The 115343-nt window shown below is 41.3% G+C and carries 109 protein-coding genes and 1 riboswitch (2 of these 110 running past the window's edge); of the genes, 42 read left to right on the top strand and 67 right to left on the bottom strand.

Annotated elements, in window-relative coordinates; genetic code table 11:
- Positions 1-779: the beginning of an alkyl sulfatase dimerization domain-containing protein gene (locus L3V77_RS23355; RefSeq protein ID WP_275137210.1), read on the bottom strand. Its footprint begins 1192 nt before the window's first position; the window shows 779 of its 1971 coding nt (coding positions 1-779); its start codon is at positions 777-779; its stop codon lies off the left edge, out of view.
- Positions 780-1038: 259 nt separating this feature from the next.
- Here L3V77_RS23355 and L3V77_RS23350 point away from each other — a divergent pair, with 259 nt between their 5' ends.
- From L3V77_RS23350 to epd, 3 genes are all read left to right on the top strand, one after another.
- Complete coding sequence (locus L3V77_RS23350) at positions 1039-1968, top strand: LysR family transcriptional regulator (protein ID WP_275137209.1); 930 nt, start codon at positions 1039-1041, stop codon at positions 1966-1968.
- A gap of 488 nt (positions 1969-2456) precedes the next feature.
- Entirely contained in the window at positions 2457-3188 is a 732-nt protein-coding gene (pdxJ, locus tag L3V77_RS23345; RefSeq protein WP_275137208.1) for a pyridoxine 5'-phosphate synthase, read from the top strand.
- Between the two features lie 93 nt (positions 3189-3281).
- Positions 3282-4301, top strand: a complete 1020-nt coding sequence (gene epd / locus L3V77_RS23340) for an erythrose-4-phosphate dehydrogenase (protein WP_275137207.1) — start codon at positions 3282-3284, stop codon at positions 4299-4301.
- Between the two features lie 86 nt (positions 4302-4387).
- On the opposite strand, the gene L3V77_RS23335 is transcribed toward epd, so the two are convergent.
- The 5 genes from L3V77_RS23335 to ptsP all read right to left on the bottom strand — a co-directional run bounded on the left by L3V77_RS23335 (position 4388) and on the right by ptsP (position 11516).
- Entirely contained in the window at positions 4388-4768 is a 381-nt protein-coding gene (locus L3V77_RS23335) for a RidA family protein (RefSeq protein WP_275137206.1), read from the bottom strand.
- A gap of 83 nt (positions 4769-4851) precedes the next feature.
- Positions 4852-6105, bottom strand: coding sequence for an aromatic amino acid transporter (locus tag L3V77_RS23330; RefSeq protein WP_275137205.1), 1254 nt, complete (start codon positions 6103-6105; stop codon positions 4852-4854).
- A 110-nt stretch (positions 6106-6215) separates the two neighbouring features.
- Positions 6216-7682 (bottom strand): tryptophanase, encoded by a 1467-nt coding sequence (gene tnaA, locus L3V77_RS23325; RefSeq protein ID WP_275137204.1) that lies wholly within the window; start codon positions 7680-7682, stop codon positions 6216-6218.
- Positions 7683-8533: 851 nt separating this feature from the next.
- Positions 8534-8998 (bottom strand): heme-degrading domain-containing protein, encoded by a 465-nt coding sequence (locus L3V77_RS23320; protein ID WP_275137203.1) that lies wholly within the window; start codon positions 8996-8998, stop codon positions 8534-8536.
- A gap of 13 nt (positions 8999-9011) precedes the next feature.
- A complete protein-coding gene (ptsP, locus tag L3V77_RS23315) occupies positions 9012-11516 on the bottom strand; it encodes a phosphoenolpyruvate--protein phosphotransferase (RefSeq protein ID WP_275137202.1) in 2505 nt (834 codons plus the stop codon).
- A gap of 536 nt (positions 11517-12052) precedes the next feature.
- On the opposite strand from ptsP, the gene L3V77_RS23310 reads away from it, so the two are divergent.
- The 7 genes from L3V77_RS23310 to L3V77_RS23280 all read left to right on the top strand — a co-directional run bounded on the left by L3V77_RS23310 (position 12053) and on the right by L3V77_RS23280 (position 18858).
- Positions 12053-13126 (top strand): PTS fructose transporter subunit EIIC, encoded by a 1074-nt coding sequence (locus tag L3V77_RS23310; RefSeq protein WP_275137201.1) that lies wholly within the window; start codon positions 12053-12055, stop codon positions 13124-13126.
- 132 nt (positions 13127-13258) lie between these two features.
- Positions 13259-13576, top strand: coding sequence for a PTS fructose-like transporter subunit IIB (locus L3V77_RS23305; RefSeq protein WP_275137200.1), 318 nt, complete (start codon positions 13259-13261; stop codon positions 13574-13576).
- Positions 13577-13693: 117 nt separating this feature from the next.
- Positions 13694-15994, top strand: a complete 2301-nt coding sequence (locus tag L3V77_RS23300; protein WP_275137199.1) for a formate C-acetyltransferase — start codon at positions 13694-13696, stop codon at positions 15992-15994.
- Positions 15984-16856, top strand: a complete 873-nt coding sequence (locus L3V77_RS23295; protein ID WP_275137198.1) for a [formate-C-acetyltransferase]-activating enzyme — start codon at positions 15984-15986, stop codon at positions 16854-16856. Before L3V77_RS23300 ends, L3V77_RS23295 begins: the two co-directional genes overlap by 11 nt.
- Positions 16857-16858: 2 nt before the next feature.
- On the top strand, positions 16859-17719 hold the full coding sequence (locus tag L3V77_RS23290; RefSeq protein ID WP_275137197.1) for an NAD(P)-dependent oxidoreductase: 861 nt from the start codon (positions 16859-16861) through the stop codon (positions 17717-17719).
- Positions 17720-17749: 30 nt separating this feature from the next.
- On the top strand, positions 17750-18427 hold the full coding sequence (locus L3V77_RS23285; protein ID WP_275137196.1) for a fructose-6-phosphate aldolase: 678 nt from the start codon (positions 17750-17752) through the stop codon (positions 18425-18427).
- A 95-nt stretch (positions 18428-18522) separates the two neighbouring features.
- A complete protein-coding gene (locus tag L3V77_RS23280; protein WP_275137195.1) occupies positions 18523-18858 on the top strand; it encodes a fructose PTS transporter subunit IIB in 336 nt (111 codons plus the stop codon).
- Positions 18859-18890: 32 nt separating this feature from the next.
- On the opposite strand, the gene L3V77_RS23275 is transcribed toward L3V77_RS23280, so the two are convergent.
- Positions 18891-19760, bottom strand: coding sequence for an AraC family transcriptional regulator (locus L3V77_RS23275; RefSeq protein ID WP_275137194.1), 870 nt, complete (start codon positions 19758-19760; stop codon positions 18891-18893).
- Positions 19761-19945: 185 nt separating this feature from the next.
- The gene (locus L3V77_RS23270) at positions 19946-20710 is read right to left on the bottom strand and encodes a phytanoyl-CoA dioxygenase family protein (RefSeq protein WP_275137193.1); all 765 of its coding nucleotides are present in this window, start codon (positions 20708-20710) and stop codon (positions 19946-19948) included.
- 320 nt (positions 20711-21030) lie between these two features.
- Between L3V77_RS23270 and L3V77_RS23265 the strand changes: the two genes are divergently transcribed.
- Positions 21031-22260 carry an extracellular solute-binding protein gene (locus tag L3V77_RS23265; RefSeq protein ID WP_275137192.1) on the top strand — a complete coding sequence of 410 codons (1230 nt, stop codon included), beginning with the start codon at positions 21031-21033 and terminating at the stop codon, positions 22258-22260.
- Positions 22261-22426: 166 nt separating this feature from the next.
- Here L3V77_RS23265 and melR read toward each other — a convergent pair whose 3' ends face one another.
- From melR to L3V77_RS23245, 4 genes are all read right to left on the bottom strand, one after another.
- Positions 22427-23398 (bottom strand): transcriptional regulator MelR, encoded by a 972-nt coding sequence (melR, locus tag L3V77_RS23260; RefSeq protein WP_275137191.1) that lies wholly within the window; start codon positions 23396-23398, stop codon positions 22427-22429.
- A 6-nt stretch (positions 23399-23404) separates the two neighbouring features.
- Positions 23405-25603 carry an alpha-galactosidase gene (locus L3V77_RS23255; protein ID WP_275137190.1) on the bottom strand — a complete coding sequence of 733 codons (2199 nt, stop codon included), beginning with the start codon at positions 25601-25603 and terminating at the stop codon, positions 23405-23407.
- Between the two features lie 127 nt (positions 25604-25730).
- Entirely contained in the window at positions 25731-26900 is a 1170-nt protein-coding gene (locus L3V77_RS23250; protein WP_275137189.1) for an alpha/beta fold hydrolase, read from the bottom strand.
- A gap of 47 nt (positions 26901-26947) precedes the next feature.
- Complete coding sequence (locus L3V77_RS23245; protein WP_275137188.1) at positions 26948-27148, bottom strand: hypothetical protein; 201 nt, start codon at positions 27146-27148, stop codon at positions 26948-26950.
- Between the two features lie 182 nt (positions 27149-27330).
- Here L3V77_RS23245 and L3V77_RS23240 point away from each other — a divergent pair, with 182 nt between their 5' ends.
- Complete coding sequence (locus L3V77_RS23240) at positions 27331-28869, top strand: methyl-accepting chemotaxis protein (protein ID WP_275137187.1); 1539 nt, start codon at positions 27331-27333, stop codon at positions 28867-28869.
- Between the two features lie 235 nt (positions 28870-29104).
- Here L3V77_RS23240 and L3V77_RS23235 read toward each other — a convergent pair whose 3' ends face one another.
- From L3V77_RS23235 to L3V77_RS23205, 7 genes are all read right to left on the bottom strand, one after another.
- Positions 29105-29749, bottom strand: coding sequence for an L-fuculose-phosphate aldolase (locus tag L3V77_RS23235; RefSeq protein WP_275137186.1), 645 nt, complete (start codon positions 29747-29749; stop codon positions 29105-29107).
- A gap of 39 nt (positions 29750-29788) precedes the next feature.
- A complete protein-coding gene (gene mtnA, locus L3V77_RS23230) occupies positions 29789-30895 on the bottom strand; it encodes an S-methyl-5-thioribose-1-phosphate isomerase (protein ID WP_275137185.1) in 1107 nt (368 codons plus the stop codon).
- A gap of 9 nt (positions 30896-30904) precedes the next feature.
- Positions 30905-32170, bottom strand: coding sequence for an S-methyl-5-thioribose kinase (gene mtnK / locus L3V77_RS23225; protein WP_275137184.1), 1266 nt, complete (start codon positions 32168-32170; stop codon positions 30905-30907).
- Between the two features lie 91 nt (positions 32171-32261).
- Positions 32262-33293: a substrate-binding domain-containing protein gene (locus tag L3V77_RS23220; RefSeq protein WP_275137183.1), complete on the bottom strand. Its 1032-nt coding sequence runs from the start codon at positions 33291-33293 to the stop codon at positions 32262-32264.
- Between the two features lie 16 nt (positions 33294-33309).
- Positions 33310-34293: an ABC transporter permease gene (locus L3V77_RS23215; RefSeq protein ID WP_275137182.1), complete on the bottom strand. Its 984-nt coding sequence runs from the start codon at positions 34291-34293 to the stop codon at positions 33310-33312.
- Positions 34277-35830, bottom strand: coding sequence for a sugar ABC transporter ATP-binding protein (locus L3V77_RS23210; protein ID WP_275137181.1), 1554 nt, complete (start codon positions 35828-35830; stop codon positions 34277-34279). Before L3V77_RS23210 ends, L3V77_RS23215 begins: the two co-directional genes overlap by 17 nt.
- 134 nt (positions 35831-35964) lie before the next feature.
- Positions 35965-36396 (bottom strand): RbsD/FucU domain-containing protein, encoded by a 432-nt coding sequence (locus tag L3V77_RS23205; RefSeq protein ID WP_275137180.1) that lies wholly within the window; start codon positions 36394-36396, stop codon positions 35965-35967.
- Between the two features lie 147 nt (positions 36397-36543).
- On the opposite strand from L3V77_RS23205, the gene L3V77_RS23200 reads away from it, so the two are divergent.
- Positions 36544-37536 (top strand): sugar-binding transcriptional regulator, encoded by a 993-nt coding sequence (locus tag L3V77_RS23200; RefSeq protein WP_275137179.1) that lies wholly within the window; start codon positions 36544-36546, stop codon positions 37534-37536.
- 226 nt (positions 37537-37762) lie between these two features.
- Here L3V77_RS23200 and L3V77_RS23195 read toward each other — a convergent pair whose 3' ends face one another.
- The 4 genes from L3V77_RS23195 to L3V77_RS23180 all read right to left on the bottom strand — a co-directional run bounded on the left by L3V77_RS23195 (position 37763) and on the right by L3V77_RS23180 (position 42873).
- Positions 37763-39421, bottom strand: a complete 1659-nt coding sequence (locus L3V77_RS23195) for an ABC transporter ATP-binding protein (RefSeq protein ID WP_275137178.1) — start codon at positions 39419-39421, stop codon at positions 37763-37765.
- Between the two features lie 9 nt (positions 39422-39430).
- The gene (locus L3V77_RS23190) at positions 39431-40291 is read right to left on the bottom strand and encodes an ABC transporter permease (protein WP_275137177.1); all 861 of its coding nucleotides are present in this window, start codon (positions 40289-40291) and stop codon (positions 39431-39433) included.
- A 1-nt stretch (position 40292) separates the two neighbouring features.
- A complete protein-coding gene (locus L3V77_RS23185; RefSeq protein WP_275137176.1) occupies positions 40293-41246 on the bottom strand; it encodes an ABC transporter permease in 954 nt (317 codons plus the stop codon).
- A gap of 142 nt (positions 41247-41388) precedes the next feature.
- Positions 41389-42873: an ABC transporter substrate-binding protein gene (locus L3V77_RS23180; RefSeq protein WP_275137175.1), complete on the bottom strand. Its 1485-nt coding sequence runs from the start codon at positions 42871-42873 to the stop codon at positions 41389-41391.
- Positions 42874-43863: 990 nt separating this feature from the next.
- Here L3V77_RS23180 and L3V77_RS23175 point away from each other — a divergent pair.
- The gene (locus tag L3V77_RS23175; protein WP_275137174.1) at positions 43864-44787 is read left to right on the top strand and encodes a sensor domain-containing diguanylate cyclase; all 924 of its coding nucleotides are present in this window, start codon (positions 43864-43866) and stop codon (positions 44785-44787) included.
- 64 nt (positions 44788-44851) lie between these two features.
- On the opposite strand, the gene L3V77_RS23170 is transcribed toward L3V77_RS23175, so the two are convergent.
- Both L3V77_RS23170 and maoP read right to left on the bottom strand, forming a co-directional pair.
- Positions 44852-45412 carry a mechanosensitive ion channel family protein gene (locus L3V77_RS23170; protein ID WP_275137173.1) on the bottom strand — a complete coding sequence of 187 codons (561 nt, stop codon included), beginning with the start codon at positions 45410-45412 and terminating at the stop codon, positions 44852-44854.
- 83 nt (positions 45413-45495) lie between these two features.
- On the bottom strand, positions 45496-45756 hold the full coding sequence (maoP, locus tag L3V77_RS23165) for a DUF413 domain-containing protein (protein ID WP_275137172.1): 261 nt from the start codon (positions 45754-45756) through the stop codon (positions 45496-45498).
- Between the two features lie 293 nt (positions 45757-46049).
- Between maoP and L3V77_RS23160 the strand changes: the two genes are divergently transcribed.
- From L3V77_RS23160 to L3V77_RS23130, 7 genes are all read left to right on the top strand, one after another.
- Positions 46050-46763, top strand: a complete 714-nt coding sequence (locus tag L3V77_RS23160; RefSeq protein ID WP_275137171.1) for an IclR family transcriptional regulator C-terminal domain-containing protein — start codon at positions 46050-46052, stop codon at positions 46761-46763.
- Positions 46763-47587: a hypothetical protein gene (locus L3V77_RS23155; RefSeq protein WP_275137170.1), complete on the top strand. Its 825-nt coding sequence runs from the start codon at positions 46763-46765 to the stop codon at positions 47585-47587. Before L3V77_RS23160 ends, L3V77_RS23155 begins: the two co-directional genes overlap by 1 nt.
- Positions 47588-47738: 151 nt before the next feature.
- Entirely contained in the window at positions 47739-48644 is a 906-nt protein-coding gene (gene rimK, locus L3V77_RS23150) for a 30S ribosomal protein S6--L-glutamate ligase (RefSeq protein WP_275137169.1), read from the top strand.
- Positions 48644-49648, top strand: coding sequence for a succinylglutamate desuccinylase/aspartoacylase family protein (locus L3V77_RS23145; protein ID WP_275137168.1), 1005 nt, complete (start codon positions 48644-48646; stop codon positions 49646-49648). Before rimK ends, L3V77_RS23145 begins: the two co-directional genes overlap by 1 nt.
- A 28-nt stretch (positions 49649-49676) precedes the next feature.
- Complete coding sequence (locus tag L3V77_RS23140; RefSeq protein WP_275137167.1) at positions 49677-50126, top strand: RimK/LysX family protein; 450 nt, start codon at positions 49677-49679, stop codon at positions 50124-50126.
- A 7-nt stretch (positions 50127-50133) separates the two neighbouring features.
- Positions 50134-51477 carry a magnesium transporter gene (locus tag L3V77_RS23135; RefSeq protein WP_275137166.1) on the top strand — a complete coding sequence of 448 codons (1344 nt, stop codon included), beginning with the start codon at positions 50134-50136 and terminating at the stop codon, positions 51475-51477.
- A 69-nt stretch (positions 51478-51546) separates the two neighbouring features.
- Positions 51547-52452: a LysR family transcriptional regulator gene (locus tag L3V77_RS23130; RefSeq protein WP_275137165.1), complete on the top strand. Its 906-nt coding sequence runs from the start codon at positions 51547-51549 to the stop codon at positions 52450-52452.
- 22 nt (positions 52453-52474) lie between these two features.
- Here L3V77_RS23130 and L3V77_RS23125 read toward each other — a convergent pair whose 3' ends face one another.
- Positions 52475-53299: a mechanosensitive ion channel domain-containing protein gene (locus L3V77_RS23125; protein ID WP_275137164.1), complete on the bottom strand. Its 825-nt coding sequence runs from the start codon at positions 53297-53299 to the stop codon at positions 52475-52477.
- Between the two features lie 272 nt (positions 53300-53571).
- On the opposite strand from L3V77_RS23125, the gene L3V77_RS23120 reads away from it, so the two are divergent.
- Positions 53572-53928 carry a DUF413 domain-containing protein gene (locus L3V77_RS23120; RefSeq protein WP_275137163.1) on the top strand — a complete coding sequence of 119 codons (357 nt, stop codon included), beginning with the start codon at positions 53572-53574 and terminating at the stop codon, positions 53926-53928.
- A 128-nt stretch (positions 53929-54056) separates the two neighbouring features.
- Here L3V77_RS23120 and L3V77_RS23115 read toward each other — a convergent pair whose 3' ends face one another.
- From L3V77_RS23115 to L3V77_RS23105, 3 genes are all read right to left on the bottom strand, one after another.
- Entirely contained in the window at positions 54057-54566 is a 510-nt protein-coding gene (locus tag L3V77_RS23115) for a hypothetical protein (RefSeq protein ID WP_275137162.1), read from the bottom strand.
- Positions 54567-54671: 105 nt separating this feature from the next.
- Positions 54672-55262, bottom strand: coding sequence for a YadA C-terminal domain-containing protein (locus L3V77_RS23110; protein ID WP_275137161.1), 591 nt, complete (start codon positions 55260-55262; stop codon positions 54672-54674).
- 157 nt (positions 55263-55419) lie between these two features.
- A complete protein-coding gene (locus L3V77_RS23105) occupies positions 55420-56358 on the bottom strand; it encodes a LysR family transcriptional regulator (protein ID WP_275137160.1) in 939 nt (312 codons plus the stop codon).
- 471 nt (positions 56359-56829) lie between these two features.
- Here L3V77_RS23105 and L3V77_RS23100 point away from each other — a divergent pair, with 471 nt between their 5' ends.
- Both L3V77_RS23100 and L3V77_RS23095 read left to right on the top strand, forming a co-directional pair.
- Positions 56830-57720: a PA4780 family RIO1-like protein kinase gene (locus L3V77_RS23100; protein ID WP_195705467.1), complete on the top strand. Its 891-nt coding sequence runs from the start codon at positions 56830-56832 to the stop codon at positions 57718-57720.
- Between the two features lie 21 nt (positions 57721-57741).
- On the top strand, positions 57742-58191 hold the full coding sequence (locus tag L3V77_RS23095) for a DUF1499 domain-containing protein (RefSeq protein WP_275137159.1): 450 nt from the start codon (positions 57742-57744) through the stop codon (positions 58189-58191).
- Here the strand turns inward: L3V77_RS23095 and L3V77_RS23090 are convergent.
- The gene (locus tag L3V77_RS23090; RefSeq protein WP_275137158.1) at positions 58186-59175 is read right to left on the bottom strand and encodes a 2-hydroxyacid dehydrogenase; all 990 of its coding nucleotides are present in this window, start codon (positions 59173-59175) and stop codon (positions 58186-58188) included. The two genes, L3V77_RS23095 and L3V77_RS23090, sit on opposite strands and share 6 nt — an antisense overlap.
- Before the next feature lie 357 nt (positions 59176-59532).
- Here L3V77_RS23090 and L3V77_RS23085 point away from each other — a divergent pair, with 357 nt between their 5' ends.
- From L3V77_RS23085 to pepE, 4 genes are all read left to right on the top strand, one after another.
- On the top strand, positions 59533-60387 hold the full coding sequence (locus tag L3V77_RS23085; protein WP_342752091.1) for a MurR/RpiR family transcriptional regulator: 855 nt from the start codon (positions 59533-59535) through the stop codon (positions 60385-60387).
- A gap of 112 nt (positions 60388-60499) precedes the next feature.
- Positions 60500-61861: a C4-dicarboxylate transporter DcuC gene (dcuC, locus tag L3V77_RS23080; RefSeq protein WP_275137157.1), complete on the top strand. Its 1362-nt coding sequence runs from the start codon at positions 60500-60502 to the stop codon at positions 61859-61861.
- A gap of 64 nt (positions 61862-61925) precedes the next feature.
- The gene (gene pepT, locus L3V77_RS23075; protein WP_275137156.1) at positions 61926-63194 is read left to right on the top strand and encodes a peptidase T; all 1269 of its coding nucleotides are present in this window, start codon (positions 61926-61928) and stop codon (positions 63192-63194) included.
- Between the two features lie 10 nt (positions 63195-63204).
- On the top strand, positions 63205-63936 hold the full coding sequence (gene pepE / locus L3V77_RS23070; RefSeq protein ID WP_275137155.1) for a dipeptidase PepE: 732 nt from the start codon (positions 63205-63207) through the stop codon (positions 63934-63936).
- Between the two features lie 146 nt (positions 63937-64082).
- Here pepE and L3V77_RS23065 read toward each other — a convergent pair whose 3' ends face one another.
- From L3V77_RS23065 to L3V77_RS23055, 3 genes are read right to left on the bottom strand one after another with little or no spacing between them, the layout of a single operon-like run.
- Positions 64083-64931, bottom strand: coding sequence for a class III extradiol dioxygenase family protein (locus L3V77_RS23065; protein ID WP_275137154.1), 849 nt, complete (start codon positions 64929-64931; stop codon positions 64083-64085).
- A 1-nt stretch (position 64932) separates the two neighbouring features.
- Positions 64933-65301, bottom strand: coding sequence for a protocatechuate 4,5-dioxygenase subunit alpha (locus tag L3V77_RS23060; RefSeq protein WP_275137153.1), 369 nt, complete (start codon positions 65299-65301; stop codon positions 64933-64935).
- Complete coding sequence (locus tag L3V77_RS23055) at positions 65301-66173, bottom strand: amidohydrolase family protein (RefSeq protein ID WP_275137152.1); 873 nt, start codon at positions 66171-66173, stop codon at positions 65301-65303. The genes L3V77_RS23060 and L3V77_RS23055 overlap by 1 nt, the downstream gene beginning before the upstream one ends.
- A gap of 371 nt (positions 66174-66544) precedes the next feature.
- On the opposite strand from L3V77_RS23055, the gene L3V77_RS23050 reads away from it, so the two are divergent.
- Positions 66545-67489, top strand: coding sequence for a Gfo/Idh/MocA family oxidoreductase (locus L3V77_RS23050; RefSeq protein ID WP_275137151.1), 945 nt, complete (start codon positions 66545-66547; stop codon positions 67487-67489).
- A gap of 35 nt (positions 67490-67524) precedes the next feature.
- Positions 67525-68541, top strand: a complete 1017-nt coding sequence (locus L3V77_RS23045; RefSeq protein WP_275138236.1) for an aldo/keto reductase — start codon at positions 67525-67527, stop codon at positions 68539-68541.
- 51 nt (positions 68542-68592) lie between these two features.
- Here L3V77_RS23045 and L3V77_RS23040 read toward each other — a convergent pair whose 3' ends face one another.
- Genes L3V77_RS23040 through L3V77_RS23030 form a run of 3 tightly spaced genes read right to left on the bottom strand, consistent with a single transcriptional unit; the run spans position 68593 to position 71382 of the window.
- On the bottom strand, positions 68593-69645 hold the full coding sequence (locus L3V77_RS23040) for a 4-oxalomesaconate tautomerase (protein ID WP_275137150.1): 1053 nt from the start codon (positions 69643-69645) through the stop codon (positions 68593-68595).
- A complete protein-coding gene (locus L3V77_RS23035; protein ID WP_275137149.1) occupies positions 69638-70315 on the bottom strand; it encodes a 4-carboxy-4-hydroxy-2-oxoadipate aldolase/oxaloacetate decarboxylase in 678 nt (225 codons plus the stop codon). The genes L3V77_RS23040 and L3V77_RS23035 overlap by 8 nt, the downstream gene beginning before the upstream one ends.
- Before the next feature lie 56 nt (positions 70316-70371).
- Positions 70372-71382 (bottom strand): amidohydrolase family protein, encoded by a 1011-nt coding sequence (locus L3V77_RS23030; protein WP_342752116.1) that lies wholly within the window; start codon positions 71380-71382, stop codon positions 70372-70374.
- A gap of 155 nt (positions 71383-71537) precedes the next feature.
- On the opposite strand from L3V77_RS23030, the gene L3V77_RS23025 reads away from it, so the two are divergent.
- A complete protein-coding gene (locus L3V77_RS23025) occupies positions 71538-72767 on the top strand; it encodes a LysR family transcriptional regulator (protein WP_275137147.1) in 1230 nt (409 codons plus the stop codon).
- 58 nt (positions 72768-72825) lie between these two features.
- On the opposite strand, the gene L3V77_RS23020 is transcribed toward L3V77_RS23025, so the two are convergent.
- From L3V77_RS23020 to pobA, 5 genes are all read right to left on the bottom strand, one after another.
- Positions 72826-73230, bottom strand: coding sequence for a bacteriohemerythrin (locus L3V77_RS23020; protein WP_275137146.1), 405 nt, complete (start codon positions 73228-73230; stop codon positions 72826-72828).
- A gap of 12 nt (positions 73231-73242) precedes the next feature.
- A complete protein-coding gene (locus L3V77_RS23015) occupies positions 73243-74529 on the bottom strand; it encodes a TRAP transporter large permease (RefSeq protein WP_275137145.1) in 1287 nt (428 codons plus the stop codon).
- The gene (locus L3V77_RS23010; RefSeq protein WP_275137144.1) at positions 74526-75041 is read right to left on the bottom strand and encodes a TRAP transporter small permease subunit; all 516 of its coding nucleotides are present in this window, start codon (positions 75039-75041) and stop codon (positions 74526-74528) included. Before L3V77_RS23010 ends, L3V77_RS23015 begins: the two co-directional genes overlap by 4 nt.
- 70 nt (positions 75042-75111) lie before the next feature.
- Complete coding sequence (locus L3V77_RS23005) at positions 75112-76137, bottom strand: TRAP transporter substrate-binding protein (protein ID WP_275137143.1); 1026 nt, start codon at positions 76135-76137, stop codon at positions 75112-75114.
- 408 nt (positions 76138-76545) lie between these two features.
- The gene (gene pobA, locus L3V77_RS23000; protein ID WP_275137142.1) at positions 76546-77757 is read right to left on the bottom strand and encodes a 4-hydroxybenzoate 3-monooxygenase; all 1212 of its coding nucleotides are present in this window, start codon (positions 77755-77757) and stop codon (positions 76546-76548) included.
- A gap of 120 nt (positions 77758-77877) precedes the next feature.
- Here pobA and L3V77_RS22995 point away from each other — a divergent pair, with 120 nt between their 5' ends.
- Positions 77878-78774, top strand: a complete 897-nt coding sequence (locus L3V77_RS22995; RefSeq protein WP_275137141.1) for a helix-turn-helix domain-containing protein — start codon at positions 77878-77880, stop codon at positions 78772-78774.
- Between the two features lie 6 nt (positions 78775-78780).
- Here the strand turns inward: L3V77_RS22995 and L3V77_RS22990 are convergent, their stop codons facing one another.
- A complete protein-coding gene (locus L3V77_RS22990) occupies positions 78781-79980 on the bottom strand; it encodes a putative manganese transporter (RefSeq protein ID WP_275137140.1) in 1200 nt (399 codons plus the stop codon).
- A 174-nt stretch (positions 79981-80154) separates the two neighbouring features.
- On the opposite strand from L3V77_RS22990, the gene L3V77_RS22985 reads away from it, so the two are divergent.
- The 3 genes from L3V77_RS22985 (at position 80155) to L3V77_RS22975 (ending at position 82350) form a co-directional block, all read left to right on the top strand.
- A complete protein-coding gene (locus tag L3V77_RS22985) occupies positions 80155-80583 on the top strand; it encodes a hypothetical protein (protein ID WP_275137139.1) in 429 nt (142 codons plus the stop codon).
- Positions 80584-80666: 83 nt separating this feature from the next.
- Positions 80667-81107: an Rrf2 family transcriptional regulator gene (locus L3V77_RS22980; protein WP_275137138.1), complete on the top strand. Its 441-nt coding sequence runs from the start codon at positions 80667-80669 to the stop codon at positions 81105-81107.
- A gap of 46 nt (positions 81108-81153) precedes the next feature.
- A complete protein-coding gene (locus tag L3V77_RS22975; protein WP_275137137.1) occupies positions 81154-82350 on the top strand; it encodes an NnrS family protein in 1197 nt (398 codons plus the stop codon).
- A gap of 306 nt (positions 82351-82656) precedes the next feature.
- On the opposite strand, the gene citX (L3V77_RS22970) is transcribed toward L3V77_RS22975, so the two are convergent.
- The 4 genes from citX (L3V77_RS22970) to citD are packed head-to-tail and all read right to left on the bottom strand — an operon-like array spanning position 82657 to position 85898.
- Positions 82657-83181 carry a citrate lyase holo-[acyl-carrier protein] synthase gene (gene citX, locus L3V77_RS22970; protein ID WP_275137136.1) on the bottom strand — a complete coding sequence of 175 codons (525 nt, stop codon included), beginning with the start codon at positions 83179-83181 and terminating at the stop codon, positions 82657-82659.
- A gap of 6 nt (positions 83182-83187) precedes the next feature.
- The gene (citF, locus tag L3V77_RS22965) at positions 83188-84717 is read right to left on the bottom strand and encodes a citrate lyase subunit alpha (protein ID WP_342752089.1); all 1530 of its coding nucleotides are present in this window, start codon (positions 84715-84717) and stop codon (positions 83188-83190) included.
- A gap of 9 nt (positions 84718-84726) precedes the next feature.
- A complete protein-coding gene (citE, locus tag L3V77_RS22960; protein ID WP_275137135.1) occupies positions 84727-85605 on the bottom strand; it encodes a citrate (pro-3S)-lyase subunit beta in 879 nt (292 codons plus the stop codon).
- The gene (gene citD, locus L3V77_RS22955) at positions 85605-85898 is read right to left on the bottom strand and encodes a citrate lyase acyl carrier protein (protein ID WP_275137134.1); all 294 of its coding nucleotides are present in this window, start codon (positions 85896-85898) and stop codon (positions 85605-85607) included. Before citD ends, citE begins: the two co-directional genes overlap by 1 nt.
- Positions 85899-85946: 48 nt before the next feature.
- Here citD and L3V77_RS22950 point away from each other — a divergent pair, with 48 nt between their 5' ends.
- Positions 85947-86240, top strand: a complete 294-nt coding sequence (locus L3V77_RS22950; RefSeq protein ID WP_275137133.1) for a hypothetical protein — start codon at positions 85947-85949, stop codon at positions 86238-86240.
- 11 nt (positions 86241-86251) lie between these two features.
- Here the strand turns inward: L3V77_RS22950 and L3V77_RS22945 are convergent, their stop codons facing one another.
- From L3V77_RS22945 to L3V77_RS22915, 7 genes are all read right to left on the bottom strand, one after another.
- Positions 86252-87175, bottom strand: coding sequence for a LysR substrate-binding domain-containing protein (locus tag L3V77_RS22945; protein ID WP_275137132.1), 924 nt, complete (start codon positions 87173-87175; stop codon positions 86252-86254).
- A 308-nt stretch (positions 87176-87483) separates the two neighbouring features.
- On the bottom strand, positions 87484-88674 hold the full coding sequence (metC, locus tag L3V77_RS22940; RefSeq protein WP_275137131.1) for a cystathionine beta-lyase: 1191 nt from the start codon (positions 88672-88674) through the stop codon (positions 87484-87486).
- A gap of 12 nt (positions 88675-88686) precedes the next feature.
- On the bottom strand, positions 88687-89922 hold the full coding sequence (locus L3V77_RS22935) for a dicarboxylate/amino acid:cation symporter (protein WP_275137130.1): 1236 nt from the start codon (positions 89920-89922) through the stop codon (positions 88687-88689).
- 69 nt (positions 89923-89991) lie between these two features.
- Positions 89992-90372: a Rid family detoxifying hydrolase gene (locus tag L3V77_RS22930; RefSeq protein WP_275137129.1), complete on the bottom strand. Its 381-nt coding sequence runs from the start codon at positions 90370-90372 to the stop codon at positions 89992-89994.
- A gap of 10 nt (positions 90373-90382) precedes the next feature.
- A complete protein-coding gene (locus L3V77_RS22925; RefSeq protein WP_275137128.1) occupies positions 90383-91003 on the bottom strand; it encodes a PAS domain-containing protein in 621 nt (206 codons plus the stop codon).
- A 651-nt stretch (positions 91004-91654) separates the two neighbouring features.
- Complete coding sequence (locus tag L3V77_RS22920; RefSeq protein ID WP_275138234.1) at positions 91655-92347, bottom strand: response regulator; 693 nt, start codon at positions 92345-92347, stop codon at positions 91655-91657.
- The gene (locus tag L3V77_RS22915) at positions 92344-93978 is read right to left on the bottom strand and encodes a sensor histidine kinase (RefSeq protein WP_275137127.1); all 1635 of its coding nucleotides are present in this window, start codon (positions 93976-93978) and stop codon (positions 92344-92346) included. Before L3V77_RS22915 ends, L3V77_RS22920 begins: the two co-directional genes overlap by 4 nt.
- A 357-nt stretch (positions 93979-94335) precedes the next feature.
- Here L3V77_RS22915 and citX (L3V77_RS22910) point away from each other — a divergent pair, with 357 nt between their 5' ends.
- A complete protein-coding gene (citX, locus tag L3V77_RS22910; RefSeq protein ID WP_275137126.1) occupies positions 94336-94860 on the top strand; it encodes a citrate lyase holo-[acyl-carrier protein] synthase in 525 nt (174 codons plus the stop codon).
- An 85-nt stretch (positions 94861-94945) separates the two neighbouring features.
- Here citX (L3V77_RS22910) and citC read toward each other — a convergent pair whose 3' ends face one another.
- The 4 genes from citC to L3V77_RS22890 all read right to left on the bottom strand — a co-directional run bounded on the left by citC (position 94946) and on the right by L3V77_RS22890 (position 99333).
- Positions 94946-96040: a [citrate (pro-3S)-lyase] ligase gene (gene citC, locus L3V77_RS22905; RefSeq protein WP_275137125.1), complete on the bottom strand. Its 1095-nt coding sequence runs from the start codon at positions 96038-96040 to the stop codon at positions 94946-94948.
- A gap of 198 nt (positions 96041-96238) precedes the next feature.
- The gene (locus tag L3V77_RS22900) at positions 96239-97741 is read right to left on the bottom strand and encodes a tripartite tricarboxylate transporter permease (protein ID WP_195705484.1); all 1503 of its coding nucleotides are present in this window, start codon (positions 97739-97741) and stop codon (positions 96239-96241) included.
- A 10-nt stretch (positions 97742-97751) separates the two neighbouring features.
- Positions 97752-98246, bottom strand: a complete 495-nt coding sequence (locus tag L3V77_RS22895; RefSeq protein WP_195705485.1) for a tripartite tricarboxylate transporter TctB family protein — start codon at positions 98244-98246, stop codon at positions 97752-97754.
- A 97-nt stretch (positions 98247-98343) separates the two neighbouring features.
- Complete coding sequence (locus tag L3V77_RS22890) at positions 98344-99333, bottom strand: tripartite tricarboxylate transporter substrate-binding protein (RefSeq protein WP_275137124.1); 990 nt, start codon at positions 99331-99333, stop codon at positions 98344-98346.
- Positions 99334-99840: 507 nt separating this feature from the next.
- Between L3V77_RS22890 and L3V77_RS22885 the strand changes: the two genes are divergently transcribed.
- The gene (locus tag L3V77_RS22885; RefSeq protein WP_195705487.1) at positions 99841-100116 is read left to right on the top strand and encodes a hypothetical protein; all 276 of its coding nucleotides are present in this window, start codon (positions 99841-99843) and stop codon (positions 100114-100116) included.
- A 60-nt stretch (positions 100117-100176) separates the two neighbouring features.
- On the opposite strand, the gene L3V77_RS22880 is transcribed toward L3V77_RS22885, so the two are convergent.
- From L3V77_RS22880 to L3V77_RS22855, 6 genes are all read right to left on the bottom strand, one after another.
- Positions 100177-100959 carry a DUF5718 family protein gene (locus L3V77_RS22880; RefSeq protein WP_275137123.1) on the bottom strand — a complete coding sequence of 261 codons (783 nt, stop codon included), beginning with the start codon at positions 100957-100959 and terminating at the stop codon, positions 100177-100179.
- Positions 100960-101102: 143 nt separating this feature from the next.
- A complete protein-coding gene (gene citG / locus L3V77_RS22875) occupies positions 101103-102044 on the bottom strand; it encodes a triphosphoribosyl-dephospho-CoA synthase CitG (protein ID WP_275137122.1) in 942 nt (313 codons plus the stop codon).
- Between the two features lie 237 nt (positions 102045-102281).
- Positions 102282-103586: a sodium ion-translocating decarboxylase subunit beta gene (locus L3V77_RS22870; RefSeq protein ID WP_275137121.1), complete on the bottom strand. Its 1305-nt coding sequence runs from the start codon at positions 103584-103586 to the stop codon at positions 102282-102284.
- A 9-nt stretch (positions 103587-103595) separates the two neighbouring features.
- Positions 103596-105392 (bottom strand): sodium-extruding oxaloacetate decarboxylase subunit alpha, encoded by a 1797-nt coding sequence (oadA, locus tag L3V77_RS22865; protein ID WP_275137120.1) that lies wholly within the window; start codon positions 105390-105392, stop codon positions 103596-103598.
- Between the two features lie 24 nt (positions 105393-105416).
- The gene (locus L3V77_RS22860; protein ID WP_275137119.1) at positions 105417-105665 is read right to left on the bottom strand and encodes an OadG family protein; all 249 of its coding nucleotides are present in this window, start codon (positions 105663-105665) and stop codon (positions 105417-105419) included.
- A gap of 353 nt (positions 105666-106018) precedes the next feature.
- On the bottom strand, positions 106019-107014 hold the full coding sequence (locus L3V77_RS22855; protein ID WP_275137118.1) for an AraC family transcriptional regulator: 996 nt from the start codon (positions 107012-107014) through the stop codon (positions 106019-106021).
- 111 nt (positions 107015-107125) lie between these two features.
- On the opposite strand from L3V77_RS22855, the gene L3V77_RS22850 reads away from it, so the two are divergent.
- Genes L3V77_RS22850 through L3V77_RS22840 form a run of 3 tightly spaced genes read left to right on the top strand, consistent with a single transcriptional unit; the run spans position 107126 to position 109357 of the window.
- Positions 107126-107950 (top strand): NAD(P)H-binding protein, encoded by an 825-nt coding sequence (locus tag L3V77_RS22850; RefSeq protein WP_275137117.1) that lies wholly within the window; start codon positions 107126-107128, stop codon positions 107948-107950.
- Between the two features lie 15 nt (positions 107951-107965).
- The gene (locus L3V77_RS22845) at positions 107966-108454 is read left to right on the top strand and encodes an anthrone oxygenase family protein (protein WP_275137116.1); all 489 of its coding nucleotides are present in this window, start codon (positions 107966-107968) and stop codon (positions 108452-108454) included.
- A 51-nt stretch (positions 108455-108505) separates the two neighbouring features.
- Positions 108506-109357, top strand: coding sequence for a PhzF family phenazine biosynthesis protein (locus L3V77_RS22840; protein ID WP_275137115.1), 852 nt, complete (start codon positions 108506-108508; stop codon positions 109355-109357).
- Positions 109358-109432: 75 nt separating this feature from the next.
- On the opposite strand, the gene L3V77_RS22835 is transcribed toward L3V77_RS22840, so the two are convergent.
- The 3 genes from L3V77_RS22835 to L3V77_RS22825 are packed head-to-tail and all read right to left on the bottom strand — an operon-like array spanning position 109433 to position 111544.
- Positions 109433-109768: a hypothetical protein gene (locus L3V77_RS22835; RefSeq protein WP_275137114.1), complete on the bottom strand. Its 336-nt coding sequence runs from the start codon at positions 109766-109768 to the stop codon at positions 109433-109435.
- Positions 109769-109828: 60 nt separating this feature from the next.
- Positions 109829-110827, bottom strand: coding sequence for a GGGtGRT protein (locus L3V77_RS22830; protein WP_275137113.1), 999 nt, complete (start codon positions 110825-110827; stop codon positions 109829-109831).
- A gap of 24 nt (positions 110828-110851) precedes the next feature.
- On the bottom strand, positions 110852-111544 hold the full coding sequence (locus tag L3V77_RS22825) for a hypothetical protein (RefSeq protein ID WP_275137112.1): 693 nt from the start codon (positions 111542-111544) through the stop codon (positions 110852-110854).
- Between the two features lie 108 nt (positions 111545-111652).
- A riboswitch (Fluoride riboswitch) is annotated at positions 111653-111742 on the bottom strand.
- A gap of 833 nt (positions 111743-112575) precedes the next feature.
- On the opposite strand from L3V77_RS22825, the gene L3V77_RS22820 reads away from it, so the two are divergent.
- Entirely contained in the window at positions 112576-113745 is a 1170-nt protein-coding gene (locus tag L3V77_RS22820; RefSeq protein ID WP_275137111.1) for a threonine/serine exporter family protein, read from the top strand.
- A 348-nt stretch (positions 113746-114093) separates the two neighbouring features.
- Here L3V77_RS22820 and L3V77_RS22815 read toward each other — a convergent pair whose 3' ends face one another.
- On the bottom strand, positions 114094-115343 hold the 3' portion of the coding sequence (locus tag L3V77_RS22815) for a methyl-accepting chemotaxis protein (protein ID WP_275137110.1). 634 nt of this gene lie beyond the right edge of the window; only the last 1250 of its 1884 coding nucleotides appear in the window; its start codon lies off the right edge, out of view; its stop codon occupies positions 114094-114096.

The raw sequence follows: 115343 nt of genomic DNA, 5'->3' as shown, positions 1-115343 counted from the left end.
AAAGCCATGTTAGGTTTTATAAATGAGATATCACCCTGCATGAAACGAGGACCTAACCCATCATTAACGGTGCCAAACTCTCCTTCTTCAACATGCTTAGCACCTGTGTAAGAAGTACGGTGACCGAATAATGTACCAAGATTGGAAGACCAGTTGGCCACCGCAGCCGTTAACCCTTCTTGCGCAATGATCTTTACTTCACCAGAATCCACTTCTGCGTCCGTTACCCACGCCCGCACGCCAGAGATATGGTCAATATGATTGTGAGAGTAGATGATCGCTTTTACTGGTTTATCGGTAATCTTACGGAACTGCTCTTTTACCGACTCAGCCATTTGAACTGACTCGCCGGGATCGACGATAATAATACCGTCATCACCTTCTATCATGACTGGGGTATCTAGTCCGAAACCGTAACCAAGGTAGACATTGTCATCAATTTGAATGATAGCCTGATCCATCTTACGACCATGCTTGGTTAGCGTTGGATGCACGTTCTCTGATTCTGCTGTGTACGCTAAAGTCTTACCTGTTTTAGACAATACTTGGATACGCTTGCCTTTACCCCAAAATAGATTAGATTTGTTTTCGAATAAAACATCACTTTTATAGCGTGCGTCAATATCGATATTTTGGTACTGAGCAGCAGAGCTAGTTTGAAATTCTTGACCTATTTTTGACGTTGCTTCTACAACGGGAGTAGCAGTGGCATAACTCGATGTAAGTAGAGCACTCACAATCGCAACGGGTAGAGCCATTTTCTTAAACGAATTAGTCATGGTAATGACCTCATATTATTTTAAACAGTTGAGTAATTTCTTGCTGTCATTATTAGGTAACTCACCGCTATGAATCCACAGGCTAATCCGAATTCAATTCATCGTAATTACGATGAATTATGTAAATTCAACGAAATAAAACAACAATTTCGCCGATAATAGTCGTCACATAGCCTATTTTTATGTGCGATATCGACCTATACATCGCTTTCACGATTGATTAGTATTGGGGTGTGTAACGGAAGAAGAACAGCAACCTATGAGCAACGATATTCCAAATTTTAACTTGTTGGCCGTATTTGCTGCCGTAATGGAACACGGTAGTTTAAGTAAGGCCGCAGAGCATTTGAGTACTAACCAGTCCACGATCAGTACCTCGTTAGCAAGACTAAAAAATGAGATAGGGCAAGATCTGTTTATCCGGAGTGGACGAGGTGTAGCACCAACAGCTTATGCAACAAACTTATACGAGCAGATTCAAGGACCCGTTCAACAACTTAATCGAGTATTTGAGGCCCTCGGAGAATTTGACCCTGAGGCTTCAAATCGGCAATTTTTCATGACGGCACCCGAGCACCTTCAATGGTTTTTCCTCAATAGGTTTGCTAACAAAAAAAATAAAGGTATCAGCTTAGAAGTCTTCGACCAACCCGATGATGATGACAAGATGTACAACGATTTACTTACACAAAAATTCGACGTTATGGTCGATATATTCCCGCCAAATCATCCAAGCATAGAGTCGACATTATTGTTTGAAAGTGACTTCGTCATTGTCTGCCGAAAAGATCATCCCCGGATTAAAGGCGAACTGACAGAATCTCAATATATGAACGAAACCCATGTTGTGTTAGAAAGAACTAGAAACAAAATACGCAGCCTTGGACACTATACCAACATAGATATTAGCAAGCGGAAGGTCGCGTATCATGGCCGATCAATATTCAATAACTTGCTATTTTGTAGCCAATCAGATTACGTTACTGTCGTCCCATTATCGATAGCGTTGCAATTTGAAGAGCATTTGAAATTGCAGATCTTTAGCCCTCCTTTTGACTACAAAAAGATGTCAAATTATCTTATCTGGTTAAAGAAGTTCAACCACGACCCGAGTCATCAATGGTTTAGAGAAAAGTTAATCGAAACGTCGAAATATATTGTAATGGAAATGCGCAGAAACCGTTTCTAAAGAATCCCGATTGTGAAAACGTATACGTGTTCACGTTTTCATGGGAATTATTTGTATGTTATTCCTTGCCCGATACAATAGAGAACACAAATAGGCATTGTTAGGATTATACAAATGATGACACGTCAAAAAACAGTGTTGGAGCCAATGCAATTGGCTTGGTTTAATATCGACTATAATATTTCTGCGCGCATTTCTGCTATTTAATCTTTTCTTCGGTGATTCCTCACCAACAAAAAACAACCTACATCCATTAATAATTACAACAAATTATAGTTATTTTATATTTTCAATTTGTTTTTCAATGTTTGTAAGTGGTCATTTTAATACCGTTGTTAATTCTATTTTGCCTTACCTTTGCTAACTGTCTATTTATAGCCGCACCAAATCACGATGAACAAGGTATATATAATCGATAATAAATCGCATTTATCATCCTATTTTAACACAACACCTATCAATTCCAGTATCAAAAATGGAGTAACAGAATGAGCTCAGTTTTATTAGGGGTCAATATTGACCATATTGCCACACTACGAAATGCACGTGGTACTAAATATCCAGACCCCGTACATGCTGCTGAAATAGCAGAAAGAGCAGGTGCAGATGGTATAACCGTCCATCTACGAGAAGATCGACGCCATATAAAAGACAGGGATGTTCGTATTCTTCGTGACACCCTTCAAACTCGTATGAATCTTGAGATGGCCGTTACCGACGAAATGGTGACAATTGCGCTAGAAGTAAAACCAGAGTTTGTCTGCCTCGTTCCTGAAAAACGAGAAGAGCTAACGACTGAAGGCGGATTAAACGTCAAAGGCCAGTTAGATAAAGTCAAAGCTGCCACACAAACCCTTTGTCAGGCAGGTATCCACGTTTCCCTATTTATAGACGCGGATAATGAACAGATATTTGCTGCCAAAGAGTGTGGAGCACCATTTATTGAGCTGCATACCGGCCATTACGCCAACGCCAAAACAGAGCACGACCAACAGATTGAACTCGAAAAAATCTCGACTGCAGCAACCTATGCCGTCAGTCTCGGTATTATTGTGAATGCAGGTCATGGCCTCACTTATCACAATGTCGCTGCGATTGCTGCCCTTCCGAATATCTATGAGTTGAACATTGGTCACTCTATTATTGGTCGTGCAGCCTTTGATGGACTAAGCAAAGCGGTTTCTAACATGAAAGAAATCATTGCTATAGCGCGCCGGTAATATATACGTCCTTATCATCATTTTTGAGAAGATACTGATGAGAGCGAATTATTAATACCTGCGTAACACGTTAAGTTGAAGGAAGATGTAAAGATGATTAGAGTTGCCATCAATGGTTTCGGCCGTATAGGAAGAAACGTTCTCAGGGCTTTGTATGAAAGCGATAAACATAAGACCATTGAAATAGTCGCGGTAAACGAACTTGCAGAACCAAACGCAATGGCTCATTTGTTACAATATGATTCCACTCACGGACGTTTTAAGAATCTCGTCACTTATGACGAGCGTCATCTGTTTATTCACCGCGAAAATAATAGCGTTGATTCTGTCCGCATTTTTCATTTTGCCGATATAGAACCGCTTCCTTGGCAGGATCTCAAGGTTGACATCGTTTTGGATTGTACTGGTGTGTATGGCAACAAAGCTCATGGCGAAAAACACATCGTTGCGGGTGCAAAAAAGGTTCTATTTTCACACCCCGGCTCGACCGATTTGGATAACACGATCATCTACGGCGTTAACCACCAGACGCTGAAACCGGAACATAACATTGTTTCAAACGGCTCGTGCACAACCAACTGCATTGTGCCTATCATTAAAATATTGGATGAAAGCTTCGGCATCGAGTCCGGCACCATCACTACGATTCATTCATCTATGAATGATCAACCCGTCATTGACGCTTACCATTCAGACCTTCGCAGAACCCGCGCAGCGAGTCATTCGATTATTCCCGTCGATACAAAACTTCACAAAGGCATTGGAAGGATATTTCCCAAATTTTCTGACAAATTTGAAGCTATTTCTGTCAGAGTTCCCACCGTCAATGTCACTGCCATGGACCTAAGCGTCACAATCCACGCTAGTGCAAATATTGATGAAATCAATCAAACCATATTAGAGGCTTCTAGGTATTCATTGCGAGGTATTGTTGATTATACTGAAGTACCGTTAGTTTCCAGTGACTTTAATCATGACCCTCACAGTGCAATCGTCGACGGAACCTTGACTCGGGTAAGCAATGGGCATTTAGTTAAAATGCTGGTTTGGTGTGATAACGAATGGGGTTTTGCTAATCGAATGCTCGATACTGCTCTCGCGATGTTTCATTAGACTCGACCAACAAAACAAAAAAAGAGTGCAACCGAATTGGGTTGCACTCTTTATTAGAACGACTTATTTCACTAAGACGTAAGAACCTACCGAACAGCGATAACTTCAATTTCGATTTGCGCGTCTAGAGGTAATCTAGCCACTTCAACACAAGAACGTGCAGGGAATGGCGCGTCATGCTTATTGAAGAACACCTCGTAAACCTCATTTATGCGTGCGAAATCATTGAGGTCTTTTACAAATACCGTTGTCTTGACAATATTCTTCGCCGTTAAGCCAGCTTCAGTTATTATCGCCAATGCATTTTCTAACGATTGAGTGGCTTGATCTGCAACATCATCTGGCATTACTTTTGTTTCTGGATTGATAGGTAATTGACCTGATGTAATGATCATACTGCCCAAATCCACGCCTTGTACGTACGGACCAATTGCTGCAGGCGCACCGGATGTTTTAATCGCAACCATTTTACTTTCCTATTTATTTGAGAGGTTGATTATCTATATTGTTAGATAACCAGCTAGTTATTGATACGTTTACCTAATTCTGACTATCCCACGTACGAAGGAAGAAAACCTAACATCGACATGATATGGAACACGGCAGTTAGCACGCCGAAACCCATAACAAGATAGATCATAACTTGACCACCAGGTGCTCTAAACCCTTTTTCTCCAGTCTCTAACATACGTGCTTTTCTGACGAGAAGAGCAGGAATGATACACGTCCAAACTGTTGCCGCAGCACCAGCATAGCCAATGACGATGACAAAACCGAATGGGAACAGCAGCGATAAAACAAGCGGTGGTAAGAAGGTTACCAACCAAGTCTTTGCTCTGCCTTGCTTAGTATCTTCAAACTTGAATAAGTCTGCTAAATAGTCAAACACGCCAAGTCCAACACCAATGAAAGAAGACAAGATTGCCGCCATTGAGAAGGTATTAATCGCATTGGCTACTTTTTCAGATTCAATAACTGAACCTAATGCCGTCAGCAACGCATCTACATTACCGCCTTGCTCGATGATAGGACCGAACTGGCTTCTTGGTAGATTTCCATAGATGCTAAACAACCACAAAAAGTACAAACTCAGCGCGATTACTGTGCCGATCAATATGGCGTACTTCGCTCTTGTTTCATCTCCGTAATAAGCTCGCATAGAAGCAACCGAATGATGATAACCAAACGAGGTTAACGCCACTGGTAGCATTGCTAAAGCGTAAGGCGCGTAGTTCGCTTCCGCGTTGATAGTGTCGAACAGTATCGACATATCGACTTTAATTGCTAATCCTGATACACCAAACACAAAACTTAAGACCATGAATAAGATCAAAACAACTGAAATTCTGTCTACTGCTCTGGTGGAGTGCCATACAAAGGCGGAAAAAACTAACACAAATAAGATAGAAGCTATTTTACTATCTAGATTCAAAGTATCTTGAAGGATAAGGCCTGAAGATGTGATATAAGCATAAAGTAATATCCCTCCTACAAAATAAACCGCGAGGTTATTGAACATGTTGATTTTGTCACCAAGCATATCTTTAGTTACCGTATTAAACGATACCTTTAAGTCATAATGCTTGAATGATTCCAACAACATCCAACCCGATACTGTCATCACAATCATTGTTAATGTAATGGCAAGAATTGACCATACTGTCCATGCACCCGCTCCTGCGCTTGGTAGGCCTAACATACCAGCGCCAACACAAACACTGGCGATAATGCATGCACCACCAATCAGTGAAGGGCTTTTTTCCGCAGCTTTATCATTTGATGTAAACGTAGAACTCTGTTCCATATTTCATTCACTCTTGTTATTTCACGTTATTGGACTACATACCTAAAACGTATTATTTTATTATCTGTTTAGGTAAAGAGGCACCCATATGGGTACCTCTTTTATAGCAATTAAGCTTTTTCGAGAACTTTTTCTTCTGATTTATCCGCTTTCTGTACCGCGTCAACTTCTTGTAAACGCGCAGTAAAGTGACGAAGAACAGCTGGCTCGTAAGTGAAATCTAAACCTTTCACATTTGCTGCATTTTCTTTTACTTTTTGGAATGCTTCGATTACGAAATCCATATGCGTTTGAGTGTATGTTGCACGTGGAATAGTCAAACGTAGTAGTTCAGCAGGACAAGGGTGTTGCTTACCAGTAGCCGGATCACGACCTAGCAATAGAGAACCAATCTCAACCGCGCGAATACCCGCAACTTTATATAACTCACAAGCAAGAGCATGTGCAGGGAATTGACCCGCAGGGATATGTGGAAGTAGCTTGCCCGCGTCAACGAATGCAGCGTGGCCGCCGGCTTGTTGACAAACAATGCCCAAACCTTCTAATCCATCTACAAGGTATTGAACTTGGCCAATACGATATGCTAGCCATTCCTGACGCATTCCGTCATAAAGACCAACAGCAAGGCGTTCCATCGCGCCGCCTTCTAGGCCACCGTAAGTTGGGAAACCTTCTTGCACTACACACAAAGTACGACACTCAGTATATACGTCCATTAGAGAATCATCTTTGAAACAAAGTAAGCCACCCATTTGTACCATGGCATCTTTTTTCGCTGACATCGCTAGTGCATCAGCGTACTTGTAAGATTCAAAAGTAATCTCTTCAATCGTCCACGTTTTGTATGCTTCTTCGCGCTGTTGAATGAAGTAAGCATTCTCAGCATAACGAGCGGAATCCATGATGACTGGAATGTCATATTTTTGTCCAATTTCGTACACAGCTTTTAAGTTTGCGATAGAAACAGGTTGGCCACCAGCAGAGTTACAAGTAATGGTGCTCACAATGTATGGTACGTTGGCTGCACCCGCTTCAAGAATCGCTTCTTCTAACTTAACTAGGTCAAAGTTACCTTTGAAATCTGCATTTACAGCAGTATCAAATGCTTCTTCTGTATATACGTTTTTCGCAACACAGCAGTTCATTTGAGTATGACCTTGCGTTGTATCGAAGAAGTAGTTAGATAGAGCGACCATCTTAGTACGGTCAAGACCCTTCTCCATTTCACGTTTCTTGATTAAAACAGGGATGTAAATTTGCTCAGCGCCACGACCTTGGTGAGTCGGGATTGTAAACTCATATCCGAAGATATCTTTTACTGCGTTTGCCAATGCATAATAGCTGCGACTGCCGCTATATGCTTCATCACCAAGAAGCATTGCTGCTTGCATTTTTTGCGTGATTGCACCTGTACCACTGTCAGTAAGAAGGTCAATAAATACATCTTCACTGTCAAGCAAAAATGGGTTCATACCTGCTTTAATAATTGCTTGGTCACGATACTCACGTGTAGTACGTTTAACAGGTTCAATTACACGAATGCGGAATGGTTCTGGTAGATGCTTAAAGTTTTCCATAATAATGCCTTTATATAGTTACATGGTGTTATTTCACCATGATTAAATTAGTTACGAACAATTTCGTTATTATTATCTATCTTTTAAATAAGTCGTATAAAAATTCAACCGAATTAATCGCGACATACTAATAACGAGATATTAAATACAAGAGTTGCTTTCGATATATATAGGCATAAATAATCTCGCAATCTAAACTATAGAGATTGAAAGAGGTATTGTCTGTCTATATTTTCCCATTGCATTGCAACGGCTATTCTAGATAACTTTTGGCTTTTTCTTTATTAAAACAAATGATTTAGACCAATGCGCCATATTTTATATATATAAGCCCGTTGATTTAAAAAAATCAATAAAATAAATTAGTTGTCAAATGTTACCGAAATTTTTAAGGCGACGTAGGAACGTCTCTAGAAGTTATTCTGAAGATAAATGAAAGGAGAGAATGTGATCAATATTATACCAAGCGAGCAATGCTGGCTCTGAACTATATTGAGATTTAAGGTACATGTTCATTATATGTTCCCACTTAAGAAAAGCGATGCTTTAAATTCACAATTATTATGCTGTAGGTAATTTGATAAATATATGCCCAGCATTGATAAATGTGATCAAAACAGGAAAAGTATTCACCTCTATTTAGAGTAACAAGTGCTCCGTCACAAACCGCTTATTTATACGTATTGCCCTTACCCTTTGGATAGGGATATCTAGAGTGGTCGGCGGAATGACATTCGTGTTGATTACACACTTACTTAGCTTGCAAAAGTGAATCATTTGGAAGGATTTTTGACGTTGAAAAAAGAGAGGTGCCAGACATAGGCACCTTTTCAGATAGTGATATGGACGGATTATAGCTTAGATAAAAAAGTCGTTAAGGTATCTACGATTAATTGGTGATCGTCTTCCTGAGGAAGACCCGACACCGTAATCGTCCCTACTACGCCTACATTACGTATGGCCAGAGGGAAGCAGCCACCAAAAGGAGCATACTCTTTACCATCGACGAGCGAGCTCTCTTCTATCGAAACACCTTTGTTCTTGTAGTAGTTGCCTATATACCAAGAGCTATTTTGATAGCGATTGACCACATTTTTTTTACGCCGGATCCATTCAAGGTTATCAATCCGGGTTCCTGGCATGGCGAAACTAAAAATACAGAGGCCATTCATCGCAATATCAATAGCAACATTTACCTTTTTATTCTCTGCGGCGTCTTTTAGAGCACAGCCTAGCTCCCACGCTCTTTGATGAGAAAAATACGTAAACTGAAGGCGCTGTTCCTGTTCCAAGATCTGTTCGAGCAATGATGACATTACGGTATCCTCTTTATAGTTCCAATTCAGTTTTTAGCATACTTTCTATCTCTTCGGTTGAACTTGCATTCATCAAGTTTTGACGGAATTCTTCATGCATAATTCGTCGGGCTAACTTTGAAAATATCTTCATGTGTTGATCACCCGCGGCATGCTTGTTCAATGTCAGCATAATGACAAACTGAGCTTCTTCATCGCCCCATTGGATAGGTTTAGCAAGGCGAGAGACACTGATGGCTGATTGTTCTATATGTTCGCTTTTGGTATGCGGTATCGCAAAACCAAACCCCAACCCCGTGGAAAATACATCTTCACGAGCCCACAGGTCATCCGCAAGTTTCGTTGGATATCGACAACGCCCAGCCAAAAACAAGTTATCTGAAAGTGTTTTTATCACCTCTTCTTTGCTGCGTAAATCGTTATCCAGGGTTATACAGTTTTGTGAAATAAGCGGGGCATCAGACTGATGCATGCGGAACTGCGCTAACAGATGCTCTACCTCTAACGAGGTGCGACAGTTCATCGCCTTATTCAATAACTGACGACAGTCACGGCTATCTAGATTCGCGATACGCTCTTTGGTCGCAGGTATACTTGGTGCGCTCATACTTATTTCGTCTAAACCCAAACCAACAAGCAGAGGAAGAACCGAACCTTTTGCACCTAACTCACCACACAAACCTACCCACTTCCCATGTCGATGTACCTCACGTACAACATGGTCAAGCGTCCTTAAAAAGGCTGGGTTTAAACTATTGTAGTGTTTCGTTACTTTCGCATTGTCTCGGTCTACTGCCATCAGGTACTGAGTTAAGTCATTACTACCAATACTGAAGAAATCTATCTCTTCACAGCACTGATCAATAATGAAGGCAATGGACGGAACCTCCATCATGATGCCCAATGGAATTTTTTCATCGAATGGAATTTGTTCGGCTCGGAGCTCCTTGCGTACCTCAGCCAGAATGTCTTTTACCCACAATATCTCATCCAACGAAGAGATCATTGGAATCATAATCTTCAATGAACCATGTGCTGACGCACGAAGTATGCTGCGTAGCTGACCTTTAAACAATTCCAAAAATTCTTCATAGATACGCACAGCACGATAACCAAGAAACGGATTATTCTCGGCGGGAATATTCAAATAATCAACAGGCTTGTCACCGCCAATATCAATGGTACGCACTATGATAGATCTACCTTGGGCGGCCTCTAACGCCTGACAAAATATATTGTATAGTTCATCTTCATCTGGTGCAGACGACCTGTCCATATATAACATCTCAGTACGAAACAACCCTACCGCTTCCGCGCCATTACTAAATGCCGCTTGGGCTTCAACAGAATGCGCAATATTCGCTGCAATTTCTAACGGTTTACCATCCAGCGTCTGCCCTTTTTCATCTCGATACTGACTCTGGCGTTTTTCAATAATGTCGACAACTCGCTGCTCTTGCTCATAGTAACGTCGAAGCGGTTCATCAAGTTCTGTCGCAACCAGGCCAAGGATACCATCCACCAAAACCTCATTACCAAGAATCGTTGTCAGCGACCTCTCGTCAATACCAACCAATGTTGGAATAGCAAATGAACGCGCAAGGATAACGGTATGAGAAGTACTGCCGCCATGGGTTAGAATAAGGCCTTTTAATAGACCTTTATCAAGCTCTAAGAACTGGCTAGGGGTTAAATCATCTGCGATGCAAATTGTCGGTTCGCTTAACCTAAGTGTATTGCAGAAACGCTCTTCACCATAAACAGACTGCAGCAACTGAAAGCATACGTCACGTATATCTAACTCACGTTCACGCATATAATTAGACGCCGACTTTTGCAGTTGCTCTCCAAAGTGCTTCGCGGTCGCAATAATCGTATCGGCACAGCTTCGACCTTGTATTAAATTGCTCTCTAGTGCCGATTTGAACTCAGCATCCTTTATTATTGAAAGGTGCGCATTGACGACTTCGCCTTCTGTATGACTGGCCGTTTTCAACTGAAGTTCGAATGCTTTTAAAAGCTGCTTTATACCTTGCAATAGCGCCTGCTGCTCGAGTTCAATATCACGGTTCTCGGGCAAATCTGCTAACGTGTCAAAATTTATAGCACCAATACGGATCAGTTTACCGATACCAAATCCGGCGCTTACCGCATTGCCTCGAGAAACTTGAGCATTGAGGGCGGTGAAGCTTCGCGGTAGAGGAAGAAAATCACCAACCTGTTGCTCCACGACTTCGAGTAAAGAATCGCAATGTGCAAACTCAGTATTGATAAAACGACTAATTCTCTCCAATGCTTGCTCTTCATCATCACCCTCAATGGTGATCTGGCAATGGTCACCCAACAATGTATCTGTACCAATAAGAGAAAGGACACTTTTTGCATTTGCAGAGATGCCGGTACGTTCATTTTGCCACTGAATGACCGCGCTAAATTCGTTACATAACGCTTCAACATGGCTAGCAGGTCGAGCATGAACACCATTTGGTAATTCACAAGAGAATGATAAAGTTTTCATGAAATTCTGGCCTCAGAATAGATTATCTTACAAACCTCAATACGTATCACAAGAGCGTAAGTAGAATAGGTTGATATGCTTTCGTTACACAATATAACGTCATCAAATACACCTCTATTGGACATACCTTCGTTTTACTGGACATTTGTTAGATGTCCATTCAACTGTGAACAAGCTCAAATATCCTACTCATTGTGAGATATCGATCTCACTCCTTACAAGGAAAAAACAAACCATAATAGAATAAATCCTACAAAAACAATCATATAAATTAAATTTCATGCCAATAAAATCGAGTCACCCAATTTTGAGCCATAGATCACCTTCCTGAACATAACTAACAAAAATCCAGTAAATAGATGATTTATCCTCTAACTGCATAGCACATTTACTCACTATATTATGAGCACAACCTTGATGGTCAACTCCAAATATATGGTTGGAAAAATTACAAACGCTGCGCAGCGAGTAAACGTGAACAAATTGAAACTAACTATTCTTTTAATTAAAAACTTTGTGCTCTAAGGAACAGTGTTATGAACGACATCATTTCCATACTCAAAAACACCCGGTCACACTTGATGACTGGTGTATCACATATGATACCATTTGTTGTTGCTGGTGGTATTTTACTCGCCGCTTCCGTCATGCTTAACGGCGAAGGTGCCGTACCTGTAGAAGGTACTTGGTTGCATGACCTCTTCTTTATCGGTGTTGCCGGGTTCCAACTCATGGTACCAATACTAGCGGCCTATATCGGTTATTCGATAGCTGACCGTTCGGCTCTTGCACCGTCAGCTATTGCCGCCTTTATTGGCGCAAACATGTATAACACGGGCTTCTTTGGTGCCATTTTCGCAGGCCTACTCGGTGGTATTGTTGTCCACTACTTGAAGAAAATAAAGGTTCCTTCGTTTGCTCGCTCCATCATGCCTATTTTTGTTATTCCTATTGTGGGTACCTTTATTACTGCAGGTGCCATTGTTTGGGGTATCGGTGAACCAATTGGCGCCGCAACGGCTGGACTCACCGCATTCTTAAAAAGCATGCAAGATTCAAGCATCGTGGTGTTAGCCATTATTATGGGATTAATGATCGCCTTTGATATGGGCGGGCCAGTAAACAAGGTCGCGTATGCCTTTGTTATTCTATGTGTCGGTGAAGGTATCTATAACGTGGCGGGTATCTCTGCTGTCGCGGTTGCTACACCATCCGTTGGTATGGGCCTTGCGACATTCCTTAACCGAAAACTCTACGAAGCGGACGAACGAGAAGCAGGTCGTGCATCTCTCTTAATGGGCACCATGGGTATTACTGAAGGTGCGATTCCGTTTGCTGCTTCCGATCCACTTCGCGTGATTCCATCCATCATGATTGGTACCGCTTGTGGCGCCGTAACGGCGGCTTTACTTGGCGTGAGATGCTTTGCAGCATGGGGGGGATTAATTGTCTTACCAGTCGTTGAAGGGCGCTTTGGTTTCATCATTGCTTTGGCCGTCGGCTCACTGATTACCGCGCTTTTAGTCAACTTCTTAAAAGCTCGACGCAAGATAGGCGCACCGAAAGAAAATGCCTCTGACGATATCAACCTTGATATCAGCATTGGATAACCGGACACATTCATTAAGCGGGTTATCAGCCCTTACGATTGATAACCCGCTCACGATTCGAAATACAACGATGCACTTTTTACTCTACTACCCTTTATTTGGGTAAAAAGTCTTACATCACAGGATATTATTATGACTCACTTAGTAGCAGTAACCGCATGCCCATCTGGCGTTGCACACACTTACATGGCAGCAGAAGCCATCGAATCAGCGGCAAAAGCAAAGGGCTGGACCTGTCATGTAGAAACGCAAGGGTCTATTGGCATTGAAAATGCCCTCACAGCCGAACAAGTCGCGCAGGCAGATGTTGTGATTTTAACTAAAGATATCGATATCAAAAATCAGGAGCGATTTGAAGGCAAGTTAGTGGTACGTATTGGAGTCAGCGATGCCGTTAAACGAGCTGGAACGGTTATCGATAAAATCGAGGCCCATTTAACAACAGCATAGCAAGCCTTTGCTTGTCTTTTCTACCCGCAAAGGCAAGCAAACATAAGAAAATCAAGGCCGAGAAAATGCAAGTCTCGCCCAATAAATCGACCTTAATTAGCCATTACGGAGCTTGCCATGAGCACTGTCAGAATCGAAAACCTCAAATCGACACTTTTTACAGCACAGAGAGAGATCTCGCTAGAACGTGCTCTGCTGTATACAGAAAGTCATAAGCTTACAGAAGGCGAACATACGCTACTTCGGCGCGCCAAAGCAACCGCTCATATCTTGGACAATGTCACCATTTCCATTCGAGATAATGAACTCGTCGCAGGTAACCGTACTATCAAACCTCGATCGGGTATCGTTTCACCAGAGATGGACCCGTATTGGATTGAGAAAGAGTTAGATATTTTCGAGAGCCGTCCACAAGATAAGTTCTATATCAGTGACCACGATAAAACCATTTATAAAGAGGAACTTCTCCCCTATTGGTCAGAACGCTCCATGAAGGACTTTATCAACAGCCAAATACCAGAAAAGATCAAAGATGCGGTAGGGAAAAAAATATTTAGCATCAATCAAACGGATAAAGGTCAGGGCCATATCATCATCGACTATGAACGTTTATTGAATAATGGTCTTGGCAAACTCCTTGATGAACTTGAATCTATCGACGCAGCTCAACCTGAGAACCCTTTTTATCAGTCTGTGGTCATCCTTCTTCAGGCGTCAATCCGCCATATTCGTCGATACGGAAAAATAGCACTAGAGATGACGAAAACCTGCCATGACTCAGTAAGGAAGAAAGAGCTACACTCGATTGCGGCTATATCAGGTAAAATAGCGACGGGTAAACCTGAAACCTTTCCCGAAGCGTGCCAGTTATTTTGGTACATGAATATTATTCTGCAGTATGAGTCAAACGCAAGTTCACTTTCGTTAGGCCGTTTTGATCAATATATGCTGCCCTTTTATCGTCAATCCATTGAGCAAGGTGAAGACCCAGCATACTTGAAAGAGTACCTGGAAAGCCTCTGGATAAAGACCAATGACATTGTGCTACTTCGCTCTTCTAGCAGTGCAAAGTTTTTTGCCGGTTTTCCGACGGGTTACACAATACTGTTGGGAGGATTAACCGAAACAGGACGAAGCGCTGTTAACGAGCTTTCCACACTCTGTTTAGATGCCTATCAAAGCGTACAGCTACCACAACCTAATCTTGGCGTTCGCGTGAATGAATTGATGGGCCGGGAGTTTATGCACAAAACAGCAGAGACCATTCGTCTAGGTACTGGTATTCCGCAGATATTTAACGATGAAGTGGTTATTCCTGCTTTTCTAAACCGAGGAGTGTCTCTCGAAGATGCTCGTGACTATTCTGTTGTGGGTTGTGTAGAACTGTCTATACCGGGTAAAACCTACGGGCTACACGATATCGCGATGTTCAACCTACTTAAAGTGATGGAGCTCGTCCTAAAACGTAACCAATTCGATAAGAATGTGAGCTATGACGGCGTCGTTGATCAAATTCGTAACGACATGCGTCACTATATTAAACTGATGGTAGAAGGTTCGAACATCTGTGATATCGGCCATAGAGATTGGGCCCCCGTCCCATTGTTATCCTCATTTATCAGCGATTGCGTTAAGTCGGGTAAAGACGTTACTTATGGCGGAGGTCGCTATAACTTTTCCGGCGTTCAAGGTATTGGCATCGCAAATTTATCCGATTCCCTGCACGCACTTAAACGCTTCGTGTTTGAAGAAAAACGTTTGTCTTTTTCTGATTTTATTACGGTCCTCGATAACAATTTCGACGTAGAAAACGGTAAAATGATTCGTGCTCGCCTAACGAACAAATATGAAAAATACGGCAACGATATCGATAAAGTCGATGTTATCGGTGCTGAATTATTGCGGGTTTTCTGTAAGGAAGTAGAACAATACTCCAATCCACGTGGCGGCCAATTTACACCGGGTTCGTATACTGTGTCCGCGCATGTTCCTTTAGGTGCAGTGGTAGGTGCGACGCCAGATGGGCGACTTTCTGGCGAACAGTTAGCCGATGGTGGCCTTTCACCCATGCTAGGTAAAGACCATCAAGGGCCAACCGCCGTGCTTAAATCGGTGTCAAAACTCGATAACTACTTGCTCTCTAATGGCAGCTTACTGAATGTTAAATTTACGCCGTCTACCCTAGATGGCGTAAACGGCTTGTCCAAGTTGGGTGATTTTTTGCGTGCCTTTATGAAACTAAAGCTGCAACACATTCAGTTTAACGTGCTCAATGCAGAAACATTGCGTAAAGCACAAGAAACACCAGAAGATTATGCAGGATTGGTCGTACGTGTCGCGGGTTATAGCGCCTTCTTCGTTGAGTTGTCGAAAGAGATCCAAGACGACATTATTCAAAGAACGTCTCATGAGTTGTAATTCAAGCATCAAGGTTGAGCAGCCGGTAGAAAACGCATTACCTGTTGGGCATATCTTCAACATTCAACGTTATTCACTAAACGATGGCGAAGGTATCCGCACAGTCGTGTTCTTTAAAGGCTGCCCTCTTCACTGTCCATGGTGCGCCAATCCAGAATCACGCTCTCATCAGCCACAGAAGATTCGCCGTGAAGCAAAATGTATTCACTGTGATACTTGCTCTATGGATGTAGATGAATGTCCTAGTGGCGCAGTTGAATTGGTTGGGCATGACATGAACTTGAACGAGTTACTGAAAGAGATAGCCAAAGACGAAGTGTTCTACCGCTCTTCTGGTGGAGGCATTACCCTATCTGGTGGGGAAATACTTTCTCAGGCTCCTTTTGTTATTCAGCTGCTTGGGAGACTGCGTGAATTGGGTTACCACACCGCAATAGAGACCTCAGGTCAGGGCAGTAATGCTCAATTACTGAAGATAGGTAAACTGTGTGATGAGGTGCTGTTTGATTTCAAAATTATGGATCAGAAACTCGCGAAACAGGTGACTGGCATTCATCTCGAAAAGGTATTACAGGGGTTCACTCAATTGGTACAAAGTGGAGTAAAGGTTATCCCACGCTTACCGCTTATCCCAGGATACACACTCAATATTATCAATGTGGATAAGGTGCTTAGCTTTATCCAACCATTTGGACTAAATGAGATCCATCTATTGCCGTTCCATCAATATGGCGCGAGTAAATACCAAACCCTACATATGGAATACGCTCTTGAAAAGGTGGCGGTTCCTACCACAGACGAAATCGCTTCTATACGCAGACACGTAGAGGCTCATGGTTACAACGTTACCATTGGAGGTTAATAATGAAAAAAAGAATTCTTATCACAGGTGCAAACGGCTTCTTTGGCACCCGGTTCATAAATAAATATCAGCATAAGTTCAGTATTATCGCGACAGATGTTGAGCGACTTGATATTACCAACGCGACACAGGTGAACAAGATTTTTGCAGATGAAAAGCCGGATTATGTTATCCATGCGGCCGCCATTGCTGTAACAGATTTCTGTAACAAACACCCAGATGTGGCGTATCAAGTAAATGTTCAAGGTGCAATTAATGTCGCAAAAGCCTGTAAAGAAACGGGTGCCAAACTGGTGTTTATAAGTACTGAGCAGGTATTTAATGGCAACCAAGAATCTGGACCGTACAGCGAAACCGACACACCAAATCCAGACACAGTTTACGGTCAGAACAAACTTGAAGCGGAAGCGGAACTCAAAAAAATCTTAGATACGATGTGGATTCTTCGCTTCACGTGGATGTTTGGATTACCGGAACGAAACACTACCATCAACCCGAATGTATTATGGAACACGCTTCAAGCCCTAATCAATGGGGAAAAAATGGCTGAACGTCGCAATGAGTTCCGCGGGCTTACCTATATCCACGAGCTAATCGAACAGTTTGAGATGATATTTGACATTCCATATGGCACTTATCATACCGGTGCGCACAACCCAAACAGTCGTTATGACATTGCCAAACACATACTAACGGATATGGGACAATCGCCTCGACTCAATGAGTTATTGGAAGCCGCAGATGCACCAAAAACACGCGATGTGCGTTTAGATACATCCAAATTGGCAGCCCAAGGCATCGTCTTCACCGAGAGTAAAGCCGCGATTACTCAATGCTTAAAAGAATTCGGTTTCAAAAAATAAGATCTATACAATTCAAATGGAGATATCAACATGATTTACTTTTTAGATACAGCCAACCTTGATGACATCAAACGCGCGGTTGATCTCTACCCTCTTGCGGGAGTAACAACAAACCCAACGATTATTTCCAAAGAAAATAAGCCGTTGAAAGAGATTATCCTTAACATCCGAGAAATAATAGGTTCAGATCGATTACTGCACGTGCAGGTAATGGGAAAAACGGCAGAAGTAATGTTACAAGAAGCCGAAGCACTACGAGCATTTGATTCAGATTTGTATATCAAGGTTCCCGTGACACCTCAGGGTATCAAAGCAATAAAACTGATGGCAGAAAAAGCGATTCCGGTTACCGCCACCGCTATTTTAACGCCTCAACAAGCGTTGATGGCCGCCGTTGCAGGGGCAGAGTTTTTAGCCCCTTACGTCAACCGATTAGACAACATTTGCACGGACGGTATTCAAGTAGTGGCGGAAATAGCGCAGCTGCTTAAAACCCATAATTTAAGCGCGAAAGTATTGGCGGCTTCATTTAAAAACGTTCAACAGGTACATGGTGTCGCGAAAGTTGGCGGGCAATCAGCAACCATCGCACCGGATGTATTTGACCTGCTTCTCAATCATCCATTGACAGATTCTGGCGTTGCCGGGTTCACTGCAGACTGGGAGTCAGTATACGGTGAAGGCCAGACAGTACTGGATGTGCTTTAATCCACAATAGCACAGACAAAATCTTACTAAATAAATCAGAACATTAAGAATAGAGGTATACTGGGAGGTATATCTCTATTTTTTTACGGATGAAAATGAATATAGTTGCGGTTACAGCTTGCATCAGTGGTGTCGCCCACACCTACATGGCGGCAGAGTTAATAGAAAAATACTGCCAGAAAAACGGCATCAAAATAGTGGTAGAAACACAAGGGGCATTGGGTACAGAGAACCTTCTTTCTGTAAACGCTATTCATGAAGCAGACGTTGCATTGATTATTGCAGATATTAATATAGAGGGGGACGACCGCTTCAAGCATACTCGCCAGATCCGTAGCAATATATCAACGTTTCTACGTAGCCCAGATCGCGTTTTTAGCCTGTTAAATAAGGCGTATAACTCACCACCAGATACCGTTATTACACTTTAGTAGTGAACAGCGTTTCAACTGTAAATAGAGCGTTAGCTGTGGCTACGATATTGAGTCCTATAATCAGACGGTGAGCGAGCCGTTTGATTTCGAAATACTCGACAGAAATAATTGCTGTCCGTAAACCCACAACGATGTGCCACCTCTTTTACTTTCATATCGTACTCTTTCAGAAGAAACTTTGCCCTTTCCAAACGAATATAGTTGAGATGTTCATTGAACTTGATTTTCCCTTCTTTTTGAAAAAGCTGAGAAAGGTAATTAGGGGAAATATAGAACTGTTCCGCTACAGAATCACGAGTGAGCGGTTCTTGGTATTTCTGTTCAACATAATCTCGTACCGCCTCAAATAGTGCCTTACTTCGTGAGAGGGTTTCAGGAGGATTAACCTTAAGATCGTTGATATGGCTAAGTAATGACGCAACCAATAATTTTGTCGTATGCTTATCTTCCTTGTGTCGACGCAACTCTTCCAGTGACTGCAATATAAAAGTACCGGTCCTTGGTCCTCGTCGCTGAACGTTGTCCTTAAACACGGTATGAAAACTTTCACCATCCCACCGCAACACACTTATTCCAAAGTTTTGCTTACCTACCAACACATTCAACATCGTCACGGGTTCAAGCCAATGAGGTTTATTCCAACAATCGCAAGGAATATACAAAACATCCCCACCCACCAATGTATGTTTCGTTTCTAAGCCAGTGTCATTCCCCATTCCCATTACAATCGAGCCTTTAATCACCATTTCCAAGCGCTGAAAATGTACCTGATAGGCCAATTCTGGTGGTTCGGGCAGGTTACTGGCAAAAAACACTTTGCCAATCTCCGTAGGTGAATTTGAATAATTTGACAGTAACTTGTCTAGAAACTGTGTTGGAAGTATAAGGTCTGAATTCATTTTAAACTTATGGATAAACCACTCAAAAGGACGGATTTTAGTTTACAGGAATTGTATAGATTTCACTGCGTCTGGGAACATAAAAAACAACAAAGTTTATGCCGATATGAAAACCGACAAAAGATGCACAGAGAGTAAGCACTCTTGCATCTATGGCCTGTATCGATGGACATACTAAGACACCGCTATACTTCTAGTAGCCACTTTTGGGCCGTCGTTAAGCGATTTGATGTCACGGGCGTTAACCATTTCTTTTGGTCCTGTTGTGCGACATCTTTTCTATCAATATAAAGTCCATGCAATACCCTCCTACGAGTCCCTAGCACGTTCGTCGTTCCGCCATGCCATGTGTGTGCATTAAATATCATTACACTTCCCGCAGGGCATTCAAGAATCACTTCGTCAGGATGTGCACCATTCACATCTTCAAGCACCTCATCCGGAAGATCGGGTCGCAGGTGCGTGCCAGGAATGATGCGAGGTGCACCATTTTCTTTACTCAAGTCATCGAGCGCCCAGATTGAGTTAACAAGATGCACATTGGGAAAGTCTGGCCTTGGCTTTTTCCAATCAGCGTGGAGAGGTTGATGACCGCCGTCTGCATGAGCTTCACGCGCGTTCAAACTCGATATTTTGAACGCACCCGAAAATATATGTTTGCACGCCGCCAACACAAGAGGATGAGTCCAGACCTTATCCCAAACCGTTCCTTTGTTAATAAGATTGGCAATTCGGGTGACCGTTTCTTCTTGATGATGCTCGATGGCGAGTTGGTCACCTTCTCTCTCGACCAAAGCGTCAAAGGTTCTACGCATCTCATCTAACCAGATTACATCGATAACATTATGGATAACCGTAAACCCATATAGATCAAGTTCGTCAATCATCTTGGAGGTCAATACCATACTGGCACCAAGTTCATCGAGATAAGATTCTGCCGTATTATTCATAATGTACCTGTTGAGTTTTTTATCATTGATTTATAAGACTGAACTCGCGACAAGACGAAAAGCTATCGCGTAATAATAAAGTACTCAAACGGCAACGATAAAGAAGCAGGCATATTGTTCGATTTACTGGAGATTTGTTGAGTTGTAAAAAAAATGTGAAGTAACAAGTAACAGTTCACACTTCTGAAGTCCGTTCAGTTTTCGGGAGTAATTCACAATATATCGGGATGTCACCGTTCGCGGTTCAGAGCATGATAAAACGCAGTCATCGATAGCAAGTACAAAAAACGCTATCTTAAACACTGTTACAGGAGAAAATCATGGATAGATTTAAGAACACCATCGTATCTGTATGTGCCTCACTCGCGATAATGAATTCTGCTTATGCTGGGACCTTAATCATTAACTCTGGCGAGTCTGACCCTATGCCCAAGAAAGCGTGGGAAGAAGTCATCAAAAAATTTGAAATTGAGAATCCAGACATCACCGTTAAGTACAACCTTTATGATCATGAGTCTTATAAAACCGCAATCAGAAACTGGTTGGTAACCTCACCACCAGATGTTGTGTTTTGGTTCGCAGGAAACCGAATGAAAACCTTTGTTGATAGAGGTTTGTTTGAAGATGTTACTGACCTTTGGCAACAAGAAAACCTAGTGCCAGACTTCGCAAGTACACAAGCAGCCATGTCGGTAAATGGCAAAATATATGGCGTTCCTTATACCTATTACCAGTGGGGAATCTACTATCGAAGAGACATATTTGACCAATATAACTTAAGCGAACCAACGAATTGGGAAGAGTTTATTAAGGTCGCCGACACGTTAAAATCTAATGGTGTCACCCCGTTCACGATAGGCACAAAATACTTGTGGACCGCAGCGGGTTGGTTTGATTACCTGAATTTACGTGTCAATGGGCTCCAGTACCATATCGACCTTATGGATGGCAAGATCCCATACACAGACAATGGCGTTCGAGAGACATTTCAGTATTGGAAGACGTTGATCGACAAAGGTTACTTTGTAAACAACCACGCAACGTATAGTTGGCAGGAAGCACAAGCTTTTATTTATAATGGTGATGCGGCTATGTATTTGATCGGCAATTTCTTTGCTGCTAATTTCACCGATGACATAGCGAAGAAAATGGATTTCTTCCAATTCCCTAACATTAAGTCATCGATACCAATGGCTGAAGATGCGCCGATGAACACTCTTCACATACCGTCAAAAGCCAAAAACAAACAAGATGCTAAACAGTTTCTCAAGTTTGTAGCACGAGCAGATACACAAACATTTATCAATGGTTACCTGAGTCAAATCCCCACCAACAATAAAGCCATTGCAAAGGACGACCCGTTCTTAAACGAAGGTATCAAGGTATTGAATGAAGCATCAGGTACGGCTCAGTTCTACGACAGAGATACTGACCCTGCGATGGCAAAAGAAGGAATGAAAGGCTTTCAAGAATTTATGGTTTACCCAGAGCGTTTAGACAAAATTCTAAGTCACTTAGAGAAAACACGCCAACGAATTTTCAAACCTTAATTGGTCAGCGCTTGAGTTTTTTTCGAGTACTCATTTATTAAAAACCCGTCGTTTATCGACGGGGTTGATGTTGATTAACTACAACGAAGCTACATTGACATTCACAGAAACGTCCTTGAGAACTCACCCCCACTTTATTCGCTGGTCGTTCGCACTTATGGACCGATTATTCATATTTGGCGAGCTTTCTTCGACCGCCAATATAAGTGTCGTCCATCTCATTGGTCAGTTCATTTCGCCCTTCAACCGAAGAACCTTGATATCTTTTACGATATTCACCGGGTGTAACATCAACATGTTTAGAAAAACAATCGAAAAATCGACTAACCGATCCAAAACCTGACACCATCGCAATATCGGTGATGTTATAATTTGTTCTCGTCAACATAGCCTTCGCATGTTCCAAGCGCATTTTTAAAATGTATTGTTTGATGGATATATGCATTTTTTTCTTAAACATCGTCATCAAATAATGTTCATTTATACCAACGGTATCAGCAATGTCTTTTATCGTGATGGAAGAGTCATAATTCTCAGAAATGTATTTTAATGTATTCCAGAGATAATATACGGATTTGTCGCTCGACTGTTGTTGAATCGGATGATGAACCGTAGACGTAATACTGTGCCAGCCATATAAATAAAATCGGTTTAATAGCAACCGTATTTCAGCCACATTGAGCGCATACAAAGCATGGTTTTTCATTTCAAGTTCTTGTTGCCAGCACGATACCCTTGATTCCTCGACCAAATCTCTTTGATTACACACCAACACCTCACCGTTAATAATTTCGCTGAAGAACTGCTCATTCGTAGTCCAGGTAAGTAACAGGTGTAATGGTATTGAGATAATCGCCATCTTACTGCATCGATTTGACGACAATAATTGATGAGGAGTTAGCGCCCAGAAAACGGCCATCTGACCTTGGGAAACGACGCATTTTATGCCATTAATCAACAACTCTATTTCATCCTCAAGAGGAATGTTGACTTCCAGATGGTTATGCCAGTGATAATCAGACATCGGAATTGGTGCTCTTAATTGAACATCAATTTGCTCGTCGTCTTGTATCAGAGAGAGCGGACTGACATTGTAGCCCTCGGCTTCCACTATCATTGATTTGTGACTTCGTTTCATAGAATGCTATTCCTGATACTCATTGATTATCCAACTTTGACTACAAAAATCTTCCGTTAATTGAGAACAATCTAAACCCAGTTTCATCAGTTCAGAGCCAGTGTAGACTTGCTTATCTCCAACAACGTGATAAAGCTTGGTTGAAGATAACCCTTTGAGCTTTATCCTTTCAATGTTAATTCGAACCGGTAAAGTGAGTATTTTTACATATTGCACAATCGCACGGCTTTTATCTTCAGATACATACATCCAAGCGCATTTTTGACGAGAAATAGGTGAATGAAGTCGATATAAGTCAGAATGGATAATCCAGTTACGAATGGATTTGTACTCTTGAACTTGGGTGCTGATTTCATGAAGCGCTTCTGTAGAAAGCATCGATAAATCTAATTCATATCCAAAGCAACCCGCCATGGCAACCTGCCCTCTTGTCTGCAACAAGGTACGTCTTCCTGTTTGGTGATTTGGACTATCAGAAACATGAGCCCCCATTGTGCAAGCAGGGTAAACTAGGCTCGTGCCATATTGAATTGACAATCGAGAAATAGAATCGGTGTTATCACTCGCCCAGATCTGGGGCATATAATAAAGCATACCGGGGTCATATCGACCGCCACCAGAGGCACATCCTTCAAAGAGAATATGGGGAAAAGACTGTGTAAGGTGACCCATAACACGATACAAACCCAATATGTACCGATGACCGAGTTCTTGTTGCTGATCCACAGGGTGAGTAACGTTCCCGATTTCCATTAACTCACGATTGAAGTCCCACTTAACATATTCGATATTACAGGAAGACAAAACGCGGTTTAGCGTATCAATAATATAGTCTTGAACATCAACACGAGAAAGGTCCAGAACAAGTTGGTTACGCACTTCGGTTCTCGGTCGGCCAGCGACATGAAGACACCAGTCTGGGTGCGATCTATAGAGTTCCGAATCTGGCGAGATCATTTCAGGTTCAAACCACAGACCAAATTTCATGTCTTGTTTGTTTAATAAATTCGCAAATTTATTAAGACCACTTGGTATCTTGTCACGATTCTCAACCCAGTCTCCCAATGATGAGTTGTCGCTATTTCGATTCCCAAACCAACCGTCGTCCAAAACAAAAAGTTCTATACCGACTTTTTTTGCTGCACCTGCAATATCCATCAACTTCTTTTCATCGAAATCAAAGTACGTTGCTTCCCAATTATTAATTAAAACCGGTCTCGCTTTATCTCTATATTTCCCACGACATAAGCGTGTTCGGTAGAGTTTGTGAAACTTTCTGGACATTCCCCCAAGCCCTTCAGATGAGTAAACTAACACCACTTCAGGGGTTTGAAATGATTCGCCTTGTTTCAATTTCCATTTGAAATTGTACGGGTTAATTCCCATATTCACACGGCTAAATTCATACTGTTCAACGTCTACTTCTGCAATAAAGCTGCCACTATAAACAAGGCTGAACCCGTAGATGTCGCCGGTGTCTTCTGTGGTTTCCTTTCTAAGTAAGGCAACAAACGGATTTTTCTGATGCGAACTAGAACCTCTCTTACTCTCTATTACCTGTTTTCCATGAGATAAGGTTGTGCGATCGATGTTTCTCTCGTTTCCCCATGCTCCCCAAAGTTGAAGGCAATCGAAGTCATGGTCTGGCATATCAATAGAGACGCTTAACGCACGTGTTAGCTCTAAAGGGTGAATACCGAGGTTGATAAACCGTGCTGAACGAGTGACGACATCCAGTTCTTCAAATAGTGTATAGCTCAATTCGACGATGAAGTTGTTGTATTTGTCCTCAAGGACAACATGCAGGGTTTCGCCTTCATCCTTTGTTTCCATATAGGTAGACGGAAGCCCTTCGATATCAGGCTTTCCTCTATTAATTCGATGAGAAAGATACTTAAGTTCACTGGTTGAATGTCCATTATGGTCAACAATTGAGAACGCGGGAGACTTATAATCTCCCGTCCCAAAAAAAGGAAATTCGTTCTGGACGCACTCAAAAATCGAAACGATATTATCCGGTTTACATTCTGTATCAGAAAACATTCTGCCCGCGATCATGCAGTCATCATTCTGTTTGGCGAGAGAAAGTTCACCTCCCCAATATATATGCTGTAAATAGCCGTGAACATTAACTCCAAAAATATAGCTCGTCTGTTTTCCTTTTAGATGAAAAACCTTATGTGCTTTGTTATATTCAATTCCCACCACCACTCCCAACGTTGCTTAGTAACCTGATACGTATAGGGTGTAATACAGCGCATGCATTTACATCATGAAACCTTTACATTTTATCCCATTTCCTTTGATTATTTCACGATATCGAGTTATCAAACTACAAGCTTTCAGACATTACTTGATCGATGATTTGCATGGTTTGATTAAAATAGGGATTGTATGTCAGCCTTGCGTATACCTTACCTTCCTGGCGATAGCCCCATGCAGAAAACCAAACGTTCCCCCCATTTAAGCAGGATGCTTCTCCTTCTTCCGTTTGACCATTACTGCAAATACGCTTGTCTCCCAAGATTCCATAGTCAGGATTCTCGGGGGAGAAAAGCAGCCCCATATGCGAACCATTTGAGATCTGAGCGGTATCCAATTTCATCGTCAGTTGGATTGCACGGCTGTCTTTTAAAGGTGTTTCTCCTTGCCAAATTAATCGATTATTCGGGTTGACCATTTTATTGGCAAAGGTTGCTTGTACATATTGAGTATCGATGACGCTGTCGCCTTCACTCATAATGACAAATACGGGTTTGGTATAAGCCGCGTCTTCTAAGTCATGTCGAACTGCTGTTGACGTCTGATAATACACCGCTGCGCCATTCATCGGTACAGAGTTATATCGCAGGTAATTATCCTCAGGATCTTGATCAGCCCAGGTGATGAAATGACTCGCAAACTCTGCATATTTAACGACGGAGGACTTAGGTTGAAACGCTGGAGAAAAAAGCAGTAACCCTTTTATCGACGGATCACTCATCGCTTCTGACGTAACTAAATTCGCGCCAGTGGAATACCCACCAAGCCAAACTGAATCGTACTCTTGTTTAAGTAGGCCTATATGATGATCGACCACGCCCTGCCAATCGGACAAGGTAGGCAGAATCAGGTCACCCACTTTACTTCCATGCCCGGGTAATAACACGGTTCGCACTACGTAGCCGCGCTCTGCAAGATGTTTCGCTACATCGATAAATGAATAGGGTGAATCACCAAGGCCATGAACTAATAAAACCGCCTGACCATTTGGGGTTTCTGGTCTGATTTCATAGGGTGCATTGGCCGCAACTTCTTTGTCTTTATCATCGGTGACGAACACTCGGTTGTCTTTAAGCCATGACTGCGTCTCTTCAATATACTGTTCAAAGCTCGATTGAGAATAGCTAGGCAATGACTCAGAGGTACTATAACTTGGGTCAATGGGCGGGTTCATACACCCCAATATAATGACTGACATTACCGCACACAGAAAGAAAGAGAAGTGAGTTATTTTAGGCATTTATTGTCTTTTCCACACATTGTTTCGCGAATGTCTTAGATGGTTGTTTATTTGGACAGTTTCTCTTCATATTCGCCTTCTATAATCCTTTCTGACGTCGGATTGAAACCTTGGTTTTTCAATTTCTTTTCGATCTGCTTACCTGCAATTAACGCGGCCACGGTTAACGGGACAACAAGGATTAAGCTACTGAGTAGAGCAATAAAGCCAGCCATTAATACTAACGCTGTTACGAATACTTTTTTCATATTTACCTCTCCTATCCTGTTTGTCAATATAGCTCATAAAAGATGAATGCAACATGAATGAAGTGTTCACCTTTCTGTCTTCGCATTTAGCAAATATGCGTAATGTTGTCTATGTTTACTGTAGATGTAACTTCAGTTGCATTAAAACTAAAATTATAAATATAACGTCAGGCTTAAACATCATGAATAAAACAGAAAAAAATAGAATAGAAGAAGAAATAGAAATCTCCGAAAACGAAGAACTCGTCTCAACCACTGATAAAGAAGGCGTCATTACATATGCAAATAATGATTTTTGTAGAGTATCCGGATATGACATAAGTGAGCTTCTCAATAAAAATCACAATATGATACGTCACCCTGACATGCCCAAGGCTGCGTTTAAGGATCTATGGGGCCATCTAAAGAATGGTCAAGCTTGGAGAGGGGCCGTAAAAAACATCTGTAAAGATGGACGATATTACTGGGTTGATGCTTTTGTCACGCCTATTTTTGAAGAGAATAAACTCATTGGGTATCAGTCGGTTCGTCGAAAGCTTTCACCTGAAGTAAAGCGTCGCGCCATAAAGCTATATACCGTGGCTGACAAGGGTAAGCACCTTACATCCAATATTCGTCTTACCACCAGACAAAGGATAATCTCGTTATTTTTTGTCACATTGGGGGCCGTAATTGCCGGATTTTATGTCAGCCCTCTGGCTACGCTAATCATACCGTTTGCGACCATAACGGTTCTTTACCATGAGTTATTTGTTCGTCAGAAGTTCTACGATGAGCTAAAACGCGATTATGACAGTATCTCTCGTCTCGTCTTCTGTGATGACCAAACCAACTACGCAGAGTACCATCTCAAAATGCAGCAAGGTCGAGTTCAAACGATCATAGGTCGAACGCAGGATAGCAGCAGCAGTTTACTAAAACAGGTACATTCCTTGGAGAACGCCTCTGAAAGTACGCATATCAATATCGAAAAAGAAACACTCGAAATAGAGAATGTTGCGTCCGCTGTTGAACAGATGGTCGCGACAATAGAAGAAGTTGCTCGCAATAGTGCCACCACGCTGGATCAAGTCCTTTCAGCAAACAACACCTGCCAAGAGGCGGACACTTGGAGCAAAAAAACTCAAAATCAGGTATCTGCGCTTGTCGACGAGGTAGAAACGTCATTCGAGTCTGCTGAAAATTTGTCCAAGAAACTAACCAGTATTGCCGCCATCATGTCAGAAATTCAGAGCATCGCTGAGCAAACGAATCTGCTTGCGCTGAATGCTGCAATAGAATCTGCTCGTGCCGGACAATATGGACGGGGATTTGCTGTCGTGGCCGACGAAGTAAGAACACTAAGCCAACGCACTCAAAAAGCAACTGAAAATATTCAGGATTCAATGGGGAGCGTGATGAGTTCTGTTGCCGAACTTTCTGAAACCATGAAACAAGGTCAAAGTGCTGCTCAAGTTTGCATCGAATACACGTCCAATACACAAAGCAAAATTGGCGTACTATCGAGTGTAATGCAGCATATAGAAGATGCGGCAACCCAAATATCCACGGCCACCGAACAGCAATCTGTCGTCGCAAATGATATAAGCCAAAACGTCGCGGCGATCCGAGACTCTTCGCAGTGCAACTTAAAAGAGGTGAACGAAGTGGCTGGGCTTACTCGTAATATTAAAGGTAAAGCACAACAGCTTGCATCGTTAGGGTTATCTTTTCAAAAGTAGCCTATCAATGTAATCGGTTTACAAGTCAGATCTGAGTGGCGACCAATAAGGTTGTTCTAGAAATAGGACTCAAGAACGATTTGTTCTTAGTGAGGGTACTGTCAACTTATGTGATTGTTGTTTAGTTGTCAGTACCCTAAATGAAATTTATTATTCCCTAAAAACCCTTTTATCGTTGATGTAACGTGTCAATAAGAGAATAAAATTTGTAGAGGAGCTATCGCTACTATTTATTTTACTCGCTCTTCAAACCATACGTTTTAAATTTATCTAACACTATTTTCATTTCTTCAGTCGATAATTCGGGGACATCCGGCTGAATAGAAAGAATGTGCAGATACAGCTTCGCTAACACCTCGACTTCATTTGCCAACCACAACGCTTTTTCTAAATTAACTTCCATGGCTAACATGCCGTGATGCTGCATCAAAAACGCTTTGCTCTCTTGGATTCCTAAGGCCACATTATCGGCTAACTCTTGAGTACCGAAGGTTGAATACGGTATGCACGGAACATGATCTGTCCCTGTCACAGCCACCATGTAATGTATTGCTGGTATGGCACGGTTTAATATCGAAACCGCCGTTGCATTGACCGCGTGATTATGCACCACGGCATTCAGCTCGGGTTTGGCTTTAAAACAAGAAAGATGAAAATGCCATTCACTCGACGGTACCTTATCCGCTTCCGCTTTACCTTCATTATCAACATACACAATCATGCTAGGCGTTAGCTTGTTATATGGGATACCACTTGGTGTAATTAACATGCCTTTTTTATAACGGGCACTGACATTCCCTGATGTACCCTGGTTCAATCCCAGTGCCGTCATTTCTAAACACGTATCTATAATTTGCTGCGATAGCGTTTCACGGTTCATAACATTTCCTTAAAAGGGGCAAGAATGCCCCAAGAAAAACTAGACATAAGTAGGTTGTTTAAGGTCAGCAAATAGTTCTGAGAGTGCCTCCTCGCTTGCTTCACAAACACCACGCTCGGTAATTAAACCCGTTACGTAACGTGCTGGTGTCACATCAAACGCATAATTCCCACATTGCGTTCCCTTAGGCGCTGTATTAACCCAGCGACACTGACCGTCTGAATCGACGCCGTACACATGAGATTGTTCTTCTCCTGAGCGCTGTTCAATCGGAATTTCATTAACGCCATCAAACACGGTAAAATCGATCGTTGGTGAAGGTAAAGCGACATAAAAAGGCACATCATTATCAAACGCAGCAAGCGCTTTTAAATAGGTACCAATTTTATTACACACATCACCATTTGCTGTCGTACGATCCGTACCGACAATGCACAAATCGACTTCTCCATGCTGCATCAAATGACCACCAGCATTATCGGCAATCAACGTATGTGGCACACCATGAGAACCTAATTCAAAAGCCGTGAGTAACCCTTGATTTCGAGGGCGTGTTTCGTCGACCCATACATGAATGTTGATACCCGCTTCATGTGCTTTATAGATGGGTGAAATGGCCGTTCCCCAGTCAACAGTCGCTAACCATCCTGCATTACAATGCGTCAAGACATTAACGACCGATCCAGCGGGTTTATTCGCGGCAATTTTTTTAATGATCGCCAAACCGTGCTCGCCAATTTGCTCACACAATTGAACATCTTCATCTGCAATTTCTGCCGCGAGTTTATAGGCAGCCTGCTCACGCTCGGTCGACGCAATTTTGGAAAGATGTCTGTTAACCCTGTCCAGCGCCCATTTTAAGTTGATCGCCGTGGGTCGAGTGTCAATGAGCACATCATAACAGGCCGTTAAATTTTCATCACTTGGGTCTTCCTTCATACCCAGAGCCATACCGTAAGCGGCTACAGCACCAATCAGAGGCGCACCACGAACCCACATTTCTCTAATTGCCGTGGCAGCAAGCTTCATCGACGTCAATTGAATGGTTTCTAATTCAAATGGAAGTTTAGTTTGATCGAGTATTTCAACTGTTCGACCATCTTCTGCCATCCAGACAGTTCGATAATGTTGACCATTAATCTTCATAGTGACCTCTTAACACTGTTCTGCGTAGGATTTAATAGATGCAAAATTTTGATAATTTTTCGCATTTAACATGAGTTCTCTCGCGAGCTTCAACGCCTGACGTTCACAGCAAGCTCGTTGCTCTGGATCAGGCAACTCCTTAAAGTCCGCTACACCAGCAAAACCGATGATACGGCGGTTTATTTCCATACCTGCGTTCACGAATGTGTCTTCCAACAAAGTAGCCAAAAATTCGTTTTGAACTGTATCTAAAGCCTGTTGCCCTAAACCACTTTGATATAGCGCTACGGGGTAAGCTTCACCCTCTATTTGGTTATTCCACAGTTGTTTAAAGTGAGCAACAAAGACGTCCCACGTAATATCCATTTGTTGAATTAACCACTGCTGATATTCTTCACATTTTACTGGATTGGATTCCCAAGCAGGCCTAGCAAAATATGCCATGAATAGGTTGCCCATATAGTTACCAATATCAAAGGCCATCGGCCCCATAAAGCCAAACTCAGGGTCAATCACTTTCACGTCTGTATCTGTGACCATAATTGAACCAGAATGAAGATCACCGTGTAACAAGGCTTGAGATTCAGTCATGAATTTATATTTATAACGCATTGCAACCTGGATCATCTCTTGATCCTTCCAAACTCGCTTAACATCTTCATCGAGTTGTGGTGAGGTCCAGTTATTGCGTTCTGCGTCATAATAAGGTTCGGTGAAGATCAGATCTTCCGTGATTTTACATAGCTCATGGTTGAGCGAAAACTGAGACACTAATTCTTTTTTGTTCTTCGCATTCATCCCTAAGTCAGAAGTGTAAAACAGTGTTTTGGCCAAAAATAAACCTACGTTTTCAGCGAGACTTGGGAATCGTTTTCCAGCGATGAGTTCCTTTCGTAATATGACGTGCGGTGTAAGATATTCCATCGCGAACACGGCCATATTAGGGTCATAAAAATACACTTCGGGGACAAGATCATGGCTCGCGAAGCGAGCTTCAATTTCGAGCACGTTATATTCAAAGAATGCTCGAGTTAAAGATAGCTGCCAACTTTCTCCCGCCGCGCGTACGTATGGCAATGCTTGTTTTACAATAATTGATTGCTCTAACCCTTCAACAATAAAGACGAGATTAAGATTACCGTCACCCACTTCTTTAACTGTCCATTCGTTTGGTAGCCCACCTAACTGAATAGTTTCAGGTAGTTTTTTTTCTAAATAGAACGGTAATGACTCACAGTTTTGCGGTACATACCCTTCTGGTACGATATTCGACATAGCGACCATCCTTTAAAATTGTTGGTTTCAAAGCGGTGAATGTCTCACCACTTATCAACCGTTTTTATAACGCGTTAGCTTGTTGCATTGATTAGTTTGGCATTGGCATCCAATCTGGAACCAGTACAGTAGACTTCGAGAATGATGGGATCTTGCTAACTAGGTCATCCATATTTTTGATATTTTGTTCGTTCAACATCTTTTGAGTGATTAATACTGGCGGTACAGTAACCTGTTTTTCTACCGATTCGCCCTTCATTAACATGGCTAAGGCACGTACGCTTACTTCACCCATTATCGATGGATTCGTCGCAACAGTGGCTACCCATGCGCTGTCTTTTTCTCTCATCGCTTGAATATCTGAGTTAGAAATATCAGCACTGTAGATTTTTATCTTGTCTGACAGACCGCCTTCATCAACCGCTATTTTTATCCCTTTTGCAAATTCATCATAAGGTGAGAAAGCAACCGTGATATCTGGATTGGCTCTAAATACCGCCGCTGCTTGGTCAGCAACTTGGTTAGGGATAGGGTTGTTCATCGTACCAAAACGAGCAACTTCAACGATGTTTGGATATTTTTCTTTAAACTCTGTAAATACCTCATCTCTGCGGTCAAGTGGTGGTATACCAGGAACATAAACGTACGCGGCTTTCCAATCTTGTCCGTTGTCTTGCACTGCTTGCTCTAATGAAAGACGAGCAATTAGATGGTCATCCTGATTAATTTGAGGAATCTCTGGGTTGTTTACATTGACATCAAATGCCACAACTTTAATGCCATTTTGTACGGCCAAATCGGCAAGATCTTTTATTGAATCAGTAAAACCATGTTGTAACACAATACCGTCGTAACCCTTCATGATGGCCTGTTCTAATTGGTTACGTTGTAAAGCCGCATCTTGTCTTGCATCATAAACATCAACCTTAAGACCTAATGCTTGCGCTTGACGTTTTACGCCTTTTAGATAAAGTTCTGGAAAATCACCCTGAGATAGATAACGAACATGAGCAATCTTCATCTCTTTTCCTTCAAAAGGAGATGTCGGTTCTGCATTAACAGCCGTGGTACCCAATGCCCCCATAATAGAGGCAGCCAAAGCAATTTTTTGTAGGGTTTTCATTATAATTTCCTTATTTTTATGCACGTTTGTTGGATAGGCCAAAGGTAAACATTAATGCTGCTACCAAAACTAAGCCTTTTATAAAGTCTTGTGTGTAATAGGGAGTATTCATCATGGTTAAGCCATTAAGCAGTACACCAACGAAAAGCGCACCAATAGCTGAACCCTGCGCATTAGGTCTTGCAGCTCCTAACACTGCAAAGCCGATAAGCGCACCAGCAACGCCATCCATTAACAGCGAATTTCCGGAACTGACATCACCACGTCCGATACGAGCAGCCAATAAAATGCCACCGATGGAAGCGAAAACACCGGATATAACGTAAGCAACATAGCGATAGAGTTTTACTCGTGCTCCAGCAAGTTTTGCTGCTTGTTCATTAGAGCCAATGGCATACATCACACGGCCATGGCGCGTTCTTTCTAAAAAGAGATAAGTGATGACGGCAAGTATCAACATAATGATGACAGGAACAGGAATAATATCGAAAATTCTCGCTCGACCTAGAAACAAGAAACTTTCAGAAAAAGAGCCTGTCGCCGTTTCGCCATCGCCCAGACTCATGCCCGCAGAAATAGAGCGTCCTTGAGTAGGAATAAGTTGCAACCCAAGTAACAAAAACATCATACCTAACGTTGTGAGTAGGTCCGGAACCTTCATCTGTACCGTCATAAAGCCATTAATTAAACCAACCACGACACCCACGCCAATGGCCGCAAGTATCGCCATTGTGGTTCCACCATCAAATACCACCATGACATAGCTCGCGGTCATCATAGAGAAGGCCGCCGTTGAACCAATAGAAAGGTCAAAACCATCAACAGCCAACGTTGCGGTAACACCCAACGCAAGAATCGCTACGATCGATACCGATTGCAGGATGATCATCATATTGATGGTGCTGAGAAATGCAGGTTCTGCCAGTGTGAAAATAACGAGCATTAGAGCAAGCAAAATCAAAAGACCATATTTAATCGCGAATTCACGCATATCTTTCATTGGTAATGTCCTCTGTTGAGTGTGGGGATTCATCATACGGTTCAGGCGCAGCGGCGATCTGGTTGATGAGGCTTGGCATGTGGATCTCATGAATAAGATGTTCACCAACCATATTGTTGTGATTAAACACGATGATTCGGTCCGCAATTTCTAGTGCTTCTTCAACATCGGTACATACAGCAATAGTGGTTCGGTCTTTCGCAGTAGAACGCAAGAGCTGACCAATTTGGCGTCGAGAAGAGATGTCGACACCTTGAAACGGTTCATTTAATAAAAGTACTTTGCAGTCATTCAACATCCATCGAGCGACCATCGCCTTCTGTTGGTTTCCGCCTGACAGCGTCAATATCAGCTCTTCTTGATCTGTGTATTTTACTTTGGTCGTTTCAATCGCTTTACTCACTTGTTGCTTTTCAGCTTTTCGGCTTATAAACCCGAATCTGGAGAACGATTTTAGAAATGGCAAACTCACATTCTGTTCGATAGAAAAATCAGGAACGAGCGCGTTGTTCCCCCTATCTTCTTGCACCATGTAAACACCGCTATCAATTGCATGATGAGGACCGATAGGTAACCATGGTTTCTTTTCTAACTTCAGTTGGCCGCTGACAAACGAATTCATTCCGAAAACACCTTCAACGACGGATGCACAGCCAGAAGAAAGCAACCCTGTCAGTACGACAATTTCACCTGTTTTAAAATGCAGGTTAAAAGGAAGCGATTTTGCGTCGAGTTGTACCCCCTCGAGATCGAGCATCGCTTTGTCACCTGCCACGTAGGAATGGCGAACCTCTCCAACGGCATGACCAAGCATAGAATCCACAGCGCCGTCATAATCAAGTGGTGGTTCAAACCAACCAACAATTTTCCCTTCCCGCAACGCGGCGATTTGGTCGGCAAGCAAACGGATATCAGACATTCTATGCGAGATATACACAATCGCGACGCCTTGCTCTCGCATTGTTTTGACCGCTTCAAATAGTTTGACGGCCTCAGTTTCTGACAAACTCGATGTCGGCTCATCCAAGATCAGTAATTTGGGTTTATCGGAAATAGCCCGCGCAATTGCAACAAGCTGCCGGTCTGCCTGAGATAACTCTGAAACCTGCGTATCGAGAGCGACATCTAACCCGATCTTCTCTGCTAATGGTTTGGCCTGTTTATGAAGCTCTTTCTTAGAGATGAATGTTGAAAATCGTCCGTCGCAAAGTTTGTCTAAAAGTAAGTTTTCCGCTATAGAAAGATCTTGAACAACACCGTCATTGATAATTTGATGTACCGTAATAATGCCAGCATCTCTCGCACTTTGAGGATTACTGATATCAACGGTTTCACCATTAATGATTACCGTCCCTTCGTCCGCGTGATAAACGCCACTTAAGATCTTAACCAACGTAGACTTTCCGGCGCCGTTCGCGCCCAACAACGCCAGTATTTTTCCTCCGTCTATATTAAAGCTCACATCATGTAAGACGGTATTACTACCAAACTTCTTTTTAATCGCTCTAATTTCAATTGCATTGACTACATTTGACATGGAGCACTCCATTTATCCGTGAATGGATTTAACAAAAGTAATCCTAACGCATCAATTGTAAAGTAAACTGTGACAAGACTAGCAGTTTAAAAAATGACCAATAAATAGAGCGTTAATTGGTCATTTTTTTGAACCTAGTCAAATATTGCGCCTTTTTGTAAAATGACACAGGCATAAGGTCGTAGATCATTGGTGGATATAATCAACTGGCATTCCTTGCTTTTTTTATAAAATTCGTTTCGTTCAAGAAAAAGATGATTATGTTCTGATTCTTCAGACCGTTCGACTGTTTTTATAAAATCTTGAGCTGCATCAGTAAGTTGTTCACTATTATCTTGCGCCATAATACGGACAGGTGCGGGAATAAAAGCATCGAGTGGAACATGTTTCAAGATGGCTTCTAACATCTGTGAACAATCGATCCCTAACATTGAAATGTGTTTAAACTGACTATTCGATGTCGCGGGGAAATTGGCATCAACAATCGCCAACGTATCTCCGTGTCCCATCGATTGTAAGCTATAGAGTAGATCTGCACTAAAAAGTGGATGAATATGTTTAAGCATTTTCTTTACCTTTGTATTTACAGTAATTCAAATGTATATTAGAGTCGTTATTACATCAAGTGGTTAACTTGTTTCTAAAATGATAAATTACTCACTGATAAAAGTCCGGTCGCGTGTCGATGTCTAAAATGAGAAGAGGTATAGCTGATGACAAGTTCAGAATTAAACAATATCAGCGCATTTAATAGTGATCCCGTTCTCCATGCGACGTGGCTTTATTATCAAGAAGGACTAAGTCAAACCGACGTTGCCAAGTTGATGGGTGTTTCGCGTGTCACGGTTGTCAAATACTTACAGACAGCGCGTGAAAAAGGGTTGGTGCAGTTTGATCTCGACTTAAAGGCATTTTCTTCCATAGAGCACGCCTTGAAAATCAAAGAAAAATTCCAATTAGATAGCGTAGTTATCGTGCCAGATGGTGAACAGGCGACACAACGTGAAGACTCCAAATTGATGCGTGAACGGCTGGCTAAAGCAGGCGGTATGTACCTAAACCAGACTATTGAAGATAACGACATTCTCGGAATAGCATGGGGAAGAACAATACATCAAATGGGAAATGTGATGACACCTAGGCAATGTAAGAATGTCACGGTGTTGCAAATGTTAGGCTCTATGCCCTCTCAACCCGATTTTACTACGATTGAATCGTCTTCTCAGATTGCCAACAAACTTTCAGGAAAAGTCATCAGTTTGCACGTTCCCGCGGTTGTATCCAGTTCCCGTTTGGCCGTAGAACTGCAAGCCGAACCAATTATTCGCTCCAACTTTGAAGCCTTGACGAAATGCAATAAAGCACTATTTGTTGTCGGTAACGTTTCGGAAGAAAATCCGTTAATTCGAGTGGGTGTTATCTCTAAAAAAGAAATGCAAACATACCGTGAAATGGGCGCAGTCGGTGTTATCTGTGGTCGTTTTTATGATAGATACGGACAACCTGTTGTTGCCGAGGTTGACCTAAGAGTTTTAGGTATAAATCTCGCGCAATTGCGACAAATTCGTAGCCGAATTTTTGTTGCAGGTGGTCAACGTAATTATGCGGCAACGCTAGGCGCTATTTTAGGCGGTTACGTGTCCGACTTGATGATTGACGAAGGGACAGCAGAGTACTTATTAGCCTGCGATGCTTCAATGGAATAGATCATTTAGGGCACCCATTTTGAATCGTTTGATAGATAACGATAAACCTTTGTTCCGCTCGACACACCTTTCAGACATCCGTGTACACATAGAAATTACGTTCGTTGAAACAAAGATCCCTGCCTATTTTCAAGTGCCATCGAACAGACTTCGTCTGAGCCGTTAATTAATGGGATCGGTTTTAATTAGACCTCAATTAATTAGCGGCGAGTAAGGTAAACCTTAACTAAGCCGGTTCTGAAGACAATTCTGGTTCTGGTTCCGGTTTTAGAACTGAATTTAATAAGGTTTTGGTGTATGGATGATTAGGAGCTGCAAATACAGATCTTGTTGAACCCACTTCACAAATTCGACCTTTATTCAGTATGGCAATTTGATCGGCAATAGATTCTACAATAGCCAAGTCATGAGTGATAAAGATGTAACTCGTATTAAACTTCAGTTGAAGCTCTTTTAGTAGCTTTAGTACTGTGTCTTGAACCGTGACATCTAGGGCTGAGGTTATCTCATCACAAAGCAACAACTCCGGCTCCGATGCAAACGCTCGAGCTATTGCTACCCGTTGTTTCTCACCACCAGAAAGTTTCGTCGAGTTTCTATACAGATAGTCTGGGTTAAGGTGTACTTGTTCTAACAACTCTTTTGCTCTCTCATGACATTGGAGGCTATTCATACCAAAATAGAGTTGCAGTGGTTTAGATAAAATCTGCAGGACGGTTTGCTTCGGGTTTAATGAAGCATCCGGATTCTGAAATATCATCTGGATCTGTTTTTTTTGTTCTTTGGTCCGTTTTTCTAAAACATTCAATGGTTTTCCATGGAACACTATTTCCCCAGCATTGGCTTGATTTAGTCCTGCGATGGTTTTGAGAATGGTTGATTTTCCACTGCCAGACTCACCAATTAAGGCTAGCGTTTCCCCTTTATTCAACGTTAAAGTAATGTCTTCTACCGTCGCTTCAGGCTCTGGCTTTCTCATTATTGACTCCCACATCGTTTTACGATGATAGGATATTTTTAGCTGCTTCAAATCAATACTGGTTTCTTTTACCGGCTCATTTTCAGCTATGATTGGCTCGCTTGTATCTTGTGTATTGCTAATAGAAGGCACCGCTTTTAGCAACGTTTGAGTGTATATATGCTGAGGGTTCAGCAATACTTTCCTAATATCACCTTGCTCGACTATTTCGCCCTGATACATAACACATACTTTATTGCAAAGTCGAGAAACCGCACCAAAGTCATGACTAACAAGAACCATAGACACTTTATGCTTGTTTATTAATGCCTTTAGTAGATCAAGAATATGTACTTGCGTTGTGGCATCAAGGCCAGTAGTCGGTTCATCGAGAACAAGGAGTTTTGGTTTAACCGCTAGAGCCATCGCTATAGCGACTCTTTGTTGCTGGCCTCCAGAAAGTTGATGTGGATAGCGATAAAAAATATCTTCTGGATTCGGTAATTTTACATCATTTAATAACTCAATGACTCTAGATTTGTAGTGTTCGCTCTCGATATCACTGTGAAACTGCAGAACTTCTTGTATCTGGCGGCCAACTTTCATTGTGGGAGTTAATGCCTGACCCGCATTTTGAGGAATGAGTGCTATTTGGCTACCCCGAATTTCCGCCAATTCTATTGTTGATAGTTGCAGGATATCTTTTTCATTAAAATGGATATGTCCAGATTTGACCATACAGTCGTCGTTTATGTACCCCATTAGAGACAGGGCCAACGTACTTTTTCCTGAACCAGATTCTCCCACAAGCCCGATGATATCTTTTGGGTTAACTTGGAGATTGACATTATTTAGAATGTGACAGAAATCGCCCGCTTTAGTTTCGTATCCCAAATTTAAATTTGAAACTTCAATTATTCGATTCATCTTTTGTCCTTATACTGGCGAGTTGTTATCACGATTTAAACCAGCCACTTTTGATAAGGCGTCTGAAGTAATATTGATGGAAAAAATAAGTGAGCTTAACGCGATTAACGGCGCAATCGTTGCCCAAGGCGCGACAGACATGAACCCTCGAGTATCCGCTATCATCAAACCCCAATCAGGTGTTGGAGGATTAACGCCAAAACCTAAGAACGATAACGAACTAAAAATAAGTAACATCCAAGACCAGCGCATGGCACCATCAACCAATATTACATTCATGATATTGGGTAATATTTCATACCTTACGATACTGCTTGTTTTCTCACCACGCAGTCGTGCAGCTAAAATATAGTCATGGGTAATAACGTCAAGTGTGGCACCTCTGACGACTCTGATGACTGCAATGCCATAGAAAAAACCTAACGTCAGAATTAATGTCGTGTCACTTTGTCCCAGAACACTGATGATCAGAAGAAGAAATAGGATCCAAGGGATTGATAATAAAGCATCAATAAAACGCATCATTAATTCGTCAAAACGCCCGCCGATGAATCCGGTAAATATCCCTAGACAACTCCCCCACGCAATAGCGATAAAACTACCTGCAAATGTGATGAACAGAGCGGCTCTTCCGCCCATAATGGTACGACTTAAAGTATCTCTTCCTAGTTGGTCAGTTCCTAACCAGTGCTCCATACTTGGGCCTTTAAGTATGTTAAAGCTGTCAGTTTGGCCAAAGTCATAAGGAATGATATAGGTAGCAAAACAGGCAAGTAGAATATGGGCAATAAATAATATCAAACCAATTTTCGCTGAGAGGGTCGAGCCAAGTTGCCTAAGATACTCCGTTAGCAAATTAATCTTACTCATTTTAATATCCTTGTTGTGTGCGAAGTTTAGGATTAAGAATGCAGGTAAGAAGATCTGCGCACAGGTTAACCAAAATATAGATAATTGCTAAAACAATGGCGATACCTTGAACGACAGGCAAATCTCTATCATAAATAGCAGAGATCATGAGGCTGCCAATACCAGGGTAATTGAATACCTGCTCAATGATAACGACACCACCAAGCAGCCAAGCGATAGTGAGTGCAATAATGTTAATAGCAGGAAGAAGCGCATTAGGAAGAGCATGATAAAAAACGATATGCCAATAAGGGATGCCTTTTAGACGAGACATTTTGATGTAACTTGAATTCATCACAGTAATCATACATGAACGAACCATGCGTAATATGTGTGCAACCATGACCATAGACAGTGTCACAGCTGGCAAAACTAAGTTAGGCAGCAATTCAGAAAACGACGCATTTTCTCCGATTAAAGCCACCGCCGGAAACCATGGCAACCAAATACTAAACACTAGGGTCAATAAGGTGGCCGTTACAAATTCAGGAACCGTCATGGTGAAAAGAGACGCTATCGATATAAAGTGATCTGATTTTTTGTTGGCTTTAAGCCCAGCAATACACCCAAGAAGAATCGCTATCGGGATCCCAATGGAAGCGGCAATGCCACCTAATATCAGCGTATTTTCTAGTCGAGGTATAAGTACGTCACTGACCGGCCTTTGACGCTTAAGTGATGTCCCTAAATCGCCATGAACAACATTTTCAGACCACAGTGCAAAACGTTCAATTAAAGGGGAGTCTAAATTATTGTCTATACGACATTGTTCTAATCGATTTCCAGTTGCATTTTGCCCTAAATAACTAGTACAAAAATCACCGGGTAATAACTCAGTAACAAAAAAAACCAAGACAGCAACAATAAGAAGAGAAAACATTGCAGTGAAGAGGCGCTTATAAACCATGGAAAACATGAAAGTCCTTATTATAAAAAGGGGTGAGAGCATAACCAATATGTGTGCTGCAACTTCTAACTAATAAAAGAATAAAAGTAGCATTTTCACCCTACTTTCATTCCATTAAAGCCAAACAGTTTTTATAACTTTATTTTTAACGTTATCCTTTAGTAACAAGATTCCAGCGGATTGAAAAATCTTCTACAGCCGGAATACTAATATTTTTCATCATGACTCTGTGATTACGCAGATGGAATGGGATTAAACTACCGCCTTGTTCCCACAACATTTTTTGTGCGTCAATGTAAAGGTCTTTACGAGATGTTGCGTCTAAAGTCAGACGAGCTTTATCTAATAACTGGTCAAATTCAGGGTTATTCCAAGTAGATTCATTCCATTGTGCTGTGCTGCGATACACTTCATTTAAGACTTGATCTGCTGGACGTTGTCCCCAAAGCGTGGTGAATGCGGATTTTTTCATCCAAACATCATTCCAATAACTATCCGACGGGGTCATTTTGATATTAACGCGAATGTTGGCTTTTGCAGCTTGTCGTTGATAGATTTCAACTAAAGGTCGAAAGTAGGTGTCCGTGTTACTTGTGTATAGATCGATATCAATGCCGTCAGGAAAACCAGCTTCGGCTAATAGTTTTTTAGCTCCTTCAATATCTTGTTTACACTCGATATCCATTCGATACTGATCGCCTTTCCAAACAGGGGTATCACAAGTGGTTGCTCCACCGCTTTCACCAACGACCAATCTAGCCATCTCTTCTCTATCCGTCACGATTCGCAGTGCTTTACGCACTTTAGGGTCAGTAAACGGCGCTACGTCATTTTTAAATATAATTCCACGCCAATCACCGGTAGAGATCGAATCAATTTTAAACATTGTATTGCTTTGGAATAAAGGCAGTTGTTGAGATGTCACTCCTGACCAACCAATCCAGTCAATTTGTCGAGCTAAAAGCGCTTGTACTCTAGCCGAGTCATCTGCAATTGCGATCAAATCAATACCGTCAAGTTTTGGTTTGCCTTCCCAGTATTCGTCATTGGCAATCAGACTTGTCGTGCCCTCAACATTAAGCGTTTCAAGTTTAAACGGCCCGGTTCCAATGCCAACAAGGGACTTATCTTGATCAACATTCTCAGGTAATATTTTTACTCGGTAATCCATTAATAAAATAGGAAAATCAGAATGTGCTTTGTTCAGCGTAAACTGAACGCTGTGATCATTTAAAGGTTTTACTTCTTTAATAATAGAGAGTACAGCTCTGGCGGGAGCATCTCGTTTAACATCAAGAATTCTATTCATTGTCGCCACAACATCGGCTGAAGTGAATGCTTTACCGTTATGAAATTTTACATTTTTGCGTAAATCAAACACCCATTCAGTTGCCGTTTCATTGGACGTCCATTTTGTTGCTAATTCAGGCGAAGGCGCTCCCAGTGTATCTTGCCTAACTAGACGGCTATATAACATTTGAACTGCATAATAAAAGCGGGTTGAAGAAATAGGATCAAGAGATTCTTGTCCTCTCCACTCAAGTTGATGCGGAGTTTTCAGTGTTTCTGCATATGCAACAGTGGAGACTAGGCATGTAACTAATAAACTTCCATATACTAATTTTTTAAAAAGCATTTATTTATTGTCCTTTCATATATTATTTAAAATATTTATCCATTTACTATTTCAGTATGAGAGACGTTATTTAATAACCTTCTCTTTACAGATTTAATATTTCAACATTATCTCTGCTACTGCTATACGATTAGAACGATTGTTGTCTGCTACTTATTCATATTATATCGTCTTACTTATTTACACTTTTATTTTCGCCCTTACAGGTTTTAATAAGCGGCGGCAAAAATTATTTATTCATCGATGCAACCCACTTCACACGTGACCGGTTATTGATCACCGTTGTCTGTCACAATGACTCGTAAAACTCTACCGCTTAACGACTAGAGTTGATTTATTTCTTCCATAAACGATCGAATGAAATGAGTATGCAACACCATTTTTCTTCGTTCTTTTTTGGTACGCAAAAAATAGCTATTTTTATGCTAGAGAAGCAGTTACCTTGCAAATATTTTGGCTACTATAACTACTGTCACATGTGAATATTTATAAATACTCGGTGTGATTTATTTCAACAAAATATTGGACTAACTCATAACATCGAATACGTTTATTTATTACGTTATTAGATGTTAGGTAAAAAGGCGTTTTTCGTCACGGGTAAGAATTGTATGCTGCAGAAGTTAATGCGTTAGCTTGATGAGTGATTGTATCTGAATCTTTTTCTAACGCTAGCATTTGAAACTAATCCGTGACACAGGCAAATTTTGTCACGACAGTACCATTGTTTGAGGTGGTTCGCAAACGGTTAACCTAAGAACACATTGGCGTTATATTTAACAGAGCTTATTCGTGTCATCTGAGTTTTTATACCTTTCGTCCTTGCTAGCTTCAGTTCAGTATGCGTTGTTTACAAAAAAAGTTATTTTTATCCCCATTAAAACAGTGAGATCATAGTTATTGACATTATTATCGGATAAATAGTGACTAAGGTTGATATAAATCCCATTTTAATTAAATATGTCAGTTCTATTGGTTTGGTGAATAATTATGAGAGAATTATCAGAAGTTGGATCTTTTTTGGAGTTCCTTGGTGATGCTATTCTCATCGCCAATGATGCCTCTGAAATTGTCTATGCGAATTCAGCCTGCTCTGCACTATTTGGTTATTCTCAAGCAGAACTAACGTCTATGCGCCTTGATGACCTAATACCTGCGTCCTCTGTAGAAAATCATAAGCATAAAGTTAAGCACTACATTCATAAAAAATCACCTGCTAAAGCTATGCGTTCTAGAGCTCTCTTGCCCTGTATCAATTTTGAAGGAAAACAGTTTCACGCCAAGATATCAATTGCCTATATTGAGATCAGTAATGAGCTTCACGGCATCGCGACGATACAAGATTATTCCGATGTTGAAAGTGAAATTAACGAACTCAAAAATAGTGCAAATACCGATGCTATCACTGGTTTAGCCAATAAAAGATCTCTACAACACTTGTTGGAAAATAACTATTTTTCCAAATGGTCATCGAATTCTATCGGTGTTGTCTACTTTGATTTGGACAAGTTCAAAACCATAAATGATACCTTAGGTCATCATATTGGCGACATATTACTGGGTGAATTAGGTTCAAGACTAAATAGTATGTTGCGAGCAGATGATTATGTTTTTAGGGTCGGAGGTGATGAGTTTTTAATATTGTTCAAAATCACCAATGGCTATGATCACCTCTACGAATTAGAAGCCATTAGTACAAAAATACACAGCGTAATATCACAACCTGTCACTATTGATAACGCAAACGAAAGCGTTTCAGTTAACGCAAGCATAGGTATTGGTGTGTACCCACAAGATAAGGAAGACCTATCATCACTTATCTCTTTAGCTGACAAAGCGATGTATTTGGCAAAATCCACTGGCGCCAAATTTTCCCTAGTAAAAGAGTTAGATAACGGAATAAAGAAGCCTTAATAAATAGCGCCATCCAGTCCTTTCCTCAGCGTTTAAATCAATAATACTATTCTCTGGCTATTATTTAATTGTTGAGCGAATGCTTATCCGTTGCCTCAATACTATGACCTGATTGGTTCAGAATCTTCGTAACCCCTTTTTGTAAAATCAAATTATTTGGATAGGTAATAATATTGCCATCCTCATGTCGTATAATCACATGAAACATAGTGATATCTATGAGTTCTCCACTAACATCCGCATCTTTTTCAGCAACTTTAATCATGTCTCCTATTCGGTAAGGGAATACGAAAAAAATGAGTATGCTCGCGGTCAGATTGCTCAAAATAGACCATTGAGCAAAGAGTGCAACACCTAACACTGCAAAAACTGAGGACAAGAAAAGAGAAATATCCCCGAAGCCAATGCCTAAAAAGATTGTAAAAATCGCGCCAAATAGCCCTAGTGAGGCAACATTAAATGATTTGATAACAAACTGTTTTCTTTGTAGAGAGACTTGTTTGTTGTCTGCTAGTTTCTCTAGCCACTTGTGGACAACCTTTCTTACAACCCGAAAGCTGATTAAAAGTAATATTCCAATGAAAACCTGTTGCAATAAATAACTATTTTGAATGTAATCAATCATTAAACTACCTAGAAATTACGCTTTGAATGTTTATAAGCATAGCGAATAATTGGTTTCTCGTCATGTGTCAGAGAACGATATCTTTATGAATGTATATCGAAACCAGATAATGCTTTGTATTTGAGCCACACTTTCTCAAGACAAGAACGAGCCAATTTGGAGCCTTCAATCACTTGTACAAAATGTTCTTCTTCTGAGTTTTCAGGAATGAGATGCCCGACCTCTAGAGCGTACATTGTTTCTCCCCAATATGTCAGTAACTCTTCTTCCGCATAAGAAAACGCACCTGATTCTGCAAATCCATCAGGGAATATCTCTTCATCTTCGAAGCATTTCTCTCCCATTCGTAACTTTATATGTCCCATGGCTCTATTTTTAAGTTAGTGATTAAACAGATAAGTAATAGCAGAATTGCGACGATAAATATAACAAATATTTTAAGTCGAGTTAATAAAATAAATTAATTATCCTTACATTATTTATTGATAAAAAATATTTATCTTTTTAATAAAAATAATCATTTGAAATTTTTATTGGCGCATATCAACTTAAGGAATAATATAAAAAAGTATAATCGGCCCGTTCTCAAATTATGAGAATATCCCTTAAACAACCAACCAGTCTACCATCGAGTAATATGAGTAATACAAACGAAAAGATATTTCTTATCCTAGACCAAATAGCTTCCTATGAAAAAGCGGTCAGTATAAGAAGACTTAGCGAGGACTTAACTATGCCTTTAAGTAGTTTGTATCGCTATATAACCCTGTTAAAAGACTGGCGCCACATTGAAGAGAACCTATACACAAAAGAGATTTACATTGGATCGATGTCCTTAGCTTTGGCTAGAAGTCATGAAAAAGCAAAATTGGGATATCGAGAGTATGGAAATGCTTTAGAACGATTGAGTATCGTTACTGGTGAAACTTGTATGTTTATGGTACCGGCAGGGTACCACGCTTTATGTACCGTGTGTAAAGAAAGTAAAGAGGCGCTCAGATGCACATTTGAAGTAGGACAAACACAACCGTTAATAAAAGGGGCCTCGTCAAAAGTTTTACTCGCAAACTTGCCTAGAGAACGACAAGAAAAAGTGGCTAAATATTATGGACTAGATACTTACGACCCCTATTGGAAACTATCTATCAAAAAAACCAAATATGACGGATTTTCAATAAGTAAGTCTGAATATAATACGGGTGTTATTGGCATTAGTGTTCCAATTATCCGTAAAAAGACGTTAGTTGGCGCTATTACTGTTATGGCGCCGAATGAACGAGCGAGAACAGGTTTTGAACGAGTTCTTCAAGACCTAATGAATGAAGCATCAATCCTAAATGGGAGTAGATAATGTTTAAAAATATGGTTGAGTGCTTTATTAAAAGAAGGTCTCACATCCGTAACAGACAAATCGTACTTGTTGGTACTTGCTTCAAGTCTTCCGAAGAAGATGACTTGTTATTTGAGGAAGCAGAAGAAGCCATTGAATACACCTACCATTGGTATGCTAAAACTGACTTACCTCACACGCTTCCGGTAAAAAATGGCGGGTACTTTCCTATCACAAATTCAAACATCATCGAAAGCATGGCGTTTACTCAGTATATATATGCCTTACTTGAACAAAAGATCTTACCCGTTATTTTTTCAAATAGTTGTGAAAGTTTCATTGAATGCCTAGCCGCTTATGATACTAGCGATATTGGTGTCATCAACATCAACCACAGAGTGGACTTAGTCAATAAACTAAGCTTTATCCCGATGCAAGGGTATGCCTCCGTTCTCACTCAAAAGTCTGATATTAATATGTTGAGTATTGGTGTATTTGAAGACTTTCATACAACACCAGAGCTAAATTTAGCGAAAAGTATGGGGGTTGAATGGCTCAACAGCACTACTTTTTATTCAACGTCACCATCTATATACGAAGGACTCGATATTTTTCTCTTTAACCATAATTCTATTGCTTTAAACATAGATTTAAGAGCGATTGTTCGAGGAATGACTATCAAGCCACCTTACGCAATTGATTTAGATTTGTTGCTGTCAATTGTCAGCCGATGTATCCATTCAAACGAGACCGTACTGATACAGCTGACGGGAGACAACGACGCACTAATTTTTGCGAAAGAAGTACAATCTGTATTAAATATCATAAGAAAAAATGGAACATAAATTCTACCCTGCATAAGAAATATGGGTATGAAAAATAGCAATATAACCATAGAAATTCTTTGTCGAAAAGATAGATATTATTTGCTTTCAACCATTCATTTTTGGCCTTATATTCGCGCCACATTAAATCCCAAATAGTTGGAAAATTAACATGCGTATTGCCATCTTATCTCGTAACGAATCTTTATATTCTACTCGTCGTTTAAAGGAAGCGGGCGAAGCTAGAGGCCACCAAGTCGATATAATTGATACATTGCATTGCTACATGGATATTACCAGTAGCAACCCTAAAGTTCGCTATCACGGCGAAAGTTTACCGACTTATGACGCAGTGATTCCGCGCATTGGCGCATCCATCACTTTTTACGGTACTGCTGTCGTCAGGCAATTTGAGGTGATGGGTACTTTTTGTATTAACGAATCTGTCGCGATAAGCCGCTCTCGCGACAAGTTGAGGTCATTACAGCTGTTATCACGTAAAGGTATTGGGCTTCCGAAAACAGGTTTTGCAAGCAAACCTGATAAGATCCAAGACCTAATTAAGAATGTTGGTGGAGCGCCGGTTGTTATCAAGCTACTCGAAGGGACTCAAGGTATTGGCGTTGTTTTAGCTGAGACAAATAAAGCCGCCGAGAGTGTTATTGAAGCATTTATGGGACTAAAAGCGAATATTCTCGTTCAAGAATTCATTGAAGAAGCCGGCGGTGCCGATATTCGTTGTTTTGTGGTTGGTAACCGAGTGATTGCTGCGATGAAGCGTCAAGCAGGTGAAGGCGAATTCCGTTCCAATCTGCACCGCGGTGGATCAGCTCAGCTAGTACGCCTAACAAAAGAAGAACGTCTTACCGCGGTTAACGCGGCGAAAGCAATGGGCCTCAACCTCTGTGGTGTTGATATTCTGCAGTCAAACAATGGCCCAGTCGTTATGGAAGTCAATTCATCTCCAGGCCTTGAAGGCATTGAAACCGCGACAGGAAAAGATATTGCAGGAATGATTTTTGATTTTATCGAAAAAACGGCGAAACCAAATGCAAATAAAACAAAAGGAAAGGGGTGATGGCAAATCGCCTATCGATAGCGGGTACTGAAATTTTAGCCGGCTCGAAGTGCCAAATTAATATCCCCGTGGCCAAGTTATATACCAACACGGAACTATTCATTCCTGTTCATGTACAAAGAGCAGTAAAGAAAGGACCAACTGTATTCGTAAGCGCGGCAATACATGGTGATGAACTAAATGGAATCGAGATCATTCGCAGACTAATAGAAGCAAACTTGAACATAATCCGAGGAACATTAATTCTCGTCCCAATGGTCAATGTATACGGCGTGCTTAATCAAAGTCGCTATCTGCCAGACAGAAGAGATCTAAATCGGTGTTTTCCTGGGTCAGCGAAAGGGTCTTTAGCGGCAAGGCTTGCCCAAGATTTTATGCAAAATGTCGTAGAGCATTGTGATTACGGAATTGACATACATACAGGCGCAATTCATCGATCAAACCTGCCACAAATTAGAGCCGATTTGAGTGATGAAAAAACATTAGAGCTTGCCCAAGCATTTGGTGTTCCAGTGTTGCTAAATTCTGTATTGAGAGATGGGTCTCTTCGAGAGGCTGCCACGAGCAGAGGAACGCGTATTCTATTGTATGAGGCAGGAGAAGCACTGCGTTTTGATGAACTGTCAATTCAAGCCGGGTTTAAAGGTGTCCAAAAAGTATTAATGGGGCTCGGACTCCTTCGAAAACGTCCGAGCAAACGAAAAATTGAACCTTACATCGCCAATAAAAGCGACTGGATAAGAGCAGCAGGAAGTGGGTTTGTTCATGAATTTGTAAAACTTGGAGAACAGGTAGAAAAGGGACAAATTCTTGCGGAGATTAACTCACCTCTTGGAGAGTTAATTCATAAGGCCGTGTCTACCCGTTCAGGGATCATAATCGGCAAGCAGAATATACCTTTAGTACAAGAAGGTGACGCCATGTTCCATATTGCCTATTTTGGCAAAGACGAAAATGATGTCGCCGAACACATTGAAATGATGCACGACTCTATACTTTTGTAAGATAAAACATTGATTAACAGGAAAGCCAATGGACAGACTGATAATTGGAAACCTCGAACTATGTTGTTTGCCAGACTTAGGGATCTCAGACTTAGAGGTTCGTGTGGATACCGGTGCTAAAACATCCTCTATGCATGTAGACAACATACGTAGATTTAGGAAAAAAGGTCAACTCTATGTAGAGTTTGACCTACACCCTGATATCTACAACATGGAACAAACGGTAACAACATCCGCTCCGGTCGTCGACTCTCGAAAAATAAAATCTTCGAATGGCGAGTCAGAGCAACGAGTTGTAATTAGCACACTTTTCTCCATTGGTGGGCGCTCTTGGCCTATTGAGATAACACTAACCAACCGTAAAGAAATGAGCTATCTAATGCTATTAGGCCGAGAAGGTATGGGGGACCGTGTTTATGTTGATCCCAGCAGAGCCTTTACATTAATAGAAGAATCTGCAGACACAAGATCAGGATAAATTAAAAATGACCGACTTTAATCAATTGCAAATTACAGAGAATAACCCGGAGTTATTGGCTGAGTTTATTAGCGCAATGGGATCGTCCGTTGACCTAAGTTTTCTTAAAGATTATCAGGACGCTGACCTTGCCAATATACTGGAGTCGGTCAACATTCAATATCGGCTACAAATTGTAGAAGTGATCCCTGCAGAACGATATTGGACAATTGTAAACTTCTTACAGTACGACACTGCTAAGCATATCCATCAATCACTATCTGATGAACTTGCCGTTGAGAGGCTTTCATGCATTAGCGAAAATGATGTCATTACTTTCTCCGATTTCTTACCAAATGAGTTTGTTGATGAATACCTTCTTACACAAAGTGAAGCAACGGTTGCCTATATTCAACAAGCATTGTCTTATGAAGATGACAAGGTCGGGCGATATGTTGAGCCCTTTTTTCTCGTCGCTAACGCTAAAAATAGTGTTGGACGGATCAAAAGTGAGATATCAAAAAGAACAGAAACGCCTATCCGCCTTATTATTGTAAGAGATACTTTAGGGATTGTTGGCACGGTTAAACCAGAGGTGTTTTTGGCTCAAGAGAATGAGACAAAACTAAGAGATTTAGCGGTTGTCACACCTATTCTCGAGGATACACAAGACATTAAAGAGATCAGTAAACAACTCTCTATTGATGGCAATACTCACTGGTTTCCCGTTTTGTCTGAGGGAAAAGTCATGGGAATAATGTCCATGACCACTATTGCTCTCACCTTGAGAGAATTAAGCTTACAAGCGGTTGTCGCTGAGAATGTAAAAAGTGAAGAAGACCTTTTTACCCCTCTAAAAGTTGCGACAAGATTACGGGCATTATGGCTTGTTATAAATTTAGTCACCGCTTTTGCCGCCTCCGCAATCATCGGTATTTTTGAAAACGTTGTCGAGCAGGTCGTCGCGTTGGCTATTCTTATGCCAGTCGTTGCCAGCATGGGAGGGATTGCAGGAAGCCAAACTCTCGCCGTTGCTATACGAGGCATTGCACTGAATCACTTACACCAAAGCAACTTACGGCTACTTGTAAACAAAGAAGTAAAAATTGCGGCCATTAACGGTGTGGTAATGGGGGCGGCTATCGGTAGTATTGTTTACTACGTGTTTGACTCAATGGCGCTTTCATTAATCATCTGTTGTGCAATCTGTGTAAACAGTCTGGCGGCGGCTTTGTCAGGAACCTTGATTCCTTTCACGCTCAAAAAGTTAAACATAGATCCTGCTGTAGCGGGTTCTGTGGTTCTCACGACAGTAACGGATGTCGTTGGCTTCCTCGTATTTCTCGGGTTAGGTGCTATCTTTTTAGTGTAAAGTTATGTCTAATTATTGCACTTTGAGTAATCATAACGACATAGACAAAGACCTAAAGAGAAATCAATAGTGGACGTTAGAGTACTAAATACATTTCTAGAGTTGGCTCGTGTCAGGCATTTTGGCCGAGCCGCAGAAAACCTACATATTACCCAGGCAGCTGTTAGTGCAAGAATAAAACAGTTAGAGAGTTACTTTAATACTGTTTTATTCACCAGAGATAGAAACAATATTAAATTAACGTCTTCAGGCGAACGGTTAATTGGTTACGCTGAAGTCATGGTCAAAACACTCCAACAAGCCAAATATGAGTTATCGTTAGAAAGTTCTAAAGCGCTTCAACTTACAATTGGTGGAACACCCAACATTTGGGATGCCTACCTGCAGAATTGTCTCAGTATTGTAACCGATGAATTCCATGGGTATGGTTTTAATGCTGAAGTACTCAGTAGAGAGCAGATCAACAGAGGATTAATTGAGCGCACATTAGATATAGCATTCGCGTTTGATCCCCTAAAAGCGGAGGAATTAGAGTGTAAAAGAATCGCTGATCTCACTTTGGTTTTAGTTTCAACAACTCATTGTGATGTAGATAAAGCACTTTCCGAAAGATACGTTTATGTGGATTGGGGGACCGCGTTCTCTTCCGAGCATGCTGATAGGCATCCTCAGGTAAATGCCCCCTACCTAAGAACATCAACAGGCAGAATCGCGTTAGATTTCATTTTAGAAAAAGGTGGCAGTGCTTATTTACCAGCATCGGTTGTTGAACCTTTTTTAAATTCTGGACAGTTGTTGTTGGTAGAAAATAGCTTAAATTGGGATAGACCGTTATACCTAAGCTATAGAAAGAAAAGTACCTCTATAGAAGCAATTATTGCTGTAGAAAAACTTATTCATAAGATTGAGCCTTCCACAGCCTATAGTTTGGTTCAGGCCGGAGAAGCCGAAAATATGGACGTTCAGAGCGAATAATTCATCGCTCTATCTATTGATTTTAGACGACTTTCAATTTTTCATACCAGAGCGCCATAAAGCGCTCAGTTATTTTTTGTTCCAATGAATGCGCTTCTTCCGTTGGGCAAAAAATAGTAATTGAGATCACTTGGTTAGCCACATCGGTTGTATGAATATAGATAAACGGTTCAATTGATGTGGCTTCAATCTCTAATCGCTTGCTGATTAAATTGGAGTAACGCGAAGCAACATCTTGAAACGGGCTTATTAATTCAGCAATCGTTTCCATAATCGGTGTTTTAAGTTCGAATAAATTAACATTATTCTCACGTACTATGGAAAAGCTGTGCATTACATACCTACGCATGAAGTTTAGGTTAATTATTGGTTGAATAAGTAACACACTATTCATAACCGTAATAGATTTCCCTGTATATGTATAACCATTTTCCATATCTACCTCTAATAATCGAAATTTTATCCAATCAATATCAGACACTTCTCCACAATGGCCATTCACTTCGATCCAATCCCCCACTCTAAATGGACGGTTTGTAACCCATGAAAAGAAACCTAGAAAACACTGCAGCAACTCTTTTGTGGCTATCACAATAGCCACGGTAAATGCCGCGACAGAGATTGCGAAATTCTGTAGCTCAGAAAGCCAAACTACCGCAACACCTATGACTAGTCCAAGATTACTCAAATTTCTGGCAACACTAATCCAGTTTTTGTGTCTCTCTTGTAGAGGACTATTACGGTGTCGAATAGCCGCTATCCAGAGGTATTTCAATGACCACACTCCAAATATAAAAACAAGTGTAATAATCATTTTTGGCGGTATAGGGATTTCAGATATTAGCATTTCAGGCTCAGAATAATAGGTTTATAAATACAGTGTACGAACGCCGTAATTATAATTAAACAACTCATATTGTCATCATAAAAAGCTATTATTTTTAAGGAAACACGTGAAGTTATTTCTATTAAAACGATTAAAATATTTTATCGTACATCCCCTCACTTCAAAACAAATAATTTTTATCGTGATGAGTTAAATTATTTTCTTTATTTATATTTAAATAGGAAATATCGTTCACTTGATGATAGTGATTTACGATTTTTAAGGACAAATAAATGATTGAAACTGAAATTAGAATTGGTGAAAAACGTTTTTACGATAGCAACGCATTTTCTCGTGGCTTTGGTAAGTCCGGAGACTTTACTGTAGAGGAAGATTATCTTCTTAGTTCATATGGCCAAACATTACTTGCATTAGAAGCAAGTGACATTTCGCCCATCAACGCAGAAGAAAGGCATTTCATTAAAGTGTTACAGAACCCCGGAAAAGCAAAAACAAAGCTGGAAAGAACGTGGCTCAAATACATTAAGCTAGCAAGAGGAAGGAAAAACTTTCATACCTTGAATGGCAGAAGTAAACACTATGAAGTATATTCAGAACGTTATTCTAATGATTTGGAACAGGCTTATTAATGCTATATTCTACATTATTACATCTATATATTGACACATGAATTGAGCGCCAATGAGGTTGATTCGACAACCCACAACGGCTATTTTTAAGAGCGCATAGGACTAACAGTTAGCCAACGCGCTCACAATTAATAACTAAAAACGACGCCTGTAGAAATCGTTGCCGTAAGAGAATTAGGCAAAAACGTTTTGTCTTTATCAATATAATTGAAATCTGCTCCGGCTCTAAAACCAATATTGTCCGTCACCGCGATTACCCATGACGCCGAAAAACTGCCTCCTTGGCCTTCTAAAGCGCGGGTTGAGCCGCCTAAATATTTTCGATTCCCTTTGTACTTGGCTGCGCCAACTTCAAGTTGCAACGACATTTTTGGTACATTAACCAGTTGATATTGACCACCCAACCGATAGGTCTGTATTCTGTCTTCATCAATAGATAAAAACTCGGCGTATGTGTCGCTGTATGAAAAGTAGATGGCATCGAAACCCAAGCTATCAGCTAGACCCAGTTGTAACCCACCTCCAGAAATACCTGCCCCAATATATGGTCCAAACTTAATTTCTGGGGAAATATGCAATGTATTAGCGGATATATTACTTGCGCTAACAAGTAATATTAAAAACAGTATTTTTCTCATTGTTTCACACTCAGAGTAACAAATAAAAATCCGTTCAGTGCGAGTATTGAATTTTCTTTACATCGCCTTTAAGGGGCTAAGCCGTCCTTGGCCAGCCTTAGTGTGCTAGTTAAATGTGTATTGAACACCAACGCCACCAGCTACATCTGACGACGAGTGTTTACCTTTCGTTTCATAATGGAAAGTGCCAGATACACTCAATTTCTCATTAATTCCATATGCACCACCTATAGCTAGAGCTTCTTTGGAACCAGCAAAACCAACGCCGGTACCGATAGCAAACTCACCATTGGTAACAAATGGGCGGGCATTGGTTACCGCATGCAAGCTTGCACGGACACCATCCATTTGCTCTGATTGTTCTTCTAGTTGGTTTGCCATTCTTTCGAAATCCAATTCAAGAGACGAAATACGCTGACTATCTGATATGGACGGCATTTGAGGTTCATAAGGAAGACCAAATTCTGGGTCGGTAGGCTGTATTCTATCTGGAGTTGAATCTTTCTCTGGTCGGTCAGGCACGCTATCAACGGGAGGTTGTGTTGGTACTTGAGGCTGGGGGCGCTCTGCAATGCCGGGGACACTGTTATCTATACTTGGCTTACCGTTCCAGATCGGATTTTCAATTTGAGCACCTGCAATAGCTTGGGTAGAAAAAACTGAAATGAGAGAAAGAGTGATGATTGATTTGTTCATTTGCACACCTAAAATATTTAATAATAAAAATCCTTCTGTTAGCAATACCTATTGCGTTCGACCTCTTGTCGATGACCAGAATATTATTGAAAATTGGGTGTGCGGACTAAACGTTATTCCTTATATTGGTAATAAGCAGCGCTTATCAAGCCTAACGTTATTTGGTAGAACGACTCACGAGTTGTTCTTGAATTACTGCCGATATCAGGTTGTGTAGCCAGTTAAACATGGCTGTATTTCTATGTCGGCTGTGACAATAACTATATACGTCAATCATGTAACCTTTTCCCCCAATATCAATATCCAAAGTACGTAAATTGGGATACAAATGAATAGGAAAAAGATTCGTGTGGGGTAGGTACATATCGGTATGTTGAATAATATCAATGAGAGCCATCATGATTTCAGAACGAAATCCTACTTTGGATTCAAATCCGTACTGCTGCATGATATCCGCTGCAATACTGAAGTTTTCATTGAAGCCTGGTGAAACCATTGACGCAATTTCATAGCCAGCATAGTCTGCAGGGGTGGTCAGCGTTTTCTTTATTGGATGCTCATTTCGCACGATGACTTGTCCGCTTAGACCCACTAGTTTCTTGGCGTATACCTCAGATGGCGTTTCTATTTCATAACTTATCGCTAAGTAAACATTGTCTCTTTTTAGGTCCTCTACCGTACTGCCAGACCAACTCACTAAATCAATGATGGCATTGGGGGCCGCTTTTTTAAAGGCTTGGTAAAGCGAACCGGACAGGCTCGCGAGCACCACTGGAGAAAGGGCAATTTTTACTGATTTTTCCAATGTCTCTGGAGAAAATTCTAGGTGGTTATTAACGCTATTAGCGAGACCATACATGTGGGGAGAGATAGAGGTTGCGAGTGCCTCGGCAAACGGAGTGGCTTGTAGCCCTTTCTGTACTTTTACAAACAGTTCATCATCAAAATGGTGTCGAAGCTTTGCAAGCGATTGACTAATAGCAGGTTGAGACACAAAAAGCCGCTCTGATGCTTTTCTCATATTTAGTTCTTGAGAAAGTATCAAAAAGGTCCTTAATAAATTAAGGTCTAAGCTAGTGAATAAATCTTTTTTCATACCGACCATTTAGCGCTAAACACAGGTATCCTCAGTCTATTCGAGTTTCCTATAAGAAGACAGCCATTACGACAAAACTGGGCACTTAAGATAAACGTATCGTAACGTTAATTAAGCCTTCATTTATCTGAAGGCTCCCCTTCTGACAAACACCAATTTTGATCACTATTATTGATAATGCTCAAACAGAATATTGTTCACAAAACACGTCAGCAAAAAAACCTTCCCTTCGCAAAATATCATTAATTCATAGCACGAATAGGTTAGCGATGTATTCGTTTGCATTTTACGGTTCAGAACCCGGATAACAAAATGAGACGAATAATGCATCACTCACTAATAACCATTCTCTTTTTAAGCAAAGTGCGATTTGGTTGTTTTTTCGCCGGAATGTCGTAAAAACATGGATAAATTGACTCCGTTTGCCAGCTTAATATTACATCCATTGGCTAACTAAGGTATAACGAAGCTATGAAAATACCTAAGAGAATACAACCTCTCGTTGACGATGGCTTGGTCGACGAGGTGAAGAGCCAATTAATGAGTGGCAAAGAGGCTTCTGTGTACATAGTACGCTGTGGCGATATGATCCGTTGTGCCAAAGTGTACAAGGAAGCGAATCAACGCAGCTTTAAGCAAGCTGTCTCATATAGAGAAGGTCGTAAAGTCCGTAATAGCCGTCGAGCTCGAGCCATGGAAAAAGGTTCGGGGTTTGGTCGTGAACAGCAAGAGAAAGTATGGCAAAGTGCGGAAGTCGATGCATTGTATAAACTCGCTGCCGCAGGCGTTAGAGTGCCAGAACCTTATGGTTGCTTCGATGGGGTTTTGCTTATGGAATTGGTCACAGATGACGATGGGTACGTTGCTCCAAGGCTAAACGATGTCACCATGTCTGCTGAACAAGCGATTGAAGACCATCTCGTCATGATGTCTTACGTGGTTAAGATGCTTTGCGTGGGATTAATCCATGGTGACTTGTCCGAGTTTAATGTGCTGGTCGACGAATATGGTCCTGTGATTATCGATCTACCGCAGGCCGTAGACGCCTCCGCCAATAACAACGCCGAGTGGATGCTAGAGCGTGACATTAACAATATTCGTGATTACTACGGCCAATACGCTCCAGAGATACTGACTACTAGTTATGCAAAAGAGATTTGGGCTCTGTTTGAGAAAGGCGAACTCACGCCGGATCGTGAGTTAACTGGTACATTTACGGAAAGTGATATCGATGCTGATATTACCGTAATAATGCAAGAAATTGATGCAGCCCGAAACGAAGAGCGATACAAGCGAGAGCGCCTAAAAGAGGCGAAAGAAGGTGTCGACGAAAGCAAATTTAATTGGACTGATGGCGATTAAGATATCGCGAAGGCAAACAAAATGAACATTCAGATAGCCGTTATTCTAATAAACATAACCCTGTTATTTGGATGCTCAAGCACTAAACCTTTACTAGGTATAAATGAGGGCAAGCTCGCACCTTGCCCTAGCACACCAAACTGCCTAAGTAGCCAAGTCAATGACGACGACACACATCAGATTGAATCCATTGTTTACTCAGGAACGTTGTCTGAAGCACATACCGCTCTTGTCCAGATACTTGCATCTGAAGATAATGCTAAAACAATAGAAAGTGAAAGCAATTACATCCATGTAGAATACACATCCACTTTCTTTCAGTTTGTTGATGACGTAGAGTTTTACTTGGTAAAAGAGCGTCCTGACAAGACACAAATACACATTCGATCTGCATCCCGAATTGGACGCTCAGATTTTGGAGTAAATCGAACGCGTATTGAGCGTATTCGAGGCAAGTTCAATTCACTATAAATAATTCTTGTTTATCTTTTTGGAATCAAGCGATCGGATATTGCCTAACGTCGTTTCTGCAATATTTTGTAATGCATCTTCGGTCAAAAAACCTTGATGCCCAGTAAATATGACATTATGACAAGCAGATAATCGGCGGAATACGTCATCCACGATAACGTCATTCGACTTATCCTGAAAAAACAGATCCTTCTCATTATCGTAAACGTCCAGACCTAACGCCCCTATTTTACCAACTTTCAAAGCGTCAATTGCGGCAGATGAATCCAACAACTCTCCTCTACTGGTATTGATTATCATGACGCCATCGCGCATTTTTTGAAACGCGTCACCATCTAAAAGATGATAATTTTGTTCTGTCATAGGGCAATGCAAAGAGATGATATTGGCCTCTTTAAAAATCTCGTCCAACGAACAGTAGCGAGCGCCCAACCTTATAGCTTCATCACTTGGGTAAGGGTCGTAACACAATATATCCATCCCTAACCCCTTCAGAATTCTCATCGTTGCTAACCCAATCTTTCCTGACCCTATGATACCTGCCGTTTTCCCATGGAAATTAAAACCAACAAGTCCCTCAAGTGAAAAGTTCGCATCTCGTGTTCTCTGATAGGCTTTGTGAAAGCGGCGATTTAACGTCATCATAAGGCCCACCGCATGCTCAGCAATTGACTCCGGTGAATAGGCTGGAACACGAGCGATTTTCATATCGATGCTCTTCGCCATCTCTACATCTACGTTATCAAAACCTGCACATCTTAGAGCCACTAATCGAACACCTTCTTGGCTAAGCCTTTCGAGCACTGGCCGTGATAGATCATCGTTGACAAACGCGACAACGACTTCGCAACCTTTCGCTAAGGCGGCGGTTTTAGTTGTCAACCTAAAGTCATAAAAATGAAATACAAACTCATCTTTATCGTTTAACAGTTCAAAGGATTTTTCGTCATAAGATTTACTACTAAAAAAGGCTATATGTTTCATGTTTTTCCCCAAACCTACACTGAAAACTGCACATATCCGCGCAATACTCGATGAGTTCATTCAATTAGCGTTACCTTCACAATACTCCATCAGAATGGCAGGTGCAAAGGTTCTCATTACATGCCCAAGTACGACTATTTTCGAATCATCACCGCGAATAAATCCATTCAACTCACTTCGGCCTCATTTCGCTAAAAGCCATGTATTATCAGGCTTATACAACGTTTTATTGCTGAACACTAAAAGATAATTGATCAATAAAATCGACAAGATCACACTTTGATTGTGGGAAAAATTGTTTCCCTTGCTCCCACTAATTAGAAGCGTGACAATCCGCCCCATAAGAGAAAAGGATAAATGATGGATAGGCAAGAGTTTATTAGATCAGTCAATACTATTGATAACTTGACTGAATCAGACAACAGAATTATTGAGCACTTTATTGCTCAATTCGAAATGCTACCTTTTGCCAAAATAAATGACCTATGCCATCAGATTGGAATTGGAAAGGCAACACTTGGTCGATTTTTACAGCGCCTTGGGTTCCATGGTTTTTTAGATTTTAAAAAAGCAGTTTCGAATGATTTGATTATTGAACTAAGTACTCCAGTAGATCGCTGTAATAACACAAGAAGAAATGACTCTACATCTCAGTTAATTAATGAACATCAAAAAGAAATACTGAATAATATTGAAAAGACTTACCAATCAATCGATGTCTTAAATATAGATAAAGCCACAGATCTTATTCTCAACCCACAAGGCAAACTTTATGTCATTGGAAGCGCGTCCGCTGAAGCATTAGCCAATTATTTTTATTTATTAGCACGTTATCTAAGAAGAGACGTTATTTTGCTCAACGCCGACTCGTCTACATTACCTCACCAACTCGCCGACATTAACGAAGATGATACGCTGCTAGCGATGTCTTATCACCGATTTTCAAGTACGACGGTTAAGGTTGTTCGTTGGTTTAGTCAGGTTGGTGGTAAAACCGTTGTTATGACCGATCAAGAGGTCAACCCTTTTGTATCTTATAGCGATATTCAAATCGTCGTCGCGAGCGAAAGTAGTACTATTTTTAATAATCGTTCGGCAGGGCTTTCCATTATCGAGCTATTAATTAAATGCATGTCTAATCGTACAAATAACAAACAACGATTTGATAAAATGGAAGACATCTTTAAAGAATTTAAAATATTTAAAAATTAACATTTAATTTAATCAAGTTTATATATTCAAATTATATTCATTTAATTTGAATATATAAACACGTCCAAAATTAAGTTGACAGACAAAATTAATTAATTACAAGGATAGAAAAATGATTACTTTATTAGCACTGCCGGTTATTTTCTCCGTCGGCTATTTCGTAGTAAAGAAATACAATACTCAAGCGGTATTGTTTTTGGCAGGTTTAACGATGATCGCACTCGGTGTTATCGCAGGGAATCCAGATTTCATGCCAAAAGGCGGAACCTCGACAGGTTCCATTATTGTCGATTTTTTTGAGGTTATTAAAGTCATCTCCTCATCAACACTCGCTAAGCTTGGTCTGATTATCATGGCTGTTGGTGGGTTTTCGCGTTACATGAGCCACATTGGCGCGGCAAATGCCCTCGTTCAGATTGCGACGAAGCCATTGTCACGCATCAAAAATCCGTACGTTGTACTTGCTATGGCGTATGTAATTGGTCAGATGATCAATATATTTATCCCAAGTGCGACCGGGCTTGCTCTATTGCTATTGGTTGCTATGTATCCTGTTTTGGTCGGTGTTGGGTGCAATCCTGCGGCAGCAGCAGCGGTGGTTGCCACAACGGGTTGTCTTGACCTAGGTCCAGCGTCCTCTGCTGCCAACAAAGCGGCTGAGATATCCGGTATCGATGTCGCCACGTATTTTGTCAGCTATCAATTGGTCGTCTCTGTTATTGCAATAATAGTGATCGCAGTATTACACTTTTTTTGTCAAAAACACTTTGACAAAAAAGATGAAGAAAATGGCATCAAACACGACTTCAACGTGGAAAGTAAGGACCATCGCAAAGCACCGAAATGGTTTGCCATTCTTCCTGTCCTGCCGTTAGCCCTTCTTCTTACCTTTAGCAAATTTGCTATTACCAGTGTCAAAATTGATGTGGTTACCGCAATGTTTATTGCTTTATTCGTTGCGATGATATGTGACTATCTCTACACAAGGGACGGCAAAAAAGTCTGCGCATCACTTAAAATATATTTAGAAGGTATGGGGGCGGTATTTGCAAGTGTTGTTAGCCTTATCATCTCAGCAAAAGTTTTTGTCACGGGCCTTTCAACGATTGGATTTATCGACCTGTTATTAGACAGTGCAGCCAGTGCTGGTTTTGGCTACATTGCAATGGTACTCGTTCTTGTCACGATTATCGCCATTGTCACGTTACTTTCAGGTTCAGGTAACGCATCATTCTTTAGCTTTTCTAACTTAGCGCCTGATGTCGCTGCACAGGTAGGAACAGCGGCAGCAACCGTGGCACTTCCAATGCAATTAGCATCGGGTCTAATGCGATCTGCATCACCGGTTGCTGGTGTCGTGATTGCTTGTGCTGGTGTGGCAAATGTATCACCAATGGAACTTATAAAACGTACTGCCATCCCTATGGTTGGTGGCCTTATCACTGTTTTAGTTTGTTCTCAGGTACTACTTTAAATAGCCGATAGCAGGAGCATACTCCTGCTATTAACGACGCAAATAATAATCATAAGATGTAAATATGGAAAATATTACCGATCGGTTTCTTCGCTATACTAAAATCAACACAACAACAAACCGTGAACTTGGTGCGCAAGGAGTCATGCCTTCATCGCCCGGCCAGTTTGAATTAGCAACCCTACTCAAGGCAGAACTTGAGGCGTTCGGACTCGACGAGGTCACACTCAGAGATACTGCCATACTCACCGCCACCTTACGCGGAAATGACGCCAATGTACCAACGGTGTCCTTTTTTGCGCATCTCGATACCAGTGCTGAGCAATCGAACGATACCAATGCTCATATTGTCAATTATCAAGGTGGTGATATTGAACTCAGTAAAAAGGTTTGGCTCAAAGTATCAGAGTTTCCTGAGCTTGCTCAATATGAAAACCAAGACATCATTGTCACTGACGGAACCAGTCTGTTAGGTGCGGACGATAAAGCGGCCATTGCCGCCATTATGGATATGTTGCAGCACTTCACTACGTTAAAATCAAAAGGAGAGACCACCTTAAAACATGGTGATATTAAAATCGCCTTTTTGCCCGACGAAGAACAAGGGTTGAGAGGAGCGAAAGCATTCAATGTCGAATCATTTGGTGCTGACTTCGGCTATACTCTTGATTGCTGTGGTATTGGTGAATTTGTTTGCGAGAATTGGAACGCAGGCAATGCTGAAGTGCGTTTTGTTGGCCAATCAGCACACCCAATGTCTGCCAAAGGAAAGCTTAAAAACTCACTGCTTATGGCACACAAATTTATCAGTATGTTACCCGCAGGAGAAGCGCCGGAATATACAGAAGGAAGAGAAGGATACTATTGGGTTAAAGAGCTATCAGGTAATAGCGCTTCCACTTTACTTAAGCTCGACATTCGCGATTTCTCTCAAGTAGGGTATAAAAAACGCATGGCCTTTCTTAAACAGCTCGGTCAAAACTGTCAGTCACTCTGGGGAGAGGAGTCTGTAGAGTTGACGTTGATGGATCGCTACGAGAATGTGGCTAATCGTCTTCAAGGCACTCAAAATTATCCTATCGCTATTGCCAAGCAAGCCTATCAAGACAACGGCATTGATATGAAAACAACACCCATGAGAGGGGGCTATGACGGCGCTGTCCTCTCTCAAAAAGGACTCCCCTGTCCTAATATTTTCACCGGCGCCCACAATTTTCATTCAATTTATGAATACCTTCCTGTTCCGTCTTTACAGGCTGCCAGTAAGGTTATTCAATCAATTGTCATCATTACCCAACAGCATATTGAAGCCCAAAGCGAAGCTGTGACCTAGGAATTAATTTATGAACATCATGTTATTTAGTAACGGTAAGATTGCCGGAAACACAATGCTATTAGAGTTCGGTTTTTCATGGCTAAAGCCTATGATCAAAAAAACCAATGCCAAAAAGCTATTGTTTATCCCATATGCCATGATTCGTGGACATTATGACGACCGCACTCGGCAGCTCAACGATGGCTTGGGTCAATTTGGATGTGAAGTAACTGGAATTCACACATGCGATGATCCAATTGCAGCAATTAAAGAATGCGACGGTATTATCGTTAGCGGTGGTAACACATGGGTATTGAATAAGATGATCCACGACCAAGGTTTGGTTGGGCCGCTTCGAGACGCCATAATCAAGCAAGAAAAACTCTACATAGGATGGAGCGCGGGCACCAATATTGCGTCACCAACTATCCGTACCACCAACGATATGCCAATCGTCACCGCTGCCATTTTACCTTCGTTAAACTTGGTACCATTCCAGATCAACCCGCACTACATTGAAGCAAGTGTTTCAGGGCACATGGGCGAAACAAGAGATGAAAGGATTGAAGAATTTTTGATCCTAAACCAACATGAATTTGTCGTCGCCATCCCCGAAGGTTCCATGTTAAAGGTAGAAGGGGAAAAACTCTCATACCATTCTGTAGAAGAGAGAAAACTAAAAATATTTACCCATGGTAAACCAGCCCAATCAGTCGACAGTGACAGCGATTTAACTCACTGTCTAGACCATAGCTGCTAAAGGCACAAAGGGTTAGCTTTAGAGTAGACCACCACATAGGCTGAGCGACTATCGGCCTATGTGACTGAGGTGATTAAATAATGCCAAACTGGATAACACCTGACCCACTCACAGGCTAACTTCGCTGGATGTCAGATACATATTATTCAATCTTGTAGATGATCTTCTATCAACATCGTACCAGCTCCAGTATTGGAAATCGGAATATGATAGTTGCTATGAAGCAACTCAATATTGTCCGATAATACACCGCGCATACCCATCCACATGATAAATTCAGCGCCCTGCGCACCGCCTTTCTCAATCAAATCTAGAATAGAAAACTCGGTCAACTCTTGCGGATTATCTATGATTTTATCCATGCAATAAAGGTCAAATTTTTTGTTGATAAACCCTGCTCGTTCGCCGTCAAGTTGATGAGATAACCCACCAGTGCCAAATACCACAACCTTTAAGTCCTCATCATAATCACGTACTGCATCACCAATAGCACAACCAAGGTCGTAGCAGCGTTTAGGTGAGGGCATAGGGTGTTGTTCAACATTGATACAGACAGGAATTACCTTCATATGCGAATAGCGATTACCCGGCCACATTAACTGCATTGGTACGGTTAAACCATGGTCAACTTTCATTTCCTGACAGATAGTAATATCGAACTCGTTAGCCACCAATTCATTACAGATATGCCAAGAAAGACCAACATCGCCAGACACCGGAGGAATTGGCTTGATACCCCAACCTTCATCGGCATTGACGTATTGATGTGCTGCACCGATGGCAAACGTCGGTTTTTTGTCAATAAAGAACTCAAGTCCGTGATCGTTATAAAATATAATGGCAACGTCCGGCTTCTTTTCATCCAGCCACTTATGAATAGGAACATAGGCAGCAAAAAAAGACTTCCAATAGGGTTCATTTTGCAGGTTTAGGTCGATAGCTTTTCCTATCAGCGGAATGTGAGAAGTGGTGATACCACCTATAATCTTAGCCATGTTAATCTCCTGCACTTCTTAGAAGTTCGTTGAATTCTTCAAGTGACATACCCGTTTGTATCGCCCCAATATCTTGCATATTTAACCCTAAAATACCGACAAATTTAGCCAAATAGTAAATACTGCCACCTTCCTCTAACAGCCTTAATACATCCCTATTTTTAATTGCCTCTTTTTGAGCAGGCGACAAGTTAAACTTGTCACAATAGGCCATTTCATCGGCAAGAAATGCCTCTCGGTCTGGGGCGTTATTAAATGAATAGCACATTTTATTGAGGCCATAACCTTTACGCGCCATTGTGCCGTCAAACATGATTGTGCCCGGAATCACTTTATCTGTATTCAGATAAGACGTTCTCTTCTCTTTCATTATTTGCTCCAATAAAGGCGGTTAGGGTTGTCAATGAGCAGCTGTTTTTGCAATGCTTCCGTTGGCGCTATCAACGCAATAACGTCGACAAGTTTACCGTCATCGGGGACATGAGATCTCATATTAGGGTGCGGCCAATCTGTTCCCCATAACACCCTATCAGGAAAGCTTTTAACCAGTTTTTTCGCAAAGGGGACAACATCGCTATAGTCTGGTGGTGTTTCTGTTAGCCGTTCTGGACAGCTCACCTTCGTCCAGATTTTTGGGTTATCTTCCATTAACTGAATAAACTCGTTGAACCCCTTGGACTCAACGCCTTCAGATACATCTGGTCGCCCCATATGGTCAACAACTATCGTGGTATCTAGCTCGATTAAGAAAGGGGCGATGTCGTCAAGATCCGAGGCTTCAAAATAGACCACTATATGCCATCCGAATGGTCGAATCTTAGCGGCGATATTCCGAAAAACATCTCTTGGTGTCGAATCTACGAGTCTTTTTACAAAATTGAATCGAACCGCACGCACGCCTGCATCGTGCATCGTTTGAATCTCTTCTTCACTGATCGACTCTGAAACCACTGCGACACCTCGGGCGAGGTCACCCGCCGTTTGCAACGCATCAACCAACGCGGAATTATCTGTGCCATGACACGACGCCTGAACTATCACATTTTTTGAAAAGCCTAGAAAACCGCGCAACCCAAAAAGTGTTTCTTTGGGTGCATCACAAGGGGTATATTTCCTCTTTTTTGAATAGGGAAATGTCCCCGCAGGACCAAACACATGGCAATGAGCATCTACCGATCCTTCTGGCACTCGAAACGTTGGTTTAGCCGGACTAGGGTGAAATGGTAAATAGTCGGAATCCATAATATGTCCTTATAAGTTAGTAACCTCTAATCCTACTAAAGGTTGTCACGTTCACATTGTTGATTGAAGGCCGCTCCAGTATTTCGTCTACGCCTTCCAGTTACCATTTCAATTTTCAGTACAGATATTAGTTTTTGATATAGCTTGCCATGTAAGTAGCACAATTATAGTGAACTTTTTAAAATGCTGCTCTGCCAACAACCCAAGAATAGACAATAAGTTAAGCTCGAATTGACCCTAAGTCGAACCGCTTAATACCTCTATTTAAAAAATGAATGGCTATGTTCAATTTTTAATTATTCTGCACTAAGATGTATTGGTACTTTAGACGGACTATTTTACGAAAGATGGAAATCTAAAAGGAATTGATTATGAAAGTTTGTGTTGTGGGCGCCACGGGGGCATTTGGAACAAAACACCTCGAAGCTATCGCGAACATCAATGATGTCGACGTTACTGCACTCGTTGGAACGGAGCTAGACAAGCTTGAACTATTGGCGAAAAAGCACTCAAATCCATTGGTGACAGATGATCTGGCGGTGGCGCTAAGACGAGAGGATCTCGATGCTGTCATTTTGGCCACACCGACCCAAATGCATGCTAGTCAAGCCATTCAATGCCTTGAGAGCGGCAAACATGTGCTGGTTGAGATTCCAATGGCGGACAATATCGAAGATTCTCGACGATTGGTTGAGGTTCAAAAATCAACCGGACTTATCGCCATGGCCGGGCACACTCGGCGCTTTAACCCAAGCCATCAATGGATTCATAATAAGGTTAACGCGGGTGAACTGAACATCCAGCAAATGGATGTTCAGACCTATTTCTTTCGACGAACCAATACCAACGCGAAAGGTGAACCAAGAACATGGACGGATCACTTATTGTGGCACCACGCGTGTCATACCGTGGATCTGTTTCAATATCAAACCGGTGAAACGGCGTCAAAAGTCCAAGCCATGCAAGGCCCTATTCATCCCGATCTTGGTATTGCAATGGACATGAGCATAGGCCTTAAAGTGCCTACTGGCGCCATCTGTACACTTTCACTCTCATTTAATAATAATGGTCCATTTGGCACTTTTTTCCGCTATATCTGCGACGAAGGCACCTATCTCGCCCGTTACGATGATCTATTTGATGGTAATGAAAACCAGATAAACCTCAACGGTGTCACCGAGTCGAACAACGGCATTGAGCTTATCGACCGCGCATTTTTTGACGCCATTCGTACAGGCAAGGAGCCCAACTCGAGTGTGGCTCAGTGTTTGTCCGCAATGGAAACGTTACACAGAATAGAGCAGCTTTTAGATTAAAGGAGAGCTGAATGTCTTCAATAACATTCACTGAAATGAAACCGCGTTCTATCGGCCCATTTTCATGTAACCCCGTAGGTCTGGGTTGCATGAACCTTTCTCACGCTTACGGTATTCCACCAGACGAGAAAAGTAGCATACGCTTACTCAATACCGCATTAGATATGGGCTATAACATGTTGGACACCGCGGCTTTATATGACTTTGGTGCCAATGAACAACTCGTCGCTAAAGCCGTAGGCCACCGGCGTTCCGACTATATACTCGCCAGTAAATGCGGGATGTTTAAAGGGACGAATGGTAAAAAAGAAATCAATGGTCGGCCAGAAAGCATCCGTAGGACTTGTGAGGCTAGCCTCAAAAGGCTCAATACCGATGTGATTGATCTCTATTACCTGCATCGCTGGGATAAGAGCGTCCCTATTGAAGAGAGTGTCGGCGAATTATCCAGACTTGTGGATGAAGGAAAAATTCGTCAAATTGGATTGTCCGAAGTCTCCTCTGAGATACTGACCAAAGCACATTCAACGCACCCTATTGCGGCCGTACAATCGGAATACTCATTATGGACACGCAATCCAGAGATTGCCATATTGGACAAGTGTATTGAACTAGGAACGGCATTCGTCGCGTTTAGCCCTGTAGGCCGCGGCATGTTGACTGGTAATATCACCGAGCCGACAGACTTTTCCCCCAACGATATTCGTCATGCTATGCCGCGGTTTGATCGCGAGCACTTTGCCCATAACCTAGCGTTAGTAAAGCGGCTCGAATTACTTGTCTCTCATGATATCGCGAAATTCGACCCTGCTCAGATGGTCACTCTGGCCACCTTGGCGCTATCATGGTTACTCGCAAAAGCTGACAATATCCATGTAATTCCTGGCACAACCAACTTTTCCCATCTGCAAGAAAACATCCATGCCGCACGATGTTCGGTTTCCCCTGACTTGATCGCTGAAATGGGTAGCATTATCAACCAAACCACCGTTGCAGGCGAACGCTATAACCGAGCAACTCAATTAGAAATAGATACCGAAGAATTTGCTTAACAACAAGTAAGCGAACGATAGGGCCTTACTCGTTAAACAAGGCCCTATCGTTTAAACAAATACATTTCCATCAAACAGTTTCCGTGCGGTTCTTAAAATTGCGGAGTTTTCTACTCTACCTTCATTATCCAGTTCCAGAATCACCGTCGTTTCGCCAATAGGATGTTCAACAGATATTACTTTATGATCGCCATTCGTTATGTTAGACAACCGATAAGCCGGTGAGGCTTTCAATGTACAAGCCGTCGCTACGCTCACCGCACCCAATACACCAATAGAGGCATGACATCGGTGAGGAATAAAGCTTCTTGTTGAAATGGTACCTTTCATTGCTGGGCTTACTAACGTCATTTTAGGCACCGATTTATGCGTCACATCTCCAAGGTTCATTAAAGGCCCTACTTGCAGACGGATAGTCTCCAGTTTGGCTTTTAATGATTCATTTTTATCCAGTGTTTCTCGTGATTCCGTTCCTGACAAACCAAAATCACTGGCCGCTAAAATAACCACGGGCATGCCATTGTCGATACAGGTGACGTTAACACCTTCTATCTCGTCAACTTCATTACCGGTCGGAAGCAGACGACCACAGGTTGACCCTGCCGTATCCTTAAACGCAATAGGAATCGGGCTAGAGGAACCCGGAACACCGTCAATACAGGCATTCCCGTCATAAACCACCTCACCGTTCCGAGTCTGAATGGTTACCGTGGCTACCTGTCCGGTATTCTCCATGTAAATTGACACCGTCGTCGTTTCTCCAACGGCTTCAACCAAGCCTCTCTCGATAGAGAAAGGGCCAACACCAGACAAAATATTGCCACAATTTTGTGCGTCAGATACCACCGCTCTATCAACAAACACTTGTAAAAACAAGTAGTCGATATCGACCCTATCCCTTTGTGATTTTTTTATCACTGCCACTTTAGACGTTAAAGGGTCGGCGCCACCAATACCATCTATCTGTCTGGGGTCAGGTGACCCCATCACTTTTAACAGCAACTTATCCCTCTGTTCCATATCTTGAGGTAGGTCTTCAGCCAAAAAATACGCCGCTTTTGACGTGCCCCCGCGCATCCACATGCATGGAATGGATTTAGACATATTTGAGCCCTTTCTCTTCCAAACGGGAACGCATGTTGTAAATATCCAGTCCAAGCTCACCGTTCGCCATTCGAATCCGTTTCGCCTCTTCTCTTTCTTCTCGAGCCAATGCTTCCACCAATACGGCTCCGGCTTCTTCTCGTCTCACAACAACAACGCCATCATCGTCAGCGACAATAACGTCACCCGCATTGATCCATTCATCCGCGCAGACCATTGCCGTATTCACCGAACCTAACGTCTCTTTGATGGTGCCTTGGGAAAAAACATGTTTCGACCAAACGGGAAAACACATCTCTCGAAGTACACACGTGTCCCTTACACCCCCATCTATAATCAAACCTTTAACGCCACGGGCCTGAGCGGATGTTGCTAACAGGTCACCAAAGAAACCGAAATTCGATGGTGATGTGGGGGCGAAAACCATAATGTCACCACTTTGACATTGCTCTATCGCAACATGCATCATCCAGTTATCTCCCGCCGCACCAGAGATAGTAATCGCTGATCCAGCCACGGATACATCCTGCTGGATGGGGCGTAAATGGTCAGCAAGGAGACCACGTCGACCTTGAGCTTCATGCACGGTTGCCACGCCACATCTCGCTAAGCCTTCAATGACTTTAGGGTCTGCTCTTTCGATATGTTGTACCACTATGTTCTCTTGCATCACATCTCTCCTTTACTGACGTTACTGGTGAATGCTTACGTTTATTTCGATCTAATTTAGACTTTTAAGCGACTGAACACACGACGGGCATTCCCTTCAAAAATCAGGCTTTTCTCTTCGGCGGACAGTTTTTCGTTGTTGTCGATATAGCGCTTAGTATCATCAAAATAATGTCCTGTTTCTGGGTCAATACCACGAACAGCGCCTATCATTTCAGAGGCGAATAGAATGTTTTTAGTCGGTATGATATCGAGTAATAAATCGATACCTTTCTGATGGTAGACGCATGTATCGAAGTAGATATTATTCAAGGCTGACTCTTCAAGCGGCGCAAAGCCCTGATCTTGCATCAAGCCACGAAACCTTCCCCAGTGGTAAGGTACTGCACCCCCACCATGAGGAATGATGATTTTTAATTCGGGAAAATCTTTGAACACATCCGACATAACAAGCTGCTGGAAGCCAGTTGTATCCGCCCCTAAATAATGCGAGCCAGTCGTATGGAAACAGTCATTACATGAGGCACTCACATGGATCATTGCGGGTACGTCTAGCTCGCACATCTTTGCATACAGCGGATAAAACGATTTATCCCCTAGCGACGCATCTTGCCAAAATCCACCTGAAGGATCCGGGTTAAGATTACAGCCGATAAAATCCATCTCTTCAACACAACGTACTAACTCGGCAACGGACGTGGCAGGGCCTACTCCTGGTGATTGCGGTAACTGAGCGACAGGGGCGAAATTTTTAGGAAAAAGGTCACACACCCGACGAATTAAGTCATTTTGATTTTCAGTCCAATATTGACTCGTGTGTTCATTACCAAGATGATGCCCCATCCAGCTTGCTCGTGGAGAAAAAATGGTTAGGTCGGTACCACGTTCTTGTTGCAGTCTAAGTTGATTGGTTTCGATAGATTCAATAATTTCATCATCAGAGACAACGAATTGTCCACGGCGACCTTTAAACGTAGGATCCTTTGAAATCGCCTCTTTTTGCTTTTCACGATAATCTCCAACGCCCGGAGGCGTTGTTGTGTAATGTCCATGGCAATCGATAATCATAATCCGCTCTCTTTCGTTTGTTTTGCCACGCATTGTGGCTCCTTCATTGTTTTAGTATCAATTTGTGACGTGGAATTGGCTATTTCAATTTGCTTACATTGCTATTAGTTTTTGCTATAGGCTATGCTAAGTAGGCGTACCAAATGGAGATGAACGTGAAAGATAACATTCAAAATATCAGGCACTTAAGGGCGTTTTTTGCCATTAGTGAATGTAAAAGTATTAGCAAAGCAACAGACGTTGTCTTTCTATCACAACCCGCGATTACCCAAGCTATTTCAAAGCTTGAAACTGCATTAGACACCTCTTTGTTCGATAGAAAGAGTACCGGTATGTACACAACTCAAAGCGGTGACATTCTGGCTAACCGAGTGTCGCGAGCATTGGATATCTTGCGCGAAGGGATCCGAGAATCCATAAAGTATGGCAGTGAGAAAAAAGGCGCGAACGCCCAATCGCTCCTGAGCCTCATCACCACAACGCAACTTAAGGCACTGATAGCAATATCATCTGCAAAGAGCTTCAGTAGCGCAGGCCGTGAAGTTGGAGTTTCTCAATCCTCTCTGCATCGTTCAGGTAGAGATCTAGAGAGTCTATTGGGGGTAACGCTGTTTGAAAAAACCAGTTTCGGCATTAGCCCAACCAAAGCAGCGCTGGCATTAATGCGCGCAGCAAAATTGGCATTTTCTGAAATCAATCAAGGCAAGGTAGAAATCAGTGCACTCAATAATATCGAGATAGGGCACATGTTTGTCGGCAGTATGCCGTTGGCAAGAACGTCTATTTTACCCAACGCTATTATTGAATTTACCCATCACCATCCCGACTTTAATTTCAGTATTTACGATGGTCCTTATGATGACCTGTTGTCTCATTTAAGGTTCGCAGACGTTGATATGTTGATTGGCGCATTGCGCTTTCCTTCGCCTAGCGAAGATGTCATACAGGAAGAGCTTTTCTCTTCGAATGTCGTCATTGTCGCCCACCCCGATCATCCCTGCGTCTCTGATACCCAATTAGATCTGGAAAAATTATCTCGAGGGTCATGGGTCATCCCACGTAAAGGGGCGCCAACCCGCACTATTTTTGAAAACCTGTTTTCTGAGGCTGAGGTGCCGGCACCAATTAAGATCGTTGAATCAAATTCGCACATTCTTATTCGTTCTCTGTTGCAAGGAAGCGAGCGAATGACGATGATCTCTGAGCACCAAGTGCAACAAGAACTTGATACTGGTCTCCTCTGTGTTGTGCCATTTCCGATAAAACACGCCAATCGCCCTATCGGTATTACCGTTCGCAAAGAGTGGAAACCCACCGCAACGCAAAAACAGTTTTTAGATATTCTGAAAGAAAAAGGGATTAAATTGGCAGTAGAAGAGCCGTGATCAAATATAAAAATGACCCTAACAACCGTTAGAGCCATTCTAAATAAAGCATTACGCTCTACTGTTTTTTGTGAGATACAATAAAGTCGCGATACTTCATGTCCTCTTCAAGGATATGTTCTTTAAGCCAACGTTGCAGATAACTGTTTACCGAATCACCGACGATAAAAGGGCTTTGGGGAAATCTGGCATACATCGAACGTATGGTTTTAAGCCACTCTTCGAACGCTCTATGCTGAGCCAGATGTTCATCCAATCCTGGAAAATTCACCTGCTTCATATAGACTTCTTCTTTACTAAAATGTTCTTCGGTATAGTGCTTCAACCTATCCAATATCGAATTGATGTAACTGTGGCTCATATTGGCGGTACTTAGCTCATCTATTAGCTTGAATAGCCCTTTATGATCATCATCAATTGCTTCGTCTCCAACGCTTAGCTCCTTGGTCCATTGCGTACTCATCCTACTTTCTCCCTATAATAGTCCCACAGCCAGCGCTGGAAATAGAATAATAAGTCCCAGACGAACCACATCAGACAATACAAATGGGAAAACGCCTTTAAAAATATCTTTGATCGGAATATCCGGTGCAACTGACTTAATCACAAACACATTCATACCCACAGGCGGGGTAATTAACCCAAGCTCTACCGTAATAACCGCGACAATGCCAAACCAAACAGGGTCAAACCCGGCGGACTCTATAAGCGGATACACGACGGGCACGGTGAGCAAGAGCATCGCTAAACTGTCCATCACACAACCAAGAATAATAAACAATATCAGCACGCAGAAAAGGACCATATAGGGCGACAACTGCATACCTTCAACTATCTCTACAAGAGTAAAAGAGATGCGAGATACCGACAGGAAATAACCAAAGATTTCTGCACCAATTATCATGAAAAATATCATCGCCGACATAAACAATGTCTCTTCTACCGCTTCGCGAAACCCTTGGAATCGCATTCCACGGAAGATGGCAATGAAAAAAGTCCCTGCGGCTCCAATAGAGGCAGCTTCAGTAGGCGTAAAAAAACCGCCATAAATGCCGCCAATGATCAACGCAAATACGCTCATAAATGGGGCAAGCCCTTTTAGACCAACTATTTTTTCTCTTAGCGTGGTTTTATCTCCGGGCTGAGCGAGTTCGGGATAGAGCGAGACGACAATGGCAATGGTGACACAGTACAATGCGAGGCCTAATAGACCCGGAATAACACCCGCGATAAACATATCACCCACTGACTGTTCCGTGATCAGAGCGTAGAGTAACAACGCAATCGATGGCGGGATCATTATACCCAATGTACCACCAGCAGCTAACGTGCCAGAGGCCAATGACTTCGCGTAACCGTTTTTCTCCATTTCCGGCAAGGCAACTCTCGACATACTCGCTGCGGTTGCCATTGATGATCCGGAGATAGCAGAAAAAATACCGCAGGAGGTGACCGCAGCCAACGCCATCCCACCTCGCCAGCTACCAAACATCTTTCTCGCGCCATCAAACAGCTCTTGAGACATCTTGGCTTTTGATGCAAAGACGCCCATTAGAATAAACATAGGTATGGGGCTGAAGCTATAGTTGGAAAGCGTTTCGAACGGACCACTATCCAGAATGGCTAATGCGGGCTCAAAAGCGATGATGATGCCAAATCCGACGAAACCCGTCGAGGCCATCGCAAGCGCAATTGGCATACGAAATGCAATGAATCCAAGCATAGTAAGGATACAGATAAATCCAATTAATGATGCACTCATCTCGGCAGTTCCTCTCTTCCATGAATAAACAGATTCAATGATGATAACAGGGCTGTGACGGCTAGAACTGCGGTGGCAAATGACGATATACCGTAAAGGTAACCCAACGGTATTAATAGATCCTGAGTTGTTTCACCGGACATTTCCGCCTCTTCGATCGCACAGTAAAACCGATAACTCATTCCCGATCCCAATAAGACAAAACCGAGAATATAAAAACCTTCGAGTGTCGCTTTAGTGCGTGTCTTAAGTGTATCTGTAAATAAATCTACGATAACCTGAGAGCGCCCCAGTGAATGAGGTAAAGCAAACAGTACAACAATCAACAGTCCATATTTAATCAACTCAACACCACCGATGAACGTGATATCAACTGAGCCTTTGGTCGCTTCAAAAAGACTTCGACTTAACACATCAAATAGAGTGACAAACATCATGCAGATTAGTGTGGTTCCACTTATCATATGCATAACAAAGGTCAGACCTTCCATCAGTCGATTTATCACATTCATAGCCTACTCCTTGAAGCTATTGACCCAAAAAGCCCATCGTTATCTGATCTGATGGGCCAACTAAAATGACTTACATAGGACAAGATTCAGACAACTCAAGTGCACGCGCGTATACTTTTTTAGCCGGTAAGCGTTTTTTCTCCAGAGACTCGATGTACTCTTCGGTTGCTTGGTCTAGCACGGGTTTCCAAGCTGGATTGTCCGCGCCGTCTTCAACCGTATAAATTTCATGTCCCATTTCTACCGCTTGAGCACGACCTTTTTCATCCAAATCATCAAACACTTTCGCCGCTATCGCAGACCACGCAGCACCTGAGTTATCATCAATAACTTTTTGCAGATCTTTTGGCATCTTGTTGTACACGTTTTTATTCATCGTCACGACAAAAGCGGCCGTATACAAACCTCCGACTTCCGTATGCTTGGGGGTAAGTTCATTTAGACGAAATGAGTATTGGCCTTCCCATGGCAGCATGACACCATCGATAACACCACGTTGAACCGATTGATAAGAAGACGGTGCAGGCATACCTACGGGCTGAGCCCCTAGGCCTTCCAGTAATTTCGCCACAACAGCGGTTGGTCGTCGAATACGAAGACCCTCTAGATCGGCTGGTGTTTTGACCAGTTTTTCCGTCGTATTAATATGACCTGGTCCATGAGTAAATAAATACAATGGCTTGGTTTTTTTGTACTCGCTTGAGATCAACCCTTCATCATACAACCCTTGTATTACACACGAACCGTTCATGGCATTTTTTGATACACCCGGTAACTCAACGATCTGTGTCAATGGAAATTTATTGGCCGTGTAGCCCTGTACTGTGGCGATAATATCCGCAATACCTTTTGAAGCCGAATCATAAAGCGCTGGCGGTTTAGCTAAAGTGGAAGAAGGATAGAAGTCAATTTTTATTCGGCCATTAGAGTCACTCTCAACTTTGTCTGCCCATACTTTAAAAATATTTTTGTGGGGACCCGCAACCGCTGGGAAAAAATGGGCAAATCTAAGGGTATACTCTGCGGCTTGTGCCGGCGCTTGAACCATCAGTACGGTGGAGATGGCTAGTGCAGCCGTTAAAATCTTCTTTTTCATATCAACATCCTCTTTCTCGTTCGAGTTATCAAACTCACTGTAAGCTAAATAAGCCTCTTCCTTTATATTAGAGCAACTTATGCGATCTACACGTTTTACCAAGTGACCGACTGACCGCTAGTTAATAAGTTAACAGTTTATTGTTAATGTGAACAATTCGTTAATTATATTGGCTATTCATTTTTTACATAGCAAAGTACTTACCCCTGCAACTCTCACATTTAATCTATTGTTATTATTATAAAAACAATTATGAAAATGAAAATAAATGAGAAAAAAAGACGATGATCTCGTTGCAAGAAAAGACAAAAAAATGCCATTCACTATTGAAATGGCATAAGACCTAAAAGTAATTAGGCACTCGAATCAAGAATGCCAACAAGGAAGGGGTAGACGATTGGTTTCATGCTATTTCAGATCTTCGTAATCCAAACCGACGTACTGCTCTGCAATGTTTTTTTGACCGTTTGATTGGTGGAGAAAATAGTCTAACTCTGAGCTCATCAACTTACTAAAAATTCCGGCATCAGTGTTATCTACCGTAAGGTCACCAAATTCATGCAACATATTGGTCATCCACCATGAGAATCGCTCACCATGCCAAATCCTACGCAGACAGATATCCGAATATTGTTCGATACCGGAAAGATCATTTTCGTTATAAATTCGAATCAGTACCTTGTAAAGTGTTGCGACATCAGACGCCGCTAGATTTAACCCTTTAGCACCAGTGGGAGGAACAATATGCGCTGCATCCCCCACCAAGAATAGTTTTCCATATTGCATTGGTTCACACACAAACGACCTCAACGGCACAATGCTTTTTTCTATACTCGGCCCCGTTTGCAATTTATCGACAGATTCTTGAGGTAAACGCCGTTTTAATTCATCCCAAAAACGTGCGTCACTCCAATCGTCGACAGTGTCGGTTAACGGAACTTGTAAATAATAACGAGAACGCGTAACCGAACGTTGACTTGCTAAAGCAAAGCCTCGGGATGTTTTGCTATAAATGAGCTCGTCACTGACAGGTGGCGTATCACTTAACAACCCCAACCAACCGAACGGATAAACCCGTTCATATTCTTTGCGAACCGTGTCTGGAATAGTGGAGCGGGATACGCCGTGGAAGCCGTCACAACCGGCAATGTAATCACATGTTAATTGATACTTATTTCCCTGATATTCAAATTGAATGGCGGGAGACTCTGAATCGGCACCCATTATTTGGCTGACAGGTGCATTGTAATAAGTCGTCAAACCACTTTCAGTACGAGCATCCATTAGATCTTTTGTTATTTCCGTTTGACCATAGCAAGTCACCACTTTTCCGTTGGTCAACGACTTCATATCGATACGAGTTGTTTCACCATCAACACAGATGTCGAAGCCATCATGAATGTGTGCTTCTTCATCCATTCTCTTTGCGCATCCTGCTTCACGAACCAAATCAACAAAACCCTGCTCTAGTATGCCAGCCCGAATCCTAGACAATACATGCTCACCAGAAACACGTTCTATAATTATATTATTGATCCCTTGCGTATCTAAGAGCTGGCCTAATAATAAACCTGAAGGACCCGCACCGATAATCGCAACTTGTGTCGTAATAATTTCCATTTTGTGGCCTATCCTTTATCTAAATCACCTCTTAATCATCTATGATTGTGTTACTGATTCGAATTCATTAAATAAGTATATTATTGTACTTTTTCGTCAGAATGGGGAATAGAGCATAAAATGGACACACAAGATCTAATACCTAAATTTTTCCTCTACGGAGAACATCGCGATCACGATGACTCAGAATTTGTTCATATAGAATCTATTGCTGCACGAAGTGAAAAGGCACAATGGAACATAAAGCCTCATCACCATGGAAAGCTATTTCAATTACTTTTTATTATCCAAGGTAGCTCTGATATTTACCTTGATAACAAAGATTATGTTATCAACGGAAATGGTGCTGTCATTATCCCGGCAAGCGTCGTGCACGGTTTCACATTCTCCCCCCAAACTCAGGGTTATGTTCTTACTATTGCCGAGCCCTTAATCAACCAATCTGCAAACTCTCGAGCGGTCGACTTTCTTAATTTTGTGACCTTAAAAGCGCGGGTTTTGCACTTCAAACAAGACTCACAATTTCTTAATCAACTCGTGACATACTTAGATACTATGTTGGAAGAATTTCAGTCTTTCTATTCGGGGAAACGCTACTCGATAGAGTGGTTGGTTAAGATGACCTTGATGACCTTGTATCGTGAGATAGAGACCCATGAAGAAATAGAAAACTCGAGGAATATTAACCCCAAGTTATATCTTTTTAATAACCTAATTGAGGCCAATTTCCGTCAACAATGGCCGGTTTCGCTATATGCCGACACACTAGGTATCTCCGTTTCAACCCTAAATCGGCTTTGCCATAACGAAAAAGGGGATACGGCTAAACAGATCATCAACGAGAGAATGTTCATTGAAGCCAAGCGATACCTCATCTACACCCAAGCGAATATAGACCAGGTCGCCTATCGTTTGGGCTTTGAAGATCCGGCTTATTTTTCTCGTTTCTTCAAGAACAAATCCGGATTAAGCCCAAAAAAGTTCAGAGATATAAACCCATTTGAAACGCAGTATTAGGTATGTTTATATTTCAAACAATACGTAATATCCATAACCAACTATCAGTGCGGGAAATGCAGAATAAAACGTCGCTACAAGCGCAGCACGAGGGGCCAAAGCGATTGCAGGAAATAGCGCATCGCCGTCATTGGAGATAGCGTTTGCAATTTGAGTAGACATAGGCACCGCCCCTGAAATGTACAAACTTGTGACCAATATCTGGGGCCCACAACCCGGTAATAATCCAACCAATAATCCAACTAAAGGCATCCATACCCCCCAACCAGAAAATAACTCCGCGAGATCGACGTTTGAGAATACGGTAATCATTTCGAATGCTAAAAATGCACCTATAACCCATGCTGTCACGAAGTTGGTATCTTGGGCTGTCTTCTGTAAAGGGTGTGACGTGATACATTTTTTGTCTTCAGATACGCTTGATTCATAATCCTTTATTTCTTTGGTAAAAGCCCATAACGCCATGCAAGTAATGATTGCAACTGTCCCTATCCACTCCATTGTATTTACCGGCAAGCCAATAAGCTGGTTGATATTTAATTGAAATGAACCTAGCAAGGCGACAACAGTGGCTGGCAATATCAATATACCCCAAAACTTTCCCTGTAAATTTATTGCCGTTTTTTCAAAGGTACTATGATGTTTTTCATTGTCGCAGCGGGCAGAATCCGTTTTAGATTTAGGTCTTAAGAAGTCATCACGATGTATCGCATTTACGACCAGTCCTGACAATGTACCTACAACGACTCCAAGAGCAATGACACTCAACCCCACTTTGGGTTCACTGGCGAGTAGCAGAAAAGCGGCATCACCCATAGTAGACGTTAACACAGCAACGACAGCACCAAACCCAACTCGACCGCTAACAAATTGAGTGGTCACAATGATGGCGCCTCCACAACCAGGCATCGCCCCAAGCAAAGCAGAAAAAAACACCTGATAATGTCGAGAACTATTGTACAAGCGAATAATACTGTTCTCTCGATTCATAAAAAGAGAAATGTAGTGATAAAGCGCTAGCGTAAAAGCGACATATGCTGACACAGCCCAGAAAGCGTCTGCAAGCGTCTTTACCGCAATATTTCGAGTAGGTTCGGTAAGTAATAATGCGATCAAAAACGCAGGCAACAGCGCTCTTTTGTACTTAAAACTGAATTGAGAGCCCTTCACCTGATGAGTTACGGCTCTTTGTATAAAAGTAGTCATTATATTTACACCAAGAGGAATGATAATGGTTGCTATTATATGCGAATGAGAATTATTCGCAATAGAAGATATTGATCTAGTTTGTTCTTTTGTAATTTATGTTCAAATAATTCTTCACAATTTCCAAATCAATGCTATATTGAGAATGAGAATCATTAGCATGAAAGAATTAAAATGAATATCTTAGATAACTTACCGTCGATTGTTTCATTACCCGTTGAATATAGAGATTCACCTCATAGTGAGCGCCATCATCGGGAGGTAATATATCTCTTAGAAAAAAAGCTCACGAGCAATCCTAAGTGCGTTCAATCTCTTCGAGAATGGATTACGAGTTATCATGAGTTAGCATCCATACACCAGCAAAAAGGCGAATTAGAGACGGCACAAAAATGTTTTCTCATACCGCACCAATCTATGCTCTATATGGCTGAGAACAATAACGGTGATGAAGATATAGAACTCATAGCCATAAAGGCAATTAATAGTACCCTGCCACCATTATTGGAATTTGCTAAAGTGTATCCACCTTGTGCAAGCTGCATGCAAAAACTACGGTCACAACTTGCTATCATCAATAATGATGATACAAAATATCACTGATCCGCTGAGTTTTTCATAAAACAGTTTACAGCTGCATTTAAAGATGCATAATACATACATCTTTAAATGCGTTGGATTTATTCATGCACATCACTCGATATACGGACTATTCATTACGGGTATTGATCTATTTAGCAATCAATAATCAGCAACTTTGTACTATCAGTGAGATAGCGGATAGTTACGGTATATCGAAAAACCACTTGATGAAAATCGTACAAAAACTCAATTCTCAAGGTTATTTGTTGGCCACTCGTGGAAAAAATGGTGGCATCAAATTAAACCGTCCTGTTTGTGAAATAAACATTGGTAGCTTAGTGAGAGACATTGAAGACAAAAATAATCTCGTCGAGTGTTTTGGTGAAAGTAATCAATGTGTGATAACGCCAAGTTGTCAGTTAAAAAATATTTTCTCACAAGCTCAAGAAAACTTTTTCAAAACACTCGATGCTTACACTCTCGAAGACATCATAGGCAATAATAACAAAGCGTTAGTTGATTTATTGACCATAAAAATAACCTAATTGAACTACCTTACTTCTAATATAATCGAATAATTGGACCATCAACATGATGAACATTTCCGAGCCAGACAATAAAAAACCAACCATAGACACTCTGCCATTTTTAGAGTTTGCGTTTCGACCTTTCTTTTTGCTTGGTGCTCTATTTAGCATTATTAGTTTATTGGTCTGGAATGGTGTTTTAGGCGGTAATATCGTTGTAAATCTTTATGGTGGCAGCCTTTGGTGGCATATGCACGAGATGCTATTCGGTTTTACGGCTGCCATTATTGTTGGTTTCTTACTAACAGCAGTACAGAACTGGAGTGGCGTCAGAGGGCTAAATGGAAAATCTTTACTCGGCTTAGTATCGGTCTGGTTGAGCGCTCGTATTGCATTTTTCTTTCCCGAACAACTTCCAAATATACTCATCGCTGTCGTTGATCTCGCCTTTTTGCCTTTAGCGGCGGCAGCACTCGCCTACCCAATTATTAAAGAAAAATTGTGGCGAAACTTGATCTTTATACCCATTTTACTGGTTATGTCGATAAGCAATGTCCTTACCCATTACAGCGTTTCAAGCAGTGATTATCTTCTTTTAAGCAAAGCCAGTACTTTTATGGTGCTTCTTGTGACACTAGTGATGTGCATTATGGGAGGCCGAGTATTCCCAATGTTTACGGCAAACGGCACACAAACGGCGCGAGTTAATGCAATCCCAACCTTAGAAAAGCTGTCCATTGCCAGTATTTTAATTGCCGTCATTGTCGGCGGCGGCTTTGTTGAACTTCCATCTGTCGTCGTGGCGACCATATTCTTTTGTGCTAGCGCTATTCATGCGGTTCGTGCGTTCAGGTGGCGGATATGGGTGACATTTAAAACCCCATTAGTTTGGTCCTTGCATCTTAGTTACTGGTGTATTGTGATTGGCTTGTTGATGTTTGCGTTGTCTGAAGTCACAGCAATTGTGAACCACAGCCAGGCTATCCATGCCCTGACCGTTGGAGCAATGGCTTCTATGATCTTATCGATGATTTCTCGCGTTTCTCTCGGTCACACGGGTCGAAACATCATAGTTGGCAAAACCATGATCGTAGCATTTGTTGCCATCCTTCTGGCGTTCATCATTCGCGTATTTGGCATTTACTGGTTAGAGAGCTACACCCTCGCTCTCACTTTAGCGGCGACTTTTTGGGCCTTAGGGTTTGGTTGCTTTGTCGTACTTTATCTGCCTATTTTAACGAAACCCAGTGCGAAACGATAACGTCTACTTTTTATAGAATTATAGGTAACAAACACACCTTAAGCTGTTTACGAATTTACTTGAAATAATTGGAGAATATTATGAGCTGTTGCGGTCAATGTGGTGGAAGCGAGCCTGAAGAGAAGAAAAAAGATGAAGAAGAAAAACAAGAAGATGAAGAGTAACTTTTAATCTCTGTTATTCAGATAGATAAAAACCAATCACCAAAAAGTGATTGGTTTTTTTGTTTATTGAGTACGGGAATAAATACTCAGTACTAAAACCAAGCAGCATCGTTGATTTGGTTTTTATTAAGTGACCAGCCCCTTACCGAAGGGTAGAAATCACGAGCTCACTCATCTTTTCTATGATCACCGATTTCTCGTGTCGTCGGCTTCTTGCACAAATTTTTGCATCATCATTACAAACCATACATCGACGCCTTGGCAGCGACATACTGTCTCTAGAGATCGCAACACCATCGCTATCAATAATATCAATGTCAAATAGACGACCCAAAGGATGGCTATCTTCTATATCCACCATCTGAGCTTTCAATTCAAGTGCGGTGATATTATTAGCTACAGCGATAAACTCCAGACCAGTATTCGGTTCGAAGCTTTGAGACTCAGAAACAGAGACGGATGCGCGCCGGCAGCATTCAACAATCGCTTCTATTCCTTGCTTAAAAGCAACCTTAGACAAGGTATTAACTTTAACTTCGCCCACCATATTAATGGTGAAACTGATTAAAGGTAGAGAGTGTTTATTCAGCCACTCTCTTTGTCTTATTCCCCGTTGCTCTCTACAACCTAATAACTGCTCTAGAGAAACGGAGTCACCTGTATACACTGGCTACTACTCTTTGATTTGTTTGATGGTATCAATAACAGAACCATCACGATAACGAATATAGCCAACAACATTATCAGAATATTGAATCGGCTTTCCTTTGCCAGTAAGTAGCTCAGCTCTTTGCTGAAGCTCTTCGATTGAAAAGACTGGAATTCCAGATCGAACTAGGCGAGCTTTGACATCAGTACGAGCCGGATTGACAGCCACACCGTGGTCGGTGACCAGCACGTCGATTTCCGTTCCCGGAGTAATGATATTCAGTACGTTATTCACTACGGTCGGAATACGACCGCGTACTAATGGCGCCACAATGATGGTTAAATTCGCCGCCGCAGCAGTATCACTGTGACCACCAGACGCACCACGTATAACGCCATCCGATCCAGTGATAACATTGACGTTAAAATCTGTATCTATTTCTAAGGCACTCAGCACAACCACATCCAAGCGATCAACCACTGCACCTTTTGAAGATGGGTTGGCGTATTGATTGGCCGAAATTTCCATATGAAGAGGGTTTCTTTCCAATGAGTCTGCAGCACTTGAGTCGAATGACTGCACATCTAATAGCGTTTTAATCAACCCTTTTTCATGCATGTTCACCATTGTTGATGTGATGCCGCCCAGTCCAAAACTTGCTTTCACCCCTTTTCGTTCCATCTTCTCTTCCAAGAAACGAGTCACCGCTAACGATGCACCTCCAGAACCTGTCTGTAACGAAAAGCCATCAAAAAAGTGGCCTGAATGCTCAATAACTTCCGCCGCTTTACGGGCGATAAGTAACTCACGAGGATTCGTCGTTAAACGAGTTGCATCTCCACCAATTTTGGATGGATCACCAACTTCCTCTACCTGAACAATGGCATCAACGGTATCCTGACCAATTGATGCTGGCATGTTAGGGAATGGTACGATTTGCTCAGTAAGTATGATTACTTTCTTAGCGTGTTCTGCGTCAACCTTTGCATAACCCAACGAACCACAGCGCGATTTCCCCATCGTTGCGTTCGCATTTCCAAACTCATCACAGGTAGAAACACCTAAAAAGGCAACATCTATATTCAGCTCACCCGATTTTACTAGGTGTACTCGACCACCATGTGAATGGATGTGAACGGGTTCCGCTAGGATGCCTCTAGAGATTTCCTCGGCCAAATCACCTCTAATACCAGAGGTGTATATCTTATTTACAACACCATTTTTTATATGGCCTATGATAGGTGAGTGAATACTGGACAGTGAACTCGATGCGAGCGTTAGGTTTTTAAAGCCCATTTGAGCAAGAATGTTCATCACCATATTGATGATTTTGTCACCACCTCGAAAAGAGTGGTGAAAAGAAATCGTCATACCATCTTCTAGTCCAGACGCTCGTATCGCATCTTGTAGAGATTCATGAATCTTACGGCTTTTTTTTGTCTCTTTGTTAAGCAAATGCGGCGTAATTTCGTGTGCGTCAGTAAAAGGTCTCATAGCAAGCTGGTCCAGTTCTGTTTGTGGATTATTGACTGTTATTTCGTTATTTGTCTTCATTACCGTACCCTACTGTTTGATACCAGACTCGGCACGTTTCAATGTTAAATGCGCTCTTTCAATAATTGGACTATCGACCATTTTGCCGTTCAACGAAACCACTCCAGAGCCCATTTCTTCCGCTTCTTCCGCCGCTTCGATGACGGCATGTGCGTGGTCTATTTCTTTTTGAGATGGCGCAAAAACATTATGCAATATTTCGATCTGACGCGGATTGATTAGCGATTTACCATCAAACCCAAGTGACTTGATGTGCTCCGCCTCGTTCAAGAACCCTTCTTCATTATTTGCATCAGAATACACGGTGTCGAATGCCATAATCCCCGCCGCGCGAGCAGCCTGCAATATAGAACAACGCGCAAACAACAATTCGGTGCCTTCAGCGGTTCGTTCTGTTCTCAGGTCACGAACATAATCTTCAGCACCTAACGCTATACCGATCAGTCTTTTTGATCCAAAAGCAATATCAACAGCATTATTTATACCCATCGCGGACTCAATAGCCGCCAACATTTTGGTACTACCCAACGCTTTTCCAAACTCTCTTTCTGCCGCTTCAATCTCGGCTTCCATATCTAATACGTCTTGAAGTGAATCCGTTTTGGCTAATCGTACAACATTAACGCCAGCTTTCACCACGGCCTTCACATCATCACGTCCAAACGCCGAGTCGAGCCCATTAACACGGACAACGGTTTCTACATCTTGATATAGGGGGTGTTGAAGCGTATTCATCACTAACATACGTGCGGTATCTTTCTCACGTATTGATACGGAATCTTCAAGGTCGAACATAATCGCATCAGGTGTGTAGATAAATGTATTGCTCAACATCGCCGCGTTTGAACCCGGCACAAATAACATGCTTCTACGTAATTTCGCTTTCATTACACCGCACTCCAATCAATTTCTGAACTGTCCGACGCACGCATAACCGCCGCTTGAACTCGAGCTCTAATCACGCAATCTAATGCACCTTTGTCATTGATAACCACTGTCGCACTAGTGACACCTAGTTCGTTCAAAGTATCGGTAACCACCTTGAGAATAAGATCTCCGAACTGCTGTTCTACAGAGCTGGTAAGTTCGATTTCTAAACTGTTTGTTTCAGATGGCAAGATCTCAACTAGTAGATCACTAGATTCAAGACCTCCAGCGTACGATCGCTGATTAATTTGCATGTTAACTCCTCATGAGTTAAGAATTTTGGGGGAAATGATTACTAAGAAATGGCGCGATATAAACACAGACCAAGTCATTATCTGGGTGTTATTTTCCCCGATGAGCAAGACTTTATGATGATGAGACTCAAGTTTCATCGAAAGGTAAAAATCGTTTATGTATTTAATGGTTTTAACTGGGGAATAGGAAGATTTATGGCAGGACATATTCAATACGAATTGGGACCGCATTACTTAGAACTGGTTCTTCAGATTAGAAAACTCTTACCGTTATCTCATTCTGGTTGTCTTGATTATTGGATACCCCTACCTAGCGGCAGTATTCAGTATGGATACATCTAATAAAACAAACATTAGTTCACTGTGTTTGGTTCTCTAATATCTTCCAGATATGCCTGACATTGTTGTTTTGAAGTTGCAAAGAAAGACTGAAAATATTGGCGGTCCTTTTCAGATTCCCTCACAGCAGCGAATAGCCGAAGCCATAGCCCCTCTCCAAGCGGTTTGCTAACAATAAGTTTTTGAAGCGCAAAATCATGAATAGCCCAATTAGGTAGCGCAGCAACGCCTAAACCTGCCGACACCATCTGAACTAACATTAGTGTATTATCGGCTTGTTTCCAATTTTTTGGCTCAACACCTTCTGGTTGCAAAAAATGCTTCACAATATCGAGACGTTGTTTTTGGACTGGATAAATTAACATCGTTTCATTAATTAGATCAGTGGGTTCAATTCTTTCTTTACTAGCGAGTGGGTGTTGAGGAGAAACCAACAAACGCATTTCAAAATCGAATAAAGGTTCGTAGTGAAGTTCATTTTTAATCTGTATATCAGACGTAATAACGAGATCCAGTTCTCCTGCAACAACAGCAGGTAAGGGTTCAAAGCCGAAACCAGATGAAAAATCCAATTTCACGAATGGCCAATGCGTTCTATATTCTTTAATCGCAGGCATCAACCACTGGAAACATGAATGACAATCTATCGCCATATGTAGACGCCCATTAGCATCTTCTTTTATGTTTGCTATTTTATATTCAGCCGAGGTTATTTTAGGTATCAGTTCGTCAGCTAAATTGACTAGAATCTCACCTTCTGCCGTAAACCGGACTGGGCGTGTTTTTCTTAAAAAAAGTGGACTGCCCAAACGCTGTTCTAAGTCTTTTAGTTGATGAGAAAGTGCTGATTGGGTAAGACAAAGCATATTTGCGGTTGCAATCAAAGAACCCGTATCCCGAAGAAGAGATAGTGTGCGTAAATGTTTAATTTCAATCATAATAAATATGTCAACTTACAGTGAGAAAATATACCGTATAAATCGCAAATATACAGTGGCCATATAGGTGTGTAAACGCAACGGAAGGAAAGTTGCGATGTAGCCATCCCTAATTTAAATTCAATTATTATGACGATAATTATCAATTTCATTTTGAAGTTTGTAACTAAATGATTTGAAATAATAAGTTATTAATTATGTAAATAATATCGTAATTATTCACGAAAGGGATTCCAACCTAGGTTTGGAATCCCTTTATATAACGAAGCATCAAAACAATACGTTTTAAACTCTAAAAATATCTTCCATTACGACGTAATGCGACAAAAACCTTCTTCTAAGTCTTCAATCAAATCGTCCGTATCTTCTAAACCAATATGCAAACGAATTAACGTGCCAGAAAACTCTACACTACCAGCAGGGCGGATAGCATCAAGATCTTCAGGTTGGTTGGCTAATACCAGAGATTCAAATCCGCCCCAAGAATAAGCCATACTAAAGTGGTGGAAATTATCTAAATAGTTTGCCAATTGCTCATCGGATAAGCGTTCATTTAATACAAAAGAAAAGAGACCGTTGCAACCTATAAAATCTCTGACATAGAATTCATGCCCTTTACAGCTAGGGAATGCCGGATGGTTCACATGAGAAACCTCCGAACGCTCACTTAACCACTGAGCAATTTTGATGCTACTTTCCGCATGTTGTTTCAAGCGAACACCCATCGTTCTTAAACCTCGAGCCGCGACATAAGCGGTATCTGCATCAACCATTTGTCCCATTAAGTAAGAGCGTTCGCGAAGACGATCCCAACAACGTGCATTCGACACAGCAGTACCTAACATTGCATCTGAATGACCTACAATATATTTGGTACCGGCTTGAATCGATATATCAATGTCATGTTCAAGTGCCTTGAATAGGATACCAGCAGCCCACGTATTATCTAGCATGATAATCACTTCAGGATTAACCGAACGAATTGCTTTTACCATTGATGGAATATCCTGAACTTCCATCGTGATCGAGCTAGGTGACTCTAGAAACACAATTTTCGTATTTTTTTGAACTAGCGTCTCAATGTCGGCGCCAATAAGAGGGTTGTAATAGGTCGTACTCACATTCATGTCACTTAAAACAACATTGCAAAAATCTTGCGTAGGTTCATAGGCAGCACCAGTCATTAGGACATTATCACCAGACTCGACAAATGACAGTATCGCGTTTGAAATCGCCGCAGCGCCACAAGGATATAATGCGCACCCTTCACCACCTTCTAATTCAACCATCGCTTCTTGAAGGGAAAAATGAGTTAACGTCCCTCTACGACCATAAAATAGCTCACCGTTCGCTCTATTCGACGTAGCAAATTTCTTTGCTTCAACAGATTCAAATACCAACGATGAAGCTCGTTGAATGACGGGGTTGACAGAGCCCTTCCCAAATTTATTTGAACGTCCAGCAGTGACTAACTTAGTACTTAGCTTTTGATTTGACATTATGATGTTCCCTTACGCATTTTGTAATGTGGGTTGTGATTCCAAGGCGGTTTTGTCTTCCTTTGAAATAAATCGTTCTACTATTTGAGTGGCATTTAAATCGTGTATCACATTGATTAATGTCGCTGGGGCATCAGTAATGGCACCAATTACAACTAACATTGGAATAGTCTCGATAGGTAACCCTAGAGACGTCACGATAAATATCTCACCTAAAAAGGCGCCACCAGGAACACCACCAACGATAATCGCAGATAGTACAGATATTAGAATGGTAATGAAGAAAACCTCTGGCGTGAATTCAAGACCCAATACCGAGTAGATGAAAACAATTTTCAGTGCAGCTATCATTGCTACACCGCCTTTGTTTAAGTTAACTAGAAGTGGCAAACAAATATCAGCAATATCGTCTTGAATACCCATTTTCTTAGCTGCACGAATATTAACAGGTAAGGTACCAAGAGATGAGCAAGTCCCTAATGCCGTCGCTGATGGTTCAAGTGCATTTTGCCAGAAAACTTTAACTGCTTTATTACCACCACCTATCCACGAGTATATCGTTGAACCAAAGATATAGTAGATAACGGATGCGCCAAAGAATAAACCAATTGCGCGAGCAAAAGTTACAAGCAGTTCCGGATCTTGACTAGCCATTGTTGAAGCGAAGTAAGCACCTAACCCAACAGGCGCACCGACCATAATAATTGAGACAATCTTCATGATTACGGCATTTAAACTGTTAAGTAAATCTGCAATCTTTTCTCCCTTATCGCCAGATTGACCAATCGCTATACCTGAAATGACTGACATGATGATTAGAGCTAGAATATTAGACTTAGAAAGTAAGCCAACAAAATCATTCGTTGTTAACATACTCACAAAATCCATATTAGCCGGATCCGTTGAAAATTCTTGACTGAGATCTAAGGTAACTCCTTGAGCTGGATCAAAAATAGATGAAAGACCTATAATTCCTATCGCTGGAATAATAGACATCATTATCGAAACAACAAGAATGACACCAAGTATTTTTCCTAGTTTTTTAAGGTCTGTCATACTTGCGATTGATGACATGACACTAACACTAACCAAAGGAACAATGATCATAAATAAAAGATTGAGGAATATTTTTCCCAGAGGTTTAAGTGTCATTGCAAAATCAGGAGTATATATCCCAATCATTCCGCCAATAATTAAAGCTGTCAACAATATAATTGATGACTTATAAGGTTCTAATTTTTTCCACATAATTGTATTCACCGTTTAGATTAATAATTAATTAACTCTATTGTGTAAGAGTTTGTATTTTTATTGTTTTTATATTGCTACGATTGCCTCTATTTCAACCAAAGCACTCATTGGCAAAGATTCAACCGAAAAGCAGGATCTAGCCGGTTTATGTTTACCAAAAAAAGTACTATATACTTCATTCACTTCTGTAAAATCAGAGATGTTGTCTAAATATATAGTCGTTTTTGCGACAGATTCTTTGGTTAAACCATTCTCACCGAGTATCGCCAGTAGGTTCTTTAGTGATTGCGTTGCTTGTTCTTTTGCTGTTGTACCTTCTATCATCATCGATATTGGATTTAGAGGCAGTTGTCCTGATATATAGCCAGTGCTCCCGATTGTTGTCATATGGCAGTAACAACCCACAGCTTTTGGAGCAGATTGTGCGAATATCACATTAACTTTCATTGTTACATCCTTATTTTAGATATCTATATAACGTTTGTTCAGAGATGCCGATCATTGCCGAAATTTTTTGAACATGACCCTTTATGGTAAACAAACCTGTATCATCAATTTGTTTTACGAAATTTATTTTTTCATCCGGTAACAAACGAGATAAATTGTTTATTCCTAAATCAACCATCGCCTGCTGAATTATATTATTACTTACATCTTCTATTGAATTATGAAAAGTTTCATTCTTAATACCTTCAACCTTATAATTAGGTAACAATTCATTTATAGAATTTAGTATATTTTTTATATTGCTATCATCTATATTTATGCATAGCATATATCTTGGCACTTTGTTTTTTGAAATAATTAGTGTAGAGGATCTAAACTCAATACCATTTTCAACCTGGCCACAATAATTTAAAAAATAGGGTTCCTCTTTACCATTTTGAATGCTCTTTATCTTTTTTAGAGCCAAATTTGTCGCTGGCGAACCAATTTTACGCCCTGTATGATGACCATTTTCTATGATTACGACAGAATTTGATAAGTCGGCCAAATCGTGTACAACGATTTCACAATGTTTCCCTATAACACCAGCCATAAATTTAGCCAGTATTTTTAGGTCTACTTCAATCTTCATATATATTCCAAAATATTGTGTTTTTAATTATGTCTACTTGTCATAATGCCCTTGTTGATAAAAGTACATCATTGTAAGAAATAATTATATTGATAAATATTCCTTATCAACTTGAAAGAAATTCATCTAAATATATTTTTTTAATACGTGAATTTTGTTGCAGATATGATAATAACTTGTATCAGATTGATAGCATTTTAACTGCTATTTAATGGTTAACTTGAAGAGGTGATCGACTTTTGCTTAAGATGTTTCTTAAATTGAGCAATGAAGCTATCTGATCTAATTGATTGCAACATAAGTTAATACGAGAAACTTCAGGTATAGCGTGCTTAATGGGTACATTGGGTGATTGAGATGTGGAGTGGTTTTATATTTGAATTGTTGTTAGTAATCCTAGGCTTAATGAGTTTAGGTCAATATGAATAGACCGCCCAAGGTTTCTTTCAAGTGTCACTTGCTCAAAATACAGAAGATTGGTAGAAAGCGATGTGCCGATGCTATTTCGATAAGAGTAATTGTTAGACGCTACACTGATACTGTGGCCAATTTTTCTTGGCCACTATAGAATGAATTGCTCAATCATAGGCAACTACACAGGTTATCGAATCAAAACAATAATAATAAGCCAAAATAACAGAGGTATTTTACCTAACTTGTTTTTACATAGACTCGTTCAGGACGTCCAACTCGACCATGTTCATTTTCAGCAATCAAAAAACCACTCGCTGAACAAAACTCCAAATAGCGTCTGGCTGTAGTTTTACTAATGCCAACCTCGCCACCTAAACTTTCGGCCGTATATTTGACACCAATATTCTGCAAAAACACCTGCTTGATTTTATCAAGTGTTAGGTCACCGATGCCTTTCGGTAATGAACCCGTCGTCTTATCTCGCGCTTGAATATTAAATAGGTCATCAACATGTCTTTGACTGATATTATCAAAGGCGTTAATTGCGCTGGTAAACTTTAGGTACCTATCCAACGTATCTTGCAATCGATCGTAAGCGACTGGCTTTAATATGTAGTCAAAACAACCACAGTGCATCGCTTCTTTGACTGTTTCCATTTCGCTAGAGGCCGTCACTAAAATAACGTCTACTTTGTCGGTACTTTTATCCGCAGCAATTTCCCTCAATAGCTCCGTACCTTTGCCATCCGGTAGGTAATTGTCGAGGATAATTAACTTTGGCTTTTGAACCTTAATCATGGTTCTAGCCATATTTAAATTTGAGGCGATTCCAATTGGTCGAAATCGTTGAGTTTGCCTTAAAAATTGCGCATGTAATTCAGCAATTGCTGATTCATCTTCGACAATTAACACATCAATGATATTCATTATTTGTCATCACTATTTGGTATAAAAATTGAGAATATTGAACCTTTCGGTTCTGCGTTGTCCACCAAGATTACCCCACCTGCATTTGTGACGTAACGGTTAATTAAGTAAAGTCCAATTCCGTGACCATCGCTATCCATTTTACTCGTTACTCCGCGGTTAAATATGTCTGCGGCTAATTCAGAAGGGATCCCGCAACCATTATCCCCTACCTCTATCACTAATTCATGGCTTGCATCCGTGATGAGCAGCGATACTTTTTTATTACTTTCTGGATTATTGAGCGTTGCTTCGTAAGCATTATCAATTAAGTTACCAATGATTGCAGAAAGCTCATCAGGCTCTATTCTTTCATTCAAATGATATAGCTGGCAGGTAGGATCAAACTCGAGTTCTAACCCCAACTCCCGAGCTCTAGAGTACTTACCAAGTAATATACCGGCGACCTGACGACACTGAATTCTCGTACTGATAAAGTCAATCAATTGCTGCTTCATGCTGCTCTCATGATTGATAAGTCTCAGTGCAGCGGCACTATCACCAATCCCAATCAAACCACCAATCGTCGACAGTTTATTCGCATGCTCATGACGCATTACACGTAAATTTTCGGTATATAGCTTTATTTGGCTTAACTCTGCGGTTAGTGAATTGATATCATTCTTATGCCGGAAACTAATGACCCAGCCACTCAAAATGTCTCCATCAAAAATGGCCACTCTATTCGCTATTAATGTCTTTCCATTAATCGACACAATTTCATCTTTTATATTTTTATCAAACGGGGTTTGAAAGAAAAACTGTGTTTGAGAGACAAATTCAATAATTTGACGAGTTTTTAGGTACTTAATTTCTCTTTCGGTACCAAGCAGTTCTCTAGCCGTATTATTAACGGCTAAAATGTATCCTGCTTTATCTATCGCAATGACACCCTCATAAACAGAACTTAAGATCGATTTTTGCAGATGCAAAGCTAATGCAATTTCAGACGGCTCCATTCCATTCATTTTCTTTTTGATATGAGACGAAAAGGTCCATGCCCCGACCATGGTTAAAAACAGTATGATCGCGATCTCTATGATGAGCGGTTGGCTATAAAACAAAAACCATTGTTCAAATCGGTTGAGTAAATAACCGACAGACACAACACCAATTATTTTACCATCAAAGTCAATAACTGGCGCTTTACCTCGTACTCCATACCCGAGACTGCCTTCTCGCACAGAAATGTACGATTCTCCCCTTTCCAAAGCACCAGCATTGTCCCCACCTTTCATAGGCAGACCAATTCTCTCTTTCACAGGATGAGACAGTCGTATGCCTTTTTCGTCACCTACGACGATAAAGCTTGCGTCTGATATTCCATGCAACCTATCGATCACATGTTCTACTGCTGGAACATTTTTGATGCGAACTTCTTGTATCAGTTCGGGGTCACTCGCAATTTCCTGTGCTTGAATGAGCGCTCTAGTACCCACTTGATGATGCAGCGTATCGATTAGTGCATTATGAAAATTGAACCCCATGATGACGGCTTGTAGCATTAAGAGGCCCAAAATAAGCACGAATACGCGCCCTTTAAAGGACATGCCTATTTTTAGTCTCTCTTTCAAACGCGCAGCCCTACTTTCCATAATATCTTTAAACCTTCAAACGAAGACAAAAACCTAACGATAAACGGTATTTGTTATTGGCATTTTAATCAACAAATAATTGCTTACAATTATAAATAAGACCAATAATTAGTCATAGGTCACATATTTATACTCAATAACAAAATCAATATTACTTATATTAAACCAACAACAATAATTCTGACGTTCAATTAGACATCAATTTATATTAGACATCTTAAACTCATCTGAACGAAGATAATTAAATTCATTAAAACCATTTAAAGCTCTTTCGCTTTATATATATGTATTAATTCTCAAAGTAAAAGAGAATTGTTCTGTTATTGTCTTATTCATATTGATTAAGGAGGACAGTAAATGAGCACCAGCGTATCCCTATATGACTCTTTTCTTTGTAAAGAAACTAGAGCTAAAAAACAACAACAACTAATTAAAAAGTATGCAACACCACTGATCACGATAAAAGCCCATATGCCCAAAGAGCTTCGCTGTAATATGTATGTCAATGAGATCATCGAGCAAGCCTACTTATCGGTCAAAGACGTATTGTTACAACACGAATTTACTTGCGTCGGTAACGACGAACACAAAAGTAATGTCGGCGAAGAGCGGTACCTAGCGGTTCAGTGTCGTTCGGCAAGTGAACTTAAAAAATTCATGATGGTCATTGAAAATACACATCCTTTAGGACAACTAATGGATCTAAATGTTATGAATCGCGAGGGCAAAACTATCTCTAGGGGCTCGTGTGAACTCTCGGCTCGTAAGTGCATAATTTGTGATTGTCCTGCACCTGAATGTGCTAAAAAACATCAGCACAGTCTTGCTGACTTAGACCTTAAAATCAAACAGATTCTAGAAACATATATGACGGTTGCATAGTGTCTTGTTCCTTACTTAACACACGCGCCAGATAGCGTGTGTTAAGCACGTAGATTCTTCTAATATGTTTGATTCAATAATAGAGTCAACTCGACATTGTTGCTTCGTAATGAATCGGAGCAACTCTCGCCTCTTTACACCTCAATTCATACACTTCACTTTCTTTGCTAAAAAGGTTTTTAACATAGTTGTAGGTCGTGAGAGGGACAAGTTTTCTCAAGTCATCCCATTGATTATTGAATAACAGATGCCTTACCAAAGAGGCAGAGATAGGCTGATCTTCTTTCTCACAACGAGGAAACTCAACTAAATTTACTGGCTCACACTCAAGTGTTGGTGTCGTTAACCATTGGTGCATTTGTTGGTTGTAGAAACGAGTCACAGCACAGATAGGTTCCGTACCAACAAAGCGGTGAGTGATACCAAGGGACGGAGCAATATATCCTCTGAACATTTGCAGGTCGACCGCAGTATGACAATAGTTAATCACCCCGTCATCTTTTAAAAAGTAGCTTGGAAATGTTGCTCTAGAAATGATGTAATCTGACCCAGGATGGATAATGACATTAGGGAACTCTTTTACCCCTTCACGGATCATATTCAATCTATCTTCATAGGTGAAAAAAGATCGGTCTTCTTTAACTACAAATACATGAACCCAATCGCATTGCTGAGAAGCTTGTTCAACCAAGTAACGATGGCCGTAAGTAAAGGGATTAGCATTCATTACGATACTGCCAATTTTATCTCCTGAACGTTTCAATAAGGCCAGTTTATTACAGTAATTTTTAAGTCTGGTTTTGCTGTTTTCGAGTAAAACCACTCTATCCTTTACTGACGTAAGTTTATAAAACCCTGCTTTGTGAAACATCTGATAGTTTTCTGGCTTGGTGTAAATAAACAGATTAAAACGCCCAATATCATAGGCATATGTCACCAGCTCGGTCAGTAATTGTGTCGATAATCCATGGCCTTGATAGCGGTCATCAACCGCTATCGACTTAAGCGTATTTCCAGCCAAACCACCGGTTGCGACTACTCGTTCATTGTCTAAAGCAACCACAAACATTTCGACATCGGAATCAACACCCAATCCCATTTTGTCTAGAAAGGATTTTACCTTTTCTAATTTTTGGTTGTTTTTCGTGCTTACACGAATAAAATTGAAAGCGAAGTCCACTGACTTTTCCTACTACTTAATAACTTGTTAAGTATCGTTTATATGCAGTATTAATATCATGATTTAAATCATAACTGAATTTAGTTAATAATATTTAAATGGCGTAAATGAATTTATTTCAATAATATTGGTAGATATATATAAATTAAAAAAACGGTGCTAATCTAATAGATTGCACCGTTTTTAATCACTTTTATATTAAGCGATTGCTTCTTTCTTACGTTTTCTCATCATGCCTAAGATTGGCAAAACAACGGACAAGATAGTAATTAATATCAGTCCTTGTGACACAGAAGAGCCCACAAATATTGATACATCTTGGTTCGCGATTCGGTAAGCCTGACGGAATGACTGTTCCATAGTACCACCAACGATGACGGCAAGAATCATAGGCGCGGTAGGAATATCAGCACGCTTCATTACAACCCCAGCAACACCCAATATAGTCAGAATATAGAAATCCATAACCGAACTACTGATTGCATAACAGCCTACAAAAGCAAGACCAAGAACAATCGGGTACAGAACCTTAGGCGGTATAGCAAGCACTCTCACTAAAACACCTGCCAACGGTATATTTACAATCGCTAAAATGAAGTTCGCTACAAACATTGACGCAATTAAGCCCCAAGCTGTATCTGGATACTGAGTAAACAAGAGTGGACCAGGCTGAATACCGAGCATTAACAATGCGCCCATCATTACTGCCGTGGTACCTGAACCAGGAACCCCCAATGTTAACATAGGGATCATTGCACCAATTGATGCTGCGTTATTCGCAGATTCTGGTGCAGCAAGACCTTCAATCGCACCGTTACCAAACTCTTCACTGTTTTTCGACAACTGTTTTTCATTGTTGTAGCACATAAGTGAAGCCATTGTACCGCCAGCTCCAGGAAGTGAACCAATAATGAAACCCACTGGGGCACTGCGCAGGATAGGCCATTTAGAACGTTTCCAATCATCACCACTAATCCAAATTCTTTTGAATTTAGTCTGTGCTTTTTTGGTTCCGTCGCTCAACGATCGGAAGCTTTTGAACACCTCTCCCATTGCATAGATACCGATAATCACAACAAGGAAATCCACGCCAGTTTGCAACTCTAAGCTGCCGTAAGTAAAGCGGTCAAGTCCGGACTGTGCATCGATACCAATTGTCGCTATCGCTAAACCTACCACCATTGAAAGGAATCCTTTCAACATGTTGTTTTTAGACATAGATGCTGTCATTGATAATGCAGCAACCATTAACAGAAAGTATTCTGCAGGCCCAAATTTTAAGGCAAACCCCGCAACTGGTTCAGCTAAAAGCGTCATCAATACGGCCGCTATTGTGCCGCCTATTAACGAGGCAATTGCGGAAATTGCTAATGCAGATTCTGCTCGACCTTGCATCGCCATTGGGTAACCGTCGAAAGTTGCAGCAAGGGCCGCACCATCCCCCGGGGTATTTATTAAAATCGAACTACGAGACCCACCAAACATTGCACCGATGTAAACACCAGTCATGGTAATGAGTGCTGCTGTAGGCCCCATAGCAAAAGTCAATGGCAGTAACACTGCAACACCGGTTGCAGGGCCTAAGCCCGGAAGCATACCTACGATGGTACCTAAAACGCCACCAACGGTAACAAGTAGTAAATGATATGGTTGTAGCGCGATGCCAAAACCATTTATTAAGTTCGCAAATACATCAGTCATGATTATCGCCTTATTCCATAAATGGCAGAGGTGGGAGACTTACAGCGAGCAAAGTGTTGAATATAAAAAATATTGCTACTGAGAAAACCAATGCCACTACTATGCTCATTTTCCAACCACTGCGCCCACTTGTAATAGTCAACATGGCTGACATAAACAGGAATGTACTGATTACATAACCTAAATGTTCAAATAACAAAGCATATGCGACAGAAATTATACAAGTGTAAAAAATTCTTTTCCGATCATTTTTTTTGACCGAATCTTCATTGATAATATTTGTGAAAGCCATTATTGATGCTTTAAAGTTGCTTTTAACCAGCAATAACACACCGATTAAAATTGCTAAAGTTGCAATGCCTAATGGAAAATAAATTGGGTCCATTGGGTTACCAAACATCGCTCTTGGCATCGTATAGGCTTGACCGCCATATATCAGACCGAATGCTACGCTAAATAAACCCGTAAATGCGTCCCAATTTGGGCGAACATTCTTGCTATTCATGGAATAACCTTATGTTAGGAGTTCTAGGAGGAACATTGATAAATGACACAATGAAGAGGGAAGTAGCCTTCCCTCTTATTTTCGTATAACTAATCAATTACTTTGCGAAAATTTCTGCAAGGATAGCTTTGTACTGCTCGTTCGTTGTAGCAAGGAACTTAGTAAATTCTTCGCCATTTTGATAAGCATCATCCCAACCATTACGTGCACGAGCCTCGGCCCACTCTGGAGTAGCAACCATATCTTTCAATGTTTTGTTCCAGAAAGTTACCGCATATTCAGGCATATCTTTAGGCCCGAACAGTCCACGCCAGTTTTCAAACGTAGCATCAATCCCTTGTTCTTTTACTGTCGGAATTTCTGCAACCAAACCTTCACCAATACGTTTATCAGCCGTATGTGCTAAAGCACGTAAATCACCGCTTTTAACAAGAGAAGTTACATCACCAAGACCAGTAGAAATCAGGTCAACGTGACCACCAAGAACCTGAGCAACAGCACCACCATCTTGGAATGAGATATAGTCGATTTGACTTAGATTAGGAACACCTGCCGCTTTAGCAATAATCAAAAACTGGATATGATCCATTGAGCCAGCAGAAGAAGTACCACCAATTTTCACGGATTTAGGGTCTTTCGTCAGCGCTTCCATTATTTCATTGATAGATGTGTATTTAGAGTCTTTAGAAACCACAAATGCGCCATAGTCCGTAATTAGACGAGCTAATGGTGTTGTATCTTGGTAGCTGTACTTACTTGCACCCGTAAGATTTGTAAGCAAAATAGGAGGAGAATAAACTGAAATAAGTTTGTCACTGCTCTTTTTGGTTTGCATGTAAGCGAGGTTAACTGCACCACCGCCACCAGGACGGTTAGTAACAGGCATGTTAGATTCAACAAGACCGGTATCTTTCAGTGTTTTTGCAACAGTACGAATCGTTAAATCCCAACCACCACCAGCGCCAGAAGGTGCAACCATAGAAATAGTTCTTGGTGGATAATCTTTAGCAATAGCATTGCTTAGAGGCATTGTAGCGATAGAAGCCATAGCAGCACCCATCATCACGTTTTTGAGTTTCATGTTCATTGAATTACCTATAATATTTATTAGTATTTATTAGTATTCATTCTAAATTGCTAGTATGAGAATTCGTCATCAATCATTAATTGATAACAACATTATTAAATATAAGGAGAAATGGTTATGTGATTTAAAACTCTTAAAAGTAGTTCTTTAATGTTACAAATGGCGTAAATGAATTTAAAGAAACAATACCCATAGATTACAAGGAGTTATTAAATCTAGATAAATATAAAAATAGACATAATTACGGTATTCAACGCAAAAACCAAAAAAAAACACACATTAATATTATTGTATATATCGACGTCCACCAACTAAAATAGTGAATTGCTATTCTATTATAAAAATAATTTTTTAAGAGCACTTATTAGTTTCCTAAATAAATTTTACGTTTAAATCAATAACACCACTAAATACTTTAACTCCGTTTATTGGTGTGTCGAAGTTCAAAGATTGAGTCGGATATAATATATAACATTGCTCTCGTTCCACAGCCACGAGATAATAAATATGATCGTTACCAACATATCAGATGATACTGTTACCGAAGAAGCTAGAAATCATTGGCTAAAATATTGGAAACATTTTTCTACACAAGATTATTGTTATTGTTCTGAAGTCAATTGTACTGAAAAACATGACCATGGTGTTTTGGTCAAACATAGAACACCGACTTCAGAAAAACTTTTTGTTGTTCCTTTGTGCAAAGAACATAGTTATGGCTATCAAAGTCAACTCGAGATAGACGAGAGAGTTGATATTGTTCCAGCGGAACTGTGCTTGTAGGGATTTTATTGGAACAGAGCAATGAACTATTTTCATTGCTCTTTTTTTTCAGAACAATGCCTAAATAATTTCTTGTGTAAACGTCATTACATTCTGGTTATTAACTAAGTCACCAGATTTGAAGTGCGCTTTAATGTCATTTTCATCCAAAACCTCGGCGTCGCAAGCCGCGATATGTACTTTATCACCCACTTTAATAAAATTATCCGTACCCCACTTTGAATAATTTGGAGCACCGGTATATAAAACCAATTCCTCAGGGTAATTATTCTCTATGATTGAAGGCAATATTTCTTCATACATCCCTTCATTTTTTTGATTATTAATTTGATCCACTATCCATGTAACTAGCTCCGAGCAAAAAACCTTCGTATCAGAACAATCAACCAATGGCGTTGCGCAGTGGAACTCACCATCACGTTCTATGTATGACACCAGTTTTAAGTTTTTTCCGTAGTTCTCTGGTGTAAAGGGTTTCATATCCCACCAAAGTTGATTGATCCCTTTTGACTTTTCTCCCCAGGCTTTACGTTGGGAGATCTTCTGTGACCCTTCTAATTTTCGAATGGTGAAATCATTACCAATCGTTATTTGCAACGGCTGTAAATCGACAAGGCGTCCATTTTGGTATGCCACGTTAAATTTGATGACGAATTCTGGTTCAATATCAACATTAGACCCTGCTTTCGGATACATCACGTGTCCATTGCTGGTTAACGTCTCTTCGTGATCTTTATTGATGACAAAAATGCCATTCGGCAATGGGTGTTCTTGCACATTTTCCGCACCACTTAGATGGCCAAAATAATTACCGATAATGCCGATACATATACTTGAAGTCATGGTTTCCCTTAAATAAAAAAAAGTCCCCATAACGAAGGCTACGGGGAAAATCAAAGATAATATAAAACATATGAACTCTATTTATCACACTAATTCACCGAGTGTGATAAATAAAACTCATTAATAGCCGGCGACATTAGGTCCTACGGGTTTGCATCAGAACACATATTGAGTTGCGCAAGTAACCATGTGGCAGCAAGTAAGTCTGCACTTCCTCCGGGACTTAGATTCAGATCGACGAGTTTCTCATCGAACGCCAATATCGCTTTCTCATAATCGAGATGATTGCTATCAAACGCTAGGAGCATGTCTCTCGACTGTTCCTGAACGATTGTTAGGCCTTGTAACCCGCCTCTATTGACTAGATTCGTATCACTATTATTCGCCATTAGTGACAATAGTGTTTTTGACATCGCTTGTTCTTCGGATTTTCCGTCAGAAATGCACTGTTCGTAAACGGACAAACCGTGTTGAAAAATAGTCGGGTATCCATACGCAGCTTCACCTCGAATGCCTGTCAGTCCGTGATCTCTAAATAACCTTTCCCCTGCTGTGGCAGGCATCTTAGCGGATTCTTTTAAGTCATATTTTACTAAACTGGCGCAACATTCCATGATGACACTGCGAATATGGATCGCATCATAAGCAAGGCCCTTTTTATGCAACCAACCAACGGCACCACAGATCAAACCAAGCGTGAATATCATCCCTTTATGGGTATTTACACCATCCGTTGCGTTAAACATGGTCCTCTCTGCCTCAATGCCAACTTGACGTAAGCGAGGCAAAAGTTGACTTGCGGGGAGGTGATGATTGTCATACCCGGTACGAACAAACTTTTTCATGAATGATCTTAACGCATTTGAGCTAGCAATAAACGTGTTGATATCCATGTCTGAATGCGCCCCTGTTGACAGGCAATCAACCAAACCAGGTTTTGGTGTAAGGTGTGCTTCTAACATCATCGCATGGTAAGCAAGGTTACCTGCTAACTCACAGATATTAAGCTCTAATTTACCACTGGCGGTCTGTTCATATAGACAACAGTCATCTAATAACCATCGAATAGAATTACTTGCAATCATAGATAATCTCGCTCAATTTCTTGTTCAATTTGGATAACGACTGAATCAGGCACTATATAGATCATCATTGTTTCCTAAAGAGAGAGACAAGATGGCGATTACAATCAAGTTTTAGCACAGGTTAAACATCATTTATGGTTTTTATGACGGTAATTATGGGATTGGTCATTTAAGCTCAAAAAAAGGGAGAGCACCGCTCTCCCTTTTTACCATTATATTGTTTATTCGCTATTAAGCTTAACCGCCTAGCACATACTTTATCATCACACCAGCCGCGACCGCTGAACCGATAACACCGGCAACATTAGGGCCCATTGCATGCATAAGAAGAAAGTTTTGTGGGTTCGCTTCTAGTCCAATTTTATTGGTGACTCGTGCCGCCATCGGTACTGCCGAAACGCCGGCAGAACCAAGTAAGGGGTTAACCTTATCTTTGAACACTCGGTTCATTAGTTTAGCCATCAGCAAACCAGCTGCAGTTCCGATACAGAATGCCACTATACCAAGCGCAAGAATTCCTAATGTTTGAGGCTGTAAGAATTTATCTGCCATCAACTTTGACCCAACCGACAAGCCTAAGAAAATGGTCACAATATTGATCAAACCATTCTGTGCAGTGTCAGACAAACGCTCTACCACACCACATTCACGCATCAGGTTACCAAAGCAAAACATACCCAATAAAGGCGTTGCTGAAGGAAGCAGCATCGCTATCAAAATAAGCAGCATTAGAGGGAAACACACCTTCTCTATTTTGCTTATTGGACGAAGTTGCTTCATCTCAATTCTGCGTTCCGCCTCCGTGGTTAATGCTCGCATTATCGGCGGTTGTATCATTGGAACCAACGCCATGTAGGAGTATGCCGCAACCGCAATTGCACCAAGCAACTCAGGCGCTAACAAACTCGACACATAAATGGCAGTTGGACCATCTGCACCACCAATGATGCCAATAGCCGCCGCCTGCGCCACGCTAAAGTCCATGATACCGAATTGGCTCAGAGCCAAGGCACCAAGCACGGTCGCAAAAATACCAAATTGAGCTGCCGCGCCAAGCAACAAGGTTTTCGGGTTTGCCAATAACGGACCAAAGTCAGTCATTGCCCCTACACCCATAAAGATAACCAGAGGAGCGACCCCTGATGCAATAGAAACATTATAAAAAGTATAAAGCATACCGTCAGAATATTTGTATTGCTCTGCCATTAAGTGAAGGTGCATTTTTTGCTCAGGCGTTGCCATCGCTAACGCGCCTTTAATCACATTTGGTTCTGCATCAGACATACCAAGAATATTGGCAAACGCCTGCATTACTTCCGCATTGCCTGCATGTAAGGCGGCTTCAATACCACTAATGGCGAGGTTTGCTTCAGGCAGGTTTGCAAGAATCCCACCGATACCAATTGGTACAAGAAGCAATGGTTCGAAGTTCTTAACTATCGCTAGATAGAGAAGTATCAGTCCCACTATAATCATAGTTGCCTGACCCCAAGTGAGGTGAAGGAAACCAAAGTCTCTTACTAGAGCTAAAACGCTGTCCATTTCTTGCCCTTATGCTAGTGCAACGAGTGCATCGCCAACCTGAACGGAATCACCTTCAGAAACGGTGACACTTTCGATAACACCGCCACGTGCGGCTCTAATTTCCGTTTCCATTTTCATCGCTTCTAGAATCAGAATAACGTCACCTTCTTTTACCGTTTCACCTATCTTGACGTGGATCTTCCAGATATTACCCGCTAGTGGAGCTGATACTGTTTCAGCGTTGCCAGTAGGTGCAGCAGGCGTTGATGTTAGTCCAGCGACAGGTGCGGTGTTGGCAACAGCTAACACATCAGGATCTGCCCCTTCGTTGATTTGAACCACGTAAGCTTGGTTGTTTACGTTTACGGTATATACCGCGCTTTCATCTGCGGTCGATTTTGTTGCTGCTTTTGGTACTGGATCAGCCACCGTCGGAACAGGCTCAAATGCCTCTGGGTTGTGACGATTCTCAAGGAATTTCCATGCTACTTGATCAAATAGAGCAACCGTTAACACATCATCAATTTCACTTTCGGCCAGTGTGATGCCTTTTTCCTTCGCTTTTGCTTTTACCGATTCTGTTAGGGTGGACACTTCCGGTTCAATAAGATCGGCTGGGCGACAGGTTATCGGTTTCGCGCCATCTAACACTCGCGCTTGCAGTGACGCATCCATCGGTGCTGGTGTCTGACCATACTCACCTTTTAATACACCTGCTGTTTCTTTTGTGATGGTTTTATAGCGTTCACCCATCATCACGTTAATCACAGCCTGAGTACCGACAATTTGAGACGTTGGAGTAACCAGTGGTATATAACCAAGATCCTTGCGGACACGAGGGATCTCTTCTAGCACTTCATCAATACGGTCAAGCGCGTTTTGCTGCTTAAGTTGCCCTTCCATGTTGGTGAGCATGCCACCCGGAACCTGTGCAACCAAGATACGAGAATCAGCGCCTTTCATTTGGCCTTCAAACGCGTGGTATTTCTTACGAACCTCACGAAAATAAGCCGCAATATTCTCTAGTTTTTCGATATCAAGACCCGTATCGCGCTCGGTGCCTTTCAGTGCCGCAACAATAGATTCAGTTGCTGGGTGCCCGTAGGTACCACTCATCGAAGAGATCGCCGTATCCACACGGTCTACACCTGCTTCAATAGCCTTAAGCATTGTCATATCGGCAATACCTGCGGTTGAATGGCAATGGAGGTGCAATTCAACATCCAATTGCTTCTTCAGAGTAGAGACCAGCTCATACGCCTCATAAGGCGACATCACTCCGGACATATCTTTAATCGCAATAGAATCAACACCACACTCAACCAGTTGTTCGGCGACGTCTATCCACGACTGCATTGTATGCACAGGACTTGTTGTATAGCAGATAGTACCTTGAGCATGTGCTCCCTGACGATTCACCGCTTTAATCGCTTGTTGCATATTACGAACATCATTCAATGCATCGAATACACGGAAAACATCCATACCGTTGACCACGGCACGTTCTACAAACTTATCGACGACATCATCAGCGTAGTGACGATAACCGAGAATATTTTGCCCTCGGAAAAGCATCTGTTGCTTGGTATTCGGCATCACTTTTTTGAGTTCACGCAAACGCTCCCATGGGTCTTCCCCTAGGAATCGGATGCATGAGTCGAACGTTGCTCCTCCCCAAGATTCTAAAGACCAATATCCGATCTCATCGAGTTTTGAAGCAATGGGTAGCATGTCGTCTAAACGAAGGCGAGTAGCAAAAAGTGATTGGTGTGCATCGCGCAGTACGACGTCGGTGATACCTAGTGGCTTAACTATTTTGGACATTAGAGGTTCCCTGTATTCTTACAGCTATTGACTGATTTTTTTCTTATGGTGATGAAGTGCTGCAGTAATGGCAGCAACCATAGTGTCATCGGAGGTGGTGACCGCAGATCGTGTTGCCGACACGGCGTTTGGAGCAGCAGGAGGTTGGAGCTTGATAGCAACGAAAGATAGCAGGCGCGTTGCCCCTACTAATAAGGCTAAGAAGCAGAAAACGAAACCCATGCCAAGAGCCATTAATGTTACGCCTTCGAGAATTATCGGACCTTCATTCATGAAATTTCCAAACCTGTTGGTAAAAGTGTCCAAGAAGTCTAGCTGAGACTGCGAATCCAACTCCGTGAGTTAGTTCATTCAATTGGGACTACTAAACAACTAATATGGCGTTAATAACCTAAATACAAATTCGTATCTATTTGATTTACAGTTGAATTCATTAACAACATATAAAGCTCAAACGTCACAATATTTTGTGAAGCGACATCCGTTTCTTAATTTCAGCGTTAGAGATTAAAAACGCCAGACAAAAGCCTGGCAGAGGATAAATGAAGGCGCGTTCTTAGTAGGCGTTCGTGGTGATGCCTGCAAATTAACGTGGGGAACTGTTGACTTAATTGAATGATATCTGGTTAAGGTTTACCGCATTTTCGAGTCGTACTTGGGGGGACTCCTATTTGTTTTTTATACGCTCTGCTGAATGCCGCCTCTGATTGATAACCCAAGCTCAAGGCGATGTCTAATACACTTTCTCGACTACCGATTAGTCGACGGCTCGCTAAAGTCATTCGATATTGAGTGAGATAATTGAGGGGCGAGTCGCCCACCATCCGTTTGAAATGTTCCGAAAATGTTGTGCGTGACATACCGGCTTCGTTTGCTAGCGACTCAACAGTCCAACTCACCTCTGGTTTATGATGAATAGCCAACATTGCCTTACTTAACCTTTTATCTCGAAGCGCCGCTAACCAGCTGTTCTGATCGGATTCAAATTGCGCTAACCACGCTCGAAGGGACTGTATGACCAGAATGTCGGCTAAACGTGTAATCACGGCTTCCCCACCAACATTCGCATACTTCGCTTCTTGCGCGAGCATAGACATGGTGCTGTGAATGACGTGATGATACTGACTTTGACCAGAACCAATCTTAATAAAATGAGGCATCAATGCTAATAACCTGCAGGCAATCGGATGATCAAAGCTGACCGCGCCACAAATCAGCACGGTTTGCTCACCTTTCCCACCGTACGACAGAACCTCATAGTGGTCGCTTAACGATTCTATTGGTAACTCTAATAAGGGAACGCGACAGGATGTGGCATGGTCGAAAATACAGTGACCCAAACCATGAGGCACCATAACGAAATCGCCTTTTGAAAGAGACGTCTTTTCTCCCTCAACTTCAACGTAACAATGTCCGTGGACCACGATATGAAACATGAACGATTGGTCTATCTCCGGCATTTCCATCCCCCAAGGCGCCGTGAGCTCTGAACGGGTATAAAATACGCTATTCATTTTAAGCAGGTGAAAGATATCCCCTAGTGGGTCACCCGCCCTTCTATCCACAGACCGTTGAGAACTTCTAACCTTCTGTATTGCAAATGATTCTAAGTTATCCGCCATAACCAAATACTCATTCCGTACGATTAATCAACAATAGCGCACTATTTGCAATCATTCATCCTATTTATTCAATTACACTGGACTCGTCAATTAAACAACGAGGCAAGAAACATGAATGAATCTAACGCACCAATCTTAGTCATCGGTGGCACGGGCAAGACAGGTAAACGAGTTGTACAAGGTTTACACGAAAAAGAACTCAATGTACGAGTGGGCTCTCGCTCAGGGCATCCTGTATTTGACTGGGACGACGCAGAAACATGGAAACCAGCTCTACAAGGTGTCAGGGCTGTTTATTTAACTTATTTCCCAGACCTTGCGGTATCTCAAGCACCATCAGCCATTCGCCGTTTCTGCAAAATAGCAAAAAGCGCAGGCACTGAACATATCGTTTTATTGTCTGGTAGAGGCGAACCTGCCGCACAACATTGCGAGCAAATTGTCCAAAGCTCAGGAATGGATTGGACGGTAATTCGGGCTAGTTGGTTTAATCAAAACTTTAATGAAGGTGCGTTTAATAGCATGGTTGAGGCGGGCGTAATGGCGCTGCCTGTCGACAATATTGGCGAACCCTTTATTGATGTTAATGATATTGCTGATGTCGCTTTAAGTGCTTTAACTGATCCCAAGCATAGAGGTCAATTATATGAAGTAACGGGTCCACGCTTGCTGACCTTTGCTGATGTTGCGGACGAGTTAACGCAAGCTACTGGCAAAAAAATTCGGTTTCTTGCTATATCAGCGGAAACCTTTACCGAGCAGTTGACCCTACAACAGGTTCCAAAAGAGACGATCAATATGTTGCTTTTTTTGTTTAAAGAAGTACTCGATGGCCGCAACGCAACGGTATGTGATGGTATTGAACGAGCTCTTGGAAGACCCGCGACCGACTTTTCAGTATATGCCGCCAATCTGCCAAAAACAGACCATATCTAAACATGGAGACAGAACATGTCACATCATCTGATCATTGCTCTCTATATTTTTGCAGCGATATCGACAGGGTTGTTGGCAGGTATTTACTTTATTTTTTCAAATACCGTAATGCCCGCATTAGCGGGCATGGCGACAACTTCAGCTGCTGAAGTCATGCAACGCATAAACCGCCTCATTTTGAATCCACCTTTTTTGGTATTATTCATGGGCTCCGCATTCGCAAGCTTGCTCATCATTAGCTTAAGCTTATTTGGTTTAGGAATACCAGACAGTACTTTGGGTGTATTGGCAGCAGGGCTGACTATGACTACTTTTATCTCCACTATCGGGGGTAGTGTACCCCTAAACAATCTACTTGAAAGCACCCATTTACACTCCACTTCATTAGAAAAGACATGGTTGCATTACCTCAGCAAATGGATAAAGTGGAATCACATACGCGCAGTGTTGAGTTCTATTGCCACTGTACTCTATTCTGTTGAACTCACACTAATAGCATTCTAATGCAGACAATCCTATATTTAATGCTCTATTCAAAAAAGGTACTTTTGACTCATGAAATGCAAACTTGTTGATGTCTTTGCACACAAAAAACTCACAGGTAATGGTCTCACTATTTTCTATGATTTTGACTCATTGACTAAACATGAAATGTTGGTTCTTACACGCGAAATGAAGCAATTTGAATCCATTTTCCTGTCGAAAAGAGCGAAAGATGGGTCTTTTCGTGCACATATTTTCACTGTAGATGAAGAGCTCGATTTTGCCGGGCACCCATTAATCGGGTTAGGCGCTCATTTACATGAAGAGTACGGTACAAATGACCTTCATACGTGGAACATAGAATTAAACCAACAGCACGTGGAACTGACTTCAAAACCCTATGCTGACTATTATCAAGTGACCATGGATCAAGGTAAGCCTCTTTTTGTTCAAGAATATGGAAACCATGAACTCAACGAAATTATTACGGCGATGAGTTTAAAACAGGCGGATATCGCACCCTATCCTCTGGAAGTCATTTCAACAGGCTTACCTTACCTCATCGTACCGATAGTCAGTGGAATTGAGGATGCTCGTATTGTGGTTAACCATTTTGAAGCATTGTTAGAAAAACATGGTGCAAAGTTTGCCTATATTCTTGATGTAAATAATTTTGAAGGGCGGACTTGGGATAACCAAGGCAATGTTGAAGATATCGCTACTGGCAGCGCCGCTGGCCCTTGCGCAGCTTTTCTCTTTAAACACAAACTTGTATCAGGTAAACAACCATTCACTTTATCTCAGGGCCGATTTTTAGAACGCCCAAGCAAGATGGGGATCAACTTGATAATAGATAGCGACACCATTAGTCATATACTGGTCCATGGGCAAGTCTGTAAGATTGCTAATATTGAGTTTGTTTAATAAGGAAGTAAGTGTAGTACTCGAGTAAAGCTACGTTAATGTGAACCTTCTCGACAAGACAGGTAACCAAGGATTCTACATTTTCTTAGTTAATACCAAAATACCATCGCAAATTTCAGAATTAAGGGCATTGTGTTTGAGGTATTTACTGATATCACATTTGAAATCATGTTTATGCTCGTTAGCAATGAGTTTTATCGTTTCTTTGGGGGAGTCTTCCAGCTCAACCTCCATTAATTTGGTTTCTAATTCGGAGACATACCAAACACGTTTCCAAAGTTTCTCTTCATCATTCAGTCGGTACTTAATAGAGGCACTAAAGGCTTTTTCACTTGGCATCTGAAAAGGCTCCTCGATGTAAAACAAAATATCATCGAACTGTTCTGGTAGGTGCTCATGGCAAAAAAACATACGGCACTCCTTCAATTTGTACAAGATAAGGAAGCCGGTAACGGCTTCCTTATCTATGAATTAGTTTATGGCTTGTTCAATAGCAACGGCTGTTGCTACTGTCGCGCCTACCATTGGGTTATTCCCCATACCGATAAATCCCATCATTTCTACATGGGCTGGTACAGATGAAGAACCAGCAAATTGTGCGTCGCAGTGCATTCGCCCCATCGTGTCTGTCATACCATAAGAGGCAGGCCCAGCCGCTACATTATCTGGATGCAGAGTGCGTCCTGTACCACCACCGGAGGCAACAGAAAAGAAAGATTGTCCCTGTTCTAAGCGTTCTTTTTTGTAGGTACCAGCCACCGGATGTTGGAATCGAGTTGGGTTGGTTGAGTTACCTGTAATAGAAACCTGAACATTTTCTTTATGCATCATTGCAACACCCTCTCTGACATCGTCCGCTCCATAACATAAGATGTCTCCATTAGAACCTTTAGAAAAAGAGCGACGAGACAGTTCAACAAGTTCGCTGGTGTCGTAGTTAAATTTGGTTTCCACATAGGTAAAACCATTAATACGAGAAATTAAATACGCCGCGTCTTTACCTAAACCAATAAGAATAACTTTCAGCTTTCTATCTCTAACCTTGTTCGCATTAAGTGCTATTTTTATCGCACCTTCCGCCGCGGCAAATGACTCATGTCCGGCAAGAAAACAGAAACATTCTGTCGTTTCACTAAGCAAACGCGCGGCCAAATGACCATGTCCCAAGCCAACTTTTCGCTGCTCAGCAACTGAACCGGGAATACAGAAAGCTTGCAGCCCCTCGCCAATATAATTTGCGGCATCTGATGCGGTATGGGACTGCTGTTTCAACGCAATAGCAGCGCCTAAGACGTATGCCCACCCTGCATTATCGAAGGCGATTTTCTGCGTTTCCTTAACGATTTTTCTTGGATCAATATTTTTTTCAAGGCAGTATTCTTCAGCCTGCTCCAAACTATCAAAGTCATTAGCCTGCAATGCGGTAAGAATTTGTTTTTCTCTTCGTTCATAATTTTCAAACTTTGGCATAATATATTCCTTTGGTAGGTCTTGTTATTGGTGTCGAGGATTGATAGTTTTCGTGGCTTCTGAGTACCTACCATAGGTACCTGTTGCTTTAGCAACCGCTTCGTTTGCGGAACATCCTTCGTTGATCAGACCCATCATTTGGCCTAAATTGACGTACTGGTAACCAATGATTTCATCATTATCATCCAATGCCATAGACTGGACATAACCTTCTGCCATTTCAAGATAACGCGCGCCCTTAATTCTGGTTCCGTAATGCGTACCGATAGAGCTCCGTAATCCTTTTCCTAAATCTTCAAGACCTGCACCTATCGGCAAACCTCCTTCAGAAAATGCGGTTTGAGTTCGACCGTAAGCAAACTGAAGAAAAATTTCTCGCATTGCAACGTTGATGGCATCGCATACTAAGTCAGTATTCATTGCCTCTAAAAGCGTCTTCCCAGTTAGAATTTCCGAAGCCATTGCAGCTGAGTGTGTCATTCCAGAACAACCGATCGTTTCGATCAGCGCTTCCTCAATGATGCCGTTTTTGGTATTCAATGTGAGTTTTGCGGCGCCTTGCTGTGGTGCACAAGCTCCGACGCCATGACTAACCCCGGATAAGGCGATAACATCTTTTGGTGAAATCCAGCGCCCTTCGACAGGAATAGGAGACGACATATGTCTCGGTCCACGTGAAACGGAGCACATAGATTGAACTTCGGTAGAATAATTCATTGCTTACTCTCTAAATCAATATATTAGAAAAGCAATAAGCATAGGAAAGGTTGGATATCGACATGCTGTCAATACACAAGCCTAGGAATAATCCTATTGCTCTTGCGTGTATTAGCAGACGTCATTAGCTTTTTAGGGCGGTTTTGCATACGTGGGGAATTAGAGTATACATGGCGGAACATCATCGCCTTTTACATATGTTACTCTTATTTACCATGCTGTAAACACCTTAATAGGCACGTTTTATCGTAATGTAGTTAAGTTATTAAATAGATTGAGTTTTAGTCATTACGCTCAGTTTTATACTCGATAGGCCGTCAACTCATCCAACTAAGGTGATTAAGCTCAATCAAGTTAGTATTATTCTATATTTAAAATACCGTTAGATCTCAGAACAATAAAATATCAACATATCCATCTAAGATCACCTAATGGTAGGTACTTTCTGGCGATTAGGTATACTACGATACATCACTAGGAGGCTAAGAATATCGTGTTAAAATAAGCAGTGGCGGTTAAAGGTACTTCTCTCCAGCACAAAGTGTTTAGTTAAAATCGGATTTTAACCACAAACATGAATAACTTAATTACTATTCCTGTAACGTTATTATTCATGTCAAATTCGTCTACCTAAACCGTATAAGGCTCTCCCTTTTTTGCAATATTCAACTCGCGTGTTTCGCCATTCGACGTCAATGTCGACTGAACATTTGTCCATTACTCTTTACCCACTGTGCCATGTTAATCTATCCTATAATCAAAAATCAGAGTACAGATTCATTATCAGCAGAACGGATGCGTTTGATCTCTATTGCTACCGCTATGCTTATCTTAGTTTTGACTAAAACAGACCACACTAGCACCTCCTAATGAGCTAATATCCTGCATTGAGCATATTATAGAACTATAACGCGCTCTAGTAGGGTAAGATCCTCTCAATACGATTACTTTATTTGTTACTTCCGCTCTAGATTCTAGGGTGGAATTTAGCTTAGTGGTAATGTATAACACCAATAAAAAATAGAGTAGTTATGAATAATAAGAGTGAGTTAGAACGTACCCATGATGAAATATTGGGGTTTTCAGATAGATTACACCAGTCTGGTTGTGCTCCATATTCAGTATCTGAATATACAAAATTGTACGCTAAGAATCGTAATGTCGATATTTCAATCGACGTAACGCCAACTAAAGTCATCACTGTCTTCGAAAAACCCATTCAAAACGTAGTGATAGAAACCAAAAAACCACCTTCTGTTAACCTGCGCAATTTGGTCGCAACGTTAGAGGCATTCTCTACTAAAAAAAAGTTTAAGCCCGCAGAGAAATACTCAAACCGAATGCTGTGTATCGCCAATATAATGCTACCGCCTTGCTATTTGATGTTGGTAGGAACCACATATTTCGCTGTCGTAATTTCGGCGATTTTGGGCCTAATCGCTTGGCTTGCACAGGTTACGCTAAAGGGAGAGAAAGCACTGCTTATCGAGTTTTTAGTTGCGCTTATTGCCAGTTTCTTGGTCGGATTAATGGCGGCCCATTATCCTCAATTGCCTACCCTTGCGTTATGTATCTCATCCATTGTGCTTTTTATCCCCGGCCTTACTGTAACCAATGCCTTAGGGAGTTTGGCGTTAAACGATTTCCGATCAGGCATTGAATTGCTCGCACAAAGCACGCTTGTGGTCATTAAAGTATTCATCGGTATTGTACTGGGTTTAAGTCTGTCCAGTTTAATCACTCACAACACAGCGGTGGTAGAATTTGCCAACGAAATCCCTCTGCTCCTGCATGTATTGGCTCTTATCGGCATATCGGTTGCCATCGGTATTGTTTTTAACGCGAGCATGAAAGATATCATTATCGGTTTACCTGCCGCCGCAATTGGGATGTGGGGACCACACTGGTTTACTTCTGATTGGGTTGTAGGTACTTGGATTAGTACCATGCTGATCACTTTATATGGGTTAGCTGCGGGTAAAGTACGAGAGGTTCCTCCTTTGGTTTACATTATCCAAGGCATTATTATTTTGGTTCCAGGCAGTAGAATTATTGTCGGGGCAAGTGAATCATTTTTTGCCACCGCTATCTTGCCCATACCAAATATTGGTATGTCCGCGCTACTGATGTTTTGCGCCATTGTTGCCGGTCAGATTATGGTCTACTCATTTTTTAACCGGAACTTCAGCTCCATCGAGTAGTTGAGCGAGTCACTGAATAATATATTCACTCAAATAGCAGGTAACTCTTAATCCTTTCCACAAGCAATAGGGCTCCTGCTAAGTCAATCACATAAAGGTACTATCAACTTAACGGATCAGATCGTAGTTTGTTGGTTCAATTCCTTGCATTTGGAAACAAAAGCCCCTTCTCTTGGAAAATTAACTGGATGATTTGAATGGTGATAGCAAAGGGTAACGCATGGATGAAATCAGGTGGAGGGGTATAGATCTATACAGGCTAAAAATAGCCTGCATTAATTGATAGAACTCTCCTTTTTTCTGTGTTCACTCGCTTTTACCATCAAGAGAGGTCATCTCAAGTGAGTATCAATAATGAAAAAATTCTACTGATTTTCTTAATGACATTGCAATTTCAGTAAGTGTTTTAGCACTTTCATTATTTTCCTCTGATAGTTTAAATGTTATTTTTGCAGCATCATTAATATCAATAATACTTAGATTAACCTCGGAAGAAACATTCGTTTGTTCCTCTGCCGCCGTTGCGATTTGAGTATTCATCTCATCAATAAGTGTCACAGAAGTACGAATGGCAGCTAAAGCATTATTTGCATTATCAGATTTTTCTACAGTATCCTCCGCTTTCTGCATATTAATATTCATTAACTCTAATAGATTTTTTGTCTGAGCTTGTAATTTGTTAATCATGTCTTGAATTTCATTGGTACTATGTTGAGTACGATTTGCAAGACTACGAACTTCATCTGCAACAACAGCAAATCCTCGACCATGTTCACCAGCACGAGCGGCTTCAATCGCAGCATTTAATGCTAATAAATTTGTTTGCTCAGAAATACTATTGATCACCCCCAGAATACTACCAATACTCTGCGTCTCTACTTCAAGTTGACTATTCACTTGAACAACATTTTCGATTCCCTTAACAAGGTTGTTAATATCATCATTCATGGCATTAACAATTAAGATGCCCGTTTCTGAATGTTGAAATGCCTCTTGTGCTGCTGTCGATGCATTAAATGCGTTGGTAGTGACATCTTGTACAGTAATGGTCATTTCATTCATGGCAGTTGACGTTTGCTCTAGGTGATTCATCTGTGCCTCAGAGCTCTGGTTAAGATCACTTGCAGCAACCGATGTTTTATCTGCAGATTCAGTGAGATCACTTGCAGCTTGATTAATCCGCTCAAGGCTTGATTTTAGCGCTTCAACCATGACAAACACTGCTGCGTAAATCCCTGTTTCTTTACCCGTTTTGACACCAGAGATGGTTAAATCACCACTTGCTACGCGATGTACTAACTTCTCAATCTCGCTCGGCTCACCACCGATAGGTAAATACATCAATCTAATCACTAACCAATAGGTAATCACGAGTGCAATTAATATTAAAATAAGAGCAATTATTAATGATTGCATCAGGTTTGAGTTAACCGCTTTTTCAATACGTTCAATTTTTTCCCAAGACCAAACACTCCATCCAAACTCAGGAAGCATTGAGCTAGTGACAAAGTAACTTTCTCCTTCAAAATCATAGATATGACTAGAGTTGGTTTCATTTTTATAAGCATCATAAGAAGGTCTTATTTTATATAAATCTT

This window comes from Vibrio sp. DW001 (genome assembly GCF_029016285.1).
In the GTDB taxonomy this organism is placed as follows: Bacteria; Pseudomonadota; Gammaproteobacteria; order Enterobacterales; family Vibrionaceae; genus Vibrio.
This window is presented reverse-complemented; position numbering and strand designations above follow the sequence as displayed.

Coding starts and splice junctions, on each gene's coding strand:
- L3V77_RS23350 (WP_275137209.1), top strand. CDS start 1,039: ATGAGCAACGATATTCCAAATTTTAACTTGTTGGCCGTATTTGCTGCC.
- pdxJ (WP_275137208.1), top strand. CDS start 2,457: ATGAGCTCAGTTTTATTAGGGGTCAATATTGACCATATTGCCACACTA.
- epd (WP_275137207.1), top strand. CDS start 3,282: ATGATTAGAGTTGCCATCAATGGTTTCGGCCGTATAGGAAGAAACGTT.
- L3V77_RS23335 (WP_275137206.1), bottom strand. CDS start 4,768: ATGGTTGCGATTAAAACATCCGGTGCGCCTGCAGCAATTGGTCCGTAC.
- L3V77_RS23330 (WP_275137205.1), bottom strand. CDS start 6,105: ATGGAACAGAGTTCTACGTTTACATCAAATGATAAAGCTGCGGAAAAA.
- tnaA (WP_275137204.1), bottom strand. CDS start 7,682: ATGGAAAACTTTAAGCATCTACCAGAACCATTCCGCATTCGTGTAATT.
- L3V77_RS23320 (WP_275137203.1), bottom strand. CDS start 8,998: ATGTCATCATTGCTCGAACAGATCTTGGAACAGGAACAGCGCCTTCAG.
- ptsP (WP_275137202.1), bottom strand. CDS start 11,516: ATGAAAACTTTATCATTCTCTTGTGAATTACCAAATGGTGTTCATGCT.
- L3V77_RS23310 (WP_275137201.1), top strand. CDS start 12,053: ATGAACGACATCATTTCCATACTCAAAAACACCCGGTCACACTTGATG.
- L3V77_RS23305 (WP_275137200.1), top strand. CDS start 13,259: ATGACTCACTTAGTAGCAGTAACCGCATGCCCATCTGGCGTTGCACAC.
- L3V77_RS23300 (WP_275137199.1), top strand. CDS start 13,694: ATGAGCACTGTCAGAATCGAAAACCTCAAATCGACACTTTTTACAGCA.
- L3V77_RS23295 (WP_275137198.1), top strand. CDS start 15,984: ATGAGTTGTAATTCAAGCATCAAGGTTGAGCAGCCGGTAGAAAACGCA.
- L3V77_RS23290 (WP_275137197.1), top strand. CDS start 16,859: ATGAAAAAAAGAATTCTTATCACAGGTGCAAACGGCTTCTTTGGCACC.
- L3V77_RS23285 (WP_275137196.1), top strand. CDS start 17,750: ATGATTTACTTTTTAGATACAGCCAACCTTGATGACATCAAACGCGCG.
- L3V77_RS23280 (WP_275137195.1), top strand. CDS start 18,523: ATGAATATAGTTGCGGTTACAGCTTGCATCAGTGGTGTCGCCCACACC.
- L3V77_RS23275 (WP_275137194.1), bottom strand. CDS start 19,760: ATGAATTCAGACCTTATACTTCCAACACAGTTTCTAGACAAGTTACTG.
- L3V77_RS23270 (WP_275137193.1), bottom strand. CDS start 20,710: ATGAATAATACGGCAGAATCTTATCTCGATGAACTTGGTGCCAGTATG.
- L3V77_RS23265 (WP_275137192.1), top strand. CDS start 21,031: ATGGATAGATTTAAGAACACCATCGTATCTGTATGTGCCTCACTCGCG.
- melR (WP_275137191.1), bottom strand. CDS start 23,398: ATGAAACGAAGTCACAAATCAATGATAGTGGAAGCCGAGGGCTACAAT.
- L3V77_RS23250 (WP_275137189.1), bottom strand. CDS start 26,900: ATGCCTAAAATAACTCACTTCTCTTTCTTTCTGTGTGCGGTAATGTCA.
- L3V77_RS23245 (WP_275137188.1), bottom strand. CDS start 27,148: ATGAAAAAAGTATTCGTAACAGCGTTAGTATTAATGGCTGGCTTTATT.
- L3V77_RS23240 (WP_275137187.1), top strand. CDS start 27,331: ATGAATAAAACAGAAAAAAATAGAATAGAAGAAGAAATAGAAATCTCC.
- L3V77_RS23235 (WP_275137186.1), bottom strand. CDS start 29,749: ATGAACCGTGAAACGCTATCGCAGCAAATTATAGATACGTGTTTAGAA.
- mtnA (WP_275137185.1), bottom strand. CDS start 30,895: ATGAAGATTAATGGTCAACATTATCGAACTGTCTGGATGGCAGAAGAT.
- mtnK (WP_275137184.1), bottom strand. CDS start 32,170: ATGTCGAATATCGTACCAGAAGGGTATGTACCGCAAAACTGTGAGTCA.
- L3V77_RS23220 (WP_275137183.1), bottom strand. CDS start 33,293: ATGAAAACCCTACAAAAAATTGCTTTGGCTGCCTCTATTATGGGGGCA.
- L3V77_RS23215 (WP_275137182.1), bottom strand. CDS start 34,293: ATGAAAGATATGCGTGAATTCGCGATTAAATATGGTCTTTTGATTTTG.
- L3V77_RS23210 (WP_275137181.1), bottom strand. CDS start 35,830: ATGTCAAATGTAGTCAATGCAATTGAAATTAGAGCGATTAAAAAGAAG.
- L3V77_RS23205 (WP_275137180.1), bottom strand. CDS start 36,396: ATGCTTAAACATATTCATCCACTTTTTAGTGCAGATCTACTCTATAGC.
- L3V77_RS23200 (WP_275137179.1), top strand. CDS start 36,544: ATGACAAGTTCAGAATTAAACAATATCAGCGCATTTAATAGTGATCCC.
- L3V77_RS23195 (WP_275137178.1), bottom strand. CDS start 39,421: ATGAATCGAATAATTGAAGTTTCAAATTTAAATTTGGGATACGAAACT.
- L3V77_RS23190 (WP_275137177.1), bottom strand. CDS start 40,291: ATGAGTAAGATTAATTTGCTAACGGAGTATCTTAGGCAACTTGGCTCG.
- L3V77_RS23185 (WP_275137176.1), bottom strand. CDS start 41,246: ATGTTTTCCATGGTTTATAAGCGCCTCTTCACTGCAATGTTTTCTCTT.
- L3V77_RS23180 (WP_275137175.1), bottom strand. CDS start 42,873: ATGCTTTTTAAAAAATTAGTATATGGAAGTTTATTAGTTACATGCCTA.
- L3V77_RS23175 (WP_275137174.1), top strand. CDS start 43,864: ATGAGAGAATTATCAGAAGTTGGATCTTTTTTGGAGTTCCTTGGTGAT.
- L3V77_RS23170 (WP_275137173.1), bottom strand. CDS start 45,412: ATGATTGATTACATTCAAAATAGTTATTTATTGCAACAGGTTTTCATT.
- maoP (WP_275137172.1), bottom strand. CDS start 45,756: ATGGGAGAGAAATGCTTCGAAGATGAAGAGATATTCCCTGATGGATTT.
- L3V77_RS23160 (WP_275137171.1), top strand. CDS start 46,050: ATGAGTAATACAAACGAAAAGATATTTCTTATCCTAGACCAAATAGCT.
- L3V77_RS23155 (WP_275137170.1), top strand. CDS start 46,763: ATGTTTAAAAATATGGTTGAGTGCTTTATTAAAAGAAGGTCTCACATC.
- rimK (WP_275137169.1), top strand. CDS start 47,739: ATGCGTATTGCCATCTTATCTCGTAACGAATCTTTATATTCTACTCGT.
- L3V77_RS23145 (WP_275137168.1), top strand. CDS start 48,644: ATGGCAAATCGCCTATCGATAGCGGGTACTGAAATTTTAGCCGGCTCG.
- L3V77_RS23140 (WP_275137167.1), top strand. CDS start 49,677: ATGGACAGACTGATAATTGGAAACCTCGAACTATGTTGTTTGCCAGAC.
- L3V77_RS23135 (WP_275137166.1), top strand. CDS start 50,134: ATGACCGACTTTAATCAATTGCAAATTACAGAGAATAACCCGGAGTTA.
- L3V77_RS23125 (WP_275137164.1), bottom strand. CDS start 53,299: ATGCTAATATCTGAAATCCCTATACCGCCAAAAATGATTATTACACTT.
- L3V77_RS23120 (WP_275137163.1), top strand. CDS start 53,572: ATGATTGAAACTGAAATTAGAATTGGTGAAAAACGTTTTTACGATAGC.
- L3V77_RS23115 (WP_275137162.1), bottom strand. CDS start 54,566: ATGAGAAAAATACTGTTTTTAATATTACTTGTTAGCGCAAGTAATATA.
- L3V77_RS23110 (WP_275137161.1), bottom strand. CDS start 55,262: ATGAACAAATCAATCATCACTCTTTCTCTCATTTCAGTTTTTTCTACC.
- L3V77_RS23105 (WP_275137160.1), bottom strand. CDS start 56,358: ATGAAAAAAGATTTATTCACTAGCTTAGACCTTAATTTATTAAGGACC.
- L3V77_RS23100 (WP_195705467.1), top strand. CDS start 56,830: ATGAAAATACCTAAGAGAATACAACCTCTCGTTGACGATGGCTTGGTC.
- L3V77_RS23095 (WP_275137159.1), top strand. CDS start 57,742: ATGAACATTCAGATAGCCGTTATTCTAATAAACATAACCCTGTTATTT.
- L3V77_RS23090 (WP_275137158.1), bottom strand. CDS start 59,175: ATGAAACATATAGCCTTTTTTAGTAGTAAATCTTATGACGAAAAATCC.
- L3V77_RS23085 (WP_342752091.1), top strand. CDS start 59,533: ATGATGGATAGGCAAGAGTTTATTAGATCAGTCAATACTATTGATAAC.
- dcuC (WP_275137157.1), top strand. CDS start 60,500: ATGATTACTTTATTAGCACTGCCGGTTATTTTCTCCGTCGGCTATTTC.
- pepT (WP_275137156.1), top strand. CDS start 61,926: ATGGAAAATATTACCGATCGGTTTCTTCGCTATACTAAAATCAACACA.
- pepE (WP_275137155.1), top strand. CDS start 63,205: ATGAACATCATGTTATTTAGTAACGGTAAGATTGCCGGAAACACAATG.
- L3V77_RS23065 (WP_275137154.1), bottom strand. CDS start 64,931: ATGGCTAAGATTATAGGTGGTATCACCACTTCTCACATTCCGCTGATA.
- L3V77_RS23060 (WP_275137153.1), bottom strand. CDS start 65,301: ATGAAAGAGAAGAGAACGTCTTATCTGAATACAGATAAAGTGATTCCG.
- L3V77_RS23055 (WP_275137152.1), bottom strand. CDS start 66,173: ATGGATTCCGACTATTTACCATTTCACCCTAGTCCGGCTAAACCAACG.
- L3V77_RS23050 (WP_275137151.1), top strand. CDS start 66,545: ATGAAAGTTTGTGTTGTGGGCGCCACGGGGGCATTTGGAACAAAACAC.
- L3V77_RS23045 (WP_275138236.1), top strand. CDS start 67,525: ATGAAACCGCGTTCTATCGGCCCATTTTCATGTAACCCCGTAGGTCTG.
- L3V77_RS23040 (WP_275137150.1), bottom strand. CDS start 69,645: ATGTCTAAATCCATTCCATGCATGTGGATGCGCGGGGGCACGTCAAAA.
- L3V77_RS23035 (WP_275137149.1), bottom strand. CDS start 70,315: ATGCAAGAGAACATAGTGGTACAACATATCGAAAGAGCAGACCCTAAA.
- L3V77_RS23030 (WP_342752116.1), bottom strand. CDS start 71,382: ATGATTATCGATTGCCATGGACATTACACAACAACGCCTCCGGGCGTT.
- L3V77_RS23020 (WP_275137146.1), bottom strand. CDS start 73,230: ATGAGTACGCAATGGACCAAGGAGCTAAGCGTTGGAGACGAAGCAATT.
- L3V77_RS23015 (WP_275137145.1), bottom strand. CDS start 74,529: ATGAGTGCATCATTAATTGGATTTATCTGTATCCTTACTATGCTTGGA.
- L3V77_RS23010 (WP_275137144.1), bottom strand. CDS start 75,041: ATGAATGTGATAAATCGACTGATGGAAGGTCTGACCTTTGTTATGCAT.
- L3V77_RS23005 (WP_275137143.1), bottom strand. CDS start 76,137: ATGAAAAAGAAGATTTTAACGGCTGCACTAGCCATCTCCACCGTACTG.
- pobA (WP_275137142.1), bottom strand. CDS start 77,757: ATGGAAATTATTACGACACAAGTTGCGATTATCGGTGCGGGTCCTTCA.
- L3V77_RS22995 (WP_275137141.1), top strand. CDS start 77,878: ATGGACACACAAGATCTAATACCTAAATTTTTCCTCTACGGAGAACAT.
- L3V77_RS22990 (WP_275137140.1), bottom strand. CDS start 79,980: ATGACTACTTTTATACAAAGAGCCGTAACTCATCAGGTGAAGGGCTCT.
- L3V77_RS22985 (WP_275137139.1), top strand. CDS start 80,155: ATGAATATCTTAGATAACTTACCGTCGATTGTTTCATTACCCGTTGAA.
- L3V77_RS22980 (WP_275137138.1), top strand. CDS start 80,667: ATGCACATCACTCGATATACGGACTATTCATTACGGGTATTGATCTAT.
- L3V77_RS22975 (WP_275137137.1), top strand. CDS start 81,154: ATGATGAACATTTCCGAGCCAGACAATAAAAAACCAACCATAGACACT.
- citF (WP_342752089.1), bottom strand. CDS start 84,717: ATGAAGACAAATAACGAAATAACAGTCAATAATCCACAAACAGAACTG.
- citE (WP_275137135.1), bottom strand. CDS start 85,605: ATGAAAGCGAAATTACGTAGAAGCATGTTATTTGTGCCGGGTTCAAAC.
- citD (WP_275137134.1), bottom strand. CDS start 85,898: ATGCAAATTAATCAGCGATCGTACGCTGGAGGTCTTGAATCTAGTGAT.
- L3V77_RS22950 (WP_275137133.1), top strand. CDS start 85,947: ATGGCGCGATATAAACACAGACCAAGTCATTATCTGGGTGTTATTTTC.
- L3V77_RS22945 (WP_275137132.1), bottom strand. CDS start 87,175: ATGATTGAAATTAAACATTTACGCACACTATCTCTTCTTCGGGATACG.
- metC (WP_275137131.1), bottom strand. CDS start 88,674: ATGTCAAATCAAAAGCTAAGTACTAAGTTAGTCACTGCTGGACGTTCA.
- L3V77_RS22935 (WP_275137130.1), bottom strand. CDS start 89,922: ATGTGGAAAAAATTAGAACCTTATAAGTCATCAATTATATTGTTGACA.
- L3V77_RS22930 (WP_275137129.1), bottom strand. CDS start 90,372: ATGAAAGTTAATGTGATATTCGCACAATCTGCTCCAAAAGCTGTGGGT.
- L3V77_RS22925 (WP_275137128.1), bottom strand. CDS start 91,003: ATGAAGATTGAAGTAGACCTAAAAATACTGGCTAAATTTATGGCTGGT.
- L3V77_RS22915 (WP_275137127.1), bottom strand. CDS start 93,978: ATGGAAAGTAGGGCTGCGCGTTTGAAAGAGAGACTAAAAATAGGCATG.
- citX (WP_275137126.1), top strand. CDS start 94,336: ATGAGCACCAGCGTATCCCTATATGACTCTTTTCTTTGTAAAGAAACT.
- L3V77_RS22900 (WP_195705484.1), bottom strand. CDS start 97,741: ATGACTGATGTATTTGCGAACTTAATAAATGGTTTTGGCATCGCGCTA.
- L3V77_RS22895 (WP_195705485.1), bottom strand. CDS start 98,246: ATGAATAGCAAGAATGTTCGCCCAAATTGGGACGCATTTACGGGTTTA.
- L3V77_RS22890 (WP_275137124.1), bottom strand. CDS start 99,333: ATGAACATGAAACTCAAAAACGTGATGATGGGTGCTGCTATGGCTTCT.
- L3V77_RS22885 (WP_195705487.1), top strand. CDS start 99,841: ATGATCGTTACCAACATATCAGATGATACTGTTACCGAAGAAGCTAGA.
- L3V77_RS22880 (WP_275137123.1), bottom strand. CDS start 100,959: ATGACTTCAAGTATATGTATCGGCATTATCGGTAATTATTTTGGCCAT.
- citG (WP_275137122.1), bottom strand. CDS start 102,044: ATGATTGCAAGTAATTCTATTCGATGGTTATTAGATGACTGTTGTCTA.
- L3V77_RS22870 (WP_275137121.1), bottom strand. CDS start 103,586: ATGGACAGCGTTTTAGCTCTAGTAAGAGACTTTGGTTTCCTTCACCTC.
- oadA (WP_275137120.1), bottom strand. CDS start 105,392: ATGTCCAAAATAGTTAAGCCACTAGGTATCACCGACGTCGTACTGCGC.
- L3V77_RS22860 (WP_275137119.1), bottom strand. CDS start 105,665: ATGAATGAAGGTCCGATAATTCTCGAAGGCGTAACATTAATGGCTCTT.
- L3V77_RS22855 (WP_275137118.1), bottom strand. CDS start 107,014: ATGGCGGATAACTTAGAATCATTTGCAATACAGAAGGTTAGAAGTTCT.
- L3V77_RS22850 (WP_275137117.1), top strand. CDS start 107,126: ATGAATGAATCTAACGCACCAATCTTAGTCATCGGTGGCACGGGCAAG.
- L3V77_RS22845 (WP_275137116.1), top strand. CDS start 107,966: ATGTCACATCATCTGATCATTGCTCTCTATATTTTTGCAGCGATATCG.
- L3V77_RS22840 (WP_275137115.1), top strand. CDS start 108,506: ATGAAATGCAAACTTGTTGATGTCTTTGCACACAAAAAACTCACAGGT.
- L3V77_RS22835 (WP_275137114.1), bottom strand. CDS start 109,768: ATGTTTTTTTGCCATGAGCACCTACCAGAACAGTTCGATGATATTTTG.
- L3V77_RS22830 (WP_275137113.1), bottom strand. CDS start 110,827: ATGCCAAAGTTTGAAAATTATGAACGAAGAGAAAAACAAATTCTTACC.
- L3V77_RS22825 (WP_275137112.1), bottom strand. CDS start 111,544: ATGAATTATTCTACCGAAGTTCAATCTATGTGCTCCGTTTCACGTGGA.
- L3V77_RS22820 (WP_275137111.1), top strand. CDS start 112,576: ATGAATAATAAGAGTGAGTTAGAACGTACCCATGATGAAATATTGGGG.